The sequence below is a fragment of the Geovibrio ferrireducens genome (assembly GCF_026226615.1).
In the GTDB taxonomy this organism is placed as follows: domain Bacteria; phylum Chrysiogenota; class Deferribacteres; order Deferribacterales; family Geovibrionaceae; genus Geovibrio; species Geovibrio ferrireducens.
Genome location: NZ_JAJAPB010000009.1, coordinates 1 through 101285, shown reverse-complemented (window position 1 = coordinate 101285; position 101285 = coordinate 1). Strand labels below are relative to the sequence as shown.

Below are 101285 nucleotides of genomic sequence, written 5' to 3'. Positions count from 1 at the left end.
AGTTCTTGCTTTTTGCACACAACAACTTCCCCCTTTGCAAAGGGGGACTGAGGGGGATTTTTACAGATATGAACAAGTCAGTTAATATGTTTGTCATCAGTCTGGATTTGCTCTGCAAACCGCGGGCATGAATAAAAAATCATATCATACCCTTGATAATCCCTATTCCGGCATAACCGTAGTACCCCATGTCGTTCAGCATGGGGAGTGAGCTCACGGTAACGCCGCCCAGAGCATAGACCTTTTTCTCCGTATCCGTAACGTCCACCGGGCCGAGAGGCTTAACCTCATAAGGTTTGTCGGTCATGAAAATAGGGCTGAGCGTAAAAAAATCCGCCTGAGTTCTCTCTATCTCCTCCAGAGAGTGGGCGGAATATCCTGTGACCAGTTCGGGGAAAATCTCCTCCACCGTTTCCGGCGAAAGGGTGCGCTCATTAAGCTGAACACCGTCAAACCCGGCAGCAACTGCTATGTCAGGCCTTTCTGACAGAATCAGAAACGCATCCGGAAGCAGTGCACGCATTTTTTCCGCCTTACGGTAAATATCCGCCGCATCAAGGTTCTTCGCGCGGAACCAGATCATCTCCGATCTGTCCGCGACCCGTTCCGCGACCTTCAGGTAGTCATCCCCAAAGGTTTCGTAGTCTATAACTGCCAAAAACCTAAGCACTTTACATATACCTCTCAAAAACTCTGTTGTACGCCGCGCGCACACTTTTGCGCACCCATGCGTATTTCTCGCTTAAGCATTCTGCGGGGTTTTTCTCAAAACAGAAAAACATGCCCGCCTTCGCCAGAATCTCCTCATTGGCAGGAAGCCTTGAGGTTGATGTATTCTCATAAATTCTCAGAACATTTTCCAGTGTTCTGTAAAAGTGGTAGCTGTCATGCAGGGCGTAGTAGTCCCGCTCTTTTATAAAGCCCTGATTTTTCAGGTGAACCATAACATCATGCGTATTGGGGTTGCGGACACTCTGATCCTCATGCCCGGTCAGAAGCTGTAACATCTGCACGGTAAACTCAATATCCAGCATCCCGCCGTAACCGGCTTTTATGTCGTTCTTCTCAGGAGGCGAGCCTTTTTCCGTTTCGATCCTAGCGCGCATCTCCTTTATCTCTTTTATCCCTTCTTTCCCCAAAGGTGAACTGAAAAGGCATTCGGTCTTAATTTCGTTAAACCAGTCATTAAGGGATGAGTCCGTATTGACCGCGCTGGAACGTGCCAGAGCCTGCTTTTCCCACGTCATGGCATCCTTAAGCTGGTATTCGCGGAAGGCGGGCAGAGCAGTCACCAGAGTTCCGCTGGACCCGCTGGGGCGGAGTCTGGTATCTATTTTATAAAGTATGCCGTTTGTGGTGTATGAGCTGAGGAAGGAGATAGTCCTCTGGAGAATCTTAGTAAAGAACTCCATGTTGGTTATGGAGTTCTTGCCGTCTGTCCTGCCGTTTTCCTCATAGAGAAATATTATATCCAGATCAGAGCCGAAACTCATTTCATAGCTTCCCAGCTTGCCCATCCCCACAACGAGGAAATCGCAGATTCTGCCGTCAGCGGTCACAGGTCTGCCGTATCTGGCCGTAACCTGATCATACACGGCATCCACAGCGAACTGAATGGTTCCCTTAGCCAGCTCCGTAAGCGCCTTCATGGTGTGAATAACGTTCAGGGTTCCGTTCAGGAATGCATAGCCGGCATTGAAGATATACGCCTTGTGCCGCTGGCGGACTATCTCCATTATATATTCCGTGTCTCCGGTATATTTCTTCGTGCGCTCATGGTAGTCAAGGCGGATAAAGCTGCTCTTGAAGTCCGGGTCTTTGGGGTCGTATATGTAGTCCAGCAGGGTGCGGTCGCTTATTATCTGGTCGGACATATAGCGGCTGAACGAAAAGAGGTTCTCCAGCTTGTCCAGAATGGCGGGTGCGCCCGTTATAATATCCTGCAAAAGGTACACTGTGGTAGGGTGTGAGAGAAGTTTCTCGAAGTTCAGCAGGGTTCCTGCCGGGTCTGTTCTCTCCGGCAGGTGCTCAAGCACACGGGTAAGCACCATCTCTATAATGCGGATCTCCTCCGGTGTGCGTATAGTGTTCCTGCGCCCGTGGAGTATCTCTTTTATGATGGAGGCACACCTTACGGCATCCCTTATCCCTTTATCCTGTATTATCCTTGCCACCTCTTCCTGATCAAGCTCCTTGTCGAATATAAGGGAAGATGCGTCCGCCCCTTCGTGATCCCTGAAAATACCGGAGAACACGCTGTGGACGAACCTTGTGGTTTCGGCAAATTTTTCATTGAACTTATCAACATCATCAAACCCGCAGCGTTCGAGGTAGAGGGGAAATGCCGCACTGTCCTCCGGTATGACATGGGTCTGCTTTTCGTTCTCTATCTGTGCCATATGCTCAAGCTTCCGCAGGAAACGGTATTCGTCTTTGAGCCTCTCCGCGGTTTCTGCTTCAAGCTGCCCGAATTTGACAAGCAGATCTATCCCTTCCAGAGTGGAGGGGTGGTAGATCTCCGGATATTTGGGATAGTAAAGAATCTGAAACGCCTGAACAACAAACTCGATCTCCCTTATGCCCCCGTAACCCAGCTTTACGTTTCTGTTACCCCTTATCTCCTCGCGGCGGTCTATCTTCTGCTTTATATTTTTAAGCTCATCCAGCAGCTTGTAATCGAGGCTGCGCCTGAAAACAAACGGCCTCACCGCGCGGAGAAACTCCGCTCCGGTTCGCTTATCCCCTGCAACGGGTCTGGCCTTGAGAAGCATCATCCTCTCCCACCCCTGACCGTAGGATTCGTAATATATCTCGCAGCTTCTCACAGGCAGAGCTATTGCCCCCCTGTCCCCGTCAGGACGGAGGCGGAGATCCACACGGAACACTATTCCGTCCGCTGTCCGTGCGCCTATGTAATGGGTGATCTTTTCGGCAACGCGGCTGAAAAAAACATGGTTTTCCACAGAGGGCTTATCGCCGCTGTCGTCTGTTCTGCCTACCTCTGTTCCGTAAACATACATTATGTCTATGTCAGAGCTGAAGTTCAGCTCCCAGCCGCCCAGCTTGCCCAGACCGATCACCGTCATGCCGATCCTTGAGCCTTCCGAGTCCTGCGGCCTGCCCAGTTCGCGGCTTATCCTGAAATAGGCGTACTTATATGCCGCCTCAAGGGACGCGGATGCAAATGCGGATATATGCGCCGTTATGTCCCTAACATCAGCCCCGTAAACAAGGTCTTTCAGGGCTATGGCGGTGTATTCCGTCATTTTGATAATGCGCAGATGCCTGAGCAGGGCTTCCTCATCCAGTTCATGAAAATCCTGTGTGAGAATATCATTAAGGATCGAATCCACATCCCGCTCTGTTTTTGCCAAATCAAGAGCCCTGGCCGCATATTCCGGGTTTTTGCCCAGCCAGTCGGCTATGAATACCGAATGCCTGTACACCTTCTCCAGATCATCCCTGTCCGGATGGTTGAATACCTGAACCGCTTTCTCAAATTTTTCCGTCATTTAGCCACCGGAATAACAATATATATGCTGGTTTTGTCTATGCCTCTTTCAACCTCGGCAAAGCCGCCCATATCGGAAGCAAGCCTCCTCACGGAAGCGAGCCCGAAATACCCCCTGAACTTATCAGGGGACACATTGAACGGATGAAAAAGCTCTTCCGTCTCCTTGTCAAAAAGCATTTCGCCCCCCTCTACGGATATTTCAAGGAACTCAGTGAACCCCAGAACCCTTTCAGCCACACTGAGCATCACAGAAACATTTTTGTCCTTAATGGCGGAAAAAGCGTTCATCAGTGCGAAGAATACGCAAGGGTGAAGCTTGTCAAAGTCTGACTTGAGATCTTTTTTATTTGTATTGTACACAACTTTTACTCTTTTTCTGCCATGAAAAATCTCAGCATCAGAAACAGCTTTCTGCACAGCCTTTGAGGATTTTTTCATATTCTGGCCGTCCTTGCGGAAGTAAAATTCAGCCTTGTCGGTTTTCTCTGCCTCGTCACGGAGAATCTTGCGGATCACTCCGCAGTTTATGCGCACCCCTTCTATATTGTCCGCACGCTCCATCATCTCCGCCTGTATCCCTATGTTCTGGATGAGCCCGCGCCATTCATGTATGAGAAACCTGCCCACTGTCCGTTTCTCCTCCCTGAGGATCATTCCGCTGAGCTCCTCCTCTCTTTCGCGGTTCTTTTTCCCTCTCCAGTATGCTGCTCCTGTGACGCAGGCAGTGGCGCACACGAGGAGAGTGAGAATAAAGCCGGCATCAGCCCCCGGCATCTGAGGGAAAATATAGGCGGCAGCGGCTGTTGATACAAAAAGAACAGCGGATATATAAACAATATTCATGAAGCTCACTCCTCGAAATTCATTCAGCAAAACCGGGTAATCCGGCACTCTCAGCTTATAATTAATCCTATGATAGTCTTTGTTATTTTTCAATACCCGCCGACTTAAAAAAAATTTCATATTTATTCTTGACAACATAAAAGCAGGCGTGTATGTTAGCAATCCTTGGCGCGGGATAGAGCAGCTTGGTAGCTCGTCGGGCTCATAACCCGAAGGTCGTCGGTTCAAATCCGGCTCCCGCTATTTCGATAAGTTTAAAGGCTTGCTCCCGCAAAGAGCAAGCCTTTTTTCTTTATATAGCATTCCATCCATGGAACTGCTGCCTCAGCAGATGCTTAAACAGGGAAATATATTCCCCCTCCCAACCCGCGAATATCCTAAATACCTGATACTCTGCAATTTACCATCTTTGGCACGATTCTTTCTAATACATCTCAGAATCCCTTAACAGAGGTGTACAATGAGCACAGGAACAAGAAAATTTTTCACGGCAGGCATGGTTCTTACTGCCCTTTTCATATTCTCAGGCTGCGCCAAGCAGTACGACTTTGAGCCCGAAGCATACAAGCCAAGCTACAAGGAAGACATTGAGCGCTACGGCATGCAGCAGAGGGAAAAAGTTCCCACCGCCTCCCTCTGGGCGGATTCAGGCGTGAGGGGAACCCTGTTCCTTGACTACAAGGCACGTCAGGTTGGCGACCTCATTGTGGTCAACATTGTGGAGTCATCCTCCGCAAGCAACTCCAACTCAACCCAGACCAGTAAATCAGGCAGCAACAACTCCTCTGTCACAGCGGCTCTCGGACTTCCCCTTAACCTCGGCATGAGCAACTTTCTCGGAACCGGAAACGAGTTCAGCCCCACCATAGGCACAAACACTTCGGAATCCTTCGCGGGGAACGGCAGCAAGAGCAAGTCTGACCGCGTGAGTGCAACAATAGCCGCAAGGGTTATTGAGATTCTCCCCAGCGGCAACCTTGTGATTGAAGGCAACCGTGAAATAGTGGTTGATCAGGAAAAACAGATAATAAAACTCACCGGAGTAATCAGGCAGAAGGATATAAGCGCTGAAAACACAGTACCTTCCACAGCCATAGCCGATGCCCGCATATCCTACAGCGGCAAAGGCATAATCTCCGATTCGAATAAAAAAGGCTGGCTGGGAACGGTTCTCGGCTGGGTATGGCCGTTCTAGGAGCTGATGAAATGAAAAAAATTGCCGTAATACTCCTTGTTTTCTTCATAAGCCTCCAGGCTTCCGCAAATGTTAAGATACGTGACCTTGTGAACGTAAAAGGGATCAGGGACAACCAGCTCATAGGCTACGGCCTTGTGGTCGGCCTTAACGGTACGGGAGACAAAACCGGAACCGAGTTCACCATCCAGTCACTCGTGAACATGCTGGAGAGAATGGGCATTACGGTAAACAAGGATGACGTTAAGGTGAAAAACGTCGCCGCGGTTATGGTTACGGCAAAGCTCTCTGCCTTCGCCAAAAACGGCAGCAAGACAGATGTTGTGGTCTCCTCCATAGGCGATGCAAAAAGCCTTGAGGGGGGAACACTGCTTATGACACCCCTTTCCGCCGCAAACGGACAGACATACGCCGTGGCTCAGGGACCCATCTCCGTGGGAGGGATGAATGTTTCCTCCGGCGGTGCAGGAGCCGTAAAAAACCACCCGACAGTGGGTATGATACCCAACGGCGCACTGGTCGAACGCGAGATAGACTTCCAGATGAACACCAACTTCTTTGAAATAGCCTTCAATACATACAACATGACAAACGTGGTAAGGGCAAAGGATGCCATCAACGCATACATCGGCTCTGATGTGGCGGTAATAACCTCCCCCACCAGCATCAAGGTGGACATACCTGATGTTTTCCGCACCAATTTTTACGACTTCATGGACTCGGTTCTCAGCGTACCGGTCGAACCCGCGGGCAAGGCCAAGGTAGTTGTTGATGAGCGCACGGGAACAATAGTGATGGGCGCGGACGTGCGGATAAGCACTGTGGCGGTCTCACACGGAAATCTCACTATAACTATAAGCAGCACGGTTGATACAGAGCGCAACCTTTTCAACCCTTTTGAGGAAACAAGAACGGAAACAACCAATATTCAGGTTCAGGAAGAGCCTAATAAGCTGATGGTTGTTCCCGAAGGCATAAGCATAAGCGACCTTGTGAAGGCGCTGAACTCCATAGGCGTAACCCCCAGAGACCTCATTTCGGTTCTTCAGGCCATCAACTCAGCCGGTGCTCTGCACGGTGAGCTGGAGGTGATGTAATGTTCGCCGAAACGGTAAGGGAAGCCAAAAGCTTTGACGGCTACACCACTATTGATCAGGAAAAAAGGCTGAAAGAGGTCTGCCAGGACTTCGAGGCAATGTTTTACGACATGATCTACAAAACCATGCGTAAAGCCACTATGGAATCAGATCTGGTTAAGAAAAGCGCCGGGGAAAAATACTTCACCGAAATGCTTGATACTGAAATGTCAAAGAAGGCAGCCGCCGAGTCCAAAGGGGGCATAGGCGACATGCTTTTTGAGCAGATGCAGAAATATCTTCCCGGATCGGATCAGGGAAACAATTACCACGGGGAAAAGAAAACTGATCTCAAAAACCCCTACAACAGCGGAAAATCGCTGATCGGCAACAGAAAAGACACTGGCATAAACGTTGCTATTTAGTAACTAAGAACGAGATTGCGTGAAAGGCAAGTTTCACTGGAAACAAAAGGCAAATACTGCTAAAGTCGGGATGTAATCTGCCGATATATAAGACATCGGAGGAGCATTAAAATGAGGATCGAAGATAAAATCAGCCTCTCGCTGAAAAAAACTGAACAGTCTGAACAGGCAAAAGCAAAGAAGAGCGAATCTTCCGCTGCTAAAAAATCTGCCGAAACTGACAGTGTATCCTTGTCCTCCGGTGCAAAAGAAGCAGTTGCCGTTTCCAAGAAGCTTAAAGCGGCTTCCGACATACGCATTGACCTTGTGAACGAAATCCGCGGCAAAATCGAAAACGGAACCTATGAGGTTTCCGGTAAGCAGGTTGCGGAAAAAGTCGTCAATGCGGCCATAGACGATATTTTCTAAAACAGCCCTTTCCCGCACATCTCAAACCCCCGCATATGGAGGCAAGGGATGGACAAATTCAGAAACCTTCTTGATATACTGAAATCGCAGTGCGAGCTTTATTCTGAGCTTGCGTCTGTTATGGCTCTTGAGAAAGAAGCTGTATCCAGATGGAATGTTGACGATACGCTGGAGCTCACCAAGCGTAAGGATACCCTTGTATACAAGGAAAAGCTCCTTGAAGAAGCCAGACGCACTATAATCAAAAAAATCAGCATGGATGAAGGCAGGGATGAAATATCCCTGTCAGAAATTATAGACCTCACGAACGAGGCGGAACTCAGACAGGAATTCAGCCAGGTACGCAATAATCTGAAAAACGTAATGCACAGGCTTAATGACGAAAACCTCGCTCTCAAAATCCTCTACAGAACAAACATAAGCCTTGTTAACGACTTTTTCGACAAGCTGGGCATCACCGCAGGCAGCACCTACAGCACCCACGGAAAGCCCAGAGGCATCAACTCCCTGGTTGACAGAAGAGGATAGGAGAACGCCATGTCCAACATTTTCGGCATATTCAACAGCGGCATCTCAGGTCTTATGGCATCTCAGGCCGGTATAGACGTAACAGGCCACAACATAGCCAACATCAACACTGCCGGTTACTCAAGGCAGACTGTGAGCCTCACCACCCAGACACCGAATATAAGCGGTTCCAATGTTTACGGACGCGGCGTTCAGATTACGTCCATAACAAGGGTATATGACGAAATCCTTGCCGAAAGCATACGCAACGGGCAGTCGCAGCTCAGCTTCTACACATCGGTGCAGACCACGCTCTCCAAGGTTACTGTGTATTTCAATGAGCTTGAGGACGGTTCCGGACTGGGTGAGGCCCTGAAAGACTACTTTAATGCATGGAGCGACTTTGCCAATAACCCGACGGATCAGTCGACAGAAGCCATGGTCAAGAGGGTCAACCTCGTTGAAACAACCAACACGCTCACACAGAAAATCCAGAGCAGCTACAACCAGCTTGAAAGTTTCAGAAAAGAGTCCGACTACAATATCTCCGCCTATGTAAATGAGATAAACCAGCTTTCAGAAGCTCTGGCAAAAATTAACGGCGAAATAGCCAAGATAGAGTCTCTCGGCAACACGGCAAATGATTACCGCGACCAGAGAGACCAGATATTGTCCAGACTTTCCGAACTGGCAAACGTAAGCGTACACGAGAAAAACAACGGTCAGGTCACTGTGTATCTCGGCGGAAGCGCACTTGTGGATGATAAGGTAAGCTACAAGCTCTTTGCAGAAAGCGATGAAAGCAACGACGGACATTACAAAATAACCTGGGGAACATCTGTGGACACCAAAGGGCAGACTGACCTCACTTCCTTCATAACTGGCGGTGCGATGGGTGCTGAACTGAAAGCCAGAGACGAAATAATACCAGGCTATATGAAGCAGATTGATGAACTGGCCGTAACCCTCATAAACGAAACCAACAGAATACACTCTCTGGGTCAGGGGGTTAACAGGTTCACACAGATAACATCCACCAACGGAGTTCCTAACCCTTCCTTTGTTTTTTCTCAGGAGGCGGGTTCGTTCCCCACTGCTCAGGTTACAAAAGGCACTGTCAGGATAACAGTTTACGACTCCGCAGGAGACGTGGCAGGCACATACGATATAGACATTGACCCTGACAAAGACAACCTTAACAGTGTGATACAGAAAATATCCGCAGCAGACGGAGATATGACAGGCGGTAAGCTTCAGGCTTCCATAGCGATGGACAACTCAATAAAAATCTCCACCGAAGCCGGTTATACCTTCGCATTTACTGAGGATACATCCAACCTCCTTGTGGCTGCGGGGCTTAACTCCTACTTCTCCGGAACCGGAGCGAGCGACATTCAGCTTTCCAGCCTGATAAAGGACAATAACCTTTACATAGCCGCCGGCTACAGCGGCGCGGAAGGGGACAACAAGGCGGCAGAAGCCCTTGCAAACCTGAAATATACAAAGGTTTTCAAGGATCAGGGCGTAACCATAGACGGCTTTTACAGCTATTTCGTGGCAACCCTTGCCAGCGAAAAGGCTCAGGTAGACACTTTCGTGTCTACGGTTACATACTCCTTAAGCGAGCTACAGCTTAAACTTGAGGAGATACAGGGCGTTTCCATGGACGAGGAACTCACCAACCTGATGAGATTTCAGCGTTCATACGAGGCAAGCGCGAGATTCATAACCACTGTGGACAGTATGATCGATAAGCTGATCAACGGAACAGGACTTGTGGGCAGATAATTTAAAGGTGCAGCTATGAGAGTCACATATAACTACATGACAATGAGATACCTTACAGGAATCCAGAACAACCTTAATTCCGTTTCCAACACTCTGGATGCGGTCACAAAAGGGCGTAATCTGCTCACCCCTGAGCAGGATCCGGTTAACTACATCTCCGCTCTCACCATACAGACCATGCTCGATGAGTCCGCCCAGTTTAAGCGCAATGCGGAAAACGCTCTCACATGGCTCAGCAACAGCGACAGTGAGCTTCAGTCAGCATCGGATCTCATAAGCAAGGCGCTGAACGAATACGCCATATACGGCATGAATGACAGCCAGAGCGCAGAAAGCCGCAAGGCTCTCGCCGGGGATGTCAAAGGAGTTATTGAAGGGCTTCTCGCTGTCGGGAACGCCTATTACAACGGACGCTACCTCTTCTCAGGCTACGCCACCCAGACGCAGCCTTTTCAGACTCAGGAAAGGCAGGTCAGCTCCGTGGTGTCAAACATAAACGGCGCTGATGCCATGGTGCAGAAACAGTATAACGACATGCCTGAGCTTAAGGAAGGGACATACACAGCGAAGGTGACAGTGACAAACGGCATAGCCACTGTTCAGCTTTTTGATAAAAACGGCAATAAGGTGCTAATCGATACAAACGGAACTGACGAAACCGCCGGAAAAGGCAACAATACATCATATACCCTCACAGCCGCTTACAGCAAAGGCATGGTTATAAATACAGGCACGGGAGCAGGGATAAAACTTCCCGATACGGATATGGAAGGGCGCACCCTCACAACCAGCTTCTATTACAAACCCGGAGACAATGTCAGTTATTACGGAGACGACGGCATAGTCACCACTAAAATCGGTTACAGTCAGGAAGTGGGCATAAACACCACAGGGCAGGAAATCTTCATGGAGACGTACAAGACCCTGAGAGGCACTGTAACCAACAAAACAAACGGACTTTACGCCACCTCCACGACCTACTTCTCCAGTCTGGACGGCGCTAACGCCACACTTGCGGATTCCATTAAGATAAACGGAACAGACCATAACGGTTATAAAATAGGTATAGCAAAGCTCACTGCCCCCTCAGCAGTCAAGCTCGATATGACCACTGCAACTGCTGCGGAAAGAACCGTCACGCTCAAATACGCTGACGAGGAATTTCCCATTACCCTTGACCAGAAAGGTTACAGCAGCATAGATGAGGTTGTGTTTGAACTGAACAGAAAACTTGAGAACTCAGGTCTTGCTGATGAGATTCAGGCAGTGAATGACGGCGACAGAGTAATGTTTATCACCACAAGAAGCGGCGACCATGTTCAGCTTGATCTCAAAGGAACAGTAAATAACAAGCTCGGTTTCCCTGACACTACACCCTCGTCAACAACTGATTTCACTTATTCCGCAACGGGCAAGGACACTGTGTTTGAGATCGGCTACAGCAGCTTTGACAATCCTGTTCTCATCGAATACAAAAACGAATCACTCACGGGCGGCAGCGACAACAGAGCCAACTTCCCCGTGGGAACAAACCAGATTTTCGTTAACGGGGTCGCCATGAGTTTCACGGTAAATGCGGGCGACACAGCGGAAGACATACAGAACACCATCAACCAGACTCTTAAGGACAACGGCTTCGCGTTTACGGTCACTGCGCAGGTGGAATCCACACCCACAGCGGATATGTACAATCTTACGCTTAAGCTGCACAACGTCAACTACGGGGACGATACCTTCCTTTCCTCAAAAGTTACCACCGCTGACGGAGTAAATGATTATAAAAGCGCAAATCCCCGTAATTCGGATTATCCTTCAACCACAGAAAACAGACTCGGTGATTTCCTCACATTTGTGGAAAATCTTTACGACAACGCGGTTGATGCTTCCCTTGTTGACGGCAAGCTCGTTATTCAGGACATAAGAAGCGGAAACAGCAGGCTTACTTTTAATATCAATGAAGAGAACACCGGGATCGGCTACGCCATGCTTGAGCAGTCCGTAAAGGTCAGCGGCAAGTACACAGGCACAAAGGATGACAAATGGTCATTCAATGTGGTAATGCAGGCAGCTAACCCGCTTGATCCCACTGACTACGACAAAATTGTTGTCAGCGTGACGGATTCTGCAGGGAATAAAGTTTCCACACAGACACTCAGGCAGGATACATACTACGGGCAGGAGATTGAGATAACCAAAGGGGTAAAAATTTCCCTCGGTCAGGTCACTAACTCAACAAGCTTCACCCTTGACCTCAAAGCAAATGCAAATGTAAGCTTCGGTGATATAAACGTAATTGAGGAAGGCAAAAATGTGGACACCTTCCGCTCGCTCACGAATCTTTACAACGCACTTAACCTTAATATTCCCGAACAGGGGATAGGAGCCCCAAGCGCATGGAGAGACACCACTCTCAACTCCACCGCTACACCCTATTTTGACGGAACTTTCAGAGGGAACTACAATGACCTCTTTAACTTTCAGATACTCACCACAAACAACCTGACTGAAATGTACATCCAGTCGGAGCTGAAAAATGTTTCATCAGAAGTGCGTTATGTTGCTAACAGTGACATAGACTTTGATCTGGTTGTAAAAAACGGAAACAATGTATACACCAAAAACATTTTTATAGACCGTGACAGTATATTCTCATCCGTACAAAGCCCGACCACTGGCACGGAAAAGGCGCGCCTCAGCTTCACAGAGGGCGCAGGGCTCACCTTCTACTATCAGGACGGAGGAGTATGGACGGAAGCTTCGATAAATGTTCCTGCGGGAAATTATGCCAGTGTTAATGATATTATAACTGCCATCAACTCTGACCCCTCTCTCCCCGCAGGTATAACGGCAAGTGCCAACGCTGACGGAACAATCAGCTTCGCAGCGGGCGGCACAGTGACGAACCTGTATGTGGCAGGCAGAAATGACAGCCCGCTGGGGTTTGATTCATTCGATCCGGAAAGCCTCATCATGGACACTATAAACAACATGATCTCCACTGATACAGATCTGGCAAGTCTCGGTGTGCGCGCATACAATAACGGCGGCAAGCTGGAAATTTTCTCCGGCTCCGGCACACATGAAATTTCCATGAACGCCAATAATGAAGGCACAAGGATGACCTTCCTCCAGACATACGACCCCACAAAGGCGCAGAATGCCGCTCCTTTGGCCTTCACCACAAATAAAGTGCTTGATCTCACCTATTACGATACAGCAACCGATACATGGACGACAACTCAGGTAACTTTCCCGCCTGACGTTTCAGGGGAGTATGCAGATGCTGCTGCCCTCGCCGCCGCCGCGGTCGGCCTTCCCGCCGGAGTAACTATCACTGCGGATAACAACGGCAACCTGAGTTTCAGTTCATCCGGAACAATAACCAACCTCTCGGTTTCGGCCAATACGGCTCTCAGCGGAGAGGCATCGTCAGTGCTTGGATTTTACAAAACCGCAGCCGCGGACAGCATAACCGCTGCCGGAACCCCTAAGCTTTTCCTTAAGGATGCCTCAACCGGAGAGAGGACAATCAGCTTCACATATAACGACGGAACCAGCAAAACAGCCAGCATAACACTTGATGCTAAAGATTATGAGTCTATGGACGAATTATTAGCTGAGATAAACAGCAAGCTGACCAAAGCAGGGCTCAGCGGAATGATCAGTGCAGAAATTGTGGACGGCGGCAAGCTTTCCTTCGTTTACGATGATGCGGTTATGAGCAGTTTCCACGTTTCCGGTGACTATGAAAGCACTCTCGGCTTTGCAAAAGCCGGAACAGAGGCACAGATTAAGGTCACAGGAAGCGAAGGGGAACTGATCGCCATGTACACCATAAACACTGCGAACGAGACCTACCACGTGGCAGATGGTGTCTACGGCGGCTTTGACAACGGTTACCTGTACGCCACTGACTCATTCACAACCGCTGTCGGCTCCGGTATAGAATACGAACTGCCCGTGCTTGATCAGGCTGAAACGCAGATAGTAAACTCTCTCACATCTGTGGGCACACGGCAGAAAAGGGTGGAAACATCCATCAACTATTACACTGTTATGAGTACAAAAAATGAAGAGATAAAAGCCGGTTATCTGGGAGCCACAACAACGGATCAGAGCGCGGCCATCACTTCATACCAGCTTGCACTGCAGGCCTATCAGGCTGCGTTGCAGGCAACAGCGAAGATGATGAATATCTCGCTTCTTAATTTCCTTTAACGGGTAAGAGGTAAACGAAGATGAAATCCAACCTTGCAGAAAACACAGAGGTTTCAATGGAAAAAATAAAAATGTCCTCAACCAAACTGGGTCAGATCGAATATTCAGAGAGCGATATAATCACGCTCTCCTCTCCGCTTCTGGGGTTTCCCGATCTCAGCGATTTCCTGCTGATTTCAAGCGATAAATCGTTCCCCTTCCTTTGGTTTCAGGCAACGCAGGACCCGGATGTATGCTTCATACTCATAGAGCCGAAGATATTTCACCCGAACTATGACCCGAAAATCAATAAGCGTGAGCTTAAAATACTCGGTATAGACAGTGATGACCAGCTTAAAATTGCTGCCATTGTTGTTGTGCCGGAGGACCCCAAAAATGCCACAGTAAACCTGCGCGCGCCCATTCTCTTAAATACCGGGAAAAAACTGGCAAAACAGGTTATACTCGAAGATGACAGGTGGATGATAAAAGCTCCGCTTTTTGCCGCCAAGGATAAGTGATGCTTGTACTATCCAGGAAAACAAATGAAAGTATAATAATAGGCGAAAACATAGAGATCCGCATAGTGGAAGTGGCGGGCAAAAGTGTTAAGCTCGGAATTGATGCTCCCAGGGATGTCAGCGTGCACCGCAAAGAGATCTTTGAGGCTATAAGGGAAGAGAATATTCAGGCCGCCACTAAGGAAAACCTTGTATCCCTTGTGGACTTCTTCAAAAATCAGAACACATGAGCCTGTCCCGGCTTGTAATCAGAGATCCTGCATTTATATGAATTTCTGATGCAGGCGCGCGGCAATACCTTGCAATGCATTGCCGCGCACTCATTCACCCGAAACATGCAGTGACTGCATGCTTCATCTGTTTAAAAAACTCTGCCTTTCAGCTTTTCCTCATGCTTACTGACATTTCCAGAAAATCACCTGCCGAGAGGATCATATCGCTCCTTACAGGCAGCACTGGCTCATTTTTATCAATCTCTTCCGCGAGTTCATCGGACATTCTGTTTCGTTCCGCTATGTACTCGCCGAATGAGCCAAAATCCGTTTTGGCAGTCATTTTAAGGGCTTCCGTGAGATAAAACTCAAAGCCCGTTCCATTAACTTTCATAAAGCACATCCTTGTGCTGTACTAATCGTCCGGTTTCAGCGGACTTTAGGAAAATTATGAAAAAGGCAATGTTTATCTTACCGTATGCGGGCTCTCAGCAGAAACGGAAGTTGTCAGTTAAGGGGTAAATAAGTCCTGAAAATACCTATAAAAAAAGCCGCCCTTGCGAGGCGGCTTGTATCATCTGTTATCCCTGGGTTTTCTTCCAGTCGGCAAGAAATTTTTCTATGCCGATGTCAGTCAGCGGATGCTTAAACATCTGCATGAGAATACCGTAGGGGATGGTGGCTATATCAATTCCCATAAGCGCACAGTCAAGCACGTGGGTAGTCGTTCTGATGCTGGCGGCAATGATCTCCGCTTCGTAGTCATAAGATGAAACTATATCCTGACACTGCTGAACAATCTCAAGCCCGTCGTGCCCTATGTCGTCAAGCCTTCCCGCGAAGGGGCTTATGTAGGCCGCGCCTGCTTTGGCAGCGAGAAGCGCCTGATTGGGGGAGAAGACAAGGGTCACATTAACGTCTATGTCATCAGCGGCGAGTATGCTGGTGGCTTTTACTCCGTCCCTTGTGAAGGGGATTTTAACCACAACATGGTCGCTTATCCCGGCAAGTTCCCTGCCTTCCTTAACCATGTTTTCCCAGTCAAGGGCAATGACTTCCGCACTGACGGGGCCGTTCACTATTCCGCATATGTCTTTTATCACTTCTTTAAAATCGCAGCCCTGTTCTTTTGCAATGAGGGAAGGGTTTGTGGTAACACCGTCTATAATGCCGATGTCCACAGCGTCTTTAATCTCTTTTATATTTGCCGTATCAAGGAAAATTTTCATTGTTCACCTTTTTTGTCAGCGATGAATTTGTCCATATTCGCCTTTGTGGCGAAGTAGTACATCTTATCGTAGTATTTGACCTTGAACTGCGTGTCCTTGTCTATGTAGAGCCCGCTTACCGGGTCCTGAACAAGTTCAACTGCCTGTTCCTCGGTTTTGCCCTTTACTTCCTTTTTCGCCCTTCCTGCGAAGAGCTTGTAAGTTACGAATAAAATGAGTCCTAAGACCAAAAATTTAATTATCATTTTGTCTGGGGGGTCTCCTGCGTACCCTGTTCTCAGGAATTATGAGAATTTCTTTTACGTTACCCTCGCCCTTGCTCTTGGTGGTAATTCCTGCAACTTCCTTAAGGCTCAGATGAATCTCTTTTCTTATCATGGTCACCATAGGCGGAAGCTTTACAGTTTTACCTGTCTTCACAGCATTTTTGGCGAGCCTTACCGCTTTTTCCTTAAACTGCTTAACGGTTCTCAGGCGGTAATCTTCCACATCGATGACAACTCCGGTTTCGGTTCTGTCTTCGGTTTTAAGCATTTTATCCAGTATATACTGGAAAGAGTCAAGAGTCTGTGCTGTTTTCCCTATGAGAAGGCTTGAATCCTCAGACTTGATGTTGAGGATAATGTCGCTGCCCTGTTCCTTGACTTCTATGCTGAAATCACTGAACCCTGCTTTCTCAAGCAGTTCCGAGAGAAGAAGCTTTGATCTCCTTTTCAGGAACTCTCCGTCATCAAATTTTACTTTTATAAGAGCGGGCTTGCTGCCTATGCCGAGAAAGCCTTTTGAACCCTGCTCAATGACTTCGTACTCAACGAAATCCTTCGAGATTCTTCTTTCAGCGAGAAACTTGTTTAAGGCCTCATCCGCTGTTCTTCCTTCTATTTCAAAATATCTCATTTTTACCTCAGGCTGTTGTTTTTTTGTTTATAAAGTACTGCTGCGCAATTGAAAGTAGGTTGTTCGTAAGCCAGTACAGAACCAGACCCGATGAAAAGTTCAGGAACAGGAACGTGAAAATGATAGGCATGAACATGAAAACTTTCTGCTGGATAGGGTCGCCCGCCTGGGGGCTGAGCCTCTGCTGAACGAACATTGTCACGCCCATCAGCACGGGGGTTATGTAGTAGGGGTCTTTCAGGGAAAGATCCGCGATATGCAGTATAAAGGGTGAGCCCTTAAGCTCAATGGACACAAGCAGTGCCTTGTACAGAGCAAAGAACACGGGAATCTGTATTACAATAGGCAGACAGCCGCCGAAGGGGTTTACGCCCTCTTTCTTGTAAAGCTCCATAACAGCCTGATTAAGCTTCTGCTTATCCTTGGCGTATTTTTCCCTGAGCTCGTTCATTTTAGGCTGAAGAAGCTGCATCCTTTTCATGGAAACCATACTTTTCTGCGTAAGGGGGAAGGTTACAAGCTTCACCACGACAGTAAGAAGAATGATCGCCAGACCATAGTTATGAACATAGCTGAAAAAGAAGTTCATAAGGTTGAGAAGGGGGATAGCCAGAAACGAGAAGTAGCCGAAGTCTATGCTTTTTGTAAGGCTGTAGCCGGTCTCTTTAAGAAGGGTATACTTCTTGGGGCCGACATAAAGCTTAAATTCCTTGGTGTATTTGGAAGCCGGGTTGATTACCGCTTTGTCTGTTCCTTTTATAACTGCTGAATCACCTGATTTCTGGATGATTCCCTCCGCAAATTCGCCGCCAGCCGCAGCGAAAAGGAAGTAAGTAGAGGTGTAACCCAGCCATTCAGGGGTCTGGTACACTTCGGGTGCTTTGATTTTGTCTTCTTTCTCTCTTCTTATCTTTTTGCCGTCAAACATGATCGGGCCCTGGAAGACAAGCTTGCTGTCCGCCACACCGCTGCCGAGGCCGGGTCCTATCTGGACAGAGAGGGGAAGCTCCACCGACCTGTTGCCGGTGTTTGTAACTTCGATAGCGGCATCAATAAGGTATGAGCCTTCTTTGATGCGGTATTTCTTGGTTACTACGAGTTCATTCTGTGTGGAGGTGAAAACGAGGGTTGTTGTATCGCCGTTTTTTATTTCCTGAGACGAGAAAGCCGCCGAAGTTCCGGTTCCGGCTATCATGTAGTCCTGCCTGCCGTTGCCGAAAGAGATGTGCATCTCTTTTCCGTTGTACTGCTGAATGTCTGCTTTCAGGATGTTCCCGCTGATTTCATTGAAGGTGAGTGTGAGATCCGCTGTGGAAATGGTGGTGAACTTATCGGGTGAAACCGGTGCGGTTTCTCCGAAAACGATAGTGTCAGCGGATGTTTGCGCTGCGGTTTCTGCGGCATTGACGTTGTCAGTCGCTGCTGCTGTTGTGGCGTTGTCAGCCACGGGGGCCTTCGGGGCGAAATATGCCTGAAAGCTTATGAGTACAAGTGCGCTGAGCGCAACTGCAAGCAGGGTTTTCTTGTCCATTGTGGAAATGTCCTCCGAGTGTGTCCTATTTTACAGGATCGTAACCTCCGGCCGATAGGGGGTTGCATCTGAGAATTCTCCAGACGGCAAGAAAAAAGCCTTTGAAAATACCTTTCTTCTGAATTGCTTCGATTGCGTATTCGGAGCAGGAAGGATAAAACCTGCATCTGGGCCCCAGCATAGGGGAAATAAACAGCTGATAAAACCTAATCGGTCCTATCAGCAGATATTTCGGATGCAATTTTTGCCATAAGCCTGTGTGCTTCATTATCTATCTCATCATGTGAGGCTTTACCCGCTCCGGGAAGCGCTCTGAAAACGAAATCTTTCTTTGCGGGAAAAAGGCCTTTGTTTTTGCGGCAGAACTCCTTGAAGTACCGCCTGAGCCTGTTCCGGTCAACCGCTTTTTTGCTGACCTTCTTTCCCGTAATAAAGCCGAATCTGCTTTGTTCACAATCACATGCGTTCCAGTAGACCGTAATAAGCCTTCCGGCGCATTTTTTCCCTCTGAGAACTTTAAGGTAGTCAGACTTTTTCTTTAGCCGTTCGGAAGTTTTCAGCCGCTGGTTCATAGACCCTGTGGCCGAAGATTAAACTGCCAGACGTTTACGTCCTTTTGAGCGTCTTCTGTTAATAACGAGACGTCCGCCTTTTGTTTTCATACGAGCCCTGAAGCCGTGCTTGCGCTTTCTTTTCAGATTGCTGGGCTTTTTCATTGTCAGCATCTGTGCCATGCCTGTTCCTCCAACTGTTTATATCTGTAGAGCCCGAAATTATAGAGATGTACAGAGCCTTTGTCAACCACTATTCTGCGGGCATATTTTCACTCACTGCACCATTATATGAACGGAGCAGATGATCGAAAGTTCATCTTGCAGGTTAAGAGGTATTTTATTATCCTTTCTAAGTCAAGGAAAAAGAACTCCTTATATAAAAAGGGCTCAGTCCTGCTCCGCACTGTGTTGATCTTTAATTTTATTTTCTTCATTTTCCTGTTGACTGCTCATTATATTGCGTATATGATTTCGTTCCTTTTGGATCAGTTTATAATTATAATTTCGTGAGGTATAGATATGTTCGCGGTAATCAAGCAGGGCGGGAGACAGTACACTGTTAAGCCCGGTGATGTTATTAAGGTTGACAGGTTCGAAGCCGAAGTCAACAGCGCAGTAGAGCTTACTGACGTTCTCGTCGTTTCCGGCGATAAGCTCCTTGTGGGCGCGCCCGTTGTTGACGGCGCAAAAGTTCAGGCTACTGTTGTAAGACATGAGAAAGGCGACAAAATACTCGTTTTCAAACGTAAACGCAGAAAAGACTACAAAAAACGCATCGGTCACCGTTCTCAGTACACTACTCTTAAAATTAACGACATCAAAGTCGGTTAAGGAGGCGCATAATGGCTCATAAGAAGGCAGGCGGTTCTACCCGTAACGGCAGAGACAGTAACAGTAAGCGTCTCGGTGTTAAAAGATATGCTGGTCAGTTCGTGACAGCAGGAAGCATAATAATCCGCCAGAGAGGCACTCAGTTCAAACCCGGCACAAACATGGGCATGGGAAAAGACCACACTCTTTTCGCCCTTGTTGACGGTTATGTTGAGTTCAAAGACAGAGGCAGCATGGGCAAACACGTGTCCGTAGTGGCCGCCGCTGAAGCTTCCGCTTAATACTTCCGCAAATCAGGCTTAAAAGTAAGCAAGAGCCCGCCGCACATCATGCGCTGCGGGCTTTTTTGTTTTGCACTTTCCTTGAGAAACTCTGTCAGCAATATTAAGATTGTATAAAACGGTTTAAGGAGACGGCTGATATGAAACCTGTAATTGCGGCTATTGCCCTTTTGATATGCGCAGATGCTTTTGCTTCCGATTTTTATCTCTACAGAGACAGGGCGGAATACCGCGCAGGGGAATATAAGAGCGGCGTAATAGGCTACGGAAGCGCCTTTAAGGCATACTGCGGCGCATCCGAGATGATGCTTCTCCCCTCTGCGGCGGATGCCGGCGGGACATGGCTGGGCACACTGGCGCAGGGCGTTAAAAATAATGAAAACGATTATATAAAAGCTGACAACAGAAAAAAGACTGCGGAATTCATGCTTAATTCACTGGGTGAAGTTCCGTCAGTTGACAAACTCGCCGACGGCAAGCTTCAGGCGTATGCCGCAGCGCGCTTTGATGAAATATCAAAAGCCGAAGCCGACATGAAAAAGGCGCAAACAGAAATATCCGCTCTGAAATCCCTTATCTCAAGGGGAGCAGACGGAGCAGCAGCCGTGCATTCGGCGCACACCTGCCCGGATATGAGGCTGGTGCTTGATAAAATAAGCACTGACTATGAGAATGTTCTCTACATAGACGGCAAAGGAGCAAGAACGGAACTCATACTCAAAGCGGTGAACAGAAGCGGCGTGGACATCAAGGCTCAGAATGCCTATCTTCTCCCCTCTTATATGAATGAGGCGATCGTTGTTCCGCAGTTTAACCCTTGGTATGTGCGCCCTCTGGAGCTTATGCCGCTGACAAAAAGCGCCAGAGCAACAGCCGCACCATTGATGATGGAGGCTGCTGCTGACTTTGCCGCAGCACCCGCGCCGGAAGTCACAAGGGAAGCCCCTTCCCAGTTCAGGGTGAAGGACTTTACACTTCTTTCAGACGGAAGGGAGTCCAGAACCGTTCTGGATAAAGCCGGAGTTGAAGCTGAAAGCAGACTGGCGGTCTACCCCTTCGCAAGCCCGGTTGTCTACAGAGAAACCGTGTTTACGCCCAAGTCCGAGATTTACGGCAGCAAATGGCGCGTAGTCAAGGATAAGGAGATATTCGAAAATGTTTACGCCTTCGTAGAGGATGCCAGAATACGTCTGGCTGCCGGAACAGATAAGGATATATCCGTAAAAAGGAAAAACCTCCCGCTCACCAGAGAGTCAGACGGTTTTTTCGGCACCCGCAAAAGGATGAAACGAGGATTCACCATTGAGGCGGCAAACCTTGCGGGTGAAGCGAAAAAGCTCAATATTATTGATCGCGTACCTGTGGCGGCGGACGACAGAATCAGCATAGAAAACATAATGCTGAACGGCAAGAAAATTACGGCCGCAAAGGACGGCAGGCTTGAGATAATAACCGAACTCAGCCCCGGCGCATCGACCGTTTATACTGTGACCTTTGAACTGGTCACTGATAAAGACATGGAAGTGGTATTTTAAATGAAATTCATCGATTCACTGATTATAGACGTTGAAGGCGGTTTGGGCGGCAACGGCTGCTGCAGTTTCCGCAGGGAAGCTTATGTGCCCAGAGGCGGCCCAAACGGCGGCAACGGCGGCAACGGCGGTAATGTTATCCTCGAAGGGGACGACTCCAAGACGACCCTCCTTGACCTGACTTACAATGCGATCTACAAGGCGAAAAGAGGCGTACACGGCAAGGGGAGCGACCTCCACGGAAGGCGCGGCGAGGATATACTCCTTAAAGTACCCGTCGGTACAATGATTTATGACACAGAGACCGAAGAGCTCATAGCTGATATAACAAAAAAGGGCGAACAGGTTGTGGTAGCCGCCGGAGGCAGAGGGGGCAGAGGGAACGCATCATTTGTTTCCTCCACTCACCGCGCTCCGAGAGAGTTTACCAACGGCGTGCCCGGCGAGAAGAAACGTCTCCGTCTGGAGCTTAAGCTGATAGCTGATGTGGGTATAATCGGTATGCCTAATGCGGGCAAATCAACCTTTATATCAGCAGTTTCCGCAGCAAAGCCCAAAGTGGCGGACTACCCATTCACCACTCTTGTGCCTCACCTCGGTGTGGTAAGAGGCGCACTGGGCGAGCCTTTTGTTCTGGCAGATATGCCGGGGCTTGTGGAAGGAGCACACGAGGGAACCGGGCTGGGAATGAGATTCCTGCGCCATATTGAGCGCACAAGGGTTCTGGTTCATTTTGTTGACTCCTCCGATTACGACTCAGGCATGGTGGAGCGCTACAAAATGATAAGAAACGAGCTTGATAAATACGGATTAAGCGTTTCCGATAAATCAGAGCTTGTGGCGGCCACAAAAACCGATGCCGCCATGCCGGAGAACCTCGCTGAGTTTGAGGAATTTATAAAACAAGAGGGCAAAACCCTTTTCAAAATATGCTCACTGACCAAAGAAGGCGTGAAGGAGCTTCTGGACGCGGCGGAAAAAATTCTCGCCGAAACGGAAAAACAGAATGAAGAAGATCTCGGAGCTGCTGGAGAGTAAACTTGCCGGCGAGGCGAGGGAACATTCCTCCCTTGCGAAAACATGGCATCACGCCGTGGGTGACACGGTGGCGGCTATCGCTATGCCCGTGAAGATTGACGGTGCATGCCTCATTGTGGGAGTGAGCGACAATATGTGGCTCAGTGAGCTTTCGCACATGAAGGATGATATACTGGAAAACCTCGCGGAGAAGGGTCTGAATGTAGATGATGTCCGTTTTGTTTTCAGGCAGGCGCCGAAAAGGAAGCAGAAACCTGTTTTTTCGCCCCGTATGCTCACAGACAAAGAGGAAAGAACAGTAAAGAATATGTGCTCCGTCATAAAAGAGGAGCGCCTCCGTGAAAGCGCTGAAAAGGCCATGAGAGCCTATTTCGGAAAATATTCATACGATGATTTCATAGGGCGTTGAAAATTCGGAGTAAATCTATTATTTTATCCGTTACTAAGGAGCTGATGAAGTGATTCTTGATATAAAAACCTTTCCCGATGAAGTATTGAGAAAGAAGAACGAACCTGTGGCTGCCGTTGATGATTCGGTGAGGAAACTGCTCTCCGATATGGTGGACACAATGCGGAGCGCAAAAGGCGTAGGTCTCGCCGCGCCGCAGGTCGGTGTCAACAAACGTGTGATAGTGATTGATATAAGCGCAGGTGAGAACCCTGACTCGCTTATGAAAATCATCAACCCTGAGATTCTGGAACTTTCCGGTGAGCCGGATGTCAATGAAGAGGGATGCCTCAGCGTCCCCGGCGAATATGAAGTGGTCGCCAGACCGTCCAGAGCCGTAGTCAGGTATATTAAAGAGGACGGCACGGAAGCTGTGGTTGAGGCCGAAGGTTTCCTCGCCAGAGCTCTCCAGCACGAAATAGACCACCTCAACGGTGTTCTCTTCATAGACAGGCTTTCCATGAGCAAAAGGGAGACTGTTAAAAAACGCATACGCAAACGCATCAGCACAGGCGACTATGTCGCAGGAAGAGGCTGATTAAGAATATAAAAGATATAAAGGAGTTATCTATGCAGGATTTCTGGTATATAGTCGGAGCTTATTCTATCATATGGGTGCTTCTCGGCGGCTACATGCTCAGCCTCGGCACTAAAATAAGCGACCTTAACAAACGTATCGACGCTGTTGAGGCAGATAAGGAAAAATAAGCCCCATTCATTGCGGCACGGACGTGTACATCAAACCGACAGGACGTACGGATTGATGTTATTAAATGAGAGATTGCTTCACCCTTGCAGGGTTCGCAATGACAGCATTCTGCGTCACTGCGAGGAGCGGATGCGACGCGGCAGTCTCAGACAGTTCCATGGAAGGAACTGCGCCGTGCGAAGCGAAGGCGGGTTTATCCCGCCGCGAGCGTGTATTCAAAATTTCCATGGATGGTAAATTTTGAATTATTAAGAAAAGACACTGCGCCGTGCGAAGCGAAGCCGCATTCATCCCGCCGCGAGCGTGTACATCAAACCGACAGGACGTGCGGATTGATGTTATTAGTAGAAGTGATTCACCGGCCCGTGGCCTCTGCCGATATTCATTGAATCCGCATGGCGTATCGCCTCGGTGATATACCGCTTAGCCTCGAAGGCCGCCTCTGTTATGTCATAATCCTTCGCAAGCCATGCCGCCACTGCTGAGGCAAACGTGCATCCTGTTCCGTGGGTGTTGCGTGTTACAACCCTCGGCGCATCCAGCCATATAAACTCATTTCCGTCATACAGAAGATCCCTGCTCTGTTCCCCTGTGCCGTGCCCGCCCTTGAGGATAACATTTGCGCAGCCGAGTGCCCGCAGTTCCTTTGCCGCCTCCTCAAAATCATCTATGCTGCGCCCCAGAAGAACCTCAGCCTCCGGAATATTCGGCGTGATAACAAGCGCCAGCGGGATAAGATGCTTCTTCACTGTATCAACGGCTTCCGCCCTGAGCAGGGGGCTGCCCCCTTTGGCTACCATAACCGGGTCAACCACAAGCTTCCGCACACCGTATTTCTTCATGGCATCAGCAACAGTGACAACAATTTCAGGGGAGGAGAGCATACCTGTTTTCACAGCGTCTGCGCCCATATCGGCAAAAATCGCATCTATCTGGGAATTTATTATGCTTAAGGGAAGATCAAATACATCCGTAACGCCCAGAGTGTTCTGCGCAGTGATGGCGGTGATTACGCTCATGCCGAAAACACCGTTTGCACTGAACGACTTAATATCCGCCTGAATGCCTGCGCCGCCGCCTGAATCGCTCCCTGCTATGGTGAGTGCCTTTTTCATGCCGCACCCCCGCCGCTGTACTGCTTCCTGCGCCAGCCGTTGCTGCGGCCGTTTCCGTTATCCTGCAGTTCTTCGGATTTGACCTTAACGTCAAAGCGCTTCTCGCCGAAAATATCCTCTATCTCTTTAAAAAGCCCGAAGCTGGGCTTCACCTTAAAATCCGCACCCACACTCATCTTCACCACAAATTTCGAGGGCATTTCCACCTCAAACATAACGGCTGCCTCCCCCTGATGGTTAGCAAGAAGCTGCCTGAGTTTATTCATCCTTTCATCTGAAAACGCCACTGCATTCAGTTTAATCACAACAGTTTCTGTGAGCTTTTCCACCGTTTCGTCAGCATCGAAAATCTCCTCCGCCTTAAAGCTCACACGGTCGTCCTTTTTGCTCACCCTGCCCTTTATCACAATTATTTTGTCCTCTTCCAGATAACGGACATTCTCCTGATACATCTTGGGAAAAACAAGCACGTCCACCTCACCTTCCATATCCTCAAGGGTTATGAAGGCCATTTTTTCCTGCTTGGTTTTGGTGATGTGATGCTTCACCGCCTTCACCATGCCGCCTGCGATTGCGAAGGTGTCGTCATCCTTCTCAGCAAGATCCTTAGACGAAGTGGTAAATGTATCCAGAACGGAGCTGTAGCGGGCAAGGGGGTGGTTGGTCACATAAAAGCCCAGAACCTCCTTCTCGAAAACAAGAAGCTCGTTCTCAGGCATCTCTTCGCAGACAGGGTAAAACTCGTCATTCCCTCCGTCCTCGTCATCATCCCCGCCGCTGAGGAAATCCTCTATGGACATTATCCCCTGCTCCTTCATTTTCTGCTTGCGCTGCCCCTGTTCCAGAGCCATCTCCAGAACCTGAAGATGCTGTCTGCGGTTTTTGCCGAAGCTGTCCAGCGCGCCGGCTTTTATCAGTGATTCCAGAACCTTTTTGTTGGCAAGGCGAAGGTCAATCCTCTCGCAGAGGTCGTAAATCGATGTATAGGGTCTTTCTGCCCTTTGCTGGACTATGGAGTCTATGGCGCTGAAACCAACGTTTTTTATGGCTCCCATGCCGAAGCGGATGTTGCCGCTCTTTATGCTGAAATCCTTCTCGCTCTCGTTTATGTCCGGCGGAAGGACTAGGATTCCCATCTTCTCCGTCTCTTCCTTGAAGGCGACAACCTTCTCCCCCTTATCAAGCTCGCAGGAGAGGAGAGCAGCCATATATTCCACCGAGTAATTGGCCTTGAGCCATGCCGTCTGGTAGGCGACAATGGCATAAGCCGCTGAGTGGCTTTTGTTGAAACCGTAGTCGGCGAATTTTTCCATGAGGTTGAAGAGCTCTTCGGCTTTTTCTTTTGTGAAGCCGCGCTTAATTGCGCCCTCCACGCCCATTTTCTCATCGCCGTTGATAAAAATGTTCTTGTGCTCCTCCATCAGCGAGGCCTTTTTCTTGCCCATTGCCCGGCGGAGAATATCCGCATTGCCGAGGGAGTATCCGCCCACGACCTGAGCAATCTGCATTACCTGTTCCTGATAGACGATAATGCCGTAAGTCTCTTTCAGTATAGGCACAAGCTCTTCCAGAGGATAGTCGATGACCTCCTCCCCGTGCTTTCTTTTCACGAATGAGTCAAGCATGCCGCTGCCTATGGGGCCCGGACGGTAAAGGGCAACCAGGGCTATAACGTCCTCTATGCATTCGGGGCGGAGCTTTTTCAGAAGGTTTTTCATCCCCTCGCTTTCAAGCTGGAAAACGCCAGTGGTGTCCCCCGCCGAAAGCATGTCATAGGTCTTCTGATCGCCGAGATCAAGCTTCTGCATGTCTATTTCTATGCCGTGAACGGCTTTTATGTTCTTCACTGCGCTGTCTATGATCGTAAGGTTTTTGAGGCCGAGGAAGTCGAACTTAACAAGACCGACCTCCTCCAGCGTGTCCTTCTCAAACTGGGTCACAACCTCGTCATTCTGCCCCTTGCAGAGGGGAACATAAACGTCCAGCGGCTTATCGCCGATGACTATTCCCGCTGCGTGCATCCCTGCGTTCCGCAGGAGCCCTTCCAGCTTGCGGGCGTGTCTGAGTATATCTGTCCCTTTCTCTATCTCCGCAAAGGCGGATTCCAGATCGCTGTCAGCCTTAAGTGCCTTGTTTATCGTCATCCCCGGTGATTCGGGTATGGTTTTGGCGAGCTTGTCCACATCCTTAAGCGGAACCTCCAGCACCCTCCCCACATCACGCACAGAGCCCCTGCCTAGAAGCTGGCCGAAGGTGATAATCTGCGCCACCCTGTCATCCCCGTATTTGCGGCGGACATATCTGATCACCTCTTCACGTCCGTTTACGCAGAAGTCTATATCGAAGTCGGGCATGGACTCCCTTTCCGGGTTGAGGAAACGCTCAAACAGCAGGTTGAAGCGGATCGGGTCTATATCCGTTATGCCGAGGGAGTAAGCCACGAGAGAGCCAGCACCTGACCCCCTTCCGGGGCCGACGGGTATCTTCTGAGTGTGGGCATAGTTTATGAAGTCCCACACTATGAGGAAATAGCCCGCAAAGCCTTTCATAACTATGACCTTGAGCTCCATAACCAGCCTGTCGTAATATTCCCTGTGAAGTTCCTCCGGCACATGGGCAAGCTTACGCCTGAGTCCTTCCCTCGAAAGGTGCTCAAGGTATGAGTCGATGCTGTAGCCCTCCGGCACATCATACTCCGGCAGGTGGAGATTGCCGAACTCAATGGAGCTTTCGCATCTCCCGGCTATTTCCACAGTGTTGGTCAGCGCCTCCGGCACATCCCTGAACGAAGCCCACATCTCCTCCGGGGATTTCACCCAGAGCTGGTCTGTGTGGATCTCCATCCTGTTGGGAGAGCTGAGGAGAGACTGGGTCTGTATGCACATAAGCACCTCATGGGAGAGGTGATCGCCCTTGTCCAGATAGTGGCAGTCATTGGTTGCAACAAGGGGTATGCCCATGTCCTTGGACATTTTCATAAGCTGCCTGTTGACCTGCACCTGTTCCGGCAGGCCGTTGTCCTGTATCTCAAGGAAGAAGTTTTCCTTCCCCAGAATGTCCCTGTAGGTTTCTGCGGTGCGGACAGCGTGCGGCAGGTCGTTGCGCATTATGGCACGGGGTATCTCCCCGGCGAGGCACGCTGAAAGGCCTATAAGCCCTTCTGAGTACTGCGCCAGAAGCTCCTTGTCTATCCTCGGTTTGTAGTGGAAACCCTCAAGCTGGGCTCTGGAAGCGAGAAAACGGAGGTTGGCAAGCCCCTTGTTGTCTTTCGCCAGCAGGATGAAGTGATGGTTCTTGTCCTCACCCTTCTCGTAGCTCTTGTTGAACCTCGTATCCGGCGCAACATAGACCTCGCACCCCAGAACAGGCTTGAGTTCGGCCGCCTTTGCCTTTTTGTAGAAATCCACGATGCCGTACATTGTGCCGTGATCCGTTACGGCGACAGATTTACTGCCCTGTTCTTTTATCCTTTCCATGAGATCAGCGACCTTGATCGCGCCGTCCAGAAGTGAATACTGTGTATGTAAATGGAGATGAACAAATTCGTTTGCCATTTGGTAATACCGCCTTAGTGGTTTGAAAAACCCGCTTGCTTTGCGGATCAAAATTCAGTGATAATCATCCTATGCTACTACATAAAATCCGCATGTACAAGGTTGAAGGCTTCTTTTTTGTCTCTATTATTTCCGCTGTGCTGACAGTAGGTTATCTTTACGCACAGATTGCGGCGGCGCTCCTTGTAACCGCTGTTTTCCTTTCACGGCGGATGTTTGCGGTAATAGGTTTTCTTATAATTTCCCTGATGCTCTTCATACATTTCACTGTGCTGGTAACGGCGGAGAAAGATCCCGGAAAGGAGCGCACCACATACGAAACCACCAGAGGCACGGTGCTTGCGGACAATGAATATGCCCTGCGGGCGGGGGAGGCGGTAATAGGCAGCTATACCAAAGTGCCTTACCGAGGCAGGGAGGGGCGGCTTGCTCCGGGGTATCTGGTGCTGGAAAAGGTGTATTTCCGCACGGAGCTTCCGCTGGTGTCCGCCATACTGGAAAAAAGGAAGGAGCTCTCGGAAAAGATGTACGCCGAATCCGCGGGACGGCTGAGGATAATTCAGGCGCTTCTTCTGGGTGACAGGTCTCACCTTGAGGGGCGGGTGCAGGATGTCTATCTGCTCACGGGGCTGAGCCACCTTCTGGCGGTATCGGGAACACATGTGGGCGTGATAACACTGATCTGCTTCACACTGCTCTTTTTCCTGCCCCTGAAGCTGCGCATGTTCGTCTCATGCTTCGCCCTTGCCGCTTTTGTGCCTCTGGCCGGGTTCAAGGTTCCGGTTATGCGCGCCGCAGTCACAGCCGTAACTGCCATGACAGCGTGGATTCTCGACTGCCGGACAGACTTCCGCAAGCTCCTGCTGTTTCTCTGGGGCTTTTTTTTGCTTATAGCTCCGGGGCTTCTGGGAAATATTTCGTTTCTTTTGTCATTTGCTGCGGTGTACGGCATAACCTCCCTGCGGTTCAAGGGCTTAAGCTGGTTTGAGGGAACGATAAAGGCGGGCATAGCGGCAACAGCTTTCACAATGCCTTTGTCCATGTATGTTTTCGGCACATTCAACCCCGCCAGCATTTTCAGCACGATCATAATGGTTCCAGTGGTGTATCTCCAGCTTATCACAGGCTTTTTGTATATGCTTTTCCCCTCTCTCACCCTTGAGCCTCTGGTTATGCTGGAAAAGCTCAACATTTACGCATCAGACCTGATGGCTTCACTCACAGGAGTGTTCTTCGTGCTGAAAGCTATGAGCCTGCATATCTTCATACTTCTCATGCTCTTTCTTGCGGTCATTTCCCGCACAAAGTATGTTCTGGTCTCTGCTGCGGTATTTCTCGCCGTATTTATCCCCTCAAAGGCTGAGGACGGGCTGCACTTTCCCGAACTGGGCAGGTACAGGGCGTTCATCTACAAGGAAGGAGACAGGATCGAGGCGTTTTATTCCGGAATGCGTTCAAACTATCTTTACTCATTCATCCCCTTTGCTGCAAAATTCGGTGTGAGAAATTTCGACTACGCAAAGATAGAAATCTATGACAGCGAGAACATTATTTTCACAAGTGCTGAAACTTCGGGAGATTTTTCCGGAATATGCGTGAATAATCCGGAATGTTTAAAACCCTTGATTTATATGACAAGATCGAACACCATAACAAAATCAAACATCAATACCGAAAAAACCTATTTCCTCTACAAAAACAGGCTGAAAGCGGACAATATAGTGGAATTGTACAATTCAGCACCGCTGCACTACAGACCGGAGGGAAGGACGGAAGAATGAAAATATATGTAAATGAAAAAGAAAGAACAGTTGAAAAGGGCGTTTCCGCCTTCGCTGTCAGGGCATTCTTCAAAGCCGATGCCGATGTCGTGATCCTCAACGGACACCTGATCGGCGCGGATATGCCCCTTAATGACGGCGACAGAATATCGCTGATAAAAAAGGGCGAAATCCCACCCGCGGATGAGCTGGAGAGCCTGCTTGTCTCCCGCCACACCCCCGGAGTCCATGAGAAGATGAAGAAGGCGAAAATAGCCGTGGCGGGCCTCGGCGGCCTCGGTTCAAACATAGCCGTAAGCCTTGCCAGAATGGGCGCAGGTGATATGCTTCTTGTGGATTATGATGTGGTGGAACCGTCCAACATAAACCGTCAGCAGTACTTTGTTGATCAGATAGGGATGAAGAAAACAGACGCCCTGAGAGCGAATCTGGAGCGCATAAACCCTTACGCTTCTTACACATATCAGGATGTTTTCCTCACTGAGGCAAACACGGCGGAAATTTTCAGCGGCTATGATGTGATCATAGAAGCAATAGACAAAGCCGAAACAAAGGCTATGATAATACGCGAATGCGCAGCAAAATGCCGTGAAAGCTTCATCATAGGCGCAAGCGGACTGGCGGGCTATGCGGACACTTCCGTCATAAGCGTGCGCTTCGCCGGAAAAATGGCCATAGTGGGCGATTTTGTTAACGAGGCGAAACCGGGGCAGGGGCTTATGGCTCCGCGGGTGGCTGTTGCGGCGAATATTCAGGCTAATCTGGCTGTGAGATACATTCTGGGTGATCTTCCGGAGGTGAAAAAATGATCAAGGCTGTTATAAACGGAAAAGAGGCTGAAATTAAAAAGGACTCCACCCTTGCTGAGGTTATAGCTGTTTATAAGCTTAATCCTGAGCGTGTTGTGGCAGAGGTTAACGGAAATGTCCTCACCAGGGATAAATACGCCGATACCCTGATAAACAGCGGGGATAAGGTGGAGCTTATAAACTTCGTGGGCGGCGGTTAAGAGAGAACAGCCCTGATGGCGTTCATCAGCGAGTCCTTCATCACGGGCTTGCTGATATAGGCCTTAACGCCGAGGCATTCTGCCCTGCTGATGAACTCGCGGTCGTTGAAGGCGGTGGTCACAATCACTTTTGCATCGGGCCTTTCCTTCATTATCCTTTCGCACATCTCAAGCCCGTCCATGATCGGCATCTGTATATCTGTTATGATGAAGTCCGGGTTATGAAGCCTGTGCATCTCAAGCCCTTCCCGTCCGTCACGGGCTTCAATAACATTAGAGAACCTTCTGCGGAGAAGACGGAGGAGCGATTCCCTCACGTAAAAATCATCCTCAACATAAAGAACAGTCAGAGCATCTGCTTCCAAATCCAGTCACCAAAAGATAATCATCAGCCTTAAAATTAGCGCGCTGCTAACTTTTTTATAAGCTGTTTAAGATACTTACACCGTTTGCTTAATATTAAATGCTGTTTTATATAAAAAATGTCAAGTATTTTTAAAATTTATAATCATTATTTATATGTACATAAATGTCAGTAGATGATTTTGATGATAAATTTTTGTGTGCTTCTGTTTACAAAAACCAATTATGCGGTTCCGGCCTGCCGTTCTGAAAGCTTTAATCCAGAGTAAGCGGGCATCCGAACCGCCCTCTGTCCGCCTGTTCCGGAATACATCGGCATAGTTTTGAGCAAATGCTCTCTTTCTTCCGCCCCGGATGCGGTTTAAAAGTGAAATTTGTTCTGGCATTATAAATCTTTTCTCTATATATTCGCAGTCATATTCAACTATACGGAGGTATACAGAATGGGCGGTTGCTCACAGGACGAATCGAGCTGCGGCAGTTGCAGTTCCGCCGGCGCATGCAGTACCGACGAAAAACAGAAACACACGGATGAGCTTATCAAAAAGAGACTCTCAGGCATCAAATACAAGATCATGGTAATGAGCGGCAAGGGCGGCGTGGGAAAATCCACTGTCAGCGTAAGCCTCGCCTCAATGCTGAACGCAATGGGCTATACCGTGGGCATACTTGATGCAGACATACACGGTCCCAACATCCCCAAGATGCTTGGCATCACCAAAAAGGGAGCAATGAACGGCGAAGACGGCATAGTTCCCTTTGAGCCTATTGAAGGGCTTAAGGTTATGTCTGTGGGTTTTCTCATAGAAAACGATGACGAAGCGATCATATGGCGCGCAGCTATCAAACACAGCATGATCCAGCAGTTCATAAGCGATGTGGCATGGGGCGAGCTTGACTTCCTCATAATCGACCTCCCCCCCGGAACAGGGGATGAGCCTCTCTCTGCGGCTCATGTAATAGGCAATGTGGACGGCAGCGTGATAGTGACCACTCCGCAGGATGTTGCCCTGCTTGACTCACGCAAGTCTGTTACATTCAGCAGAAAGCTGAACGTGCCGATTTTCGGTATAATAGAGAATATGAGCGGGTTCTGCTGTCCCAACTGCGGAAGCACTGTTGACCTCTTTAAAACAGGCGGCGGAGAAAAAGCTGCTCTGGAACTTGGAGTAACCTTCCTCGGCAGGATCCCCCTTGAGGCGCAGGTTGTGCAGGACGGAGACGCAGGAACTCCCCACGTCATAGGCCACCCCGGTTCGCCGGTAGCCAAGGCGATGAAGGAAGCCACAATAAAAATTCTTGAGCAGACCATAAAAAAAGAGGGGTAATCCCATGAATATGCCGAAGGTGCTTTTTGTATCGAGCGAAATCGCTCCCTATGCGAAAACGGGCGGGCTGGCTGATGTCGGCTCCTCCCTGCCCAAGGCATTGAAGTCCGAAGGGGTTGACGTGATAAGCGTCATGCCCCTTTACTCCTCAGTAAACCGCGCTGGATACGGCCTCACAGAGGTCTTCCAGTCCTCCTGCGTCCACATGGGCAACTGCGAGGAATGGTACAGCGTTTATAAGGCATCCCTCAGCGGGGTGGACACCTATTTCATCGAGTTTTCCAAATACTTCGACCGTCCGGGAATTTACCACACAAAGGCAGGCGAATACGCTGACAACGCATACCGCTTTGCTTTTTTCTGCCGTGCGGCCATGCAGCTTGCAAAGGACATCCGCTTCAAGCCGGATGTAATCCACTGCAACGACTGGCAGACAGGGCTGATCCCATACTACATCCGCAAGGCGGAGGACTTCTTCTTTAACGGCACAAAAACCGTGATGACAATCCACAACATAGGCTATCAGGGGATTTACGGTGCTGATGTGCTGGAATATGCGAGAATTGACAGGGCTGATTTCCACGCGGAAAGCTTCGAATCATTCGGCGGGGTCAACTTCCTCAAAGGCGGCATAGCCTATGCGGATAAGATAACCACAGTCAGCCCCTCCTACGCTAAGGAGATTCAGGATGAAGTGGGCGGAGGCGGGCTGCACATGCTCCTCTCATACCGCAGATATGACCTTGAGGGAATCCTCAACGGCATAGACACTGACGAGTGGAACCCCGCAACAGACAAATATATTCCGCAGAATTTCAGCGCGGAGACCCTTCATCTCAAAAAAGTAAACAAGCTGGCGCTTCAGGAACGCTTCATACTTGAAAAAAACGAAAACATCGCACTCTTCGGCTTTGTAGGCAGGTTTGCCGGACAGAAAGGGCTGCACCTTTTACAGTATGCTGTGGAAAAAGCGCTCAAAGATATGGTCTGCCAGTTCGTAATAATCGGCAGCGGCGAAACCGAATATGAACAGTACTTCGGCAGCCTCCCCGCAAGGTATCCGCTGAGGGCAGGCTCATTCATAGGCTACAGCGAGGAAGCGGCGCACCTGCTTGAGGCAGGGGCGGATTTCTTTGTCATGCCCTCTCTATACGAGCCCTGCGGACTGAACCAGATGTACAGCCTCGCCTACGGAACCCTTCCTGTTGTCCGTGCCACAGGCGGCCTTGATGACACCGTTAAAAACTACAACGAGCAGACAGGCGAAGGAACAGGCTTCAAATTTCAGCTCATCGACGGAGACGCCCTCTACAACACAATAGGCTGGGCAGTGAGCACATATTATGACAGACCCCGCCACATAGAGCAGATGCGCATGGCCGCGATTAGTGAAGATTTCGGTTGGAAAAATTCAGCCATACGTTACATAAATCTTTACAAAAATGTTACCGCCCTATAAGATCAGCCAGCTTACGGTTATCTGTGCGGAAGATAACCGCTTATTTTCCTATCTGTATTTTGAATAGTTAATTTTGTTAATGATTTCCGAAAAACGTTGACTTTTTAACGTGAAGGATTGATCATGACCCGTAACAAATATTTTATTATTCATATACACAGCTTTTATATTCTGCGGAGGCTAATCGTGAGAAGCGAGATTGAGGTCTTCAAGGCGCTCGGAGACGAAAACAGAGTGCGCATTGCTATGATGCTCAGGGAAAGGCCTATGTGTGTGTGCGAAATTGATTCGGTTCTGGACATTGCACTGTCTACTGTTTCATCGCATCTGAAAATCCTTAAAACGTCCGGAATAATCAGGGACAAAAAGGATGGGCGCTGGGTTATCTACAGCATCAACGAAGAAAACGGATTTGTGGCGGAAATACTTGACATCTTTGAGAAGAAACTGGCTGAAGATGTGGTCTTGAGCGGAGACAGAATCAAGCTCTCCACACTGCCCGAATCTGTGTGCACCAAGTATCAGAGTGTTTAGTCCTTTTTGAAAAAACTATCCGGCTTCAGACTGCGGGCGGTTTCTGCCGCCTGCTCAGGGCTTATGCCCTTGTACTCAAGCACAACTGTCAGTTGTGATCCGTCTGCGGTCAGCGTTATGTAACCCTTTTTATAACCGCTTCCTGTGTAAAGGATATTGTAGCCGTTTCCCCTTTCTGTTTTAGTGATATTGCCCGCTTTTATCCCGTGCTCCTCCAAAGCTTTGACATCGGCGCCGGAGTAAACGGAGAGGATGAGGGATGCGGAGGCAGAGGAATATCTTCTGGAAGCGGTGTCAACATTGCCGCGCGGCAGACGGAGCGTGCTCCCCTCCGCCGGGGATGCAGAATAACCGCCTATATCCGGCAGCAGAGGCAGAAGCTTTCTGAAATCTGCACCCGCTGAGGCGGCGGCAAGAAAAACGCAGAGAAAAACTGCGGTTTTTTTCATATTTTATCAGTCATGACGCGGATTTGAGGCCACAAGTTTCGCCGCTGCCGTCATCTGACGGTAGATCTCTTCCTCGCTCACTTTTTCCCTGGCTCTCTCCACACCGTCTTCATAGACCTGATAACACGGCTGAATGTTGTTCAGCGTGACAGCCACAATATCAAGAGCACAGCTTCCGCATGCGCATACGCTGGTGTTTCTTTCCAGAAAGAAGGGGAGCATATCCCAAACGCGCTTCTCATTGACGTTGCGAAGTGCGTCAACGTCATAATAGTTGATTTTAGCCATAAATCGCCTTACTATTCCCTACCCTTTTCAGGGGCGGTTTTTATACGTTGTATACTTATGAACCGATACAGTAAAAGATAACATCCGGAGTCTGCCCATGCAAGATAAAATAGCCGTAATAGGCGCAGGAAGCTGGGGAACCGCACTCGCGTCCCTCCTCGGCTCATCAGGGTACGCAGTGACCCTTTACGCATTCGAAGACGAAGTAATAAAAGGCGTTAACGAAAACAATGAAAACCCTCTCTTTCTTCAGGGCATAAAGCTCTCTGCCAATGTATGTGCAAAAAACTTTTCTGATATTCCCGCCATGGAGGAAAAGCACATTGTGTGGGCTGTACCCACACAGTTTTCAAGGCGGGTTGCCGAAGCGAACAGAGCGGCACTCAGCGGCAGGGACATCATCATCGCCACAAAAGGGATAGAAATAGCCACCGGCAAGCTTGTTATAGAGATGCTCTCAGAATCCGCCGATGCGGAATATTCAATAATTTCAGGCCCCTCCTTCGCTAAGGAAGTGGCGCTGAGCAAACCCACTGCGGTGAGTGTGGCGTCAAAGAGTGCAGGCCGCGCCGAATGGTGGCAGAATGCTCTCTCTGCACCCGCTTTCCGCTGCTACTGCACGGATGACGTTACAGGCGTGGAGATAGGCGGAGCGATCAAAAACGTAATCGCTGTGGCGGCAGGCATTTCCGACGGACTTGGCTTCGGCTATAACGCAAGGGCAGGACTCATCACCCGCGGTCTGGCTGAGATAACCCGCCTCGGCGTGGCTATGGGCGCTAAGGCGGAAACATTCATGGGGCTTTCAGGCATGGGGGATCTTGTTCTCACATGCACAGGCGATCTCAGCCGGAACAGACAGGTCGGACTTAAGCTCGCCGAAGGATTCGGCATAGACGAAATAACCGGAAAAATGAACATGGTGGCAGAGGGAGTTTACACTGCAAAGGCCGCTTACGCATACGCGGCAAAAGCAGGAATAGAAATGCCCATAACCGAACAGGTATACAAAGTTATTTACGAAAATAAAAATCCGAAAGATTCCGTAATGGCGCTTATGGAGCGCCCCTTAAGAAAAGAATAAGTTATTGCGCCTGCGGTTTAACATGCCGCAGGCTTTCTGCGCTGTTTCTGATACTTTTATCAACAGAAATAATTATCCGAAAAAAAAATACATCCTTTTTTTATCCATCACTGACAGTATATTATCACCCTTCATCCATCATTAACTTTTATTGGTCTTTAAAGTATACAAAGGCTAAACTTTATTCACCTAACATTTCTTGCTTTTCCAATTAAACGGCTGTTACATAGCTTATGGTTTGATTAAATATCTGAAAAGGTGGTTCAAAGTGATGAAAATGAAGATCGGAACAAAAATCCTCCTCTCGGCCCTGGTTCCCGCTGTATTTCTTTCCGCTGTTTTAACCTTTATCGTTGTGCGCAACGTAAACAAAATGGGTCAGGCTGATGTCAGAATGGTTTCATCCAATATGACAGACATGAAGAAGGCGGAATTAAAGAACTATATTGATATTGCTGTTAATTCTGTTTCATTTCTGGTGAACAGCGCTGAGTTCACCCCGGAAGAGGCGAAGGAAGAAGCGAAGAAAATACTCCTCAGACAGACATACGGCGAGGACGGTTACTTTTTTGTTTACGACAGGCAGGGGCTGTGCCTTGTGCAGCCATCAAACCGGAAGCTTGAGGGCACAAGCCAGTGGGATGTGAAAAACTCCGCCGGAACCTATGTCACCAGAGAGGTCATCAATGCCGCTCTATCCGGTGACGGATACCTTGTCTATTCATGGTTCAAAGCCTCAAAAAACGCCGAGGCGGACAAGCTCTCCTACTCAGTATCCATTCCCGAATGGGGCTGGGTTGTGGGCACAGGATTCTATATTGATGACATTGAAGAGGAGACAGCAAAGATCGAAGCGAATATATCCGCCGAGATAAAAAGACTGGTCGGTCTCTTCATGACTTTTTCCATAGTATGTCTTATTGCAGTTGCCATCATAGCCTATTTTGTTTCCCGCAGGATCTCCTCAAGCGTTTCCTCGGTGTCTGAATCCCTGAAAGAAATAGCCGAAGGTGAAGGCGACCTCACTGTTCAGCTGCCGATAAATTCCGCAGACGAGGCAGGAAAGCTTGCCGAATATTTCAACACCTTCCTCGCCAAACTCCGCGACATCATAAACACCGTAAAAATGAATGCGGATACTGTAGCCTCAAGCAGTACAGAACTTGCCGCCTCAGTGGAGGAACTTTCCACCACGATGAACGATCAGTCCGCACAGGTTTCAGGCGTAGCCACAGCCACAGAGGAGATGAGCGTTTCCGCCGGGGAAGTCACAAACTCTGTCGGCGAAGGACGCAGAAACATTGAGGAAACCCACAGCCTGACAATTGAAGGAAACAACAAACTCCAGCAGGCAGTTAAAGAGATGATGCTTATTAAGGGGAACGTGGAGACACTGGGAACAACTGTCGCCAGCCTCATTGAATCATCCTCCACGATAGGCGAAATCATAAACGTAATCACAGACATAGCAGACCAGACAAACCTGCTGGCACTGAACGCCGCAATCGAAGCCGCCAGAGCCGGTGATCACGGCCGCGGGTTCGCGGTGGTGGCTGATGAAGTACGTAAGCTGGCCGAACGCACCCAGACATCCACCGGAGAAATATCAAAAATAATCGGCAGCCTTCAAAACGAAGCCAGAAACGCTTCCCATGAAATGACAAACGCCAGAGGAAGAGTGGAAAGCGGCGTTAAAATAATTGACGAAACCAAAAGCACATTCGAGCGGATAGTCGGTTCAGTTGACACCCTGAGCTCTGTCAACGGAATAATACAGTCCGCAGTCGAGGAGCAGTCAAAGGCTATTCTCAACATTAACAGCAACGCCCAGATGATAGCCTCCGGTGTTGAGCAGAGCTCCGCCGCGCTTCAGGAAGTTTCCGCCACAATATCAAACCTCCAGGTTCAGGCGGATGAGCTGAAAATGCTGGTAAATAAGTTCAAGGTTTAAATTTCATATATCATGGAGGCTGCCGCAGCCTCCATGTTTCTCAGCACCGCAAAATAAAAATTCCTTCCGAAATCTTATGTTCAGAATATATCCCCTCTAGTTTTGTAGATAATTTAACGATTTAATATTAGAATTGGTTATACAAATGTCATACCCAATAAAAATTCCAGTTATCAAATCAGGCGGTGCGCGGATGTTTAATTTGAAGATCGGTTCCAAAATTCTGCTGACGGCAGTGGTTCCAGTTATTTTGCTGTCGGTTATTCTTGCCGTTATAAGTATCGGCAATATCAGAAAAATGGGGAACGAAGAGATCGAACTTGTGGAAACAACAATGATGAACCTGAAAAAGGCGGAGCTGAGCAACTATATCGACCTCGCAAAAACCTCCGTTAAACACATTACGGAGAATACCTCACTGACTCAGGAAGAGGCTCAGCAGCAGATAAAGGAAACCATCAGACAGCTTTTCTACGGTGCTGACGGCTACTACTTCATATACACATACGACGGAATTAACATACTCCTGCCCCCCAGCCCGCAGAGAGAGGGGACAAGCATGTGGGATGTGCAGGATAAGGAAGGGGTGTTCCTCATACGTGAGCTTGTGAAACAGGCACAGGCAGGCGGCGGCTACCTCGTTTACTTATGGGACAAGCCTTCGGAAAAAACCGTAGCGAAAAAACTTTCCTTCTCAGTACCCCTGGGCAACTGGGGATGGGCACTGGGAACCGGCTTCTACATCGATGACATCGACAAGGAAGTGGCTAAAATACGCGAAAATATCTCAAAAGAAATCGGTGCTGTCATCTTCAAATTCATACTGATCAGTGTTGTGTGTATAGGAATCATAATCGCTGCCGCCCTTTATATCTCAAAGAGAGTGTCCAACAACATACGCTCTGTCTCCTCATCCCTGAAAGAAATAGCCGAAGGGGAGGGAGACCTCACAAAGGTAATCGCGGTGAGCACCCATGACGAAGTAGGTGAACTCGGCAGATATTTCAATGAGTTCATAAGCAAGCTCAGGGACATAATTCAGACAGTGATGCTGAATGCCGATGCAGTGGCCTCAAGCAGCACCCAGCTTGCCGCCTCCACAGAGGAACTCTCCACCACAATGAATGATCAGGCGGCGCAGATTTCAGGCGTGGCCAGCGCCACGGAGCAGATGACGGCCTCCGCCGCAGAGGTTTCAGGCTCCATAAACGAAGGCAGAAACAACATTGAGGAGACCAACGCGCTTACCATTCAGGGCAATAAAAAGCTTCAGGAAGCGGTAAACGAAATGGTGGTCATTAAAGGCAATGTGGAGGCTCTGGGTAAAACCATCGAAGGGCTGCTGGCATCCTCCTCCAGAATAGGCGATATTCTCAATGTTATCACCGACATTGCAGACCAGACAAACCTGCTGGCGCTGAATGCGGCAATAGAGGCGGCAAGAGCCGGAGAGCACGGACGCGGATTCGCCGTGGTGGCTGATGAGGTACGGAAACTCGCCGAACGCACACAGACATCCACAGGCGAAATATCATCCATAATCCAGAATCTTCAGAAGGAAGCCAAGCTGGCCTCCACAGAAATGAGCAACGCCAGAGATAAGGTGGAAGGCGGAGTGAACATAATAAATGATACCAAGTCCACCTTTGAAAACATTGTCACCTCTGTGGACACAATGAGCAGGGTTAACGAAATAATCCAGTCCGCAGTGGAGGAGCAGGTTGGCGCTATCCACAACATAAACGAAAGCACCCAGATGATCGCCTCCGGTGTTGAGGAGAGTTCATCAGCGCTCCAGGAAGTGGCTTCAACAATCTCAAGCCTCCAGATTCAGGCGGATGAGCTTAAGATGCTGGTGAATAAGTTTAAGATATAAAAACTGAGGCGGGGCATAAACCCCGCCTTATTTGTTGTTTGTATTTAACAGCAATGATCTTACTCCCTTAACAAAGGGGATTTTTCTCAGTATCTCTCAGCCTTTCTCAGCCATCCGGCGGGAGCTTTTACTCTGCCGGTCTGGATGCCGGTGTAATATTCGTAGATTGATTTGCTTACGCTGCCTATTTTGCCGTCTCCGACTTTAAGCTCGCGCCCGTCCTCAAAAATATACGTGCCCACAGGGGAAACAACAGCCGCAGTTCCGAAACCGCCCGCCTCTATGATCTCTCCGTTTTCCACGCCTTTTATGAAGTCCTCAATTTTTATTTTCTGCTGAATAACCTTGCGTCCCAGTTCCTTCTGGAGCTCAATCACAGATTCGGAGGTGATGGCACGCAGTATTGTTTCGGTAAATTCGGGTATAACCACCGTGCCGTCCTTCATGACGTGGTAGTGGTTCATTGCCCCGCATTCCTCAATATATGTGTTTGTACAGTCAAGATAAAGCACCTGACTTGCCCCTTTTGAGTAGGCATATTCACCCGCTCTCAGAGAGGCGGCATAGTTCCCGCCTGTTTTCGCAGCGCCTGTTCCGCCGGGGGCTGCCCTGTGGAAGCGGTCACTGATAAGCAGCTTCACGGGCTCTGTTATCCCCTTGGGGTAGTAAGGGCCGCTGGGGGAAAGGATTACTGCGTATGTGAAGGTCTTACTGGGTTTAACGCCGAGCATGTCTTCCGTACCGAACATAAAGGGGCGGATGTACAGAGATGCGCCCTCCTGAACGGGGAACCATTTTCTGTCCACATCTATAAGCCTCTGGATTCCATCTATCTGGAGTTCCTCATCTATCTTGGGCATGCAGACAATCTCTGCGGAGATGTTCATTCTTCTGGCGTTTTTGTCTATGCGGAAGGAGTAAATCTCCCCGTCCGGGTGCATAAAGGCCTTTGCCCCTTCGAAAATTTCCTGAGAATAGTGAAGGGAGGTTGCGCCGGGGGCTATGCTGAAATTGCCGTAGGGCACAATTCTCGGATCTTTCCAGACTCCGTCAGCGTAATCGGCCAGAAACATATGGTCTGTGCGGAGCTGGCCGAAAGGCAGAGGCTTTTCGGGTTTAAAAACATCCTGACGTCTTTCCGATTGGGGTTTCAGTTTCAATTCGATCTTCATCCTAACACCTTCTATAAATTGCCGCAGTGTAAGCGGCAGAATCGGCCTGCTCCGTGTCTGTTTCACCTGAAAAGAGGGAAAGACTCCCCGCGGAGCGGTACAGTTTACATACAAAAACTGCGATACAGTTCAGTAATCCTAGACTTATTTAAGAATAACGGAACAAACCCGCTCTGTCAAGGGGATAAAACCGTGTACAAGCTACCCAATTTATCATAAAATGCCGGAATACGTATCTAAAATCACAGATGCTGAATGAGATTCTTCGGTTTTGCACGGCGCGGTTCCATGCGCCCGGCTGAAAAATAAAGAATCCGTTAACAGAATAAGGTAATAAAATGAAACTGGTAATCGACGGCAACTATATAGCATACAGGGCTTTTTACGCCACACGCCCCCTGACGAACAGCAAGGGATTCCCCACAGCGGTAATCCACGGTTTTTTTCAGTTCCTCATATCAATGAGGGAGAAGCTGAACCCCGAAGAGATCTACGTTGTGTTTGACTCCAAGGAGAAAACCAAGCGCCATGAAATGCATGAGGCATACAAGGCCACCCGTGAGTCCATGCCGGAGGATATGATCCCCCAGCTTGAAGCCCTCAAGGAAATGATACCCCTGATGGGAATACCTGTCCTGTGCATTGACGGTTATGAGGCGGACGACACCATAAACACCCTCGCCCTCACCCTTGAAGGCGAAGTTTACATAGCCACGAAAGACAAAGACCTCCACCAGCTTGTCAACGGTAAGGTGAAGATACTTGACCTCTCAGCAAACACCCCCATGGGAGCCGCCGAGGTGACGGAAAAGTTCGGCCTGCCGCCTGAAAAAATCCTCGATATGCTCGCTCTCAGCGGGGACGCATCGGACAATATTCCCGGTGTGGCCGGAGTCGGGGAGAAAACCGCCCAGAAACTTCTGGCGGAGTTCGGAACTCTGGAAGGGGTCTATGAAAACATAGACAAAGTTAAGGGCAAGCTGAAAGAAAAGCTTGAAACGGATAAGGAAAAAGCGTTTTTCAGCCGTGAGCTCGCCACACTGCAGTTCATAGATAATCTGGATTACTCCGCTCCGGAGAAGGATGAGCCCGCCCTTGAGGAAAAGCTCCGTGAGCTTGAAATGAGCTCGGTTCTCCGCAGACTTTTCGGTGACGGTTCCGCAAGACCGAACATGCCTCAGCCCCCTGCTCCCGAAACAAAGCCTGTCAGCAGTGATTTCACAGTGATCGCCAGCATAAACGGCGAGATATGGATTCAGAGCGGAAATCAGGAGCCGGAGCAGAAAAACCCCGAAGCAGTGCCGCAGGGTGCTGTGCTGTATGATCTCAAGCACATTTATAAGGAAACGGGACTCAAGCCTGAAAATCCGCAGGATATAATGCTGATAAGCTGGATGAATGAGCCTGATCAGGGCGGTCTGCGCCTTATGAAGGATGAGCAGGCGGAAGATTTCATAAGCAGAATCAGACAGTCCGCGGCGGATGAGACAGAAAATCTGGAAAAGAACGGCCTGAAAAAACTCTATGAGGAGATGGAGATAGAAACCTGCTATGTCCTCGCCGAGATGGAGAAAAAGGGTGTGAAGCTTGATCCCGAACGCATACGTGAAGTTGCCAAAATCCTTGAGACGGAGCTTATCCAGCTTCAGAACTCGCTTATCAGCGCAGTAGGGCATGACATAAATCTCAACTCCCCAAAACAGCTTTCCTCATTTCTGTATGATGAGCTTGGAATAAAAGCGGTGAAAAAAACAAAGACAGGCTTCTCCACATCCGAAGAAGCCCTGCGTGATCTCATGGTCTACAACCCTGAGCATCAGGAAGTGATACTTAACATACTGCGCCACAGGGAGCTGAGCAAGCTGCTCTCCACATACACATACACGCTGATAAACTTCATAGATCCGCGCACAAAGCGCATACACACCGAGTTCAAACAGACGGGAACCGCAACAGGCAGGCTCTCATCCACTGCGCCGAACATGCAGAACATACCCCAGAAGGGGGAGTTCGCAAAAGCTATCCGCTCCGCATTTGTGCCTGAGGAAGGCTATGTTTTCGTCTCCTTTGACTACTCGCAGATAGAACTCCGCATCCTCGCCCACCTCACGGGGGATGCAGCTCTTGTGGACGCATATTCCAGAGGGCTCGACATCCACACCCAGACAGCTTCAAAGGTGTTTGACGTGCCGGAGGACAAGGTGGACGGAAACATGCGCCGCATGGCAAAGGCCGTTAACTTCGGCATAATATACGGGCTCTCCGCCTACGGCCTCTCAAGGGACACAGGCGTAAACCCCAAGGACGCACAGATCTTCATAGACAAATACTTCGCCACATACAGCGGCGTGAAGAAGTTCATAGCTGAAACCATTGAGGAAGCGAAAAAAAACGGCTTTGCAAAAACAATTTTCGGCCGAAAAAGATTTATAGCGGACATAAAAAGCAGAAACAGGACCATAGCCATGAAGGGGGAGCGTGTGGCTGTAAACACCCAGATGCAGGGCTCCGCCGCGGACATAATCAAGGTGGCTATGCTCAACTGCGATAAATATATCAGGGAAAACGGACTGGATGCTCACCTTATACTCCAGCTTCATGATGAGCTTGTGTTCGAGGTGCGGGAAAGCATAGCAGAAAGCTTCGCGCCGGAAGTGAAGAGAATCATGGAGAGCGCCGCCTCTCTGCGTGTTCCGCTTTCAGTTAACGGTTCCATAGGCAAAAATCTTGGGGAGCTTAAATAGAATGGGAAGACTCGACACGGTTATCAAAGAGAACAGGGATCTCAAAGACGAACTTGAAAAACTCATCACCCTTGTGAGGGAGAATGAGGCCAAACACGGCGGATTCAGGATTGTGGAATATGCCTTTCTCCTGTCAAACTCTCTGGCGGAGATCACCGAAAAGCCGCTTTCGTATCTTGCGGAAATTTTTGACATTGACCGCGCTGTGCTGTTCCTCAACTCTGACGCTCTGGACTTTGAGCGCAAAACGGACAACCTGGCGGATAAAATATTCTTCCACCCGGAGAAGGTTTTCAAATACTTCTTTCTGGACAAACGCCCCTACTCCGGCAAAGACACGATGAATATCATAAGCGAGTTCAGGGTGGAGGAGGAGATAGGCTCATACCTCATAGCACCCATAACGGAAAACGGGCGGATAATAGCTGCCCTCGCCCTTTTCAGCAGAGAACCGGAAAGGTTTGACGACGCCGGGTCGATGGACTTTGTGAAGGAGCTTTCATTTGTTGTCATGGTTGCCCTGAAAAAGCTCCACAACACAGAAATCATCTACAGACAGGCAAGGACTGACTTCCTCACCGGAGCATATAATAAAATGGCCATGGCCGAGCTTATAAACGCACAGATAAACAGACACCAGAGATACGGCAAGGGCTTTTACTTCATCATGGCGGATATTGACAATTTCAAAGCCGTGAACGATAAGGAAGGGCATCTGGTGGGCGACAGCCTCCTTGTGGAACTGTGCAGGGGATTCAGGGAGAAACTCCGCGCCAGCGATATTCTGGGACGCTTCGGCGGGGATGAGTTTTTCATAATAATCCCCGAAGATGACAAAATTGATATAAAAGCGGTCTGCACGAAACTGACCGGTGTGGCCTCAGAGGTTTTTGAGAAAGCAGGCTATGCGGGAACCGCCGGAATAAGCGGCGGGGTAGTGGCGGTTCCGAAGGATTTCCCCGAAGGCGCTGAAAGTGTGGGCATAGTTAAACTTGCCGACTCAAGGCTTTATGAAAGCAAGAAGAGCGGCAAAAACAGATTTACGGGAATGGAATCATGATAATAAAAAGAAATGACGAAAAACTGAAAAGAATACTGGGCAGAGGCGAATCCTTTGATGAGCAGTACCTTGACACTGTTCTCGGCATTATAAACAGGATCAGGAAGGAAGGGGATGCGGCACTTTTAGAACTGACAAAAAAGTTTGACCGCTTCGAAGGCAGCAGCATAGAGATAACCCGCAAAGAGATGGAGAAGGCGTACAAAGCCCTCGACCCCAAGCTGAAAAAGGCTCTGGAAAAAGCGCGGGACAACATAGTCTCCTTCCACGAAAAGCAGCTTGAAAAAACATGGATATACGAAAAAAGCGAAGGAACCTTCCTCGGACAGAAGATCACCCCCCTTGAAAAAGTCGGCGTATATGTTCCCGGCGGAAAGGCGGTTTACCCGTCCAGTGTGCTGATGAACACACTGCCCGCAAAAGTTGCCGGAGTCGGTGAAATAATAATGACCACACCCGCAACAGGGGGTGAAGTTAACCCCGTTGTACTGGCTGCGGCGTATATCGCAGGGGTCGACAGAGGCTTCAAAGTCGGCGGGGCTCAGGCTGTTGCGGCTCTGGCTTACGGAACAGCAACCGTGCCGAAGGTGGATAAAATAGTCGGCCCCGGCAATATTTACGTGGCGCTGGCGAAAAAGCTTGTCTTCGGTCAGGTGGATATAGACATGATCGCGGGCCCCAGCGAGATACTTATCATAGCCGATAAGTCCGCCAAGGCGAAATACATCGCAGCAGACATGCTCTCTCAGGCGGAGCATGACGAACTGGCAAGCTCCGTTGCGGTGACGGATAATAAAAAACTGGCTGAAAAAATAGAAGAGGAGCTCAGAAAACAGCTTGAGGAACTCCCCAAAAAAGAGATAGCCAAGAAATCCATCGACTCATACGGCGCGGTAATCCTCGTGAAGGATATGGACGAGGCATGCGAGGTGGCGAACGAAATTGCCCCCGAACACCTTGAGCTTTACGTTGAAAACCCTATGGAGATGATGCTGAAAATAAAAAACGCCGGAGCAATCTTCCTCGGCGAAAACACGCCCGAACCAGTGGGCGACTATATAGCCGGGCCCAACCACGTCCTGCCCACAGGTGGGACAGCCCGCTTCTTCTCACCGCTGGGTGTTTATGATTTCATAAAACGCTCAAGCATACTCTACTACTCCAAAAAGCAGCTTGCTGAAGACATGGAGGACATTATCACCCTTGCGGAACACGAAGAGCTCATAGCGCACCGCAACTCCGCCGCTGTGAGGAAAAAGAAGAAGTAAGACAAGCTTACACGCATGAAGCCTGCCGTTTCGGCAGGTTTAATGGCAGGGGTAAATTATTTGATGCGGTAGCTTGTACGGCTGCTTTTTTTCAGAAACAGCCTAAGCACAGGGAAATAAACAGCGGGAACGGCGAGGGTGAAAACAGCGGTAACCAGTTCGGAAAACCCCGCAGAACTTACGGCAACGGCGGCAGACAGCATAAGCACCACGGGAGCTATATATACCAGCCCTACGGAGCGGTAAAACTCACTTCGGGATATTTCAACTGTCACCTCATCCCCCTTGTTCAGCTCGCGGGGACTGTTCAGGCGGACAAACAGGGAACCGCTTTCCGTCATGCCGCATGCACCCTTCTCTTTGCAGTCTCCGCAGGTTCCGCTTCTGGTTATCTCAATAAGCACACCGCTGCCTGAGTCCGCTTCGGCTACAATTCCCTTGTGTGATATGCTGCGTCCGCTCATCATTCATCCTCACCGGGAAGGGAGGTAAAGCGTTCACGCATATGTTTTTTCCATTTATGGTATGTGGGTCTGTTAAGGATGATATGCAGAAGGCAGATGTTGAAAAACAGGAAGAAGTACCTAATATCCCCTGACATTATATATATTATTATACCGAAAAAGGCCGAAAACTCACCGACGGCAAGGTTTATCAGCGTGGAAAAATACAGCCTTTTCAGGAGGCCGTCACCGGTCTCGGCTTTTTTTACTGCGTGTTTTTCGATCTCTCTTGCCAAAGGGAAGGAAATAACGGAAAGAGCTATGAAAACAAAACCGGTCTGCTTTACAGTTTCCGGTGAGATATACAGAAAAACATTCCACTGAAAATATTCCGCCAGCCCCGCAAAAAACAGGTAAATAAAAACTCCGGGGAACATCGCTTTGGTTATCATCATTGCTTTGTGAAAAAATTCACTCTCGTCTATTCTGCCCATCTGTACTCCGTGTCTATGACTTACGAGTTTAGTCCCCGCGGCATAAGCTGTCAAGGGAGTTGAATTATTACGCTTTTCTGTGCTAAATTCAGCGAGAGAAAGGAGGAGATCACCGCATATGGCAATAGGTATTTCAGGACTGCGGGGCAGACTGGTTCTTCTGGTTCTGTTCGCGGTGATTCCGGCTCTCGGCGTTCTGCTGTTTACGGCGTTCTCGGAGATCCGCTATGAAATGGACAGAGCGCTCAAGGATGCACACCGCTTCGCTAAATACGCTGCGGAGCATAACAACAGCGCAATGAACGGAACCAAGCATCTCCTTCTGGGGCTTTCGCGCATTCCTCAGATAAGGGACATGGACGCTCCTGCCTGTGAAAAGATATTTACCGACCTCATAGATATTTATCCATCATATGAGAACCTTCTCCTCGTTGACAGAAACGGCTCCATAATCTGCTCCGGCAGACCCCTGACCATAACACGCATCCCCACAAACACCGAATGGTTCACAAAATCTGTCGTGGACGGCTCGTTCTATTTCGGTTCATACAGGCTCGGCCTCGTTACCGGAGCTACGGAGTTCAGCCTTTCTTACCCTGTGGAGGCTGAGGGCTCGGTGAAGGGAGTGCTTTCCGCCACATTCAATCTTTCATGGTTCCGCTCCATTGCTGCGGGCTCCCAGCTTCCGGAGGGGACAACACTCACCGTTCTGGACAGTTCGGGAAAAATAATGGCAATGTACCCTGACGCCGGCGACTGGATAGGGCGCAGTGTCGGCCGTTCCAAGGCTGTGGAAATGATGCAGAGCAGCAATGACGGCATGTTCCGCGCTGTCGGGCTGGACGGGGAAAAACGCCTCTTCGGCTTCACCACCATGACCGGACAGGGAACAAACCTCCGCCTTATGGTGGGCATACCGGAAAAACTCGCCATGGAGCCCGTAAAAAAGGTATTCTTCTATATAGGTGTGTGGATTGTTTTCAGCACAATAGTCCTTATAACCGCTTGGGTGGCGGGCAGTCTTTTTGCCCTGAATAAAATAAACCGTCTGGCTAACGTAACCAAGGAGCTCAGCGCTGGTGATCTCACTGTCCGCACAGGAATAAGATACGGCAGAGGGGAACTCGGACAGCTCGCAAAGGCCTTTGACTCCATGGCCGAAGCCTTACAGGAAAGGGACAGGGAGCTTGCGGAGAGAACATCGGAGCTTGAACGCTCAAACGAGGAGCTTGAGCAGTTCGCCTACATAGCGAGCCACGATCTTCAGGAACCCTTAAGAATGATCTCAAGTTATACCCAGCTTCTGGCGAAAAGATATAAAGACAAACTGGATGAGGACGCAACCGAGTTTATTAACTACGCAGTGGACGGTGCAAACCGCATGCAGGTGCTTATAAACGACCTGCTCAGCTACTCCCGTGTGGGTACGAAAGGCGATGAGTTCAGCCATGTGGATTTAAACGGCGTGCTTGAAGCTGTGAAAGCTAACCTCAAAGGGGTCATAGAAGAATCCGGAGCCGTGATAAAATACAGCAAGCTCCCCACTGTCAGGGCGGATAAGTCCCAGATGACACAGCTTTTCCAGAACCTGATCGGAAACGCCATAAAATTCCGCAGAGAAGGGGTTAAGGCTGAAATTGAAATAAGTGCCAAAAAGGAAGGCAATCTCTTCAGGTTTGTGGTAAAAGATAACGGTATAGGAATAGATAAAAAATATCTGGACAGAATCTTTGTAATATTCCAGAGGCTTCATACTAAGGAAGAATTTCCCGGAACAGGAATAGGCCTTGCGATATGCAAAAAAATAGTGGAGCGCCACGGCGGTGAAATATCTGTGGAATCTGCCGAGGGCAAAGGCTCCGACTTCATCTTCACCCTTCAGGGTAAGGGGCGTGAGTAATGGGCAGAGAAAAGAATGTTCCGTTTGAAGTGCTCCTTGTCGAAGACAATGCGGGCGACGCGCGCCTTCTGAAAGAGGCTTTCAGGGAGATAGAAACCCCCTGCAACATAAATGTGGTTAAAGACGGGGTGGATGCCCTGCGTTTTCTCTACAGGCAGGACGAATTTTTCAGCTCGCCCCGGCCTGACCTTATCCTCCTTGATCTGAACCTGCCCCGCAAAGACGGCAGGGAGGTTCTGGCGGAAGTGAAGCAGAACGAAAGTGTGAAACGTATTCCGGTTATAGTGCTTTCTACCTCCTCATCCGATACGGATGTACAGACAGCATACGGACTGCATGCCAACTCGTATATAAAAAAACCGGTCGATCTGGACGAGTTTGAGAATGTTGTCAAAACAATAGAACAGTTCTGGCTGAGGCTCGCGTTCCTGCCGGAAGGGTGATTTATGAACAAAGAGATGCATTTGAATGTTCTGATAGTGGAGGATAATCCGGGCGATGCCCGCCTTATTGAGATAATGCTTCACGACAGTGCCCAGTTTGATTTCCGCTGTAAAAAGGCGGACAGGCTTTCTGCTGCCCTTGATGCCATGAACGCTGTTCATTTTGATGTGATTCTCCTTGATCTTGCCCTGCCGGACAGTTTCGGGCTGGAAAGCTTTCTAAAAGCCCGCGAAGCCACACCTAAAACCCCGATTGTGGTTCTCACCGGAAACGATGATGAAACCATTGCCCTTTCTGCCGTCCGTGAGGGCGCGCAGGACTACATAGTCAAGGGACAGTTTGACGAAAAGCAGCTTGTTCGGGCTATAAATTATGCCATTGAGCGCCAGAAAACAGTTCTGCACCTCCATAAAATGTCTTTCAAGGATGAGCTCACCGGACTGAACAACAGACGCGGCTTCATGATTAAAGCTGACGAACTGCTTAAAATAAGCAGACGCGGAACAGGCGTATTCACCATATATTTCATAGACCTTGACGGTATGAAGCACATAAACGACAGCCTCGGACACTCCGAGGGCGATAAGGCTCTGATGGATATGGCAGATATTATGCGCAAATCTTTCAGGGAATCAGACGTTACAGCGCGCCTCGGCGGGGACGAATTCGCGGCGGCGGTGGTTCTGGAAGCAACCGAGGATGCCCCGGTGGTAAAAGAACGGCTCCAGGAGCGGATGAGCAGACTCAACGCCTCCGAGATACGCTCTTATATCCTTGCAGCCAGCATAGGCTGGGCTTTCTGCGATGACAGATGCTCAGGGCTGGAAGCGCTGCTGAACATGGCGGACGAAGTTATGTACGCTGAGAAAAAGAAAAGGAAAAGCGCCGGAGTCTGAAAAAAAGAAACCCCGCCTTTTTCAAGCGGGGCTAATGTGTTATCTTGATATTGCGGCGGCCATCACCACGTAACCTGGTATGTCCACCTCATTTTCCTCTGTGTCTTCTATGTATTCAATGTCAAAAAGATCATCCAGATTAAGAAACTCATCCTTTTCACGGCTGAGACCTATTTCGTAACCTTCGTGAACATTTTCCACAAACCAGTCGAAGGAGAGCGTGTCATCAAAAAGGAAGTCAAGCTTTTCGGCGATGAGCTTCACCCCGCCGTTTTCCACTACATAAGGGTTCTCAGTAATGCCTACTATGCGCATAGATTCGCTGCGTTCTTCTATATGCACGGCGAGCTTGCCGATTACTGCTTCAACCTTTAACTTTTCCTGCTCCTGCAGGGCAATTTCCAAGCGTTTCATAATCGCACCCTCCAGTATTATTATACCATACCTATCGGCTTCGTCAGCAGCGTTCAGGAGAAATATTTATTCATCCTCTGAAAATCTGCATTCATAAGGTCTGGTGAAATCAGGCTTTATGATATTTTTGATGTTTTTGTCCCATGCACCAAAAATCCAAAATCCTAATCTTTGTGTTTTCAGGTTCTGATATGTGCTGTTTAAAAGATGTGGCGGAGATAGATAAAATTCAAGTGAAATCAGAAAAGTTTTATTATTAGCAAACTAAGGAGGGGAACGATATTTCTGTCCGGTTCCCCTGTTCTCTGCTGTAGTCTGGAGATTGGTTCAAGCTTCGGGGTTCATTATGACGCTGCTTTCAATGATAACCCCAAGTATTGAGATGCTTATCAATAAATCCCCCTCAGTTTCCCTTTAATAAAAGGGGAAACTGTTGTTAAAACTAAATCCCCCGTATGGGAGTTTACCGCGAGCGTGTACATTAAGCCTTGAACTCCCAAGGATGGGAGTTCGCCGTGCGGAGCGAAGGGCGGTTCAACCGCCCGCGAGCGTGTGTCCAAAATTTCCAAGGATGGCAAATTTTGGATGTAAAGACACGATGTTCGGTTTGATGTTATCAGGTCAGAAATTTACCACAGCCGTTCTGCCGCCCTGATATTTTGCAGTGACTATTTTGCCGGAATCAGCATTTTTAACTTTTATTATATTGCCGGAAAAGGCGTTTTCCTGAAGTATTCCTCTGGCTTCCAGATGGATGCCGCTCCCCTTGTACACAAGTCTGACTGCTGCGCCTTCGGGCAGATCGGGCTGTTCGGAGACAAATTCGCCTGTGAGGGGAACACCTGCGCCTATATTGCGTGTGGCGATCAGCCCTTCAACACTTGCCACCGGTTCGCCTCTCAGTCTTGAAAGCTCCACCTTCTCCGTTTTCACATAGTTTGCCACGTTGTCCCCTTTCCTGATTCTGTCTGTGGTGACAAATACTTCCATGTAACCCTTCACATACACAGTGAAGCCGATTTCTTTGAATCCGTTGTTCAGCCTGCCGTACATTCCGCCTATTCTGGGGTTTGAGATGTCTACGCTGAATTTCCCGTTCTCAGCAGTGTAAATATCACTCTGTATGCGGATTTTATCTATCTGAAGATCCGCATGGGGATATATCTGCGAGAGTTTTTCGTATATCTTCGCCTCAATCTCCGGCTGCTCTATCTTTTTCCCTTTACGGTTAAAGTAGGCCTCGCCGGGAGCGGCTTTGATGTTGTATTTGTTTATGATATGAGTGGCAAGCTGTGTGCTGAGCTTCCTTGTTTCACCGTAGTCAAGGCCGCAGAAAACCTGATCCTTTATCCCTATGTTCGGAAACACATCCTCAACAGTTACACATTCCTTCTCTATGGTGATAACATTCGCCGCATGAGCGGAAAAAGATGCCGCCGCCATAAATACTGCTAAGAGGGTGAGAGTCACAATTTTCCTGATTTTCATATCATACTCCGCTTACTAACGTTTAAGGTTGTTGACTACCTGGAGCATATCATCTCCGGTCTGAACCGCTTTTGAGTTTATTTCATATGCCCTCTGTCCGGTGATCATCGCCACCATCTCTTCCACAAGGCTCACGTTGCTCATTTCCAGAATGTTCTGAGCGAGAACGCCGAAACCGTCCTCACCGGGCACGCCCACCTGCGGATCACCGCTGGAGCCTGTTACCAGGTAAAGGTTTTTTCCCATCGCATGGAGTCCGGAGGGGTTTATGAAGCGGGCAAGCTCAATGGCTCCTATCTCAGTCGGCTCTTCATCCCCCGGAAGAACAACGCTCACTGTACCGTCTTCCGCAAATGATATTTCTGTGGAATCCTCAGGTACAACAATCGCAGGTTCCAGAAGATAGCCGTTGGGGGTGGTGATGTTGCCGTTCCCGTCTATCTGGAAGGCTCCGGAACGGGTGTAGGCTATGTTTCCGTCGGGCAGGGCTATCTGAAAATACCCGTCCCCTTCTATAGCCACATCCATGTTGTTCCCGGTGTACTGGAACGAACCCTGTGAGTGTATTTTCTGTATGGCGGTAACTTTTGTACCAAGACCTATTTCTATACCCGTGGGGTGTTCAAGCCCTGCTGCTGTTATTGCTCCGGCGCGCCTGACCTCCTGATACATAAGGTCGTCAAACAGCACTCTGGATTTCTTGAAACCCACGTTGTTAACGTTTGAAAGGTTGTTGGCGATTGTGTCCACATTTGTCTGCTGAGCAGTCATGCCTGTGGCGGCTGTCCAGAGAGTCCGCATCATGTTATATGCTCCTTACACCGATTTGCCGACGGTGTTGATTGCTGTTCCGTTTATTGAATCTATGCTCTGTATTACTTTCTGGTAGGTCTCAAAACCGCGCATGGCATCGATCATCCGTACCATCTCCATCACGGCGTTGACATTACTCCCTTCTATGTACCCTGCTGTAACTCCGGGGTTTTCCGCCTGTGTGGGTATGGCGTCCACAGCGGCGTAAAGGTTATGACCTACTTTCTGGAGGTTGTCAGTACTCTCGAAATAGGCTATGCCAAGCTGATCCATAGCCGCGCCGTCCACAAGGATTGTGCCTGTTTCGCTCACAGTATAGTTCTGAGGCAGCACTATGGGCTGAGGGTTGTCATCATCTATATTGGAGAGCACGGGGTAGCCCTCCGCTGTTACGAGCTCATTGTTTTCGTTCACGGTGAAGGAACCGTCGCGGGTGTAGCGTATGCCGTACGGAGTGTCCACAGTGAAAAAGGTGTTCGGGTTTGTCAGGGCGAAGTCAAGCTTGTTGCCTGTTTCCCGCAGGTAGCCGATGGAGAAATCTGTCTTGTTCTCAGACATCTTCACAGTGGAGTTCATAGCCTTGTTGTAGTCTGTTGTGCGTATGAAGTTCTGGGGAAACTCTTTTTCCGTGGGGAAGTATTCCGTGAATACAGGCACGTCCTTTTTATAGCCCGTGGTATTTACATTGGCTAAGTTGTTGGCGATGTTCTCCACCCGCCTGCTCTGCATCATAAGGCCGCTGGTGGCGACATAAAGTCCGTTCAGCATGTGCTATTCCCCCTCTGAGGATGTATCGTTATCAAGACTTTTGAGGTATTCATCAAATTCCTTCTGCCACTGGGCTTCTTTTTTTGCGGTGTCTCTTTTTTCTTCAAGTCCGCGTATTTCCTGCTGCTCTGCATCCGCTTCTTTCTGCGCTTTTTTTGCTTCGGCGCGCTCCTCCATGCGTTTTTCAAACTTTTCCATCTTGGTTACGGGAATGCCGTAGGCTCTTGGAAGAGCAACTGCGAACATCTGTCCCATCGCCTTCATGGAAAGGGTGCTGGAGGGGATGGCGTTTTTTGTCGGGTAATACCAGAAGTTTATATCTGCTTTGCTTTCAAGGGTGATCACGCTGGAGAAAACAGGTATATCACTTTTTGTCATTATGCTCAGCACAACTGTGCTGGAGTTTTTGTCATAGCTTCTCTGTACACCTTCGTTAATGCGGGAAACGATTATGTAGTCCGCCTGCTGAATCTTGTCAGTGACTCTGCCCAGTTTGGAAAGCTGAAAATAGTTCCGCATCATCCTTCCGGTTTCTTCATCGTAATATGTCTTTCCTTCCCTTGTGATTCTGGCGGGGAGGATGTAGTATGTCTTTCCTATGGGCAGAGTTTCATAGGCCTGCGCGTAGAATGTCGTGACCTTTTCCTTTGTTTTGTCAAAAATAAGGGAGGATATGTTCGAATTTGCCTCAAGGCTTAAAAGAACAAACAGAACGCCTGAATCCAGACGGGTTGTGAGTTCTATGACCTCTGTCAGCGTATCGTCTATGCTTGAGGCCAGCTTGCCGGGGTTTGTCAGTTTTGACGAACATCCGGTAAATAAGGCGAGTGCAAGCAGCAGGGGAAATATTTTCTTCATCCTGTCCTCCGTTACTGAGTTATAATCAAGAAACATGCCAATATCCTGTTAATGAGGTGATTTATGCTCGAATTCACTATAGACCGCAAGAAATGCCGCAGGTGTTCACTCTGCATGGAGGACTGTCCTGTGGGGGTTATAGAGAAGGACGGTGAAGGTTTTCCCCTCATCGCGGAGGAGAAAGAGGAGGTCTGTATCCGGTGTCAGCACTGTCTGGCTATCTGTCCTGATGCTGCTCTTTCGATCCTCGGCAAAAAACCGGAGGACAGCATGCCCGCTTCTGATATGCCAACAGCAAGGCAGACAGAGGCACTTATCCGCAACAGACGCTCCGTAAGGCATTTCAAAAAGAATGATGTGGAGTTTGAGACGATCCGCTCGCTGCTCTGTGTTACGGCGAACTGCCCCACAGGAGAGAACAGGCGGGAGCTCACTTTCACCATAATAGACAACCGCGCTGATATGGAAAAATTTGTCGATAAGGCATACGCTCTTCTTGAGAAGAGGGTCGAGGAAGGCACTCTGCCGGATGAATTCAGGTTTTATGCAACTCTTCTCCGGAGGTACAAAAGCGGGAGGGATATTATTTTCCGCGGTGCACCGCACCTTATAGTGGCTTCCGCGCCCAAAGGGGAGGGAACCCCCGCAGCAGACTGCTACATCGCACTCAGCTATTTTGAACTTTATGCCTACAGCCTCAAGGTGGGCACTGTCTGGCTGGGGTTTCTTGCATTTATGTTTGAGTTTATGCCGGAGATAAAGGATGTTCTTGGGATTCCGTCCGGGCACGAAGCGCCCTACGCACTTCTTTTCGGCAAGGCGAAGTACAAATATCCCAGAGGCGTTCAGAGGGACGATTTCAGGATAAATAGACCGGAATTCTGAGGCAGGAATGGCTGTCTCTGTCTTTTATTTATACGGAACATTCTCCTCATAGTGCCTGAGAAATTCATTGATAAGATGCTTGTCCACATCGGAAATTTTGGTGAACTGGAACGCAACGAAGCGCTTCTTTGCGCTGAGTTCGTCCTTGTTCGCCTCAATACGCCAGACGACAGCGTGAGCATGGACAACATCCTTCACGCCGTGATTGGGGAACTGTATTTTCGCTTCGTAATCGTCATATATTTCAAATGATATGCCAGTGTTGGAGAGAAACCCGCCTATACTGACATCGACAAGCTCCACAAGGGTATATTCCCCGTCCTTCTTCAAATAAAGCTTGAGAGGCACACCACTGTACCGTTTGTGTCTGCGGCGTTCCTGTTTCTTTTTGTACATGGTTAATCCCCGGATAAAAATTGTGTAATAATAAATATGACATCTAAAGGATAAACTTTCCAGAACAATCGTGCGTGGGATGGAAAATTATTAGAAAGGCAGGGAATACAAAGATTCACTGCTGATTATAAGCCAACAGTGAGCCATTTATAAAATAAGTTAAGCACAGTTAACGCCGATTGCGTTGGTTGGGCAGACTTCTTCACATGCTTCGCAGCAAATGCACAATATAACATTAGGTGCGCTATTCACTTTGCCATAAGACCGCCTTTACTCTTTAATAAAAGTATTATCGTTACTGTTAAAGAAAAGTTGTTTAGCAGTAGTTTGTGAATCTTTTCTTTTCATGGTTACTATGTATTTCCCGAAATCGAAAGAAACATCTCCGAATGAGAGTATGAGATTGTCAGGAAGCTCACCTGTTGATTTAGCGATAAAGTTGGCCCCTGCTTTTTCAAAAATTCTGTTTCCATCTTTGAACACGCTAATATTCATGTCCGGCATAGCACTGTAAGACAGTCCGTCATAGAATATGAAAAACCCTTTGCCGGTTTTTATCGGGTGATTTGCTGCTTTGCTGTTGTGCTTTTCAAAATGTATTGTGAGATTATCCTCGATAAAGGTAAGTATATCGTTTGTGCTGTCGTAAGTGGCCCGACCGCCGGGCATAAGCTGAACGTCAGGGCAATCGCCGGATTTACATTCTGACTTTTTCGCAGCATCAACAGAGGGAGCTTCTGCGGAATAAACAGACGGAGCCATGCCCAGCACAGCAAACATCCCTGCCGCTGCTGTGAACCTTAAAAGAGTTCGTCTTGTGGACTTTACATCCTGTTTCATATTGCGGCTCCTTTAGACAATTTGGAATGGTTCAAAGATGACATGCTAATTGCATTTGTGCAACATTCTTATGATATGCAAAGTCAGGAAGGTTTTCAGCACAATCAAAACCCTGCGGGGAAAACTCGCACTGGGCTTTGATATTATGGCGGTACAGGGGATTGAATTTAAGTCAAATTTAGTTAAACAAGAAATCAATAATATTTATTTGTTTTCAAAAACATTGACTTATAACCATATAGGTTATAGTTTATTAAATGATCAAGTCTTTCGGCGATAAAGAAACTGAGAATGTATTTTATGACGGAAAAAGCAAGAAGCTACCGTCAGATATTTTGTCCAGAGCAGCAAAGATACTGGACAGGATAAACGCCGCTGACACGACAGATTTTCTCCGGCTGCCGCCAAGCCACCGATTGCATAAGCTTTCCGGCAGTTTAGAGGGATTCTGGAGTATCAGCATCAATATGCAATGGCGCATAATTTTCAGATTTGACGAGAGTGATGCCTTTGATGTTGAAATAGTCGATTACCACTGAAAGGAGGATATTATGGCTATCCAGAGAGATATGTATAGAAAGGCGGAGCGCCAGCCCGAACATCCGGGAGAGTATCTTTCTGAAATTATTGAAGAAATGCACGGGCTCACGCAGAGCAGCCTGGCAGCTTCTCTTGGTGTGTCTTTCAGAACCATTAATCAGATATGCAATAAACGCAGAGGCATAAGCCCTGAAATAGCTCTGAAACTGAGTAAATTTTTTGGCACTACACCTCAAAGCTGGCTGAATATGCAGCAGGCTTATGATTTATGGAAGGCTGAGCAGACAACTGACCTGAGCCGTGTTCAGACCTTATCCGCCTGATAACCCTTTCCTGCTCCGGAAAGGGCTGAAAAGCACTTAGGTCTGTATTAAGAAATCCTTGTAATTCTGTCTGTTAATCAACCGGAAACTGCTGTCAGGATATGCTTTGGAAAATGTAAGCGGCAGTCTTGCCTTTGCTGTTTCGCTGTATTTGAACTCATAAGCATATAAAGCGCCGTCGATCTCTTCGATGTAGTCAATCTCCTGATGCTGCGTTGTTCTCCAGAAATATGTTTTTGCAGAAATGCCGTTATAAGCGTTTCTTTTCATGCGCTCGCATATCAGAAAGTTTTCCCACAATGCCCCTTTGTCGGCTCTGGATTCAATAGGTGTAAAGTTGTTTATGACGGCGTTTCTTATCCCGTTATCATAGAAATATATCTTTTTGCCTTTCTTGATTTCATTTCTGACATTACGGCTGAAAGCAGGAAGCTGAAAAATAACAAAAGCCTGCTCCAGCAATGTGATATATTTTTCCACTGTTGCGTTGTTCGCCCCCACAAGCTGAGAAATTTCATTAAAAGAAACCTCACTGCCAACCTGCAGGGCAAGAGCTTTGACAATCTTTTCCAGTAAAGCCGGCTTTGCGATGCTCTCCAGTTTAAGCAAATCTTTATACAGATAGCTGTCGGCAAGCAGTTTAAGAAGCTCCCTCTCTTCGCCGATGCTTGTCACTATCTCAGGGTAATAGCCGTATAGGAGCCTGTGTTCCAGAAGCCTCGATTCATCCAACAGGCCGTGATGTTCAGCCATTTCGCCAAAGGACAGAGGATACAGCAGAAATTCATATTTTCTGCCTGTAAGCGGTTCGCTGATATTGCTCAATAACTCAAAAGATGATGAATCGGTGGCAATGACTTTGATTTCCGGAAAGTTATCTACGATGATCTTGATGATGACCCCTATTTCCTTCACCCTTTGGGCCTCGTCAATGAAAACAGTGTCGTTTTTTCCTATAATAGCCCTCAGTTGTGTGGATGAATAAGAGCTGAAAAGTTCTCTCACATCAGAATCATCACCATTAAGATAAAGGACATTATCAGATATTTCAGGCAGTATATATTTTATCAGAGTGGTTTTGCCTGTCTGCCTTGCACCATAAACTATCAGTGCCTTTTTGCCGTTCAGCCTTTTGCGTATTGCTTCCGTGAGCTTCCTTTTTATCATGCCATCACCTTTTATAATATAATAGCATCAAAACAGAAAAATATTATAATATTTTTGCAATATAATATAAAAATATTATGTTTATGCCTTGGGAATTAACCATGACGCACATCGCTTGGTATTTTGCATAGTTGATTAAATGCTCTAACATATTGTACTGTAAGGCTTATATGGATTTGAAAACGTCGGCTTAGAAGCAGGCATAACAAAAACAACATGAACCTGCCAAATAAAAAAGGCTTCCTCGATCTCTCGAAGAAGCCTTCAGAACCCATATTAATGGCGGTACAGGGAATTGAACCCCGGACACTGCGGATATGAGCCGCATGCTCTAACCATCTGAGCTATACCGCCTTATATCGGGACTGATTTATTAAACTATTTTCACGTCCTAGTCAACGTAATTTTATCTTTGTCCGTAAATTTTTAAAGGAAATTTTCCGAAAGCGATGCGTTGAGAATCCCCGAAAGTCTCTCCTCAAGCTTATACATTCTTTCAGACACTGTTTTTGCCATTATCCACACAAACTTACCGAAGATCGCAGGGTGCGCTTTCTTCATCACATCGAGCCTTTCCCCGGTTATGGAGAGGATGGCAACCGCAGTCAGCGCCTTTGCGTTTGCGGAGCGCGGGTAACCGGTCAGGATAGCCATCTCCCCGAAAAAGTCACCTGCTTTGAGATTGTTGAGGAAAAGGGACGTCTGCTCATTTACATCCTTGGAGATCCCCACTTCCCCATCGGCAATGATTGAGAATTTATCGCCCTTGTCACCTTCTCTGAGAATAAGCTCTCCGGCAATGTATGATTCTTTGGTGAAATAACTCAGAAAGTCTTCCATTTCCGCAGCGGAAAAATCGGCGAATCTGGGATTTTTGTTAAGTATCGCAGCACTTGTTTTCAACTTAGCACCTTCAGTTATATTTTATGCCGAGGCTGTCCGCTATTTCGGTAAGAGCGGACTTTGCCCCGGTCTGTATGAACACATCAGGCTTGCAGACTTTAAGGGACGATTCATCAGGGTTTATGGTGATTATTCTGCACCCGGAGGTCTGCAAACGCAAGGCAAGATAGTCGTTCGTGGGCACACTGCCGCTGGAACCTATTAGCATTGCCACGTCAGGAACGCCGGAGCGTTCGAGAAAGTCCCTGAAATTATTATACTGATAAGCGTGCTCCACATAGTCAAAATCGCCGAACATAAGCACATTAGGCCGCAGAAGACCGCCGCACTTGGGGCACAAGGGCAGTTTTGAGGCGGTCATGCTCTCACTGTTAAGCTCGCAGAGCGGTACATCGTCATTTTCTTCGTATGTATAGCTGCACCCAAGCCCCGCCATACACTGCAAACGCCATATGCTGCCGTGAATTTCATAAACATGGTCAGCGGATGTGCCTGAGATCATGTGGTAGCCGTCTGTATTGGTGGTGTGGATGAAAGAGTTTCGGAAGTGTTTTTCGATGAGAGCGTTTATGACTGCGTAACCTTCGTGCGGCCTGTTTTCACGGGCGTTCCGCCTGCGCCATTCGTAAAATGCCCATGCGTGGGCGGGGCGGAGTTTGAAGCTTCTGGGGTTTGCGAGATCCACCGCCTCAAGGTTGAGGTTCTTATAAGCGGGAAAGTTCCGCCAGTAGCCTTCTTTGTCCCTGAATGTGGGTATGCCCGATTCGGCGCTCATCCCTGCACTGGTGAGAAAAAGGCAGGTTTTTGCACCGCGTATGATCTCCGCTGCTTTGTTCATGGAAGCACCGCCGTTTTTTGGTAATTTTACCAAAAAAATCCCGCTATTTCCAGTGAGCTCCTTCCGCTTCGAGAAGTTTTACTTTTTTATGTACTCCGCTGGAATAGTTTCCGAGAGAATCCGAACGCACAACCCTGTGACAGGGAACGATAAGCGGATAGGGGTTTGTCCCCATTGCCGTGCCCACTGCGCGCGCGGCGTTTTTGCTCCCGCTTATTTCGGCGAGTCTGCCGTAGGTGATCACCTCTCCCTTGGGAAGGAGGAAGAGATTTTTATAAACATTTTTATGGAAATCGCTTCTCCCTTCAAAGACAAGCTCATCAAATTTCAGCGGGCATTCGCCGTCGGGGTATGATTCCAGATAGGCGCATATTGCCTCGTGCTCTTTTTTAACGGGCGCAGTGTCAAATTCCTCCGGACGGATGAGGCAGACCTCTGTGAGCCTGCCCGCATCGTCAAACACGGGAAAAACATCGCCTATGTGCCTGTTGGTAAGGTGAGCCATATACATATTACGACCTCACGAGGAAGTTTTTATCCCAGTCCTTCATAACAGGGTCATAGCCCTTGGAGCGGAGCATGGAGCAGAATTCATCCACAGTCCTGTCGTCCTCAACCTTGAACTGCTTGCCTTCGTGCTCCTTGTTATAGCCGCCGGGTTCGGTCTTGGAACCTGCGCTCATCTGCGTTACCCCCAGCGGGAGAAGGTGCTCCCTCATCTCGGCGGGTTCACGGGTGGAGATTACAAGGCCTGCGTCATGGAGGAAAAGACGCAGTGCGAGCATGGACTGAACAAGGTTTTTGTCTTTTATTATTTCATAAGGCGTAAAGTTGCCCGCTGCAAAACGTATTCGGGGGAAGGAGACCGTTACGTGGGTCTTCCAGTACTGCTTCATAAGATAACGGGCGTGGATTCCGACGAAAAATTCCTCGGTGCGGAAATCCTCAAGCCCCATAAGCGCACCTATTCCCACTGTGCGGTAGCCTGCGTCCGCTCCTCTGTCCGGCGTTTCAAGGCGCCAGTCAAAATCACGTTTTTTCCCCGCGGGGTGTACTCTGGCGTAGGTTTCCCTGTTGTAGGTTTCCTGATATATTGTCAGACCGTCCGCACCGGAACTGCGCAGAGCGGCGTATTCCTCTGTGCTCATAGGGAAAACTTCTATTGAAAGAGAGCTGAACATATCCCTCAGCATGTCGCAGGTTCTGGCGAGATCCGAAACGCTGACCACCTTCGGCGATTCCCCGGTGACAAGGAGAAGATGCTGAATCCCCATATCGGCGATGGTTTTAGCATCGGCGAGTATCTCCTCATCAGTCAGCGTCACTCTGGGGATTTCGTTGTGCTTGTTGAATCCGCAGTAAACACATGAGTTTGTGCACTCGTTGGATGTGTAGATAGGGGCGTATATCTTGATTGTTTTGCCGAACCTCTGCAAAGTTATGCGGCTTGCCTCCCGTGCCATGGGCTCAAGGAAAGCCTCCGCTGCGGGTGAGAGCAAAACGGCAAAATCGGTCTCTGTCAGGGTGTCTTTATTCATTACCGCGGCAACATCCGCTGCCGTCCTTGAGTGGATGAAGTTCTTGACCTCATTCCAGTCGTATTCCTTATGTATCTGTGTGAATGTCATCTTAATCTCTTAAAAATCCGGTGAGCGGGCTTGATGCCTCAGCTTTTTCCTTTCTGGAGGGCATTCCTGCATCACGGGCAAGTACAGCCGCATCCACAGCCAGTTTAAACGCCTCTGCCATTTTTACGGGATCTCCCGCCGTTGCGATGGCAGTGTTGACGAGAACCGCATCCGCCCCCATCTCTATTGCCAGCGCCGCGTGGCTCGGTGCGCCTATCCCCGCATCCACCACAACGGGGACATTCGCCTGCTCTATTATTATTCTAAGGTTATCTTCCGTTCTTATTCCCTTGTTGCTGCCTATGGGCGCACCGAGGGGCATAACCGTGACAGTGCCTATCTCCTCAAGCCGCTTGCAGAGAACAGGGTCTGCGTTGATATAGGGCAGAACCTTGAACCCCTCCTTCACAAGGATTTCCGCCGCTTTGAATGTCTCGATCGGATCAGGGAGGAGATAGTACGGATCAGGTGTGACCTCAAGCTTTACCCAAGGCTCACACCCTGCGGCGCGGGCAATTCTTGCCAGCCTGACAGCCTCTTCCGCGTCTCTTGCGCCGGATGTGTTCGGGAGCAGGAGGTATTTTGAAGTATCTATATGGTTGAGTATGTCGTCCTGCGGGTTGTTTATGTCCACCCTGCGCAGGGCAACGGTCACGATCTCAGCACCGCTTGCCTCAGCCGCGGCAGCCATCACACCGCTTCCGGCGAATTTCCCTGTGCCCACCATGAGTCTGCTTCTGAAGGTTCTTCCGTCTATAATAAGATTTTTTGAGAACATGCTCTTTACCGCCTGAATAACTGAATGTATTTCAATAGTAATAGCCGCTGATTAAATGTCAACAATATATTGATAGATAAATATTGTCTCTGATAAGCCGATACCCGCCCCTGAATACCCTTGCCAAAAATTAAAATAGGCGTAAACTTAGTTGCGTCAATTTTGTCAGATACAATGAGACAATATAAACCTGCGAGGATTTCCAGATGGATTTTTGCAATCTTAAAAGCCAGTATTCATTAGTAAAAGAAGACATCGACCGCCGTGTCATAGCCGTTTTTGAACACGGAAGATACATTTTCGGCCCCGAAATAACGGAGCTTGAGAGAAAATGCGCCGAATTCTGCGGTGTTAAACACGCCCTCGCCGTTTCCTCCGGCACTGATGCCCTGCTTATGGGGCTGATGGCTTATGACGTTAAGCCCGGAGATTATGTAATCACCACCCCTTTCACCTTTATCGCCACAGCGGAGATGATAGCTCTCCTCGGCGCTGTGCCTCTCTTCGCCGATATTGAGGAAACCACGTACAATATCGACCCCGCAAAGCTTGCGGAAATGCTGAAAAACCCTCCTGTGGACAAAGCGAAGATCAAGGGCGTTATAGCAGTCGACCTTTACGGACAGATGCCCGATTACGCAGCAATAGAAAAGGTTATCGCTGAGAGCGGTCTTGATCTCTTCCTCATGGAGGATGCGGCACAGAGCTTCGGCGCTGTGCAGAGAGGCAGACGTGCATGCTCCTTCGGGGACATAGCCGCCACATCCTTCTTCCCCTCCAAGCCACTTGGCTGCTACGGTGACGGCGGAATGGTTTTCACCGGCTGCGACACTCTGGCAGAAAAAATGGGCTGGATCAGAAACCACGGTCAGAACGAGAGATACCGCCACAAAATAGTCGGCATAAACGGCAGGCTGGACAGTGTTCAGGCAGCAGTGCTCCTCGGCAAGTTTGATCTTTTCGTAAATAAAGAGATAGACGGACGCGACAGAATCGCCGCTATGTACACCGAAAAGCTCTCACAGATTGACGGTGTGAAAACTCCTGTTGTTACAGACTTTAACCGCTCAGTGTGGGCGCAGTACTCCATTATGGTGGAGGACAGGGACGGCCTCGCCGCTCACCTCAGCGCAAAAGGCATCCCCACTGCGGTTCATTACCCCATCCCCCTGCATATGCAGGAGGTTTTCGCTGACCTCGGCGTGAAGAAAGGTACGCTCCCCGTCTCAGAAAAAGTGGCCGCGCATATAATGAGCCTTCCCATGTGCGCATACAAAACACAGGAAGAGATCAATATAGTCGCAGGTGCTGTTGCAGAGTTCTTTAAGTAAACAGTACAGCCTAAAGAAATAAGTTTTTGAAGTAATTCGGGGAAACTTTGTTCCAAAAAAGTTTCCCCGCTCTTTTTAAAAGCACGGAAATTTGATTTTTATTGACTGTGATCCTTTTTCAGGCTTTACTTTCCGGATGGAAAAAAACCGCGCATTCACAGAGCATTTCAGCAGAATTTTAGGCACTGATTCCGAGGCGTTTTTCGCTTCTCTTGAACCTATGCCCTCAAAACATATACGCATGAACACCAAGCGGGGCATAAACTACCTGCCCGAAATAGCGGAGCACGGCATAATCCTTGAGAATGACAGGCGTTTCCCCGCGGTTTACAAGGTGCTTGAAGGGGCGGAAAAGCTTACCTCCACCGTATCTTTCCAGACCGGGGGCTTTTATATCCAGAACCCTTCGTCAGTTTTTCCGCCGGATGTACTGTGCAGGTTTCTGCCTGAAAATCCGGCTGTTATGGATGTTTCCGCCGCACCGGGGGGCAAAACCGTTGCATTGTGTGATATGCTTAAAAACAGCGGTGTCGTGGTCGCCAACGAGCCCTCGGCGAAAAGGCTGAGGTCGCTGGAATTTAACCTTGAAAAATACGGCTGCTGGAGCGCAAAGACCGTCTCATTTGACGGGCGCGTGCTGGACAGGCACATGGAGGAGGCCTTTGACGGCATACTTCTGGACGCTCCGTGCAGCAACGAAAATAAAATATTCCGTAACGAAACAGTAAACGCCTCATGGGAGCCAGCCCTTGTGGAACGCATGGCCAAGCTCCAGCGGGAGATTCTGGAATCCGCTTTTAAATGCCTCAAGAAGGGGGGAGTGCTGGTTTATTCCACATGCACTTTCTCGGTTGAGGAGAACGAAGCGGTTATAGGCTCGTTCCTTGCGGATAATGACGAGGCTGAGCTTCTGGACATCTCCGAAGGGGAGATGACATTCGGTATCAGCGGTAACTCCGAGGTGGATGAGAAGGTGCTCCGTGTTATGCCTCACAAACTGCCCTATGACGGTTTCTTCATAGCGGCACTGAGGCGCAGAGGGGACGAGGCGGACGGATGCAGTATGAAAATCAGGCGTGACAGGCAGCTTGATTCTCTTTTTTATGAGCTTCCGGCAAACCTTTCCGTTTCTCAGGGGTCAAACATTGCATATATAGAAACCGGCTGTGTTCTGGAAGCAAGGGTACGCCTAAGCAAAAGCGGCATACTCCTCTGGAAGCGTCCCGGAGAACTCAGCGCACAGTGCGCATGGGAACTGGGTGCGAACCTCCGCCCTGAATACCGCGCGGAAACGGATCTGAACAGCGCACAGCGCTATCTGAAAGGATTTGACACGGATAAGACGTCCGATTATCATACCCCGGTTCTTTACTACGGGGATGTTCCGGTCGGGACAGTCAAAACCGTTGACGGTAAATTTAAAAACAAGCTGGACAGGTACTTTTTGTATGGGAAAAACATTGAATTCTAAACTTTCAGCAATTTTCATCTTATTCGCGGTGGTTTTTACCGCATTCGGGGCGCATGCTCAGCAACAGCTTTCAAGCAATGTATTTGCCTACAAAAGCGAGCCTTTTATTGCTGTGGTGGTGGATAAAAGCACCAGCGTGCTGTACATAGTTGAAATGAAAGAGGGAAGGCCGGAAATAATCGCCAAAACTTCTGTTCTGGTCGGCGGCGGCGGCGGGGATAAAAAAGTCTCCGGCGATATGAAGACCCCTGAGGGTGTTTACTACATCACGGGCTATCTTTCTCCGGAACAGTTGAGAAAGACTTACGGCAGCGTGGCGGATGACTACGGAACCGGAGCGTTCCCCCTGAACTATCCCAACTTCTTCGACCGGATCAGCGGCAAAACAGGCAGCGGAATCTGGATCCACGGAAAAAGGATGGACAGGAAAGAGCAGACCACAAGGGGCTGTGTCGCCCTTGAGAACGATGTGCTTGATAAATATAAGCAGTATCTTAAGCGGGGTGTTCCTGTTGTGATCGCCAAAAAGGTTGAGTTTGAGCAGCTTCATAACTACGAATCCGAGAAGGCTTTCCTGAAAGAAAAGCTGGACGATCTTGTGGCTTCATGGGCGGGGCTTGATTTTGAAAACTTCGCATCTCATTACCACATACAGTTCAGAAGCGGTTCCGGTGAGAATTATGCACAGTATCTCGGCAAAAAGAAAACTCTTATGGGGCTTTACCCCGAACGCAGGATAGAGATCTCATCCGTGCGCGCCTTCAAGGAAAACAAGGATGAGTTTGTGTATGACTTTGACCAGCTCTACTGTGCTGACAACATACTTGCTTACGGCAACAAAAGGCTCTACCTGAAAAGGGAAGTGGACGAGCTTAAGATAATCGCGGAGGAGTTCTTCTCAGAATCTTCCGACGGATTCGTGCGTGAAAAAGTTGCTGCCTTTCTCCAGAAATGGAAACATTCATGGGAGAGCATGAACACGGCGGAATATATGTCCGCATACTCTTCATCCTTCTCCTCCGATGGTTTCAGCTATGAGAGCTGGAAGACTGACAAGGCAGACAAATTTCAGAAGTATTCAACAATTAAAATAGGAATAGACAATATAAAAATTTCGCAGATTTCCCCGAAGCGGGTCAGAGTGAGCTTCATTCAGCACTTCAGCGGAGACTCCTACAGTGACACGGGTATAAAAACCCTTGAGCTTGAAGGGTGTCCGGGGGACTACAAAATCAGGAGCGAACTCTGGAGAGCTAAATGAAAAAAACTCTGACTCTTTTTATTCTGCTGGTTACTGCCGCTCTGTCTTTTGCTCAGACACGCCCGTACACCAAAAACGAGGTGTATTTCAAGGGGACTGAGTATGAGCTTGAGGTTTATAAGATTTACGGCAGACAGGACGGCAAGACAATGCTGGTCATAGGCGGTATTCAGGGGGATGAGCCGGGCGGATTTCTTTCTGCGGATCTCTACTCGGATATGCGTCTGGAAAGGGGGAACCTCATCGTTGTTCCCAGAGCGAACTTCAAGTCCGTAATCCTTTTTGACCGTGAAAGCGAAGCGGACATGAACCGCAGATTCACAAAAGATTTAGGCGTTATGGAGATGGACAAGGTTGTTGCTGTTATAGTAGATCTCATGTCCGAGTCGGATGTGTTTCTTAACCTCCATGACGGCTGGGGCTACCATAACCCTAAATACATAGACCAGTGGCGCAACCCTTCCAGATTCGGACAGTCCATCATCACTGATGCTGACATTTTCGCCTGCGACGACGGCCGCATGCTGGATCTCAAAACCCCGGCAAAGAAGGTTCTGGAGGCTGTGAATAAAAGCATAGGTGAAGAGCAGTACTTTATGCATTATTTCAACACCAAAACCGAAGATCCGCTCACTAAGTTCACCGACATGCGCAAAACGGCAACCTACTATGCGCTTAAACATTTCTGCCTTCCTTCCTTCGGTGTGGAGTCTTCAAAGAATCTCCCCTCGCTGGAACTTAAGGTTCTTCACCATAACTATGCAGTGAACGAATTTATGAAGTATTACGACATAGTTCCGGAGCATCCGAGGATTTTTCTGAAGGCTCCCAAACTGAATTATGCTGTGATAAAGGTTAATGACGAGGTTGTTACCGTTGAAAACGGCAAAACCCTTTTTGCTGACAGAGGGGACATTATAGAGATAACAAATGTGGATGCCAATTATGACAGAGGCATTTCCTGCGATATTCTCGGCATGGGCGACCTTAATGACTGCGGCAAAAGAGTTGAGGTCAAGGGCGAATCACGCATCGTTTTCCGTAAGGACAACCAGAAGATGGGTGAAATAAAACTTGCCTACAAAACAAAAACAGCCGCCGCGCCCGTGAAGCAGCCTGTGCAGCCGGTCGTGAAAGCACCTGAACAGCCTAAGCAGCCTGTCGTTCAGTCGGGAACGGAAAATCTTGTTCCTTCTAAGACGAACGTTGTCTTCGTGATGAAGGTCAACGGAGTCGAAAGACGTGTCGCCTCCGGCGGTGTTGTGAAATTGAAGAAAACTGACGTTATTGAATTTACAGAGGCTCTCGGCGGGGATTTCGGCTCGCCGGACGTGCCTGTCAACGTGAAGGGCTATGTTCCGGCCGGAGCGGTGAACAACGGGGATGACAGAGGCTACAGAATCCGCATGACGGATTACTTCATGCTGAAATACTCCCGCGACGGCAAAGGCAGTGCATACCCGGTAATAGCCGGCAACAGCCGCAATGAGATAGGCGAGATCTGGCTTGAGATAGAGTAATGAAACGGATCGAAATTCGTGTGAAAGGGAAAGTGCAGGGAGTGGGCTACAGGGCGTTTGTGCATAACGGCGTGGCTCCTCTCGGCGTGGGCGGGTATATCCGCAATATTACTGACGGCAGTGTTGAGATTGTTGCCGAAGGCACTGAGGCTCAGCTTGCCGAGGTGCTGAAAAAAGCCCGTGCGGGCTCGCCCTTTTCCGAAGTTACAGATATGACCGTTCTGGAGGAGAAACCCACGGGTGAATTTTCCTCCTTTGAGATAAGACACTGAGAATGAATAAATATAAGCTTCTGATATTCGACTTTGACGGCACACTCGCCGCCACCGAACCTGCCATACAGTTCTGCATGAGAACTGCATTCAGGGAATACGGTCTTACTCCGCCGGATGAAAAATCCGTGCGGAATGCGATAGGGATTCCGCTGATGCGGATGATCGCTCTCCTTGGCGGGCTGGACGATGTGACAGCGCAGGAAGTAACTGATATTTACAGAAAATATTACCGCAAAGAGGGGATGGAGATGACAAAGCTTTTCCCCTCGGCCTTTGACACGGTGAAAAACCTGCACGGCACAGGCTATGACATTGCTGTGATAAGTAATAAAAACCACGCAGTGGTTGTGCAGTCTGTAGAGGTAACGGGGCTTACGCCTTTCTGCGGACTTGTGGCGGGGGAGCGTGACGGTCAGTTCCAGAAACCTCATCCGCAGGCATTTACGGAAATAATTGTGCCCCGTTTCGGCGTTTCAGCGTCTGAATGTTTAATGATAGGAGACGCTGTGCAGGATACGGGTTTTGCCCTGAATTGCGGCATGGATGCGGCATGGGCTTCATACGGTTTCGGAAATGAAACTGAATGTATGAACAAAAATGTTAAATTCGTGCTTAATGATATTTCGGAGTTGACCGATATACTTGGTTGACAACGCTTTTTACGGAGAATTCATTGAGTGTCAGACAGGCGATACAAATCAGGGAGGATGCGTTTCGCCCCCGTCCGTTTTTAAAATGGGCTGGCGGTAAAGCTAAGCTAATTCCTCAGTTCGAACCGTTTTTCCCAAAGAAAAGAACGGTTTACTTCGAACCCTTCATAGGCGGCGGAGCGGTTTTTCTCCACCTCGCGGCAAAGGGGCTCATCAAAAAAGCCTTTCTGAACGACCTCAATTCGGATCTTGCAGGTCTTTATTCGGTTATAAAAAACTCCCCTTCGAACTTCATAGAATCATGTCTTTCCCTGTCCTGTGAGTATCTTGCCCTTGATGACCGTGAACGTGCGGAATACTATTACAGCAAGAGACGGCAGTACAACGCCGGAAAAGGTTTTGAGCCCGTAACCCGTGCCGCGGCAACGGTTTTTCTGAACAAAACCTGCTTCAACGGCCTTTTCAGGGTGAACAGCAGGGGGGAGTTTAACGTTCCCGCCGGAAGATACAAGTCCCCTACCATAATCGAGCCGGAAAACATATTCGCGGTGAGCAGAGCACTCAATGAGACTGAGGCAGAGATAACTAACGCCGATTTCGGTGATGCGCTTGCTGAGGCATCAAAAAACAGCTTTGTCTACTACGACCCGCCATACAGGCCGCTGAACAAGACGGCATGCTTCACAACATATTCCACAGGCGGCTTTGACGACACGGAGCAGGTGCGCCTCGCGTCCTGCTTCCGCGGACTCAGTGAAAAGGGAGCCGTGCAGATGCTCAGCAACTCCGACCCGAAAAACGCAGACCCCGCCGACAGCTTCTTTGAGACACTCTATGGCGGTTTCCGCATACGCAGGGTGAGAGCCGCCCGCAACATAAACAGCAGTGCGGACAAACGAGGCTCAATCAGCGAGCTCCTGATAACGAATTATTAAGGGTTCCGAGCCTTCTTTTTCAAGCCATTGTCAGAAAACTTTCACTTATTCTTGCATTCGCTCAAATCAGAGTGTAGATTAAACCAACATCCGTGGGGGTGCTTGCCGTTTAAAAAGGGCAGGCTGAGAGAGTCCCCGTAACCTGATCCGGATAATGCCGGCGTAGGGAAACGGTTTTTCTTTGGTCTTTTCACTCAGAACCCTTTTCGCATTACCCGCCCTTACGGAAAATAATCAATAGTTCACTTAAAGGCAGGTATAAATCAATGACTCAGCTTGAAGCAGCCCGTAAAGGCATAATCACCCCCGAAATGAAGAAAATAGCCGCAGACGAATTCATGGAAGCTGAAAAGCTCATGTGCCTCATTGCGGACGGCAAAGTTGTTATCCCTAAAAATAAAAACAGAGATTTCGCTCAGGTTATGGGCATAGGCCGCGGACTGCGCACCAAGGTAAACGCCAACATAGGCACATCCGGCGACCGTCCGTTCATAGACTGCGAGCTTGACAAGCTTAAGGCGGCTCTTGACGCAGGCACTGACAGCGTGATGGATCTCTCCACCGGGGGCGACCTTGAAGCTGTGCGCAGGGCTATACTTGAGGCTTCTCCCGTTATGGTGGGTGCTGTTCCGCTGTATGCAGTTGCGGCTGAGCTTGCCATGGCGGATAAAAACACCGAGATGATGGACCCGGAAGTCCTGCTTCGCAGCATTGAGAAACAATGCGAGCAGGGGATTGACTACATCACAGTTCACTGCGGCGTAACGAAGGAATCAGTCGCCAGAATGGACAGAACAGACAGGGTCTGCGGAATAGTCAGCAGGGGCGGTTCAATCACCGCTAACTGGATCCGCAGAAACGGCAAAGAAAACCCGCTTTATGAATATTACGAAGATCTTCTGGATATAGCATATAAATATGATGTAACATTAAGCCTTGGTGACGGCTTCCGTCCGGGCGCAATCGCTGATGCGTCCGACAGAGCCCAGATAGATGAGCTCATAATCCTCGGCGAACTTGCCAAAAGGGCGAAGGAGCGGGATGTTCAGGTAATTATAGAAGGCCCCGGTCATGTTCCCCTTAACCAGATTGAGGCGAACATGACATTGCAGAAAACCCTCTGCGACGGTGCGCCCTTCTATATCCTCGGACCGCTTCCCACCGATATTGCCCCCGGTTACGACCATATAACCGCAGCAATAGGCGGAGCCATAGCGGGTGCTGCGGGTGCGGATTTCCTCTGCTATGTGACACCGGCGGAGCATCTCTGCCTGCCGGATGAAAACGATGTGCGTGAAGGAGTTATCGCCTCCCGTATCGCAGGGCACATTGCGGATATAGCAAAAGGCTACCCCGGAGCGATGGAACGTAATATACTTATGAGTAAGTACAGAAAAGAGCTTAACTGGGAAGGGATGTTCTCCCTCGCAATAGACCCGGCCAAGGCCAGAGAAAAATTCGAAAGGAACAGGGATGTTGATTCCTGCTCCATGTGCGGGAAATTATGCGCAGTGAAGATAGACAAAAAGCTTCCGACTATTTAAGGCTTTACCTCGTTTTTGAGGAAGACATGCTTCAAGTGCCGCTGGATGAGTTTATTCCGGCGGTTATTGAGGGCGGGGTAACGGCAATCCAGCTCCGCAACAAGGGGGCTGACCTCCGCCGGACGCTTATTACAGGACACCGGATAATGGAGCTCATCGAAGGCACGGGCACTCTGTTTGTGGTGAATGACAGAGTTGATCTTGCCCTTGCTCTGGGTGCTGAGGCTGTGCATCTGGGAATAAAGGACATTCCCCTTGAGGCAGCGGTGAGTACATGGCCGGAAACGGTCTACGGGTATTCCTGCAACTGCTTAACGGATCTGGAAACGGCGGTGAACGGCGGTGCGTCATACATCGGCGTTGGGCCTGCGTTTAATACTGATACGAAGAAGGATCTCCGCCCTGTCATCGGGCCGGAGGGGATAAGGCTCATAACGGAAAGAAGCCCGCTGCCCGCCATCGCCATAGGCGGCATAAAGGCTTCAAATATAAAAAATCTCAAAGGCATGGGGCTCTCCGGCGTGGCGGTTTCATCCGCACTCTGCACTTCCGGCGATCCTTACTGCGATGCGAAGCTGATGCGTGAGCTTGCGGAGGAGCTTTGAAGGAATTTGCCTTTATAGAAAGCCTGAAAAGCCTGAGCCCGGAGGGCGGTCTGTACGGAATAGGCGATGATGCCGTTCTTACTGACGGGCTTCTGATAGCCAAGGATATTGTGACGGAGGGGGTGCACTTCACCGAAGGCGCTCCCCTGCAAAACATAATTTTCAGGCTTTTCACTGCGAATGTAAGCGACATAGCGGCAATGGGCGGACGGGCGGAGAAGGCTCTCCTCGGTGTTGCCCTGCCTGAACTGCTTGACAAGGGCAGACTCACTGAGGCCGTTCGCTACGCATGCTCGTATTATAATATAAAACTCATCGGCGGGGACACCACCTCCTCCGTCTCGCATTTTTTCGCATCCCTCACCATAATCGGCTCCCCTTCGGAGAATGTCCTCGTGAGAAGCGGTGCAAAGGAGGGGGACGAGGTATATCTCTCCAGACCTGTGGGCGGCGCAGCGGCTATGCTTGCCCGTGAGCTTGCCGGGGAGAGGGTGTACGACCATTATCTCTACAAGGCTGAAACGGAGCTTGGGGAATACCTCGGCAGTTTCGGCGTTAATTCCTGCATAGATATAAGCGATGGTCTGGGGCGGGATGCCTCGCACATAGCAGAAGCAAGCGGAGTGCGCATAGAACTTGATTCAAGGCTGATTCCCGAATACGGAATATCTGATGCCGTCAGCTCCGGCGAGGAATTCGCCCTCCTTTTCACCGTGCCCGAAAGCCGCGCCAAGGAGATGGAGGAACTCATTCACCGTGACCTCAAACGCCCTGTTTACCGCATAGGTAAGGTCACAAAGGGCTCAGGAGTTTTCATGGACGGAGAGAATATTTCAGAAAAAGGGTGGGAGCATCTTTAAATATACCGTAGAACCCACGTCCTGCGGTTTGGCACTAATCCTATCTTGTTAAACTCATGCATTCTTGATTGAAACTTGTTGTTTAGAATTGATCAAAAATGAATCAGAAATACTGAACCATGAAAAACTTATTTTTATGCTTTCTGTTTCTGATTTATAGTAAATTTAGCAAAAGATATTTATATATAATTATCTCTTAGAAGCTGATTTCCTTGGCTGTGCATTAATGCAAACAATCTCTGATGCATTTTGTCCAATTCCAATTTGTTTTGACTTGATTGCCAACAACCTTTTTTTCCTTTCGGAGTAACTATTGACCTCAACTACTAAGTAATACGCAGCAAGAGTTTGTTCCGCATCACGATAAATTTTAAGTTGCCTTTCATATCCATGATCTAGATTATTTGTTGATAACTTGATTTCAACTAATACTTTCCCTAAATAACCATTTGAAACTTTAAAATCAACAGGACCATTACCCGTATTTGCCTCAGGTGTTATATCAAGATTATTACTCTTGCAATAACTATGAGCTACTGCAAAAAATAGCCTTTGTGCAGCCTTTTCTTTTTTATGTTTTTGTAATGTTTCATCCCATAGCTCCCGCCATAGATCGCGCTCTTCTACTAGAAATTTAAATTCATTAATGATTTCACCAACTAATGCATAAACGTCACTAATATCAAGTCTTCGGTTTTGATATTTCGAAAAGTCTTTAGGGAATTCTTTTGCAACTCTCTCAACTAAGCTGCCCCAGAAAACTTCACCATTGTAATCTGTGTTTACATCATAGGAAACCTTTTTAGCTGTTTTAAGAATAGATAAAAATGATTCAAATGCTTCTTTACTACCAAGAGCTTGGCTCTTAAGTCTTTTTTTATCTTTTCTTGTCAACGACATCCATATACCAGCAATATTACTATTAACTTTATCCCGTAAGGCTTGGTTTCTACTAGCAGCATCAATCACCTCGCTCCAATCTGTTGCAATCGGCAGGTCTCTGACAATATCATTCGGAACCAGTAGTAACGGTTCTTTGCTCTTGGAATAGGGATTACTCAAAAGTTTTATGATTTTCCCATCAATTTCGAACTTTTCAGATGGAAGCTTTAGTTGTTTAATTACACGTGTATTAAAAGTGCACAAATCTTTTAAGATTATATTCGTTGTCATATCACTAATTCGATCTGGACCAATACCTTCCTCAAATAAAGCAAGTGCCATAAAAAGGTCTACATCATCAATACCTAGTTCGACAATATCTTTAGCAGTTGACAAAGTACTTGTAATTAATTCAGAACCGAATCCTGAACCACGTACAGAGCTGCCATATCCCAAACATGTCCACGACACCTCATGGAATTGAAATTGCTTTAGTGCATTACGCCAAGCTGTATCACCTATTTTTTTAGATTTTGAAAGAAGCTTAATTATTGTTTCAAAGCGTTTCCTGTAACTATTGTACGCAGCATCCGACATTTCAGCATGTTTTGATTTCTCCAATAAGAGAGGATCAATAAACAAATTAGTGTCAACATTTAAAATCACATCGACAACTCCTATTTTAGTAATTGTCTTTTTGTTCAAATTAAATGCTGTTGAAAAATTAATTGGATTCTTGATCTTTCCCATGACAACCTCAAGGTTATTGTAATATCAACATAGTTAGTCAGTACTATGTCATGCAGTAATATGATACTTGCAAATCTGATTAAAGCTATAAAATCTCCATAATTTTACCACCGCACATAACAATACGTCAATTTCATGTGACTATATTCTAAAAGGGTATGATTGCATGTTACTAAACACACATTTTTTATATGAAACCTGTTTAGACTTTCTTCCTTTTCAAATTAAACACCATACAATTCCCCTCCCCCAAAAAAACTGCCAAAAAATAAGCACCATTCCCTTATTATGAACAATGAATATGTATTTACTTGTTAGTAAATACTATAGTTTGCTTATTATAATGTATTCGAGTGAAAATTATTAAAAGTTTACAAAGCAGTGATGTAATAATTTACCAGAGATATAAACACTACCACTGCCGACTTAAGGTGAACAACGGCTGGATTAAGTAATCCTGCAAAGCAAAGAACTCAAACGAAGCAGATCAATTTGGATCATTTCCTAATCCTTGCCTTTTCATTTAATTGCGTTTACCTTAAAATATCCGTTATTCAGAGAAATTAAGGAGCAAGATGAGGGCATCAGTTGCCGTACTCGGCGGAGTAGGCGAAATCGGCATGAATATGTATGTTTATGAAACCGAGGACACAGCAGTGGTCGTTGACTGCGGCGTGATGTTTGCGGACTACACATACCCCGGTGTGGACTACATAATCCCCGACTTTACATATATAAGAGACATAGAGCACAAGCTTAAGGCGGTTCTTGTTTCCCACGGGCATGAGGATCATATAGGCGCCCTGCCCTATTTTCTCAGCGAGTTCAATGTACCTGTCTACGGCGGAAAGCTTTCTCTGGGCATCCTCGCAGCCAAGCTCGGCTCAAAGAAGGAGAAGGTAACCCTGATCCCTGTTGAATCAAGGGAAACAGTGAAAATCGGTGATTTCTCCGTGACCTTTCTCCCCGTCACTCACTCCATAGGGGACACCTTTGCCATATATGTAAAGCACGGGCCGTTCTCAGCCCTTCACTGCTCTGATTTTAAGATAGACTACACCCCCGTCTCCGGTGAACCTTTCAACGAGGATGACTTCGCACCCCTCGCAGCAGGCGGGCTTACCTGTCTCCTGCTGGACTCCACCAACTCACAGAACGAAGGTTTTACCAACTCAGAGTCATCCATAAAAGCAGAGCTTAAGGATATAATACGCAGTTCACCCGGGCGAGTGTTCTTCACCACATTCTCCTCAAACCTTGACAGGCTCAGGCAGGTGATAGAAGCCGCCGAGGAGCTTGGGCGCAAGGTGGTGCTTGAAGGAGCCTCCATTGAGCGCAATGTTGATATAGCAAAGAAGATAGGCTATCTGGACATACCGCCCAAGGCGATTGTACAGCTTTCCGCAGGCAAAAAAATGCCGGAAAACAAGGTGGTTTACATAATCACCGGCTGTCAGGGGGAGACCCAGAGCACCCTTTACCGCATAGCCTCCCGCGAGCGCAGGGATCTGAAAGTGGAGCCCGGCGACACCTTCATAATCTCCTCCCGCGTTATTCCGGGTAATGAAAAAAACCTGAACAGGCTCATAAACCTGATCTATGAAAACGGCGGCGAGGTAATAGACACTGCCGCACGTAAAATACACGTTTCCGGCCATGCTTCCAGAGGGGAACTCACAAAAATGATGAACCTTACGAGGCCTTCGTACCTCATACCCGTACACGGCGAAGAGATGCATCTGGCTCACATGCGCAAAACCGCCATGAAGACAGGGCACTTCGAACGGGAAAGCGTTCTGCCCGTCAAGGACGGCATGAAGGCTGTTTTTGCCGGCGGTAAACTTGTAGCCGTTGACGATATACCCCACGGGGCTGTATATATTGACCAGCGGGGCAGAACCGTGATAGACGAGGAACTGCTGAAAGACCGCAAAAGCCTTTGCCGTGACGGTGCTGTGGCGGTTACTGTGCTTTACAGTCCGCTTTACGAGGCGCTTGAAACGCCTCCCGTGGTCAGAGTGAAAGGCTTCCGTATAGATGACCGCACAACATTTGAGCTCAGAAAATACCTGAGCGATAACATGGCAAGCCTCATAGAGGAAGCAAACGGGGATTACACCCTGCTGGAAGATTTTATTGAAAAACTCGTCAGGCGTTTTTTCAGAAAAAGTATGGACAGAAGGCCCGCAGTGGCGGCCGCTGTCGTGGAGGTATAAATGACAACAGGAATGGCTGTTCTGCTTGGGATTATTCAGGGGCTCACAGAGTTTCTCCCCGTAAGCAGTTCAGGGCATCTTGTGCTTGCCCAGTCCCTTATGAGCGGGTTTTCCCAGCCGGGGCTTCTTTTTGACACATTGCTGCATCTGGGAACACTTTTCGCCGTTCTCCTTTACTTCCGGGAAAGAGTGAAGAACCTTATGCTGGCTTTTTTCGGCATATTTTTTCAGCAGCACAGGATAACTTATTATCAGAATAAAAACTTTCTCTGGGGAATAGTTATAGCCAGCATTCCCACGGCAATAATCGGGCTTTCCCTTGAGAAATCGGCTGAGCATTTTTTTACCACCCCTTCGGTTGTGGGGTATTTCCTTATACTCACGTCGCTGCTTCTTGTTTTCTCGGATAAAATGAAGCCCAGAGGCGAACTCACCCTGCCACAGTCATTTGTAATCGGCATAGTGCAGGGTATAGCGGTTATTCCGGGCATATCCCGCTCAGGCTCTACAGTGGCTGCGGGGCTTTTCCTCGGAGTAAAAAGGGAGGATATTGCGGAATTCTCCTTCCTTATGTCAGTTCCCGCGATATTCGGCGCTGCGCTGCTTCAGGTGCGTCATCTGGAAACTCTGCCCGTTGAGCAGCTTCCCGCTTACGGTGCGGGGATGCTGGCGGCTTTTATAAGCGGTCTTTTCGCCATAAGCTTTATGGTATATTTTATAAAGAAGGCGAACCTTAAAGTATTCGCCCTTTACTGCCTCATACTGGGGATAACAGCTATAATATGGATGTAGAAAGCAAAAAGAGCCTGCCGCTTGACATAATTTTTCTGCTGAGCATAGCTGCGCTGATTTTTCTGACGCTGTCCATATACTCCTACTCTCCGTCCGATCCGTCGTTTTCCCACATAATTTTCAGTGACTATGAGCTGAGAGTGAATAACCTCTTCGGCAAAAGCGGAGCCTATTTTGCGGATCTTGCCGGAAGCTTTTTCGGATGGGCTGCTTTGTGCATCCCTGTGTTTTTCACCGGCACAGTGTACAGGCTGTATCTGCTGAGAAGCGGCAGGGAGGAAGGGCGTTTCAGCGCTGTTTACTCATTCATTGCCATGACGGTTTTCGTTTTTCTGCTTTCTGTCATGTCAGGCTTTTTCGGCGGGCATGACTTTTTCTTCGAATCCCAGTACACAGGAGGCATCTCCGGCAAGGCATCGTCTGATATTCTTGTCTCTCTCCTCGGCAAGGCGGGGGGGATGATTGCTGCCTTTTTCCTGCTTGTTATCTCATTTATGGTTTTCTTCGCCGTGACCCTCAGCGACATGAAACAGGCCTTTCTCCGTGTTAAAACCGGAGTTAAGGAAGGAACAGGGAGCAAAGGGCTCAGAGGAATGTTCATCAACCCAAGACGTACAGTTGAAACCGCTGAGGCGGAGAACTCCGGCGGCGGAATATATGAGGAGCCTGACGAGGGCTATGTGCCTGTCACCAAGCCTCTGGGGGATGAGTACTTCAAACAGGCGGAACCCGAAGAGGAGCCTGTTTTCTCTGCCGCAGAAGAGGCTGAGGAAGAATTATTTGAACCAGCATCATTTCCCGCAAACGGTATAGACATCAAGCCCAAGGAAACAGTGGAGCAGACAAGCGTTAAGTACGATGTTCCGTTAAGCCTGCTGGACAAGCCGTCCGGCAAGGTGCGCGGCGAATCTGACGAGGAACTTAAGCACAAAGCCGCTATACTTGAGCAGAAGCTTAAGGATTTCGGCGTTCTGGGCAAAGTGCGGGAGATACGTCCGGGCCCCGTGGTAACCCTCTTCGAGTTTGAACCCGCACCCGGAATCAAAATAAACAAGATAGCAAACCTCTCTGATGATCTGGCTCTCGCCATGAGCGCCCTCAGCGTGAGGATAATAGCCCCCATCCCCGGCAAGTCCGTGGTGGGGATAGAGCTTCCCAACGAGAACAGGGAATCAGTGGTGCTGAGCGAACTGCTCACTTCAGTGAAATTCGCAGAAAGCCAGTCACCGCTGACTTTTGCCATGGGGAAGGATGCTTCCGGCAAGCCGTACATCTCAGACCTTACAAAAATGCCCCACCTGCTCATAGCGGGCACAACAGGCAGCGGCAAATCAGTCTCTGTGAACGCCATGATCTGCTCCGTTCTGTATAAGTCATCACCCCAGATGGTGAAGTTTGTCATGATCGACCCGAAAATGGTGGAGCTCAGCATATACGAAGGGATACCCCACCTCGCAGCACCGGTTGTGGTGGATGTGCGCAAGGCGGCTACTGTTCTCAAAAACGTTGTGCAGGAGATGGAATCCCGCTACAGCCTCCTTGCAGAAAGCAAGGTGAGAAATATAGACTCCTACAACCAGAAGTCCGTCTCTGACGGACATCCGAAAATGCCTTATCTCATAGTGGTTGTGGATGAGTTCGCCGACCTGATGATGGTTGCGGGCAAAGAGGTGGAGCAGTCGATCATCCGCATAGCACAGATGGCGCGTGCAGTGGGCATACACCTGATTCTCGCCACGCAGAGGCCTTCAGTTAACGTTATAACAGGCATCATCAAGGCGAACATGCCCGCCAGACTCTCGTTTAAGGTTTCATCAAAGATAGATTCCAGAACAATCATCGATTCCAACGGCGCGGAACTCCTCCTCGGCAGGGGCGACAGCCTCTTCATCCCGCCCGGAACAAGCGAAACTGTCCGTGTCCACGGCTGTTTCGTCAGTGATGATGAGGTCGGCAGGATAACGGAACACCTCAAAACCCTCGGCGAACCGGAATACAACATGGATCTGGTAAAGGATGAGGAAGCGGGATTTGACGAGATAGACGAAGCGGAAATAGACGACAAATACTTCGAGGCGCTGGAACTGGTCAGACAGAAGGGCTTCGCCTCCATATCCATGATACAGCGCTACCTGCGCATAGGCTACAACCGCGCAGCCCGCATCGTCGAAATAATGGAACAAAAAGGCATAGTTGCCCCGTCCGACGGAACATCCAAACCCAGAGAAGTTATCAGGAAGGATTAGCATTCCCATGGAAGGGAATGCGCCGTGCGGAGCGAAGCCGTGTTTACCACGGCGCGAGCGTGTAGAATAATCCGACAGGATGTGCGGATTATTCCGGCAAGACAGATTAGCATTCCCATGGAAGGGAATGCGCCGCAAAAACTCATTTGCTCCTGCGGATTATTCCCGAAAGTAAAAACTGACTTTGGGTTTTTAATTTAAGGGAAACTTTTTGGAACAAAGTTTCCCTTAGACCCTTCAAAAACTCACTTGCTTCGCGGGTTTTTGAATAATTTCTATAATTTTTTTAAGTGCCGATGCTGTCATTCTGAGGCTGCGGCCGAAGAATCTCTCAGTATTCTTTTGAGATCCTTCACTGCGGATGTGATGCTGATGCTAACTGTATTTTCATACGGTATTTCTGGCTTTACTGTTCATAACACAATATAATAAAATTACCTGAAAAACTCATTTAAGGAAGGAACTATGGCTGATTTAAGCGTGAACTACATGGGGCTCAAGCTGAAAAGCCCGATAATTCTCGGAAGCTCCACCATGTCCAAAACCACTGAAAATATGAAAGCGGCGGAAAACGAAGGGGCGGGCGCCGTTATTCTCAAATCTCTTTTCGAGGAAGAACTCAGGCAGGGGGATGTGGGCTACTCCGACAGCTTTCACCCTGAAGCCTACGAATACATAATGAAAGATGCCCTGATGGTTTACGGAACAAAAGGGTACACCGAAACTATAGAAAAAACGAAAAAAGCCGTGCAGATTCCCGTTATCGCCAGCATAAACTGCATGGGCGGCAAATGGTGGGCAGGCTTCGCCAAGGACATAGAAAACGCAGGGGCTGACGCTGTGGAGCTTAACATAGCCTATGTTCCGTTCAGCATCACTGATGACCCCAGAGAGGTCGAGCAGAGATACATAGACACCGTAAAGGCTGTGAAGGCCGAGGTGAAGATACCCGTTGCGGTTAAAATAGGCCCCAACTTCACCTCAATCCCCTATATGGCGGCAAAGCTTAAGGAAGCCGGTGCGGACAGCCTCACCCTCTTCAACAGATATTACCAGATGGCAATAGACACCGATACGCTGAAACTCAAACCCGTACACTACTACAGTACCGAGAACGAAACTTACAACGTTCTGCGCTGGGTCTCCGTGATAACCACCCAGCTTGGCGTAAATGTGAGCTCATCCACGGGCGTGCACACCGCCTCAGCGGTTCTTCAGCATATACTTGCGGGCGCTTCCGCCGTGCAGATGGTTTCAGAGGTTTATAAAAACGGCTTCGGGCGGATCTCCGCAATACTCGAAGAGGTTGACCAGTGGCTTGAACTCCGCAAAAAAGCATCCCTCGCAGATATACGCGGCCTTGCATCCAAGAAGAACGCAGGGGAGCACATGGGCTTTGAGCGTACCCAGTACATGAAAATAGCCGAGGCAATGCTTGTTCAGTAGGCAGAATTAATGAAGATCTTCATTGCAGGCGCAGGCGAGGTGGGGTTCCACATTGCCGAGCAGCTTATACTTGAAAACCGCGATGTGGTAGTTATCGAGCGTGACAAGGAGCGTGCGAAACACGCTTCCAATCACCTTGACTGCATGGTGATAAATGATGACGCAACCAACATTGAAGTACTGAAAGAGGCGGGGCTTGCCAGAGCATCCGCCTTTATTTCCGCCACGGATTCCGATGAAGTGAACATGATAAGCTGCTTCGTTGTGGCCAGTGAGTTTAATGTTCCGCTGAAAATTGCCCGTGTAAAGAGTCTCAAATATACCGGAACCCGCATATTCAGCGGCGGCTACGGGGTGGATTATATAGTCAACCCCGAAATAGAGGCAGCAAAAGCTATCATAAACAATATTCAGCATGGTGCGACCAGCGACATTTTCAGCTTTGATGACAGCGAAATACAGCTTCGTGACATATACATGGATGATGAACATTTCCTCATTGGCAAAAAGCTCAAAGAGATAAAAGGCTCCCTCAGAGAGGAGTTCATCGTTGCGGGAATAATCCGTGAGGACGAAATAATAATTCCGTCCGGCGAAACTGTTATCACAGAAGGGGATCACGTTTTTATCGTCGCCTCAGTCTCTACCTTTGAGAAAATCCTCGTTAAAATAGGAACGCCCAAAAAACGCATAAAGACCGTGGTCATAGTCGGTGCGGGCAGAATGGGCAGGTATGTCACGGAGAAGCTTCTCCAGCTTGGCCGCAGAGTGAAGGTTGTGGACAGGGATTACGAACTCTGCAAGAAAATTGCCTCCGATTTCCCCGGCGCATTGGTCATAAACGGGGATATATCAGACAAAAGTGTCTTTGAGGATGAGGATTTTGCGGACAACGATCTCATAGTCACCACCACAAGCAACGAGGAGCTTAATATCCTCACCGCAATCTATGCCAAATCCCTCGGTGTCAAGAAAGCCATAGCTCTGGTAAACAAGACAAACTATCTGCATATCTCCGCTGAGCTTGGGCTGAACGCCACTGTGAGCCCGAAGATAAGCTCGGTAAATGCTATTCTCAAGTTCATGCGTCAGGGGAGTATTCTCAATGTCTTCAAAATTTTTGACGGCAGAGCAGAGGTTACGGAGTTCAGCCTTTCGCCTAATAACGAACTCTGCGGGAAGACTCTGAAAGATACCAGATTCCCCGCAGGTTCAGTTGTGGCGGCTGTTTCCAGAGGCTCTAAGCACCTCATCCCTGACGGTAATTTTGTTTTCGCTGAAAAGGACAGAATTGTGACATTCTCCGTGAAAGAAGCTTCCTCGGCTCTGTCAGAGATGTTCTCCGGCTGATTTCATGCATTTCAAGGTAATCTTCAAAACCGTTTCGGTTCTTATACTTATTCTGGATTTCTTCCTGCTTCTCTGTGCCGGAGTCGGCGCTTATTATGAGGAGTGGGCGGCGGTTCAGAGCTTTCTGCTTTCCATCGCCATCAGCGGCTGCATAAGCATGGGCATACTCTTTGTTTTCAGGCACGAGAGGCAGAAAACCCTCTCCACCAGAGACGGGCTCCTTGTTGTCACCCTGAGTTGGATGGTCGCCTCCACTGTCGCGGCATTTCCGTATATCTTTGACGGGGGAATGCTCACTGTGACAGACGCAATTTTTGAAACCATGTCCGGGTTCTCCACAACCGGAGCGACTATACTGACAGATATAGAGAAAATGCCTAAATCACTCCTTCTGTGGCGCTCCCTCACCCACTGGCTGGGCGGTATGGGCATTGTTGTTCTCGGTGTTGCCATCCTTCCCCTCCTTGGCATAGGCGGCATGCAGCTTATGCAGGCAGAGGCCCCCGGACCCGTGGTGGATAAAATAACACCGAGGATAGCCGAAACAGCAAAATACCTGTGGTATGTTTATGTGGGTTTCACCGCTCTTGAGACTTTTCTGCTTGTCTGCGGAGGAATGACCTTTTTCGATGCCCTTAATCATAGTTTCAGCACTCTCGCAACCGGCGGCTTTTCCACAAAGAACCTGAGTGTCGGGCACTATGACTCGGCTTATATAGACGGCGTGGTCACCCTTTTCATGGTGATAGCCGGAATGAACTTTACTCTGCATTTCAGGCTTATGAGCGGCAACTTCAAAGGGCTATTCCGCAATACCGAGCTCAAGGCGTATCTGCTTATTTTTCTGACCGCCAGCGCGCTGATCGCTTTCAGCCTGCACGGGAAAATATATGACAGCGTATGGCAGAGCATACGTTACGCATCCTTTCAGGCAGCGTCCATTCTCACCACCACAGGTTTTGCCACTGCTGATTATGAATACTGGACATATCTAGGGCAGGTAACGCTGCTTGTCCTTATGTTTGTGGGCGGCTGCTCCGGCTCCACAGCAGGCGGAATCAAGGTGATAAGGATCGCAACACTGTTTAAGCAGGGGTTCAATGAAATGAAGTTCCTTGTTCACCCCAGAGGCGTGTTTGTGCTGAAAATAAGCGGCTACCCGGTGCGCAAAAACATAGTTTACGCCATAAGCGGTTTCTTCTTCCTTTATATGACCACAATTTTGCTGGTAACCATAGCCCTTGCCTCGTCCGGTATTGACCTGCTTACTTCGGTTACTGCTGCCCTAGCGACAGTTGGAAATATTGGTCCGGGCTTCGGCGGTGTGGGGCCTGCGGAGAACTATGCCTTTATGCCGGATCATGTTAAATGGATTCTCAGCTTCGCCATGATGGCGGGCAGGCTTGAGCTTTATACCGTGTTCGTGCTGTTGACGCCCATGTTCTGGAAAAAATGACAAATACTTACCTGATAAAAATCAAAGGAATTGTGCAGGGTGTGGGCTTCCGCCCGTTTGTTTATAACCTTGCCGCTGCGCGTGAACTCAGGGGTTATGTTCTTAACAACTCCGAAGGCGTGGAGATCGGGCTTGAGTGCTCTGATGCCGTAGCCCGGAAGTTTGCAGAGGATGTCAGGAGACTAGCCCCGCCATTATCTCACATAGCTTCCGTTGAAATAACAGAAGGTTCTGCGCAAGGCTTTACAGGGTTTGAGATCAGGGAATCCGAAACCCGCGGCGGACTAACCCTTGTTTCGCCGGATGTGGCTCTCTGCCCTGACTGCCGCAGGGAGCTTTTTGACACAGCAGACAGACGTTATCATTACCCGTTCATAAACTGCACAAACTGCGGCCCCAGATACTCCATAATCGAATCCATTCCCTATGACCGCAGAATGACCACAATGAAAGAGTTTGCCATGTGCGCTGAGTGCGCATCCGAATATAAAAATCCGACAGACAGGCGTTTTCACGCTCAGCCGGACTGCTGCTCAGTCTGCGGCCCAGGGGTTTACGGCTTCGGGCTTGCGGGTGATGCTGCGCTGAACCGGGCGGCAGACGCTGTAAACTCAGGCGGAATACTCGCCCTGAAAGGCCTCGGCGGTTATCACCTCATATGTGACGCACTGAATGAAACGGCGGTGAAAAGGCTCCGCGAACTCAAGCGCAGGGGTGAAAAGCCCTTTGCCGTGATGTGCGCGGATGTTCAGACCCTTGAGAAATACCGCCCGCTGACGGACGTCGAACGGAACATCATCTCAAGTCCGCAGGCTCCGGTTCTTCTTCTTGACTGGGATAACCCGCCCTTTTCCGGTTCAGTTAACCCCATGGGGAGCAATGTGGGAGTAATGACCGCCTATACCCCGCTTCATGCGCTCCTTATGAGCCGCCTTAATACTGACTTCGTAATAGCCACCAGCGGCAACCTGCGGGATGAGCCTATCTGCATTGACAAAACAGACGCAGAGCAGAGGCTGAAACACTACACTGACAATTTTCTCCATCATAACAGAGCAATACACAACAGAGTGGATGATTCTGTTGTCGCCGTGGCGGAAGGTTTCCCCTATGTTCTGCGCCGTGCACGGGGCTTTGCGCCTTATCCGGTCATGCTCCCATTCGAGGCGGACAGGCAGATTGCAGGTGCGGGCGCGCATCTCAAGAACGGGATATGCTTCGCATCAGGTGCTTATGCGTTTCCGAGCCAGTACATAGGCGATCTGGATAACCCTGAAACAAGGGACTTCTACACCGAGACATGGGTGAAAATGAAGCACCTTCTTGGCATTGAGCCTGAGACAGTGGTTACTGACCTTCACCCCGATTATTTCAGCACCCGATATGCGGCAGAAACCGGGGCGGAAGTCATCGCATTACAGCACCATCTTGCGCATTTTTACGCTGTCCTCGGTGAAAACGGACACAAAGAGGATGCCCTCGGCCTGATCCTTGACGGAACCGGACTCGGAACAGACAACAGAATATGGGGCGGAGAACTATTTGTCAGAAAAGACAAAAAAGTAACACGTGCGGCTCACCTTCCCTATATTTTGCAGCCTGCTATGGACACAGCGGCGAAGAAACCTGTCATGATGCTCGTTTCTGCAATGAAGTCATACGGACTTGAAAAATACGCGGATTTCCTCTACGGCAGGTTTCCCGGAATGCAGACCGCACTCAGACTCACCGAAAAAATGGTGGAAACGGGTCTGAACTCCATAGAAACCTCAAGCACCGGCAGGCTTTTTGAAGCTGCCGGAGCGCTGGTTTCGGGCATAGCAGAGAACGACTTCGAAGCTCACCTTGCCATCAGGCTGGAATATGCGGCTGACAAAACAGTCACCGATTATTATCATACCGAACCCATGAACCCCGCAGGACTCTTTGACGGACTGTTCGCTGATCTCGCCTCCGGCAGGGATTCTTCCATATGCTCCGCAAGGTTCCACAACGGGTTTGCCCGCATGCTCACGGATGCATGCGTAATACACGCAGACGGAATAAAAACCGTTGCCCTCTCAGGCGGAGTGTTCCAGAATATGCTTTTGCTGAAAAGAGTTACGACTCTGCTTCGCCAAAAAGGGTTCACCCCGCTCATCCACGGACGCATCCCCGCCAATGACGGGTGCATATCATTAGGACAGGTCTGCGGGTATGTTTACGGTGACGATATAAAATTATGATGTAATTGCAAAATATATTGAGTTTTGGGAAGGGTTTCTCCTGTCTTGGGAAAACTTTTTATAAAAAGCTTTTCCCAAACCCTTTCAAAAATTTTAATCTGCTTCGTAAAGGTGCAGCAACGGCTGTAAAATGTCCGTCTTTACCTTGGGTTTTCCTATGGCGGTATATATTAATTATGAACAATAAGGCAGATATGAAAAACCTGTTTCATGCGGCGGCGCTGCTGTTTTCATCGGTAATGCTCCTCACTCTGGCATCCCCTGGGATGGACAAGGGGTTTCTGGCATGGTTTGCTCTTGTGCCTTTGTTTATCCTTGCGGAAAAAAGATACATCCGCCCTTTTTGGGCAGGGCTTCTGTTCGGAGAGTTTTATTACTTTTTCGGAATCTCATGGCTGTCTTTTCCTCTGACGGATATAGGCAGTGCGCCCCTTTTTGTATCATGGATAGTTACTGCGGTTTTTGCCGCTTATCTCGGCCTTTATTACGGGCTGACAGCATATATTTTTGCCCGGAGCAGGGGTTCCCTGCTTTTAGTGCCTGCTGTTTTTGCTGCGGGCGAATTTTTCAGGGGGATTTTTCTCACTGGTTTTCCGTGGCTTACTCTGGGGCAGACTCAGTACCTCTACCCTGAGATACTCACTGTGACATCGTTTATCGGTGAATACGGGCTGAGTTTTCTCATAGTCGCCGGAAACCTTCTGGTTTATCACGGTGTGCGGAGCAGAAGGCACATTATGTTTGCTGCGGGAATTTTTCTTCCTGTTCTGCTTTATCTGGCGGGCTCGGCAATTCCTGAGCAGACTGCGGAAGGCTCTGCAAGGGTAAGGCTGATCCAGACAGGTGTGGCGCAGGAGGAAAAGTGGGATGAGGACAGGAAGGAGCGCGTAATAAGCACCGTTCAGCAGATGGTGCTCGGAAGCGGGTTTAAGGATTTTGACCTCCTTGTTCTGCCCGAAACCGCTTATCCGGTTCTGGTGCAGGATGATGCTATAATAAACCTCACTCTCTCCACCATAGGGGAGGACACTCCGGTTCTTATAGGCGTTATGCGCAGGGAGGAGGCCGGAGACGAAAGAAAATACTACAACAGTGCCGCCCTTTACGCCGGGCAGGGTTCAGCCGTTTATGACAAGGTGCATCTTGTTCCGTTCGGCGAATACTTCCCCATGAGCGGCCTGTTTAAAGCGATAGACGACTTCTTCTTTAACGGGGCTCACGATTACAGCAAGGGCGAAAAATTAAGCGTCTTTGACCTCGGTAAAATGAAGATAGCCCCCATGATCTGCTACGAGGGTGCTTTTTACCGCCAGCTTATGGCGCAGGCTGCTGCCGGGGCGAATATGGTGGTGATAATTTCTAATGACAGTTGGTTCGGCTTCTCCCACGGGCGTTATCAGCACCTTGCTGTGGACGTTATGCGGGCATCCGAATTCGGCAGATGGATTGTACGCTGCACACAGTCCGGCATATCCGCCTACATTGACCCCACGGGACGCATAAAGTCCGTCATGGGTGTAGGGGAGAGCGGTTATCTGGATTACGAGGTGAACCTTGTGCAGGGGCGGACGTTCTTTGGTGTATACGGCTATACATGGCTCGGAGTGCTTTTATTTGTAAGTTTATCGGCAACACTTATAAAGCAGATTCGCAGACATAATAAGCCTTGAATAAATAGACGATGTATATTAATGTTCATACATCTTTAGGAGGCAAAGTATGGGTTCAGTAGGTTCTCAGCAGATTCTGATCATCCTTATAATCGCTCTGGTTATATTCGGTGCGGGCAAACTTCCCCAGATCGGCGACGGTCTCGGAAAAGCCATCAGGAACTTTAAAAAGTCCGCAAAGGATGCAGAAGACGCCCTCGATATTACTCCGGAAACGGATAAAAAGAAAATCGAGAACGAAAACAAAGACGCCTGATTATATCAGGGCTGTCTGACGGTGCGGTTTTAAGTGGCTGGCGGAACTTTCGGTTCTTATATAGAAGCTGATTCCCCCCTGCACAGGCTGCATCCCGCTGTTAAGGCGGTTTCTGTTATTATATTGACAATTACGGCCGGAACGGTGAAATCCTCTTCCGGCCTGTTTTATTTCTGGGGAGTTTTTGCCGCTGTTCTCCTTTTTTCAAGGATAAACCCGCTGCTTTTTTTAAAAGCTCTTATCCCTCTTTCCCCTGTGCTGATAGCATCTTTCGCCAGCCACTGGTTTTTCGGTATAAAGGATGGCGGGCATTCCCTGTTTATTGTGGGCAGGCTGACGCTTCTTATATTTTTTTCCTCTCTGCTCACATTCTTAATCAGAACAGAGCACCTGACGGCACTTTTTTACCGCATACTCCGCGTTGTCCCCTTCACCGATGCCAAAGGCTTAAGCGTTTCCCTCGGATGCGCCCTGAGCTTTGTTCCGGTATTCTTCTCTTTTTTCAGGCCGCAGGGTGAAAGGCGCATCGGCAGACTTTTTTCTGTGAAGGAGTTTTTCGCACCTCTGGCGGAAAAAGCGCTCAGCCATTCAAGGGAGACTGTTCAGCTTATGTTTGACAGCTTTGAGGAGAGAATGAGGCTTCCATATATGCGTTACGGGGATTATACTGCCTTTCTTTTTGTAATCGTTATTGCCGTCGGCGGGTATTATGTATAACAGGAAATGCATTGTGGAATATGACGGAACAGACTTCTGCGGATGGCAGGCGCAGAAAGAGGTCCGCACTGTTCAGGCTGAGATAGAAAAAGCGCTGGAAACCATGTACAAAACAAAGCTGTTTGCCATCGGCTCCGGCAGAACCGATGCGGGTGTGCATGCCCTGAATCAGGTCTTTAATTTCCGCACAGAAAGCTATATTCCGCTGAACGGCTTTGTCATGGGGATAAATACTCTGCTGCCCGGCGACATCGCAGTGAAGTCCGCTGAGGATGTTCATGAGGATTTCCACTCTCAGAAGTCTGCAGTGAGCAAAACATATATGTACAGACTTCTGGCGCGCTGGATACCCTCCGCTCTGGACAGGAACAGGGCATGGTGGCTGAAGAAAAGGCCGGATGTCGGGCTGATGCGTGAGCTTCTGCGGGCTGTTGAGGGGGAGCATGATTTCGCATGCTTCTGCGCTGCGGAGGGGATGAAGGAAAATACGGTAAGAACCATTTATCATACAAAGGTTTATGAAGACGGTGATTATATAAACCTTGAGATAAACGGCAGCGGCTTTCTGCACATGATGATACGCATAATAACCGGCACTGTTGTCAGAGGCGCTTTCCGGGGGCAGGCGCCTGAGGATATACAGAAGATCATTCAGGGAAAAGACAGGAGAAAAGCGGGGATGACTGCCCCCGCATGCGGGCTGTATTTAAAAGAAGTATTCTATTGATGATAGTTCAGAAACGGTACAGCATCTGACTTAATAATAAAAATTCACCATCCTTGGGAATTTTTATACACGCTCGCGGTCAGCAGAACTGACCTTCGCTTCGCACGGCGCAACTCCTTCCATGGAGTTGTTTATGTCATTGCGAACCCTGAAAGGGTGAAGCAATCTCTCGTTATGATAGTTCAGAAACGGTACATCCTGCTACCTTAATAATAAAAATTCACCTTCCTTGGGAATTTTTATACACGCTCGCGGACGGATAAACCGTCCTTCGCTTCGCACGGCGCAACTCCATCCATGGAACTGTTTGCGTCATTGCGAACGGAAGTTATATATTTAGAGACTGCTTCGTCGCTTCGGCTTCTCGCAGTGACACAGCAATTAGTTAGCGTTTACATCACTTGTGGAAAATGTCCTTTACCATGCCGTTTTCATCAAAGCTTATGTATGTTTTCTGGAGCAGGTTCAGGCGGTAGATCCACGCATCACTGTTCAGCGAAGGGGTGAGATCAACGGGCGGAGTGCCCAGCGCCATGAGTATCATCTCCTTGGTCATGCCTTTGGCAGCTTCACCGTTTCTGATGAATGCCTGTGCCTGTTCAGAATAAGCAGAGAGATCCGCCTTTGCTTTTCCTAAGAGCTTGCCGCGGTAGTCAGTAAGGCTCATTCCACTGTTATCTTTATCGTTTGAAACAACTATTTTATGCCTTCCGTCCACAGTGGTTATTTCAAAGGATTCGTCCCCGGTGAGGTCATAGCCGCCGATTGAGCGTATTTTCACCGGTGTGTTGATCGGCACAAGGGTTCCTTCGCGGTAATTGGCGGATTTGTGTATGCCCGCTTTATAGAAGAAGGAGTACTGCGTGTAGTATGTCGTGTCGTCCATGGATGTGGTTTTTTTGCCCACAGTAACGCAGGCGGCAACCGAGATGACTACCGCCAGCATTATAAGAATCCGCTTCATTCTGTTCTCCGTTACCCTTCGCAGGGTTTTATGAAAATTTTGGTTTCAACGTCAATATATTCAGCATACCAGACTGCGAAACCGTCCTCGATCCATTTCAAATCGCTTTCACTCATTTTATGCGTGAGCTTTTCGTACTCTGCCTCACGGTCTCTTGCCACCTGTTTTTCGCCTTCGGTAAGTTCTTCCCAGTCATCTTTCATGCGGGTGAATTCCTTTTTGAGTTCAAGAGCTTTTTCTTTCATGACAGTTACCTCCGGTTTATGTTCATTTGTTAGCGGATATTAATACCATAATTATCTTAATATCTTTTGTCAACACCTCTTGCGCAAATGCACTATGGCTACTACTATATTAGCATGAAAACTATAACGGTTCTCGCCGCTGTTTTACTGTGCTTTTTGCCGGAGTCCGCATTCGCATGGGGGTTTCAGACTCATCTCTCCATAGCAAACAGTATTCTTGCGTCCGCAGAGGGTGTAATAAAAGCATACCCTGCCCACTTCATGCTGGGCAACATATTTCCTGACTTTTTCCTGTTTCTTAAAGATTTTTCCGAATATAAGCGCAATCTTGAGACGCACTCGTGGAAGACTGTCTCGTCTCTTTTCGCAGGTGTGAAAAGTGATGAGGATCAGGCCTTTGCCCACGGGTACGCTGCTCATCTCTCGGCGGATATTGTGGCTCACAACCGCTTTGTACCTCAGCACCTTATGTACATGGGCAAGGGGCGCATGGGCTCGCACCTTATGCTTGAGTATGCAGAGGAAGCCCTGCACAACAACCGTTTCAGCGGCACAATGATGAAGCTTATGACCGATGCGGAGGAGCTTGGGGATCTGTTCATAAGGGTTATGAACATTGACCCCGCATTCTTCACGAAGGAGATGCACACCCTTCGCCTTGCACTGAGCTACCAGAAAATGTTCAGGCTCCAGAAGGCGGTTAAGGCCTATAAACTTGCCACCATGCCCTCATTTAAGGAACACTGCGTCAGTTTCCGCATCGAGGCGGAAAAGCTCGCCGGGCTCTCCGTTTCCAAAGGGTTTGAACACCTCAGTGATTACGACCCCACAGGAAAGGCCGCTATGGAAAAAGCGCGGGAAAAACACGACAGGCTGGTGAAAAATGTCGGCATACGCAAGATGAAGGAACGCTACCGCAACGGGAATGTTTATTCATATACCCCGACTGACTAAAGTCTGCTTCTGCCCTTCTTGCTTTGTGGCTGAAACTGACAGGAGGTACAGTTTTAGCTATTGAGTAGGAATACAACTGGAGTTGCGCCGTGCGAAGCGGAGGCGGGTTTATCCCGACGCGAGCGTGTGGCTAAAACTGATAGGATGTACAGTTTCAGCTATTAAGTTGACTTTCATCCATCATTAACTTATATCTGACAGATGATTGAAATAATGCAGCTTATCCCGGTGGGGATACTTGCGGGCATTCTCGGCTATCTGCTGGGCATAGGCGGCGGAGTGCTGATAGTTCCCGTTCTGGTTCTTATATTCGGCTATTCTGTTCATACTGCGGTGGCGGCTTCCCTTGCGTCCATAACAGTGGGAAGTGTGCTCATATCCGCCTCCAATCTGAACAGGAATCTCGTCAATATTCCTCTGGCTGTCACCCTTGAGACAGTGACTATTTTCGGCGCTCTCGTCGGCGGATATATCAGTGTTTCCGTCAGCGAAAGACCTATCCTGATCATGTTTTCCATAATCACCCTTGTAACCGCTTATCTCATGTGGAAGAAAACCGTCAGCACAGAAGATGCGGAAACCCCGCCTGATGAGGGCAACGGCTTCTACTCCGGCTCTTACATGGACGAGATGCGCGGCAGGGTCATACATTACAGAGTGAAGAAAGTGCATCTCTCCATGATGGTTTCCGCTTTTGCGGGTGTAATCTCCAGCATGCTCGGCGTGGGGGGCGGCTTTTTTAAGGTTCCCGCCATGAATATTCTCTCAGGTGTGCCCCTCCGTGTTGCAACTGCGACAAGCAACTTCATGATAGGCTTTACCGCTGCCGCCGGTTCAGTGGCGTATGTATTCCACGGCTACCTCCTCCCTCAGCTTGCGGGTTCTATAATAGTCGGCGTTCTCATCGGCTCCGCCTTCGTAACGGCTAAGCTCCGCAAGGTTACGGACAACAGGATAAAGAAGATTTTCATAGCTGTCCTTCTGCTCATAGCGGTGCAGATGTTCTACAAGGCGCTGGGGTGATTTCATGGAAAAAACTTTAGGCAGTCTGCTCAAATATATCGGCCTCCTCGGAGTCGGGATAGTTATTCTCGGTCTGGCGGAAAATCTTCTGGGGCTTGGTTCGGAATATGTTAATAAGAGTATAGCGGGACACATAGCGGGCGCTTTTGCCCTGAACGGGGCGGATACCATAATGACAGGTATCTGGACAGTTCTGGCCGCTCCTGCCGCAGGGATACTCTATGTTCTCTGGCACGGGGCGGCGAAAAGAAATTTCCGCCTTGTTTTTATGTGTCTTATAATTATCGCCATGCTATGCGTGGTTATGATTGCGGGGGAATAGAGCATGGAATGTTTCGGTTCGTCAGTTTCAGGCAGAGCGGCAGTTATCACTCTTCATAAAAAATGTACCGACCCGCAGGCACTCTGCCGTGTTCTGGAAGAGGCGGAGGCGGACAGGAATATTGACTTCATCCGCCTGAGAGGTTCAGACGGAAGCTTTTCCATAGGCCGCGCAGTAAGCAGGCTCGGTTCCTTCGGCGAGAAAGAGGCCAGAGCTTACGCTGAGCGCGGGCAAAGGCTTGTGAAAACCATGCGCAGTCTGAAAAAACTTATAATAGCAGAGGTGGACGGAGAGGCCTTCGGCCCCGGCTTTGAGATCGCCCTCGCCTCTGATCTGATATTCGCCACATCATCATCAAGGTTCGCGTTCCCGGAGGTTAATCTGGGGATTATTCCCGGATTCGGCGGAACGCAGCTTGCCGCCCGCAAAGTATATGAAACCTTTGCCAAGTACCTTGTTTTTACTGGTGATTCCGCCGCAGCGGAGGAGCTGCACGCAAAAGGCATACTCAATGCTGTTTTTGCCGATGCCGCCTCCATGCATGTCCATGTTGATGCCCTCTGCGCCAGACTTTCGGAAAAAAGCAGCTTCATCCTCGGTCTGGCTAAGGAGACAGTGAACTCCGGCATTGAGATGGATTTTGACAAGGCGCTCCTCTTTGAGCAAAACGCATTCACCTTTTCGTTCTCATGCGAGGATAAAAGGGAGGGGATGGGAGCTTTCATCGAAAAACGGAAGCCTGTTTTCAAAAACCGCTGGGAAGACCTGAGGTTTGAGGAGGACTGATGATAAGCCTCTGCCTGAAGGATGTAACCGCTGTTGTTAAGCTCACCCCGCCGGAGGGCAGGTTTACCCTGCTTGATGCGCCGACAATAAAGAAAATAATCAGAACACTTAACGAGGCCTCGGAAACACCTGCAAAGGTGATCCGCATTCAGGGCGGCTCAGGCTGTTTTGCCGTGGGGGCTGATCTCAAGACAATGTATGATTACGACGGCTTCACTGCGAAGGGTTTTTCCATGCTGGGAAACTCCCTGTTCAACCTGATGCGGACAATGCCGCAGATTATAATCGCTGAGGTGGACGGGTACTGCATGGGCGGCGGGATGGACTTTGCCGCTGCGTGTGATTTCAGGCTTGCCACTGCCGAAAGCGTGTTCGCACATCCGGGAACCAAGCTCGGCATAATCACAGGCTTCGGCGGAACACAGGCGATTCCAAGAATAATGAAGCCCGCTGCCGCTGCGGAATTTTTCTGCACCGGCGATATGTTCCGCGCGGAGGAGATGAAGCGCGGCGGTTTCCTCACAGAGTATTTTTCATCAGCAGCAGATATGGATTCCTATGCAGCACATTTAAGCTCAAAGATTGCCGCAAAGGATCGGGAGCTTCTCAGCCGCATGAAAAGAGGCTTTTTTCACAAGGGCTTGTAGGCCTATTATTTTTTTGTCATTTTTTGTAAAATCTTCTTAAGTTTTTTCTGTTTTGGCCGATAAGAAAGAAGCACGGATGCAATTTTTCTACAGGGATGTTGCCGTAGAGGTGCGCCCGTGCGCAGAACACCCTTCTTATCAGGCTTTTAAAGCCTTCTGAGAGTTCTCGCACAGCTTTTCGCACCCCGTTTTTCAGGGGGTCATGTATGAAGATCGAACGCAATACCGCAATTGAGCAGCCGGTGAGCCGCAACTCATCGGATGAGGTTGTAAAATTCCACAATTCCGCCATAGCCGAAACAGTCAGCCGCATTGACGATAAACGCCGCATGCGGATAGCGGAGTATGACTCAATGGAATACCACAAGGAGCTCAGAGTCAAAGATTTTAAGAAAATGGATCAGGATAAGCATCTCCGTTTTGAGGAATACGGTGAAATAATGGAGGAAAAGGCAGAAGTTAAGCAGTTTCTTGTTAAGCTTGAGGAAAAAAAGGACGCGCGCCTTACTAAGGAATACAGGGAGCAGCAGTACATGACCGAGCTCTTCATGCGCGGAATGTATTTTGATGAGCTTGTATAGAGCCTTTTCCCTTGCGGGGGCGGCAAAGGGCTGTTATAACTCCCTCTACTCATAAGCAAAGGAAAGGAACATGATAATACACGGCAGAAACACTGTTGCAGAAGCGCTCAAACTCGGACTGGTGAAAAACCTCTTTCTCCGCAAAGGCTCCACTTTCAGGGAGAAACCTGCGGATATGGAAGCTGCGGAGTTCGGCAGAAAGGAGTTTGAGCACCGCTTCGGGGACGAGGCGCAGGGAGTGGCCGCAGAAATAAACGATATAGAGCCCAAGGATTTTGTCCGCCACAGAAAATCGATCAGCGGGCATGTGCTTATTCTGGACAGGATTCAGGATCCGCACAACTACGGAACAATAATCCGTGCTGCCAACTGCTTCGGAGTAAAGACCATCATAGTTGCCAGATACCATCAGGCGCCCATAACGGCAGCAGTATGCAAAGCCTCCAGCGGAACTCTTTTTCACGCAGACATCTATGAAACAACAAATATAAGCTCAGCAGCGGAGGATCTCCAGAGCATGGGGTATAAGATATACGCCGCTGATATTGACGGCGACAAGGTGCTGAACGATGTGCAGTTCGCTGAGCAGTCAGCGGTGATTCTCGGTTCCGAGGGGAAAGGAATACGCCCCGGTGTGCTGGAGAAGGCAGACACCGCCTTCCGTATTCCCATGTGCGGCGATATAGACTCGCTGAATGTATCACAGAGCGCAGCCATAATCCTCCACACCCTGTACAGTTCAAAGCTTACTTGACAGATTCCTCAAGCTCATCGAACGCGTTTCCTGCGCGTTCGTGGGACAGGGAGTATTTCAGCTTCTCAAGTCTCTCCTCCTGATAGCTGATCAGCTCATTCTTTTCAATACACGCCTTGGAGAAGGCTGTCTGTATGTCTTTATCATAGACTATGTTTCTGAATTTCATCGTTTTTGTTATGAACACCGGCAGCTCGGCATCCTTCATGAAGGCTTTCACAAACTCCTTTTCCTTCGGGTCTTTCAGCTCCCTGTAGTTGTCATACACAGCCACCTGAAGTATGCCGTCTATCTTTTCAGCCATGAGTATGCCTGATCTGCCCTTGAGGGCATCAACGGCGTTGTAGCCGCCTCGTTCATTGGCAAAGACGCATATCTCGCTTGAGGATTCCTTGTAGTACCAGCCGGGTGCACCTTCTATTTTTACAACGGGTGTAGCCATGACGTAATATTTGAAAAGATAAGTGGCAAGAGCCTTCGCCAGAGCCAGAGCTATTGATTCGAACATGGACGCACCGCCTTGAATGTTTATGACAGATTATACAGCGGAAAATAGTCCATGGCAGGGTAATTTTACTTGAAATGAAAAAGCCCTGAAAAACAGAGACTCAGGGTGATGGAGATACTGCAAAAACAATTTTATAATCTCCGTAACACAAAAATCATTCTTTATCATAATAACACACATTGACTTTCTCATGACACCGTGATAACACAGTAGCCTAAAACTGTAACACGGAGATTGACATGAAGAAATTTTTTACACTCTTTCTTGTGCTCTGCGCATCTGCATCTTTTGCGCATTTTCAGACACTGATCCCTTCCACTGATGTTGTGACGCCCGCTGCCAAAACCGCCTCCTTCCACATGGAGTTCACTCACCCCTTTGAGCAGGGTCCGATTATGGAGATGGTTAAGCCTAAAGACGTTTCCGTATATTTTGACGGTAAAAAAACCGATCTTATGAAGTCTGTAACTAAAACCACCATTCAGGGTAAATCAGCATGGGATTTCAAATACTCCTTCGCTAAACCCGGCGACTATATATTTACAGTTACTCCCGATTACTATTTCGAACCTGCTGAAGGAGTATTCATTCAGCACATCACAAAAACCGTTGTAAACGCATTCGGCATGGAAGAAGGCTGGGACACCCCTGTGGGTCTCAAAGCTGAAATAGTGCCTCTTACACGCCCTTACGGCCTCTGGAAAGGCAATACTTTCACAGGCAAAGTCATTTACAAGGGCAAGGCTGTTCCAAATGCTGAAATAGAGGTTGAATTTTACAACAAGGGCAGTAAAATCAAGCACCCCACAGACGCTCACATAACTCAGGTTATCAAGGCTGATGCCAACGGTGTTTTCACTTATGCCATGCCCTTTGCTGGCTGGTGGGCATTTGCCGCTCTCATTGAAGATGATGTGACGCTCAAACACGAAGGGAAAGACTATCCCGTTGAGCTTGGTGCTGTTTTTTGGGTGAAAACTTACGGAGCAGACTAGTATGCACATTTCCGAAGGCGTTCTTTCTGCCCCTGTGCTCGGTGCGGGGGCTGCCGCCTCGTTAGGATTTCTCGTTTACGGCTTCCGCCGCATGAAGGATGAGCTGCTGACAAAGACCGCGCTGATGTCCAGCCTGTTTTTTGTCGGCTCCTTCATTCATGTACCTCTTGGACCTTCCAGCGTCCACCTGCTCCTTAATGGTCTCGTCGGCGCTGTACTGGGGTTTGCCGCCTTCCCTGCCATTTTCATGGCGCTTCTGCTTCAGGGGCTCCTCTTTCAGTTCGGCGGACTTACCACGCTGGGGATCAATACGTTTAACATAGCCCTGCCTGCTCTTCTGGCATGGATTCTCTGCCGTGTCGGGCTGAAATCCTGCGGAACAGTGCAGTCTGTTCTCTTTTTTCTTGCCGGTTTTCTGCCTGTTGCCCTTTCCGGCGCTCTCGTATCCTTCATGCTTTTTCTCAGCGGAGATAAGCTCACTCAGGCTGCACAGGCCATCTTCCTCGCCCATATCCCTGTCATGTTCATTGAAGGAACTGCCACGGTTTTCATACTGAGATTCATAATGAAGGTGTACCCTTCATTCCTTGATAAATGAGGTTACAATGAAGAAACTTCTCACTATTTCCCTTATACTTATCTGCTTTTCTTCCGCTTACGCGCACAAACTGAACGTGCTTGCCATCTATGAAGGCGGCACTCTGAACATTACATCCTACTTTGCTGATGGCACATACTGCAAAAACTGCGGATTCACAATCACTGATGCAAACGGCAGCGAAATTTATAATGGGAGCCTCAGTGAAGGCGGTGAGGCAACACTCGCTGACACTCTTCCCGAATCTTTCACCGTTACTGTCAATGCGGGCATGGGACATTCCGCCAAGGCGGAAGTACATGCAGAAGCAGCAGATAATAATGAGCAGGACACCGCTCCTGAGAGCAGCAGCACCGCAGCCTTTGACGAAGATGCCCTGCGCACTATAATCCGCCAGGAACTCGGAAAGCAGACTGTGGAGATTCAGGCAGCCATAGATTCCGGTCGTTCCAACACTGACAGGATAATATCCGGAATCGGCTACCTTTTCGGAATATTCGGACTTTTCATGCTTTTCAGAAAGAAATGAAATTCTCCCCCTCAGCCGCAATAGCTGCCGCAATCATTTACTCGCTGCTGATAGCTTTCAGAACGCATATCACCGCATACGATGCTGTGTTTGCTGCCTTTCTGCCTGCGGTATCGCTGAAATCCGGCTTGCGGCCGTTCATCAGGCTTCTGCGGCTTAATCTGGTTATTCTTTTTATATGCGCCACAGTGCTGATTTTTCATAATGATCCGTCATACGCTCTTCTGATTTTTCTCCGGGCAAACCTTATCCTCAGTGCAAACCTGCTTCTATTTGCTCCCCACGGAAGCATGGGTATTTATTACGGTTTCTGCGGGCTGAAATTCCCTGACAGGTTCACTGTTCTGCTGTTCTTTGTTATCAAATACACCGAGATTCTCGGCACTGAATATAAAAAAATGCGTGACTCCCTGCGTATACGATGCTTTAATCCGGGGACAAACCTCTTCACTTACAAAACATTCGGGTATCTGGTGGGTATGCTGTTCGTAAAAAGCATGGAAAAAGCAAAGGCACTGCATCACGCTATGCAGCTCAGAGGGTTCAGGGGAAGGCTTTATCCGTTTAACACGCACCCGCTGAGTGCTGCTGACGGCTTTCTGGCGCTTATGCTCATCGTTCAGGCTGCCCTCACAATCGGACAGATTACATGAGCTGCACACTTTCCCTGAAAGGCATCTCATGCCGCACGGCAGACCGGGTGCTCTTTGAAAATGTTACAATCAACCTTACTCACAAGGATAAAATCGCCCTTCTCGGCCCCAACGGAGCAGGGAAAACTACTCTTCTTAAGGCCATTGTAGGGCTGGGCGGCACATGCGGCGGTCACTTTGAAATCCACCATAAAAGGCTCACGACTGAGAAGGACTTTGCTGCCGCACGGAGGGAGATAGGCTTCCTTTTTCAGGACCCGGACGATCAGATAATCGCTCCGGCAGTCATTGAGGAAGTCGCTTTCGGTCTCCTTAATGAGGGCATAAAACAGCCGGAAGCCGTTGCAAAGGCTGAGGCTATGCTGAATGAACTGCATATATCCCACCTGCGCGACCGCATAACTCTTCACCTCTCCGGAGGGGAAAAGAAGATGGTTGCTCTCGCCTCTGTACTTGTGATGAAGCCGGAAATACTGCTTCTGGATGAGCCCTCAGCAGCACTGGATGAAAAAAGCGCTGAAAAGCTGGCGGAAATCCTCCGCGGGATCGACAAAACAATGCTGATCGTTTCCCATGATATTGATTTTATTGAAAAAATCGGAGCCCGCAAGATGTTCCTCACAGAAAAGGGGCTGGTTGAGGGTTAATTATTTTTAATTTTCTCTTCTTTCCTTGGGAAACCTTCTTAACGCTCTAAACCCTTTAAAACTAAGATTTAATTAATGAGAGATTCTTCGCTGACGCTCAGAATGACGCAAACAGTTCCATGGATGGAACTGCGCCGTGCGAAGCGAAGGTCTGCTTTGCAGACCGCGAGCGTGTGCGGAAAAAACACAGGATTTGCCGTCTCTGAACTATTTATAAACAAGAGATTGCTTCACCCTTGCAGGGTTCGCAATTGTATATGTCAAGTAATTCGAGGACAAATATCGTTTAACTGCTGCGGTGTTTTTC

At 48.8% G+C, this 101285-nt stretch carries 104 protein-coding genes, 2 tRNA genes and 1 riboswitch; of the genes, 69 read left to right on the top strand and 37 right to left on the bottom strand.

From position 1 onward, the window contains the following. Window positions 1–139: 139 nt before the first annotated feature. From OSQ85_RS10455 to OSQ85_RS10445, 3 genes are read right to left on the bottom strand one after another with little or no spacing between them, the layout of a single operon-like run. Window positions 140–658: a thiamine phosphate synthase gene (locus OSQ85_RS10455; protein WP_265822940.1), complete on the bottom strand. Its 519-nt coding sequence runs from the start codon at window positions 656–658 to the stop codon at window positions 140–142. Between the two features lie 13 nt (window positions 659–671). Next, complete coding sequence (gene glnE / locus OSQ85_RS10450; RefSeq protein WP_265822938.1) at window positions 672–3512, bottom strand: bifunctional [glutamate--ammonia ligase]-adenylyl-L-tyrosine phosphorylase/[glutamate--ammonia-ligase] adenylyltransferase; 2841 nt, start codon at window positions 3510–3512, stop codon at window positions 672–674. Continuing rightward, entirely contained in the window at window positions 3509–4357 is an 849-nt protein-coding gene (locus tag OSQ85_RS10445; RefSeq protein ID WP_265822936.1) for an ATP-binding protein, read from the bottom strand. The genes glnE and OSQ85_RS10445 overlap by 4 nt, the downstream gene beginning before the upstream one ends. 169 nt (window positions 4358–4526) lie before the next feature. On the opposite strand from OSQ85_RS10445, the gene OSQ85_RS10440 reads away from it, so the two are divergent. The 10 genes from OSQ85_RS10440 to csrA all read left to right on the top strand — a co-directional run bounded on the left by OSQ85_RS10440 (window position 4527) and on the right by csrA (window position 14704). Beyond that, window positions 4527–4600 (top strand) — tRNA-Met (locus OSQ85_RS10440). A gap of 217 nt (window positions 4601–4817) precedes the next feature. After that, on the top strand, window positions 4818–5552 hold the full coding sequence (locus tag OSQ85_RS10435) for a flagellar basal body L-ring protein FlgH (protein WP_265822935.1): 735 nt from the start codon (window positions 4818–4820) through the stop codon (window positions 5550–5552). 11 nt (window positions 5553–5563) lie between these two features. Further along, on the top strand, window positions 5564–6649 hold the full coding sequence (locus OSQ85_RS10430) for a flagellar basal body P-ring protein FlgI (protein WP_265822933.1): 1086 nt from the start codon (window positions 5564–5566) through the stop codon (window positions 6647–6649). Then, complete coding sequence (locus OSQ85_RS10425) at window positions 6649–7053, top strand: rod-binding protein (protein ID WP_265822932.1); 405 nt, start codon at window positions 6649–6651, stop codon at window positions 7051–7053. The genes OSQ85_RS10430 and OSQ85_RS10425 overlap by 1 nt, the downstream gene beginning before the upstream one ends. 111 nt (window positions 7054–7164) lie before the next feature. After that, a complete protein-coding gene (flgM, locus tag OSQ85_RS10420) occupies window positions 7165–7461 on the top strand; it encodes a flagellar biosynthesis anti-sigma factor FlgM (RefSeq protein ID WP_265822931.1) in 297 nt (98 codons plus the stop codon). 48 nt (window positions 7462–7509) lie between these two features. Next, window positions 7510–7989 (top strand): flagella synthesis protein FlgN, encoded by a 480-nt coding sequence (locus OSQ85_RS10415; protein ID WP_265822929.1) that lies wholly within the window; start codon window positions 7510–7512, stop codon window positions 7987–7989. Between the two features lie 9 nt (window positions 7990–7998). After that, window positions 7999–9756, top strand: coding sequence for a flagellar hook-associated protein FlgK (flgK, locus tag OSQ85_RS10410; RefSeq protein ID WP_265822928.1), 1758 nt, complete (start codon window positions 7999–8001; stop codon window positions 9754–9756). A 15-nt stretch (window positions 9757–9771) separates the two neighbouring features. After that, window positions 9772–13974: a flagellin gene (locus tag OSQ85_RS10405; RefSeq protein ID WP_265822927.1), complete on the top strand. Its 4203-nt coding sequence runs from the start codon at window positions 9772–9774 to the stop codon at window positions 13972–13974. Window positions 13975–14030: 56 nt separating this feature from the next. Beyond that, window positions 14031–14474 carry a flagellar assembly protein FliW gene (fliW, locus tag OSQ85_RS10400; protein WP_265822925.1) on the top strand — a complete coding sequence of 148 codons (444 nt, stop codon included), beginning with the start codon at window positions 14031–14033 and terminating at the stop codon, window positions 14472–14474. Beyond that, window positions 14474–14704, top strand: coding sequence for a carbon storage regulator CsrA (gene csrA, locus OSQ85_RS10395; RefSeq protein ID WP_265822924.1), 231 nt, complete (start codon window positions 14474–14476; stop codon window positions 14702–14704). The genes fliW and csrA overlap by 1 nt, the downstream gene beginning before the upstream one ends. A gap of 148 nt (window positions 14705–14852) precedes the next feature. On the opposite strand, the gene OSQ85_RS10390 is transcribed toward csrA, so the two are convergent. The 8 genes from OSQ85_RS10390 to rpmH all read right to left on the bottom strand — a co-directional run bounded on the left by OSQ85_RS10390 (window position 14853) and on the right by rpmH (window position 19068). Further along, window positions 14853–15080, bottom strand: a complete 228-nt coding sequence (locus tag OSQ85_RS10390) for a hypothetical protein (RefSeq protein WP_265822923.1) — start codon at window positions 15078–15080, stop codon at window positions 14853–14855. Between the two features lie 187 nt (window positions 15081–15267). Beyond that, on the bottom strand, window positions 15268–15915 hold the full coding sequence (gene fsa / locus OSQ85_RS10385) for a fructose-6-phosphate aldolase (RefSeq protein ID WP_265822921.1): 648 nt from the start codon (window positions 15913–15915) through the stop codon (window positions 15268–15270). Continuing rightward, a complete protein-coding gene (locus OSQ85_RS10380; protein ID WP_265822919.1) occupies window positions 15912–16160 on the bottom strand; it encodes a YHS domain-containing protein in 249 nt (82 codons plus the stop codon). Before OSQ85_RS10380 ends, fsa begins: the two co-directional genes overlap by 4 nt. Beyond that, window positions 16150–16812 (bottom strand): RNA-binding cell elongation regulator Jag/EloR, encoded by a 663-nt coding sequence (gene jag / locus OSQ85_RS10375; protein WP_265822917.1) that lies wholly within the window; start codon window positions 16810–16812, stop codon window positions 16150–16152. Before jag ends, OSQ85_RS10380 begins: the two co-directional genes overlap by 11 nt. A 7-nt stretch (window positions 16813–16819) precedes the next feature. Continuing rightward, window positions 16820–18343, bottom strand: coding sequence for a membrane protein insertase YidC (gene yidC, locus OSQ85_RS10370; RefSeq protein WP_265822916.1), 1524 nt, complete (start codon window positions 18341–18343; stop codon window positions 16820–16822). 25 nt (window positions 18344–18368) lie between these two features. Beyond that, window positions 18369–18611, bottom strand: coding sequence for a membrane protein insertion efficiency factor YidD (yidD, locus tag OSQ85_RS14075; RefSeq protein WP_322874099.1), 243 nt, complete (start codon window positions 18609–18611; stop codon window positions 18369–18371). Continuing rightward, window positions 18550–18915, bottom strand: coding sequence for a ribonuclease P protein component (rnpA, locus tag OSQ85_RS10360; protein ID WP_265822915.1), 366 nt, complete (start codon window positions 18913–18915; stop codon window positions 18550–18552). The genes yidD and rnpA overlap by 62 nt, the downstream gene beginning before the upstream one ends. Before the next feature lie 18 nt (window positions 18916–18933). After that, window positions 18934–19068 carry a 50S ribosomal protein L34 gene (rpmH, locus tag OSQ85_RS10355; protein WP_407649355.1) on the bottom strand — a complete coding sequence of 45 codons (135 nt, stop codon included), beginning with the start codon at window positions 19066–19068 and terminating at the stop codon, window positions 18934–18936. 348 nt (window positions 19069–19416) lie between these two features. Between rpmH and rplU the strand changes: the two genes are divergently transcribed. The 8 genes from rplU (at window position 19417) to OSQ85_RS10315 (ending at window position 23980) form a co-directional block, all read left to right on the top strand. Continuing rightward, window positions 19417–19728: a 50S ribosomal protein L21 gene (gene rplU / locus OSQ85_RS10350; protein WP_265822913.1), complete on the top strand. Its 312-nt coding sequence runs from the start codon at window positions 19417–19419 to the stop codon at window positions 19726–19728. Between the two features lie 11 nt (window positions 19729–19739). Further along, entirely contained in the window at window positions 19740–20009 is a 270-nt protein-coding gene (gene rpmA / locus OSQ85_RS10345; RefSeq protein WP_265822912.1) for a 50S ribosomal protein L27, read from the top strand. Between the two features lie 140 nt (window positions 20010–20149). Beyond that, window positions 20150–21544: a DUF4139 domain-containing protein gene (locus OSQ85_RS10340; protein ID WP_265822911.1), complete on the top strand. Its 1395-nt coding sequence runs from the start codon at window positions 20150–20152 to the stop codon at window positions 21542–21544. After that, the gene (gene obgE, locus OSQ85_RS10335) at window positions 21545–22579 is read left to right on the top strand and encodes a GTPase ObgE (protein ID WP_265822910.1); all 1035 of its coding nucleotides are present in this window, start codon (window positions 21545–21547) and stop codon (window positions 22577–22579) included. It begins immediately after the preceding gene. Beyond that, the gene (locus OSQ85_RS10330) at window positions 22548–22988 is read left to right on the top strand and encodes a DUF721 domain-containing protein (RefSeq protein ID WP_265822909.1); all 441 of its coding nucleotides are present in this window, start codon (window positions 22548–22550) and stop codon (window positions 22986–22988) included. The genes obgE and OSQ85_RS10330 overlap by 32 nt, the downstream gene beginning before the upstream one ends. 49 nt (window positions 22989–23037) lie before the next feature. Then, window positions 23038–23565, top strand: coding sequence for a peptide deformylase (gene def, locus OSQ85_RS10325; RefSeq protein WP_265822907.1), 528 nt, complete (start codon window positions 23038–23040; stop codon window positions 23563–23565). Between the two features lie 32 nt (window positions 23566–23597). Continuing rightward, complete coding sequence (locus OSQ85_RS10320; RefSeq protein WP_265822905.1) at window positions 23598–23735, top strand: CcmD family protein; 138 nt, start codon at window positions 23598–23600, stop codon at window positions 23733–23735. Window positions 23736–23800: 65 nt separating this feature from the next. Next, window positions 23801–23980 (top strand): hypothetical protein, encoded by a 180-nt coding sequence (locus OSQ85_RS10315; protein ID WP_265822904.1) that lies wholly within the window; start codon window positions 23801–23803, stop codon window positions 23978–23980. A 97-nt stretch (window positions 23981–24077) separates the two neighbouring features. Here the strand turns inward: OSQ85_RS10315 and thiD are convergent, their stop codons facing one another. Further along, complete coding sequence (thiD, locus tag OSQ85_RS10310; protein ID WP_265822903.1) at window positions 24078–24851, bottom strand: bifunctional hydroxymethylpyrimidine kinase/phosphomethylpyrimidine kinase; 774 nt, start codon at window positions 24849–24851, stop codon at window positions 24078–24080. Next, window positions 24848–28405, bottom strand: coding sequence for a DNA polymerase III subunit alpha (locus OSQ85_RS10305; protein ID WP_265822902.1), 3558 nt, complete (start codon window positions 28403–28405; stop codon window positions 24848–24850). Before OSQ85_RS10305 ends, thiD begins: the two co-directional genes overlap by 4 nt. A 71-nt stretch (window positions 28406–28476) precedes the next feature. Between OSQ85_RS10305 and OSQ85_RS10300 the strand changes: the two genes are divergently transcribed. Genes OSQ85_RS10300 through thiS form a run of 3 tightly spaced genes read left to right on the top strand, consistent with a single transcriptional unit; the run spans window position 28477 to window position 31195 of the window. Then, window positions 28477–30186 (top strand): ComEC/Rec2 family competence protein, encoded by a 1710-nt coding sequence (locus OSQ85_RS10300; protein WP_265822900.1) that lies wholly within the window; start codon window positions 28477–28479, stop codon window positions 30184–30186. After that, window positions 30183–30995: a sulfur carrier protein ThiS adenylyltransferase ThiF gene (gene thiF, locus OSQ85_RS10295; RefSeq protein WP_265822899.1), complete on the top strand. Its 813-nt coding sequence runs from the start codon at window positions 30183–30185 to the stop codon at window positions 30993–30995. The genes OSQ85_RS10300 and thiF overlap by 4 nt, the downstream gene beginning before the upstream one ends. Then, window positions 30992–31195, top strand: coding sequence for a sulfur carrier protein ThiS (gene thiS / locus OSQ85_RS10290; RefSeq protein ID WP_265822897.1), 204 nt, complete (start codon window positions 30992–30994; stop codon window positions 31193–31195). The genes thiF and thiS overlap by 4 nt, the downstream gene beginning before the upstream one ends. Here the strand turns inward: thiS and OSQ85_RS10285 are convergent. After that, window positions 31192–31560 (bottom strand): response regulator transcription factor, encoded by a 369-nt coding sequence (locus OSQ85_RS10285; RefSeq protein WP_265822896.1) that lies wholly within the window; start codon window positions 31558–31560, stop codon window positions 31192–31194. The two genes, thiS and OSQ85_RS10285, sit on opposite strands and share 4 nt — an antisense overlap. Window positions 31561–32001: 441 nt before the next feature. On the opposite strand from OSQ85_RS10285, the gene OSQ85_RS10280 reads away from it, so the two are divergent. From OSQ85_RS10280 to OSQ85_RS10270, 3 genes are all read left to right on the top strand, one after another. Continuing rightward, window positions 32002–32886, top strand: coding sequence for an Mrp/NBP35 family ATP-binding protein (locus OSQ85_RS10280; RefSeq protein WP_265822894.1), 885 nt, complete (start codon window positions 32002–32004; stop codon window positions 32884–32886). Window positions 32887–32890: 4 nt separating this feature from the next. Continuing rightward, on the top strand, window positions 32891–34345 hold the full coding sequence (gene glgA / locus OSQ85_RS10275) for a glycogen synthase GlgA (RefSeq protein WP_265822892.1): 1455 nt from the start codon (window positions 32891–32893) through the stop codon (window positions 34343–34345). Between the two features lie 186 nt (window positions 34346–34531). Further along, window positions 34532–34879 carry an ArsR/SmtB family transcription factor gene (locus OSQ85_RS10270; protein WP_265822891.1) on the top strand — a complete coding sequence of 116 codons (348 nt, stop codon included), beginning with the start codon at window positions 34532–34534 and terminating at the stop codon, window positions 34877–34879. Here the strand turns inward: OSQ85_RS10270 and OSQ85_RS10265 are convergent. Both OSQ85_RS10265 and OSQ85_RS10260 read right to left on the bottom strand, forming a co-directional pair. Further along, window positions 34876–35328, bottom strand: a complete 453-nt coding sequence (locus OSQ85_RS10265) for a hypothetical protein (protein ID WP_265822889.1) — start codon at window positions 35326–35328, stop codon at window positions 34876–34878. The two genes, OSQ85_RS10270 and OSQ85_RS10265, sit on opposite strands and share 4 nt — an antisense overlap. A gap of 6 nt (window positions 35329–35334) precedes the next feature. Further along, window positions 35335–35616, bottom strand: coding sequence for a late competence development ComFB family protein (locus tag OSQ85_RS10260; RefSeq protein WP_265822888.1), 282 nt, complete (start codon window positions 35614–35616; stop codon window positions 35335–35337). A 97-nt stretch (window positions 35617–35713) separates the two neighbouring features. Here OSQ85_RS10260 and OSQ85_RS10255 point away from each other — a divergent pair, with 97 nt between their 5' ends. From OSQ85_RS10255 to OSQ85_RS10245, 3 genes are all read left to right on the top strand, one after another. Then, the gene (locus tag OSQ85_RS10255; protein ID WP_265822887.1) at window positions 35714–36700 is read left to right on the top strand and encodes an NAD(P)H-dependent glycerol-3-phosphate dehydrogenase; all 987 of its coding nucleotides are present in this window, start codon (window positions 35714–35716) and stop codon (window positions 36698–36700) included. Window positions 36701–36971: 271 nt separating this feature from the next. Then, on the top strand, window positions 36972–38651 hold the full coding sequence (locus tag OSQ85_RS10250) for a methyl-accepting chemotaxis protein (protein WP_265822886.1): 1680 nt from the start codon (window positions 36972–36974) through the stop codon (window positions 38649–38651). A 193-nt stretch (window positions 38652–38844) separates the two neighbouring features. Beyond that, window positions 38845–40527, top strand: coding sequence for a methyl-accepting chemotaxis protein (locus OSQ85_RS10245; protein ID WP_265822884.1), 1683 nt, complete (start codon window positions 38845–38847; stop codon window positions 40525–40527). A gap of 86 nt (window positions 40528–40613) precedes the next feature. Here OSQ85_RS10245 and OSQ85_RS10240 read toward each other — a convergent pair whose 3' ends face one another. Beyond that, on the bottom strand, window positions 40614–41699 hold the full coding sequence (locus OSQ85_RS10240) for a branched-chain amino acid aminotransferase (RefSeq protein WP_265822883.1): 1086 nt from the start codon (window positions 41697–41699) through the stop codon (window positions 40614–40616). Between the two features lie 338 nt (window positions 41700–42037). Here OSQ85_RS10240 and OSQ85_RS10235 point away from each other — a divergent pair, with 338 nt between their 5' ends. From OSQ85_RS10235 to hisD, 3 genes are read left to right on the top strand one after another with little or no spacing between them, the layout of a single operon-like run. Continuing rightward, window positions 42038–44443, top strand: a complete 2406-nt coding sequence (locus tag OSQ85_RS10235; RefSeq protein WP_265822881.1) for a DNA polymerase I — start codon at window positions 42038–42040, stop codon at window positions 44441–44443. Between the two features lies 1 nt (window position 44444). Then, window positions 44445–45503 carry a sensor domain-containing diguanylate cyclase gene (locus OSQ85_RS10230; RefSeq protein ID WP_265822879.1) on the top strand — a complete coding sequence of 353 codons (1059 nt, stop codon included), beginning with the start codon at window positions 44445–44447 and terminating at the stop codon, window positions 45501–45503. Continuing rightward, on the top strand, window positions 45500–46771 hold the full coding sequence (hisD, locus tag OSQ85_RS10225) for a histidinol dehydrogenase (RefSeq protein ID WP_265822877.1): 1272 nt from the start codon (window positions 45500–45502) through the stop codon (window positions 46769–46771). The genes OSQ85_RS10230 and hisD overlap by 4 nt, the downstream gene beginning before the upstream one ends. Window positions 46772–46827: 56 nt before the next feature. Here the strand turns inward: hisD and OSQ85_RS10220 are convergent, their stop codons facing one another. Together OSQ85_RS10220 and OSQ85_RS10215 are read right to left on the bottom strand one after the other, a co-directional pair. Beyond that, the gene (locus OSQ85_RS10220) at window positions 46828–47238 is read right to left on the bottom strand and encodes a SoxR reducing system RseC family protein (protein ID WP_265822875.1); all 411 of its coding nucleotides are present in this window, start codon (window positions 47236–47238) and stop codon (window positions 46828–46830) included. After that, window positions 47235–47708 carry a hypothetical protein gene (locus OSQ85_RS10215; protein ID WP_265822874.1) on the bottom strand — a complete coding sequence of 158 codons (474 nt, stop codon included), beginning with the start codon at window positions 47706–47708 and terminating at the stop codon, window positions 47235–47237. The genes OSQ85_RS10220 and OSQ85_RS10215 overlap by 4 nt, the downstream gene beginning before the upstream one ends. 118 nt (window positions 47709–47826) lie before the next feature. Between OSQ85_RS10215 and OSQ85_RS10210 the strand changes: the two genes are divergently transcribed. Genes OSQ85_RS10210 through OSQ85_RS10200 form a run of 3 tightly spaced genes read left to right on the top strand, consistent with a single transcriptional unit; the run spans window position 47827 to window position 50948 of the window. After that, window positions 47827–49608: an ATP-binding protein gene (locus tag OSQ85_RS10210; protein ID WP_265822873.1), complete on the top strand. Its 1782-nt coding sequence runs from the start codon at window positions 47827–47829 to the stop codon at window positions 49606–49608. After that, window positions 49608–50051 (top strand): response regulator, encoded by a 444-nt coding sequence (locus OSQ85_RS10205; protein ID WP_265822872.1) that lies wholly within the window; start codon window positions 49608–49610, stop codon window positions 50049–50051. Before OSQ85_RS10210 ends, OSQ85_RS10205 begins: the two co-directional genes overlap by 1 nt. 3 nt (window positions 50052–50054) lie before the next feature. Further along, complete coding sequence (locus tag OSQ85_RS10200; protein ID WP_265822871.1) at window positions 50055–50948, top strand: GGDEF domain-containing response regulator; 894 nt, start codon at window positions 50055–50057, stop codon at window positions 50946–50948. Window positions 50949–50987: 39 nt separating this feature from the next. Here the strand turns inward: OSQ85_RS10200 and OSQ85_RS10195 are convergent, their stop codons facing one another. The 5 genes from OSQ85_RS10195 to OSQ85_RS10175 all read right to left on the bottom strand — a co-directional run bounded on the left by OSQ85_RS10195 (window position 50988) and on the right by OSQ85_RS10175 (window position 55289). Next, a complete protein-coding gene (locus tag OSQ85_RS10195; RefSeq protein ID WP_265822869.1) occupies window positions 50988–51362 on the bottom strand; it encodes a hypothetical protein in 375 nt (124 codons plus the stop codon). 621 nt (window positions 51363–51983) lie between these two features. Beyond that, window positions 51984–52850 carry a flagellar basal body P-ring formation chaperone FlgA gene (gene flgA / locus OSQ85_RS10190; protein WP_265822868.1) on the bottom strand — a complete coding sequence of 289 codons (867 nt, stop codon included), beginning with the start codon at window positions 52848–52850 and terminating at the stop codon, window positions 51984–51986. A gap of 15 nt (window positions 52851–52865) precedes the next feature. Beyond that, entirely contained in the window at window positions 52866–53654 is a 789-nt protein-coding gene (gene flgG, locus OSQ85_RS10185) for a flagellar basal-body rod protein FlgG (protein WP_265822867.1), read from the bottom strand. A gap of 12 nt (window positions 53655–53666) precedes the next feature. Continuing rightward, a complete protein-coding gene (flgF, locus tag OSQ85_RS10180; RefSeq protein WP_265822865.1) occupies window positions 53667–54431 on the bottom strand; it encodes a flagellar basal-body rod protein FlgF in 765 nt (254 codons plus the stop codon). 3 nt (window positions 54432–54434) lie between these two features. Beyond that, complete coding sequence (locus OSQ85_RS10175) at window positions 54435–55289, bottom strand: hypothetical protein (protein WP_265822863.1); 855 nt, start codon at window positions 55287–55289, stop codon at window positions 54435–54437. A 63-nt stretch (window positions 55290–55352) separates the two neighbouring features. On the opposite strand from OSQ85_RS10175, the gene OSQ85_RS10170 reads away from it, so the two are divergent. Beyond that, window positions 55353–56174, top strand: coding sequence for a nitroreductase family protein (locus OSQ85_RS10170; protein WP_265822861.1), 822 nt, complete (start codon window positions 55353–55355; stop codon window positions 56172–56174). A 24-nt stretch (window positions 56175–56198) separates the two neighbouring features. Here the strand turns inward: OSQ85_RS10170 and OSQ85_RS10165 are convergent, their stop codons facing one another. Beyond that, window positions 56199–56570, bottom strand: coding sequence for a PilZ domain-containing protein (locus tag OSQ85_RS10165; RefSeq protein ID WP_265822860.1), 372 nt, complete (start codon window positions 56568–56570; stop codon window positions 56199–56201). 270 nt (window positions 56571–56840) lie between these two features. Then, window positions 56841–57410, bottom strand: coding sequence for a hypothetical protein (locus OSQ85_RS10160; protein ID WP_265822859.1), 570 nt, complete (start codon window positions 57408–57410; stop codon window positions 56841–56843). Window positions 57411–57667: 257 nt separating this feature from the next. Between OSQ85_RS10160 and OSQ85_RS10155 the strand changes: the two genes are divergently transcribed. Both OSQ85_RS10155 and OSQ85_RS10150 read left to right on the top strand, forming a co-directional pair. Further along, window positions 57668–57949, top strand: a complete 282-nt coding sequence (locus OSQ85_RS10155) for a type II toxin-antitoxin system RelE/ParE family toxin (protein WP_265822858.1) — start codon at window positions 57668–57670, stop codon at window positions 57947–57949. Between the two features lie 12 nt (window positions 57950–57961). Further along, window positions 57962–58273 carry a HigA family addiction module antitoxin gene (locus tag OSQ85_RS10150; RefSeq protein ID WP_265822857.1) on the top strand — a complete coding sequence of 104 codons (312 nt, stop codon included), beginning with the start codon at window positions 57962–57964 and terminating at the stop codon, window positions 58271–58273. A gap of 36 nt (window positions 58274–58309) precedes the next feature. On the opposite strand, the gene OSQ85_RS10145 is transcribed toward OSQ85_RS10150, so the two are convergent. The 7 genes from OSQ85_RS10145 to OSQ85_RS10115 all read right to left on the bottom strand — a co-directional run bounded on the left by OSQ85_RS10145 (window position 58310) and on the right by OSQ85_RS10115 (window position 63587). Continuing rightward, complete coding sequence (locus OSQ85_RS10145) at window positions 58310–59440, bottom strand: ATP-binding protein (RefSeq protein WP_265822856.1); 1131 nt, start codon at window positions 59438–59440, stop codon at window positions 58310–58312. A 280-nt stretch (window positions 59441–59720) separates the two neighbouring features. After that, window positions 59721–59794: transfer RNA gene (locus OSQ85_RS10140), tRNA-Met, on the bottom strand. Window positions 59795–59866: 72 nt separating this feature from the next. Further along, a complete protein-coding gene (locus OSQ85_RS10135) occupies window positions 59867–60343 on the bottom strand; it encodes a Crp/Fnr family transcriptional regulator (RefSeq protein ID WP_265822854.1) in 477 nt (158 codons plus the stop codon). Between the two features lie 10 nt (window positions 60344–60353). Then, window positions 60354–61214 (bottom strand): SIR2 family NAD-dependent protein deacylase, encoded by an 861-nt coding sequence (locus OSQ85_RS10130; protein ID WP_265822853.1) that lies wholly within the window; start codon window positions 61212–61214, stop codon window positions 60354–60356. Between the two features lie 10 nt (window positions 61215–61224). Further along, window positions 61225–61692, bottom strand: a complete 468-nt coding sequence (locus OSQ85_RS10125; RefSeq protein WP_265822852.1) for a methylated-DNA--[protein]-cysteine S-methyltransferase — start codon at window positions 61690–61692, stop codon at window positions 61225–61227. 1 nt (window position 61693) lies between these two features. Further along, a complete protein-coding gene (gene thiH, locus OSQ85_RS10120; protein WP_265822851.1) occupies window positions 61694–62809 on the bottom strand; it encodes a 2-iminoacetate synthase ThiH in 1116 nt (371 codons plus the stop codon). Between the two features lies 1 nt (window position 62810). Continuing rightward, entirely contained in the window at window positions 62811–63587 is a 777-nt protein-coding gene (locus tag OSQ85_RS10115; protein WP_265822850.1) for a thiazole synthase, read from the bottom strand. 206 nt (window positions 63588–63793) lie between these two features. Between OSQ85_RS10115 and OSQ85_RS10110 the strand changes: the two genes are divergently transcribed. The 10 genes from OSQ85_RS10110 (at window position 63794) to thiL (ending at window position 74039) form a co-directional block, all read left to right on the top strand. After that, window positions 63794–64918: a DegT/DnrJ/EryC1/StrS family aminotransferase gene (locus OSQ85_RS10110; RefSeq protein ID WP_265822849.1), complete on the top strand. Its 1125-nt coding sequence runs from the start codon at window positions 63794–63796 to the stop codon at window positions 64916–64918. Between the two features lie 136 nt (window positions 64919–65054). Further along, window positions 65055–66389 carry an RsmB/NOP family class I SAM-dependent RNA methyltransferase gene (locus OSQ85_RS10105; RefSeq protein WP_265822847.1) on the top strand — a complete coding sequence of 445 codons (1335 nt, stop codon included), beginning with the start codon at window positions 65055–65057 and terminating at the stop codon, window positions 66387–66389. Next, entirely contained in the window at window positions 66379–67650 is a 1272-nt protein-coding gene (locus OSQ85_RS10100) for a L,D-transpeptidase family protein (RefSeq protein WP_265822846.1), read from the top strand. Before OSQ85_RS10105 ends, OSQ85_RS10100 begins: the two co-directional genes overlap by 11 nt. Beyond that, window positions 67647–69170: a M99 family carboxypeptidase catalytic domain-containing protein gene (locus OSQ85_RS10095; RefSeq protein ID WP_265822845.1), complete on the top strand. Its 1524-nt coding sequence runs from the start codon at window positions 67647–67649 to the stop codon at window positions 69168–69170. Before OSQ85_RS10100 ends, OSQ85_RS10095 begins: the two co-directional genes overlap by 4 nt. Next, window positions 69170–69442 carry an acylphosphatase gene (locus OSQ85_RS10090; RefSeq protein WP_265822844.1) on the top strand — a complete coding sequence of 91 codons (273 nt, stop codon included), beginning with the start codon at window positions 69170–69172 and terminating at the stop codon, window positions 69440–69442. The genes OSQ85_RS10095 and OSQ85_RS10090 overlap by 1 nt, the downstream gene beginning before the upstream one ends. A 2-nt stretch (window positions 69443–69444) precedes the next feature. After that, the gene (locus tag OSQ85_RS10085) at window positions 69445–70095 is read left to right on the top strand and encodes an HAD family hydrolase (protein WP_265822843.1); all 651 of its coding nucleotides are present in this window, start codon (window positions 69445–69447) and stop codon (window positions 70093–70095) included. Between the two features lie 23 nt (window positions 70096–70118). After that, window positions 70119–71030, top strand: coding sequence for a DNA adenine methylase (locus tag OSQ85_RS10080; protein ID WP_265822842.1), 912 nt, complete (start codon window positions 70119–70121; stop codon window positions 71028–71030). An 84-nt stretch (window positions 71031–71114) separates the two neighbouring features. Beyond that, window positions 71115–71217: riboswitch (TPP riboswitch) on the top strand. Window positions 71218–71296: 79 nt separating this feature from the next. Then, window positions 71297–72574 carry a phosphomethylpyrimidine synthase ThiC gene (gene thiC, locus OSQ85_RS10075; protein WP_265822841.1) on the top strand — a complete coding sequence of 426 codons (1278 nt, stop codon included), beginning with the start codon at window positions 71297–71299 and terminating at the stop codon, window positions 72572–72574. Next, window positions 72535–73179, top strand: coding sequence for a thiamine phosphate synthase (gene thiE, locus OSQ85_RS10070; protein WP_265822840.1), 645 nt, complete (start codon window positions 72535–72537; stop codon window positions 73177–73179). The genes thiC and thiE overlap by 40 nt, the downstream gene beginning before the upstream one ends. Then, entirely contained in the window at window positions 73176–74039 is an 864-nt protein-coding gene (gene thiL / locus OSQ85_RS10065) for a thiamine-phosphate kinase (RefSeq protein WP_265822839.1), read from the top strand. The genes thiE and thiL overlap by 4 nt, the downstream gene beginning before the upstream one ends. A gap of 189 nt (window positions 74040–74228) precedes the next feature. On the opposite strand, the gene OSQ85_RS10060 is transcribed toward thiL, so the two are convergent. Further along, window positions 74229–75671 (bottom strand): hypothetical protein, encoded by a 1443-nt coding sequence (locus OSQ85_RS10060; RefSeq protein ID WP_265822838.1) that lies wholly within the window; start codon window positions 75669–75671, stop codon window positions 74229–74231. Window positions 75672–76246: 575 nt separating this feature from the next. Here OSQ85_RS10060 and OSQ85_RS10055 point away from each other — a divergent pair. The 11 genes from OSQ85_RS10055 to truA all read left to right on the top strand — a co-directional run bounded on the left by OSQ85_RS10055 (window position 76247) and on the right by truA (window position 90772). After that, on the top strand, window positions 76247–77887 hold the full coding sequence (locus OSQ85_RS10055; protein ID WP_265822837.1) for a ribonuclease J: 1641 nt from the start codon (window positions 76247–76249) through the stop codon (window positions 77885–77887). After that, on the top strand, window positions 77888–78679 hold the full coding sequence (locus OSQ85_RS10050) for an undecaprenyl-diphosphate phosphatase (RefSeq protein ID WP_265822836.1): 792 nt from the start codon (window positions 77888–77890) through the stop codon (window positions 78677–78679). After that, the gene (locus tag OSQ85_RS10045; RefSeq protein ID WP_265822834.1) at window positions 78670–80925 is read left to right on the top strand and encodes a DNA translocase FtsK; all 2256 of its coding nucleotides are present in this window, start codon (window positions 78670–78672) and stop codon (window positions 80923–80925) included. The genes OSQ85_RS10050 and OSQ85_RS10045 overlap by 10 nt, the downstream gene beginning before the upstream one ends. Before the next feature lie 465 nt (window positions 80926–81390). Then, the gene (locus tag OSQ85_RS10040) at window positions 81391–82371 is read left to right on the top strand and encodes a dihydroorotate dehydrogenase-like protein (RefSeq protein WP_265822833.1); all 981 of its coding nucleotides are present in this window, start codon (window positions 81391–81393) and stop codon (window positions 82369–82371) included. A 9-nt stretch (window positions 82372–82380) separates the two neighbouring features. Then, complete coding sequence (trkA, locus tag OSQ85_RS10035; protein WP_265822832.1) at window positions 82381–83721, top strand: Trk system potassium transporter TrkA; 1341 nt, start codon at window positions 82381–82383, stop codon at window positions 83719–83721. 4 nt (window positions 83722–83725) lie between these two features. Further along, window positions 83726–85177: a TrkH family potassium uptake protein gene (locus OSQ85_RS10030; RefSeq protein WP_265822831.1), complete on the top strand. Its 1452-nt coding sequence runs from the start codon at window positions 83726–83728 to the stop codon at window positions 85175–85177. Further along, complete coding sequence (hypF, locus tag OSQ85_RS10025) at window positions 85174–87402, top strand: carbamoyltransferase HypF (protein ID WP_265822829.1); 2229 nt, start codon at window positions 85174–85176, stop codon at window positions 87400–87402. Before OSQ85_RS10030 ends, hypF begins: the two co-directional genes overlap by 4 nt. A gap of 176 nt (window positions 87403–87578) precedes the next feature. After that, window positions 87579–89072, top strand: coding sequence for an apolipoprotein N-acyltransferase (gene lnt / locus OSQ85_RS10020; RefSeq protein WP_265822828.1), 1494 nt, complete (start codon window positions 87579–87581; stop codon window positions 89070–89072). A 49-nt stretch (window positions 89073–89121) separates the two neighbouring features. Then, complete coding sequence (tatA, locus tag OSQ85_RS10015; RefSeq protein WP_265822826.1) at window positions 89122–89328, top strand: twin-arginine translocase TatA/TatE family subunit; 207 nt, start codon at window positions 89122–89124, stop codon at window positions 89326–89328. A 33-nt stretch (window positions 89329–89361) separates the two neighbouring features. Next, complete coding sequence (locus OSQ85_RS10010) at window positions 89362–90045, top strand: hypothetical protein (protein ID WP_265822825.1); 684 nt, start codon at window positions 89362–89364, stop codon at window positions 90043–90045. Further along, window positions 90038–90772 carry a tRNA pseudouridine(38-40) synthase TruA gene (gene truA / locus OSQ85_RS10005; RefSeq protein WP_265822824.1) on the top strand — a complete coding sequence of 245 codons (735 nt, stop codon included), beginning with the start codon at window positions 90038–90040 and terminating at the stop codon, window positions 90770–90772. Before OSQ85_RS10010 ends, truA begins: the two co-directional genes overlap by 8 nt. Window positions 90773–91169: 397 nt before the next feature. Here the strand turns inward: truA and OSQ85_RS10000 are convergent, their stop codons facing one another. Together OSQ85_RS10000 and OSQ85_RS09995 are read right to left on the bottom strand one after the other, a co-directional pair. Further along, entirely contained in the window at window positions 91170–91736 is a 567-nt protein-coding gene (locus tag OSQ85_RS10000; protein WP_265822823.1) for a hypothetical protein, read from the bottom strand. Between the two features lie 11 nt (window positions 91737–91747). Then, window positions 91748–91981, bottom strand: coding sequence for a hypothetical protein (locus OSQ85_RS09995; RefSeq protein WP_265822822.1), 234 nt, complete (start codon window positions 91979–91981; stop codon window positions 91748–91750). A gap of 114 nt (window positions 91982–92095) precedes the next feature. Here OSQ85_RS09995 and OSQ85_RS09990 point away from each other — a divergent pair, with 114 nt between their 5' ends. From OSQ85_RS09990 to OSQ85_RS09960, 7 genes are all read left to right on the top strand, one after another. Continuing rightward, window positions 92096–92935, top strand: a complete 840-nt coding sequence (locus OSQ85_RS09990; RefSeq protein ID WP_265822821.1) for a zinc dependent phospholipase C family protein — start codon at window positions 92096–92098, stop codon at window positions 92933–92935. Window positions 92936–93148: 213 nt separating this feature from the next. Then, window positions 93149–93958: a sulfite exporter TauE/SafE family protein gene (locus tag OSQ85_RS09985; protein WP_265822820.1), complete on the top strand. Its 810-nt coding sequence runs from the start codon at window positions 93149–93151 to the stop codon at window positions 93956–93958. 4 nt (window positions 93959–93962) lie between these two features. Then, window positions 93963–94280 carry a DUF1634 domain-containing protein gene (locus tag OSQ85_RS09980; protein ID WP_265822818.1) on the top strand — a complete coding sequence of 106 codons (318 nt, stop codon included), beginning with the start codon at window positions 93963–93965 and terminating at the stop codon, window positions 94278–94280. Between the two features lie 3 nt (window positions 94281–94283). Further along, entirely contained in the window at window positions 94284–95066 is a 783-nt protein-coding gene (locus tag OSQ85_RS09975; RefSeq protein ID WP_265822817.1) for an enoyl-CoA hydratase/isomerase family protein, read from the top strand. Further along, complete coding sequence (locus tag OSQ85_RS09970; protein ID WP_265822816.1) at window positions 95066–95713, top strand: enoyl-CoA hydratase/isomerase family protein; 648 nt, start codon at window positions 95066–95068, stop codon at window positions 95711–95713. Before OSQ85_RS09975 ends, OSQ85_RS09970 begins: the two co-directional genes overlap by 1 nt. Before the next feature lie 206 nt (window positions 95714–95919). Beyond that, window positions 95920–96294: a hypothetical protein gene (locus OSQ85_RS09965; protein ID WP_265822815.1), complete on the top strand. Its 375-nt coding sequence runs from the start codon at window positions 95920–95922 to the stop codon at window positions 96292–96294. Window positions 96295–96364: 70 nt separating this feature from the next. Next, window positions 96365–97048 (top strand): TrmH family RNA methyltransferase, encoded by a 684-nt coding sequence (locus OSQ85_RS09960; RefSeq protein WP_265822814.1) that lies wholly within the window; start codon window positions 96365–96367, stop codon window positions 97046–97048. On the opposite strand, the gene OSQ85_RS09955 is transcribed toward OSQ85_RS09960, so the two are convergent. Continuing rightward, window positions 97041–97556, bottom strand: coding sequence for a hypothetical protein (locus tag OSQ85_RS09955; RefSeq protein ID WP_265822812.1), 516 nt, complete (start codon window positions 97554–97556; stop codon window positions 97041–97043). The two genes, OSQ85_RS09960 and OSQ85_RS09955, sit on opposite strands and share 8 nt — an antisense overlap. Window positions 97557–97795: 239 nt before the next feature. On the opposite strand from OSQ85_RS09955, the gene OSQ85_RS09950 reads away from it, so the two are divergent. Genes OSQ85_RS09950 through OSQ85_RS09930 form a run of 5 tightly spaced genes read left to right on the top strand, consistent with a single transcriptional unit; the run spans window position 97796 to window position 100978 of the window. Continuing rightward, entirely contained in the window at window positions 97796–98551 is a 756-nt protein-coding gene (locus tag OSQ85_RS09950; RefSeq protein ID WP_265822811.1) for a DUF4198 domain-containing protein, read from the top strand. A 1-nt stretch (window position 98552) separates the two neighbouring features. Further along, on the top strand, window positions 98553–99149 hold the full coding sequence (gene cbiM / locus OSQ85_RS09945; RefSeq protein WP_265822809.1) for a cobalt transporter CbiM: 597 nt from the start codon (window positions 98553–98555) through the stop codon (window positions 99147–99149). A gap of 7 nt (window positions 99150–99156) precedes the next feature. Beyond that, window positions 99157–99678 (top strand): hypothetical protein, encoded by a 522-nt coding sequence (locus OSQ85_RS09940; protein WP_265822807.1) that lies wholly within the window; start codon window positions 99157–99159, stop codon window positions 99676–99678. Continuing rightward, window positions 99675–100331, top strand: a complete 657-nt coding sequence (locus tag OSQ85_RS09935) for an energy-coupling factor transporter transmembrane component T family protein (RefSeq protein ID WP_265822806.1) — start codon at window positions 99675–99677, stop codon at window positions 100329–100331. The genes OSQ85_RS09940 and OSQ85_RS09935 overlap by 4 nt, the downstream gene beginning before the upstream one ends. Next, a complete protein-coding gene (locus OSQ85_RS09930) occupies window positions 100328–100978 on the top strand; it encodes an energy-coupling factor ABC transporter ATP-binding protein (protein ID WP_265822805.1) in 651 nt (216 codons plus the stop codon). Before OSQ85_RS09935 ends, OSQ85_RS09930 begins: the two co-directional genes overlap by 4 nt. Window positions 100979–101285: the final 307 nt, after the last annotated feature.

What these genes read in the sequence shown, in the direction of transcription:
- glnE (WP_265822938.1), bottom strand. Translation starts at nt 3,512, where the DNA reads ATGACGGAAAAATTTGAGAAAGCGGTTCAGGTATTCAACCATCCGGAC.
- OSQ85_RS10445 (WP_265822936.1), bottom strand. Translation starts at nt 4,357, where the DNA reads ATGAATATTGTTTATATATCCGCTGTTCTTTTTGTATCAACAGCCGCT.
- OSQ85_RS10435 (WP_265822935.1), top strand. Translation starts at nt 4,818, where the DNA reads ATGAGCACAGGAACAAGAAAATTTTTCACGGCAGGCATGGTTCTTACT.
- OSQ85_RS10430 (WP_265822933.1), top strand. Translation starts at nt 5,564, where the DNA reads ATGAAAAAAATTGCCGTAATACTCCTTGTTTTCTTCATAAGCCTCCAG.
- OSQ85_RS10425 (WP_265822932.1), top strand. Translation starts at nt 6,649, where the DNA reads ATGTTCGCCGAAACGGTAAGGGAAGCCAAAAGCTTTGACGGCTACACC.
- flgM (WP_265822931.1), top strand. Translation starts at nt 7,165, where the DNA reads ATGAGGATCGAAGATAAAATCAGCCTCTCGCTGAAAAAAACTGAACAG.
- OSQ85_RS10415 (WP_265822929.1), top strand. Translation starts at nt 7,510, where the DNA reads ATGGACAAATTCAGAAACCTTCTTGATATACTGAAATCGCAGTGCGAG.
- flgK (WP_265822928.1), top strand. Translation starts at nt 7,999, where the DNA reads ATGTCCAACATTTTCGGCATATTCAACAGCGGCATCTCAGGTCTTATG.
- OSQ85_RS10405 (WP_265822927.1), top strand. Translation starts at nt 9,772, where the DNA reads ATGAGAGTCACATATAACTACATGACAATGAGATACCTTACAGGAATC.
- fliW (WP_265822925.1), top strand. Translation starts at nt 14,031, where the DNA reads ATGGAAAAAATAAAAATGTCCTCAACCAAACTGGGTCAGATCGAATAT.
- csrA (WP_265822924.1), top strand. Translation starts at nt 14,474, where the DNA reads ATGCTTGTACTATCCAGGAAAACAAATGAAAGTATAATAATAGGCGAA.
- OSQ85_RS10390 (WP_265822923.1), bottom strand. Translation starts at nt 15,080, where the DNA reads ATGAAAGTTAATGGAACGGGCTTTGAGTTTTATCTCACGGAAGCCCTT.
- fsa (WP_265822921.1), bottom strand. Translation starts at nt 15,915, where the DNA reads ATGAAAATTTTCCTTGATACGGCAAATATAAAAGAGATTAAAGACGCT.
- OSQ85_RS10380 (WP_265822919.1), bottom strand. Translation starts at nt 16,160, where the DNA reads ATGATAATTAAATTTTTGGTCTTAGGACTCATTTTATTCGTAACTTAC.
- jag (WP_265822917.1), bottom strand. Translation starts at nt 16,812, where the DNA reads ATGAGATATTTTGAAATAGAAGGAAGAACAGCGGATGAGGCCTTAAAC.
- yidC (WP_265822916.1), bottom strand. Translation starts at nt 18,343, where the DNA reads ATGGACAAGAAAACCCTGCTTGCAGTTGCGCTCAGCGCACTTGTACTC.
- yidD (WP_322874099.1), bottom strand. Translation starts at nt 18,611, where the DNA reads ATGAAGCACACAGGCTTATGGCAAAAATTGCATCCGAAATATCTGCTG.
- rnpA (WP_265822915.1), bottom strand. Translation starts at nt 18,915, where the DNA reads ATGAACCAGCGGCTGAAAACTTCCGAACGGCTAAAGAAAAAGTCTGAC.
- rpmH (WP_407649355.1), bottom strand. Translation starts at nt 19,068, where the DNA reads ATGCTGACAATGAAAAAGCCCAGCAATCTGAAAAGAAAGCGCAAGCAC.
- rplU (WP_265822913.1), top strand. Translation starts at nt 19,417, where the DNA reads ATGTTCGCGGTAATCAAGCAGGGCGGGAGACAGTACACTGTTAAGCCC.
- rpmA (WP_265822912.1), top strand. Translation starts at nt 19,740, where the DNA reads ATGGCTCATAAGAAGGCAGGCGGTTCTACCCGTAACGGCAGAGACAGT.
- OSQ85_RS10340 (WP_265822911.1), top strand. Translation starts at nt 20,150, where the DNA reads ATGAAACCTGTAATTGCGGCTATTGCCCTTTTGATATGCGCAGATGCT.
- obgE (WP_265822910.1), top strand. Translation starts at nt 21,545, where the DNA reads ATGAAATTCATCGATTCACTGATTATAGACGTTGAAGGCGGTTTGGGC.
- OSQ85_RS10330 (WP_265822909.1), top strand. Translation starts at nt 22,548, where the DNA reads ATGAAGAAGATCTCGGAGCTGCTGGAGAGTAAACTTGCCGGCGAGGCG.
- OSQ85_RS10320 (WP_265822905.1), top strand. Translation starts at nt 23,598, where the DNA reads ATGCAGGATTTCTGGTATATAGTCGGAGCTTATTCTATCATATGGGTG.
- OSQ85_RS10315 (WP_265822904.1), top strand. Translation starts at nt 23,801, where the DNA reads ATGAGAGATTGCTTCACCCTTGCAGGGTTCGCAATGACAGCATTCTGC.
- thiD (WP_265822903.1), bottom strand. Translation starts at nt 24,851, where the DNA reads ATGAAAAAGGCACTCACCATAGCAGGGAGCGATTCAGGCGGCGGCGCA.
- OSQ85_RS10305 (WP_265822902.1), bottom strand. Translation starts at nt 28,405, where the DNA reads ATGGCAAACGAATTTGTTCATCTCCATTTACATACACAGTATTCACTT.
- OSQ85_RS10300 (WP_265822900.1), top strand. Translation starts at nt 28,477, where the DNA reads ATGCTACTACATAAAATCCGCATGTACAAGGTTGAAGGCTTCTTTTTT.
- thiF (WP_265822899.1), top strand. Translation starts at nt 30,183, where the DNA reads ATGAAAATATATGTAAATGAAAAAGAAAGAACAGTTGAAAAGGGCGTT.
- thiS (WP_265822897.1), top strand. Translation starts at nt 30,992, where the DNA reads ATGATCAAGGCTGTTATAAACGGAAAAGAGGCTGAAATTAAAAAGGAC.
- OSQ85_RS10280 (WP_265822894.1), top strand. Translation starts at nt 32,002, where the DNA reads ATGGGCGGTTGCTCACAGGACGAATCGAGCTGCGGCAGTTGCAGTTCC.
- glgA (WP_265822892.1), top strand. Translation starts at nt 32,891, where the DNA reads ATGAATATGCCGAAGGTGCTTTTTGTATCGAGCGAAATCGCTCCCTAT.
- OSQ85_RS10265 (WP_265822889.1), bottom strand. Translation starts at nt 35,328, where the DNA reads ATGAAAAAAACCGCAGTTTTTCTCTGCGTTTTTCTTGCCGCCGCCTCA.
- OSQ85_RS10260 (WP_265822888.1), bottom strand. Translation starts at nt 35,616, where the DNA reads ATGGCTAAAATCAACTATTATGACGTTGACGCACTTCGCAACGTCAAT.
- OSQ85_RS10255 (WP_265822887.1), top strand. Translation starts at nt 35,714, where the DNA reads ATGCAAGATAAAATAGCCGTAATAGGCGCAGGAAGCTGGGGAACCGCA.
- OSQ85_RS10250 (WP_265822886.1), top strand. Translation starts at nt 36,972, where the DNA reads ATGAAAATGAAGATCGGAACAAAAATCCTCCTCTCGGCCCTGGTTCCC.
- OSQ85_RS10245 (WP_265822884.1), top strand. Translation starts at nt 38,845, where the DNA reads ATGTTTAATTTGAAGATCGGTTCCAAAATTCTGCTGACGGCAGTGGTT.
- OSQ85_RS10240 (WP_265822883.1), bottom strand. Translation starts at nt 41,699, where the DNA reads ATGAAGATCGAATTGAAACTGAAACCCCAATCGGAAAGACGTCAGGAT.
- OSQ85_RS10235 (WP_265822881.1), top strand. Translation starts at nt 42,038, where the DNA reads ATGAAACTGGTAATCGACGGCAACTATATAGCATACAGGGCTTTTTAC.
- OSQ85_RS10230 (WP_265822879.1), top strand. Translation starts at nt 44,445, where the DNA reads ATGGGAAGACTCGACACGGTTATCAAAGAGAACAGGGATCTCAAAGAC.
- hisD (WP_265822877.1), top strand. Translation starts at nt 45,500, where the DNA reads ATGATAATAAAAAGAAATGACGAAAAACTGAAAAGAATACTGGGCAGA.
- OSQ85_RS10220 (WP_265822875.1), bottom strand. Translation starts at nt 47,238, where the DNA reads ATGATGAGCGGACGCAGCATATCACACAAGGGAATTGTAGCCGAAGCG.
- OSQ85_RS10215 (WP_265822874.1), bottom strand. Translation starts at nt 47,708, where the DNA reads ATGGGCAGAATAGACGAGAGTGAATTTTTTCACAAAGCAATGATGATA.
- OSQ85_RS10210 (WP_265822873.1), top strand. Translation starts at nt 47,827, where the DNA reads ATGGCAATAGGTATTTCAGGACTGCGGGGCAGACTGGTTCTTCTGGTT.
- OSQ85_RS10205 (WP_265822872.1), top strand. Translation starts at nt 49,608, where the DNA reads ATGGGCAGAGAAAAGAATGTTCCGTTTGAAGTGCTCCTTGTCGAAGAC.
- OSQ85_RS10200 (WP_265822871.1), top strand. Translation starts at nt 50,055, where the DNA reads ATGAACAAAGAGATGCATTTGAATGTTCTGATAGTGGAGGATAATCCG.
- OSQ85_RS10195 (WP_265822869.1), bottom strand. Translation starts at nt 51,362, where the DNA reads ATGAAACGCTTGGAAATTGCCCTGCAGGAGCAGGAAAAGTTAAAGGTT.
- flgA (WP_265822868.1), bottom strand. Translation starts at nt 52,850, where the DNA reads ATGAAAATCAGGAAAATTGTGACTCTCACCCTCTTAGCAGTATTTATG.
- flgG (WP_265822867.1), bottom strand. Translation starts at nt 53,654, where the DNA reads ATGATGCGGACTCTCTGGACAGCCGCCACAGGCATGACTGCTCAGCAG.
- flgF (WP_265822865.1), bottom strand. Translation starts at nt 54,431, where the DNA reads ATGCTGAACGGACTTTATGTCGCCACCAGCGGCCTTATGATGCAGAGC.
- OSQ85_RS10175 (WP_265822863.1), bottom strand. Translation starts at nt 55,289, where the DNA reads ATGAAGAAAATATTTCCCCTGCTGCTTGCACTCGCCTTATTTACCGGA.
- OSQ85_RS10170 (WP_265822861.1), top strand. Translation starts at nt 55,353, where the DNA reads ATGCTCGAATTCACTATAGACCGCAAGAAATGCCGCAGGTGTTCACTC.
- OSQ85_RS10165 (WP_265822860.1), bottom strand. Translation starts at nt 56,570, where the DNA reads ATGTACAAAAAGAAACAGGAACGCCGCAGACACAAACGGTACAGTGGT.
- OSQ85_RS10160 (WP_265822859.1), bottom strand. Translation starts at nt 57,410, where the DNA reads ATGAAACAGGATGTAAAGTCCACAAGACGAACTCTTTTAAGGTTCACA.
- OSQ85_RS10155 (WP_265822858.1), top strand. Translation starts at nt 57,668, where the DNA reads ATGATCAAGTCTTTCGGCGATAAAGAAACTGAGAATGTATTTTATGAC.
- OSQ85_RS10150 (WP_265822857.1), top strand. Translation starts at nt 57,962, where the DNA reads ATGGCTATCCAGAGAGATATGTATAGAAAGGCGGAGCGCCAGCCCGAA.
- OSQ85_RS10145 (WP_265822856.1), bottom strand. Translation starts at nt 59,440, where the DNA reads ATGATAAAAAGGAAGCTCACGGAAGCAATACGCAAAAGGCTGAACGGC.
- OSQ85_RS10125 (WP_265822852.1), bottom strand. Translation starts at nt 61,692, where the DNA reads ATGTATATGGCTCACCTTACCAACAGGCACATAGGCGATGTTTTTCCC.
- thiH (WP_265822851.1), bottom strand. Translation starts at nt 62,809, where the DNA reads ATGACATTCACACAGATACATAAGGAATACGACTGGAATGAGGTCAAG.
- OSQ85_RS10115 (WP_265822850.1), bottom strand. Translation starts at nt 63,587, where the DNA reads ATGTTCTCAAAAAATCTTATTATAGACGGAAGAACCTTCAGAAGCAGA.
- OSQ85_RS10110 (WP_265822849.1), top strand. Translation starts at nt 63,794, where the DNA reads ATGGATTTTTGCAATCTTAAAAGCCAGTATTCATTAGTAAAAGAAGAC.
- OSQ85_RS10105 (WP_265822847.1), top strand. Translation starts at nt 65,055, where the DNA reads ATGGAAAAAAACCGCGCATTCACAGAGCATTTCAGCAGAATTTTAGGC.
- OSQ85_RS10095 (WP_265822845.1), top strand. Translation starts at nt 67,647, where the DNA reads ATGAAAAAAACTCTGACTCTTTTTATTCTGCTGGTTACTGCCGCTCTG.
- OSQ85_RS10090 (WP_265822844.1), top strand. Translation starts at nt 69,170, where the DNA reads ATGAAACGGATCGAAATTCGTGTGAAAGGGAAAGTGCAGGGAGTGGGC.
- OSQ85_RS10085 (WP_265822843.1), top strand. Translation starts at nt 69,445, where the DNA reads ATGAATAAATATAAGCTTCTGATATTCGACTTTGACGGCACACTCGCC.
- thiC (WP_265822841.1), top strand. Translation starts at nt 71,297, where the DNA reads ATGACTCAGCTTGAAGCAGCCCGTAAAGGCATAATCACCCCCGAAATG.
- thiE (WP_265822840.1), top strand. Translation starts at nt 72,535, where the DNA reads ATGCGCAGTGAAGATAGACAAAAAGCTTCCGACTATTTAAGGCTTTAC.
- OSQ85_RS10060 (WP_265822838.1), bottom strand. Translation starts at nt 75,671, where the DNA reads ATGGGAAAGATCAAGAATCCAATTAATTTTTCAACAGCATTTAATTTG.
- OSQ85_RS10055 (WP_265822837.1), top strand. Translation starts at nt 76,247, where the DNA reads ATGAGGGCATCAGTTGCCGTACTCGGCGGAGTAGGCGAAATCGGCATG.
- OSQ85_RS10050 (WP_265822836.1), top strand. Translation starts at nt 77,888, where the DNA reads ATGACAACAGGAATGGCTGTTCTGCTTGGGATTATTCAGGGGCTCACA.
- OSQ85_RS10045 (WP_265822834.1), top strand. Translation starts at nt 78,670, where the DNA reads ATGGATGTAGAAAGCAAAAAGAGCCTGCCGCTTGACATAATTTTTCTG.
- OSQ85_RS10040 (WP_265822833.1), top strand. Translation starts at nt 81,391, where the DNA reads ATGGCTGATTTAAGCGTGAACTACATGGGGCTCAAGCTGAAAAGCCCG.
- trkA (WP_265822832.1), top strand. Translation starts at nt 82,381, where the DNA reads ATGAAGATCTTCATTGCAGGCGCAGGCGAGGTGGGGTTCCACATTGCC.
- OSQ85_RS10030 (WP_265822831.1), top strand. Translation starts at nt 83,726, where the DNA reads ATGCATTTCAAGGTAATCTTCAAAACCGTTTCGGTTCTTATACTTATT.
- hypF (WP_265822829.1), top strand. Translation starts at nt 85,174, where the DNA reads ATGACAAATACTTACCTGATAAAAATCAAAGGAATTGTGCAGGGTGTG.
- lnt (WP_265822828.1), top strand. Translation starts at nt 87,579, where the DNA reads ATGAACAATAAGGCAGATATGAAAAACCTGTTTCATGCGGCGGCGCTG.
- tatA (WP_265822826.1), top strand. Translation starts at nt 89,122, where the DNA reads ATGGGTTCAGTAGGTTCTCAGCAGATTCTGATCATCCTTATAATCGCT.
- truA (WP_265822824.1), top strand. Translation starts at nt 90,038, where the DNA reads ATGTATAACAGGAAATGCATTGTGGAATATGACGGAACAGACTTCTGC.
- OSQ85_RS10000 (WP_265822823.1), bottom strand. Translation starts at nt 91,736, where the DNA reads ATGAAGCGGATTCTTATAATGCTGGCGGTAGTCATCTCGGTTGCCGCC.
- OSQ85_RS09995 (WP_265822822.1), bottom strand. Translation starts at nt 91,981, where the DNA reads ATGAAAGAAAAAGCTCTTGAACTCAAAAAGGAATTCACCCGCATGAAA.
- OSQ85_RS09990 (WP_265822821.1), top strand. Translation starts at nt 92,096, where the DNA reads ATGAAAACTATAACGGTTCTCGCCGCTGTTTTACTGTGCTTTTTGCCG.
- OSQ85_RS09985 (WP_265822820.1), top strand. Translation starts at nt 93,149, where the DNA reads ATGCAGCTTATCCCGGTGGGGATACTTGCGGGCATTCTCGGCTATCTG.
- OSQ85_RS09980 (WP_265822818.1), top strand. Translation starts at nt 93,963, where the DNA reads ATGGAAAAAACTTTAGGCAGTCTGCTCAAATATATCGGCCTCCTCGGA.
- OSQ85_RS09975 (WP_265822817.1), top strand. Translation starts at nt 94,284, where the DNA reads ATGGAATGTTTCGGTTCGTCAGTTTCAGGCAGAGCGGCAGTTATCACT.
- OSQ85_RS09970 (WP_265822816.1), top strand. Translation starts at nt 95,066, where the DNA reads ATGATAAGCCTCTGCCTGAAGGATGTAACCGCTGTTGTTAAGCTCACC.
- OSQ85_RS09965 (WP_265822815.1), top strand. Translation starts at nt 95,920, where the DNA reads ATGAAGATCGAACGCAATACCGCAATTGAGCAGCCGGTGAGCCGCAAC.
- OSQ85_RS09960 (WP_265822814.1), top strand. Translation starts at nt 96,365, where the DNA reads ATGATAATACACGGCAGAAACACTGTTGCAGAAGCGCTCAAACTCGGA.
- OSQ85_RS09955 (WP_265822812.1), bottom strand. Translation starts at nt 97,556, where the DNA reads ATGTTCGAATCAATAGCTCTGGCTCTGGCGAAGGCTCTTGCCACTTAT.
- OSQ85_RS09950 (WP_265822811.1), top strand. Translation starts at nt 97,796, where the DNA reads ATGAAGAAATTTTTTACACTCTTTCTTGTGCTCTGCGCATCTGCATCT.
- cbiM (WP_265822809.1), top strand. Translation starts at nt 98,553, where the DNA reads ATGCACATTTCCGAAGGCGTTCTTTCTGCCCCTGTGCTCGGTGCGGGG.
- OSQ85_RS09940 (WP_265822807.1), top strand. Translation starts at nt 99,157, where the DNA reads ATGAAGAAACTTCTCACTATTTCCCTTATACTTATCTGCTTTTCTTCC.
- OSQ85_RS09935 (WP_265822806.1), top strand. Translation starts at nt 99,675, where the DNA reads ATGAAATTCTCCCCCTCAGCCGCAATAGCTGCCGCAATCATTTACTCG.
- OSQ85_RS09930 (WP_265822805.1), top strand. Translation starts at nt 100,328, where the DNA reads ATGAGCTGCACACTTTCCCTGAAAGGCATCTCATGCCGCACGGCAGAC.